Raw genomic sequence first — 112,653 nt, 5'->3', positions numbered from 1 at the left:
GACGAACGCCCGCGCGAGCGCGCGCCGCGCCAGGCGCCGGAGGTCGGCATGGAGACCTTCCGTATCGAGGTCGGCCACCAGCACGGGGTGAAGCCGGGCAACATCGTGGGCGCCATCGCGAACGAAGCCGATCTCGAGAGCCGCTACATCGGCCGCATCGACATCCGCGACTCGTACACCCTGATCGATCTGCCCGAGGGGATGCCGCACGAGCTGATGGAGCACCTGAGGCGCGTGCGCGTGGCCGGGCAGCAGCTCAAGATCAGCCGCGATACGGGGGCACCACCCCGGCGCGGCGGGGCCGGCGAAGGCGACCGCCCGCGGCCCGGTGGCCCGCGCCGCGGCGGCCCCGGTGGATTCGGCGGCCGCCCGCCCCGCCGCGAGCGCTGAGCGCGCCGGCAGGACGCGCATCGGCACGACCCTGTCCCGCGGGTGCCCGATGCCGCCGGCATGCGGGCCGGTCGCGTGCCGAGCCGGCGTCAGGGAGACGCCGGCGCCGGCGCTGCCTCCAGCCGTCGGCGCACCTCGCCTTCCAGCCCCTTGAGCCCCCAGGCGCGGCCGACCTCGATCGCCTCCTCGGCCGGTCGCCCCTCGATCCACGCCGCGCGAAGCGCCGCCATCGCGCCGACCCGGTTGCCGCTGGCGCAATGCACCAGCACCGGCCGTTCGGCATCGCGCAGCAGCGCGTCGAACCTGCGGACGTTCTCCGGCGTGAGGTCCTTCGCACCGGCCAGTGGCAGGTTGGCGTAGGCCAGCCCGGCCTCGCGCACGGCGGTGGCCGCATCGAAATCCGGCGTCTCGGCATCCGGCGTGAGGTCGATCACCTGGCGGATGCCGGCGTCACGCACGCCGGCCAGCTCGCCGGGCCCGAGCCGCCCGCCCGACACGATGCCGGGCGCAGCCACGACCGCATTCGGCACCGGCGGCAATTCGTTCGCAATGGCCGGCGTGCCGGCGGCCGTCAGTGAGAGTGCGGTGGCGAGGAGTAGGACAGAGGGAAGCTTCATGGCGACGAGCCTCGGCGCGGTTGACCAGCCGGTGGATGAAAAGCCCTGCGGGCCGCCGGGGGAACGAAGGTCCGGGGCCTGTGCGGGCAACGCCCGCACGCGCGGGCGCGGACCGGAACAGTATCGCGCGGCATCCCACTCCAGGCCGAACGGCGCGGGCTGCGCATCCAGGGGCAAGCACCCCGTCCCGCGTGACACGCGGATCAGGAGCGCCCGGCGCTCGCCGCGGCGAAGTACGAGGCACGACGCATCGCGGCGCCGACGCGGCCGCGGCAGACGGGCCCGCGTCGGGGGGGCCGTCCCGCATCGCTACTGCAGGTTGATGCGCGCGTTCTCGCCGAGGTTGCCGGGGTTGCTGGTCACCGCGGTCAACAGGAAGTACAGCGCCTTCCCGGCCGCGCTGCCCGGGCCGTCCCAGTACTCGGCGCTCTGCGCCTCGATGCGCAGCATGCAGAGGTTCGGATCGTCCTTGCCCTGCGGGAAGAACATGGACATCGCGGGCGTCCAGTGCGCCTCGATGGTCGCGCGGTCGCGCGTGACGCTGGCGATGCCGGAAATCGAGACGTAGGTGTTCGCGTCCTTCGACGCGTAGGCCACGTTGACCTGCGGATTGGCTTCGATCTCGCGGACCTTCTCGCTGTCGAAACCGGTGACGAACCAGAGGTCGCCATCGCGCTCCACGCCCTGGGTGCCGAGCGGGCGGCTGAAGAGGCGGCCGTCTTCACCCTGCGTCGTGAGCATGGCCACGTGCATGCCCTCGATGAGGCTGCGCAGCTTCTCGAGGCCCGCTTCGCGATCGGGCGCGTGGCGGGCGGTGTCCTGTCGGTCCATGTCGCGTTCCGTGGGCATGGGGAACCACCATGCAAACCGACCCGCGGGCAACGCCGGGTGAAACGTCAGCGGCCGCCCTGTGCAGGCGTGTCGTCGACCAGGGGCTGCAGGGCCGGGTCCAGCGCGACGCGGCCGTCGAAGACGAAGCAGCGGCCCTGGTAGCCGAAGCCGCCCACCTCCTCGAAGTAGCCCAGGATGCCGCCGTCGAGCTGCAGCAGGTTGGGCATGCCGTCGGCCTGCATGAACAGCGCGGCCTTTTCGCAGCGGATGCCGCCGGTGCAGAAGCTCACGACGGTCGCGTCCGCCAGCGCCTCGCGATGCGGTTCGAGCGCGGCGGGAAGCTCGGTGAAGTTGTCGATGGGAAGCGTGAGTGCCCCTTCGAACGTGCCGTAGCCGAATTCCTCGCGGTTGCGCGTGTCCAGCAGCACCAGGCGACGACCCGCATCATCCCGCCCCTGCGCGATCCAGCGCGCGAGCGTCGCCGGGGCCACGGCGGGTGCACGGGATTCCAGGGGCGCGCTGCCCTCGCGTCGGAACGTGATGATCTCGGGCTTGACCTTGACCTTGAGCCGGCCGAAGGGCTGCGCCCGGCTCCAGCTGCGCTTGGCCGCGAGCGCGGCGAAGCCCGGCTCGGCGCGCACCTCGTCCAGCACGGTCTCCACGCCGGCCTCGCTGCCGGCCAGGAACAGGTTCACGCCCTCGGGGGCGACGAGGATCGTGCCGCGGACGTCCGCGGCCTCCGCACGCCCGCGCAGGCGCCCGGCCAGCGCATCGGGAGCGGCCACGGGAGCGAACTGGTAGGCGGCGACGTTGAGCAGCATCCCGCCATTCTAGGCGGCACGCCTCAGCCCGGGACCGCGTGCAGGTAGGCCAGCGGCCGCGGCGAGACTACGAACGTACGCCCGTTGTGGTCCTGCTTGAAGACGAAGCCGTGCACCATCTCCAGCGCGTCGGGCAGCCAGAACACGCGCGGCTCCAGCCGGAAGTGGCCCTCCCAGCCGGCCGCGATGGCGGCGTCCTTGGCCGCCTCCCAGCTGCGCAGGAAGGCCAGCGCCGCGGTGCTGTCGATACCCTCGCGCGGGTCGCTGCCCTCGCAGGGCACCGCCAGCGCGGCCAGCGTCTCGCGAACGGTCGCCAGGTGGTGCCAGCCGTAGTCGATCGGCCCGGTCTCGTAGACGTGCCAGCTCATGCATTCACTCCACGGGCAGGCAGCGCCGTCACCACGGGACGGAAAGCCCCAGGTGCGGGGCCAGCAGCCAGTAGGCCAGCCCCAGCACCACGACCCACAGCAACAGGCGCACGAACAGGCCCACCGCCTTGAAGGCGAGCCAGGCGGCGGCGACGAGGACGAGCAGCGCGACCCAGCTCATGCGCGGGTTCCGTACGGGTAATGGGACCGACTATCCACGATCGCCCCCGACCGGCGCCAGCCGCAGGTCCTGGAAGTCGAAGCTGAAGTCGGTCAGCGGCGATATCGCCTCCATCCGGACCTCGCGGATGCATCCGTCGTGGTCGAGGTCGAAGTCGACGAAGGCATCGGCATTGAGCCAGCGCTGGTCCCAGCGCACGATGAAGCTGTCGTGCTGCCAGTGCTCGAGCCGGCCAACGAGGTTCTTCGAGCGCGCGAAGCGTAGCTGCAGCCCGTCGCCGCGGGGTTCCACCACCACCTCGCCGTACCACGGGTCGCGGTAGGTGCCCGCATAGCGAGCGAGCGGCAGCGAGGGCTTGGACGCCGCGTCGCGGCGGGCCACGTGGGCCTGCCAGTCCGCGTCCGCGTCGCCGTGCGCCTTGTCGAACGCGGCGCCATAGGCGGCGACCCAGTCGGTACGTGGCACGTCGAGGAATGTATCGAGCGCGCTGTAGGTGATCGCATTGAAGGCCTGGCCGACCTCGGCATTGGTCAGCACGACCACGCCGAGCCTGGCCTCGGGCACCATCGTCAGGCGCGAGACCATGCCCGGCCAGCCACCGGTATGCCAGACCAGGCGCCGGCCGCGGTAGTCCGACAGCATCCAGCCCTCGCCATAGCCGAGAAAATTCGGCTTCGACGCGCCCAGCTGCGGCACGGCCGGCCTGGCGGGCACGTTCATCGGCATGATCACCTGCCAGGATGCGTGGTGACGTGCCTCGCTCACCAGGCGCCTGGCGCCGGCGCCCTCGCCGGCGATCACGCCGCCGTCGAGCTGCACCCGCATCCAGCGCGCCATGTCGCGCACGTTCGAGTACATGCCTCCCGCCCCGGCCACGTTGGACCAGGTCATGCGCGGCGCGGGCCGAAGGTCCTTGAAATCGGCCTTCGCATGGCCCGTGGCGACCTCGTCGCCCCGGCGCAGATGGTCGGCGTTGTACCGCGTGGCGCGCATGCCGAGCGGATCGAGGATGCGGGTCTGCAGGAAGCGCTCGAAGCTCTGCCCGCTCGCCTTCTCGATGACCAGCTGCGCGACGCCGTAGAGGATGTTGTCGTAGGCGTAGCGGTCACGGAAACCGCCGGTGAGCGGCACGTGGCGCAGGCGACGCGCGACCTCCTCCCCCGTGTAGTCCGTCTCCGGCCAGTACAGCAGGTCGCCCGCGCCCAGGCTCAGGCCGCTGCGGTGCGCGAGCAGGTCGCGCAGGCGCATCTCGCGGGTCACGTACGGGTCCGACATCTGGAACCAGGGCAGGTGGTCGACCACGCGGTCGTCCAGGCTCAGCTTCTTCTCGTCGGCGAGGATCGACAGCGCCGTCGCGGTGAACGCCTTGGTGTTGGACGCGATGGCGAACAGGGTGTCGGACGTGACCGCGCCGGGCTTTCCGAGCTCGCGCACGCCGAAGCCGCGTTCGTAGACCACCTGCCCGTCCTTGACGATGGCCACGGCGACGCCGGGCACGTCGAAGCGTTTGCGCGTGGCTTCGATGGCGGCGTCGAGCGCGGCGAAGTCGCGGGCCTGGGCATCGACGGGCACCGTCTGCGCGAAGGCCTGCTGCGGGGACGAGGCGAAGGCCAGCGCGAGCGCGCAGGCGGCGATGAGGCGTGCAGTCATGCGGCGGCGGATCCTGATCGTGCGGCCGACGATACCCGACGCCCGCCGCCGCAGGCATGCTGTGCGCCCTGCCACGGAGCCCATGATGTCCACACGCCCCCTCCCGCTCCCCGGCCTGGCCGTCGTCGGTGGCGGCCCTGCCGGCCTGATGGCGGCCGAGACCGCGCGCGCGGCCGGCGTGGAAGTGGACGTCTTCGAGGCGAAGGGCTCGGTCGGCCGCAAGTTCCTGATCGCGGGCAAGGGCGGGCTGAATCTCACGCACTCGCTGCCGCGCCCTGCCTTCGACGCGCGCTACCGCGAGCGCCAGGAGGCCGTGGCGGCGTGGCTGGACGGTTTCGACGCCCATGCCCTGCGCGACTGGGCGCGAGGGCTCGGCATCGAGACCTTCGTCGGCACCTCCGGACGCGTGTTCCCCGTCGACCTCAAGGCCGCGCCGCTGCTGCGCGGCTGGGTGCGGCGCCTGCGCGAGTCGGGCGTGCGTTTCCATGTCCAGCACCGCTGGACCGGCTTCGATGGCCAGGCGCTGCGGTTCGAGACGCCCGACGGCGAACGCGCGTTCGCCGCGCCCGCCACCGTGTTCGCCCTGGGCGGCGCGAGCTGGCCCGAGCTCGGCTCCGACGGCGCCTGGGTCGCGCCCTTCGCGCAGGCCGGCATCGACGTCGCCCCCCTGCGGCCCGCCAACTGCGGCTTCGACATCGCCTGGACGCCGCATTTCGCCGCGCGTTTCGCCGGCACCCCGCTCAAGCCCGTGGTCGCCCACTGGACAGACGTGCATGGCGCCGCGCGCGAACTGCAGGGCGAGTGCGTGGTGAGCCGGGCCGGGATCGAGGGGTCGCTGATCTACGCGTTGGCCGCGGATCTGCGCGAAGCGATCGAGCGCGAAGGAGCCACGACGCTGCATCTGGACCTCGTGCCCGGCCGCGACGAAACCGCCCTGCGCGCCGCCCTCGCCCGTCCGCGTGGAGGCCGTAGCCTGGGCGAGCACCTGCGACGGCAGGCCGGTATCGCGCCGGTGCAGGCGGGGCTGCTGGTGGAAGCCCTCGGCCACCCGCTGCCGGCCGATCCGCTGCGGCTGGCCGCCACGCTCAAGCGGCTGCCGCTGCGGCTGGCCTCGCCGCGGCCGATCGCCGAAGCCATCAGCAGCGCGGGCGGCGTGCGGCTGGAAGCGGTCGACGAGAACCTGATGCTCCAGGGCCGCCCGGGAACCTTCGTGGCCGGCGAGATGCTCGACTGGGAAGCCCCCACCGGCGGCTACCTGCTGACCGCCTGCTTCGCCAGCGGCCTGCGGGCCGGACGCGGGGCCGCCGCCTTCATCGCCTCGCAGGGCTCAAGCCCGCCCCTGCCGAGCCGATAAGCTCTGCGACGGCTGCCACGCCCGGTGGCCGCGGTGCGCGCCGGAAACGCGCAAGGAACAGGAAACCATCATGAGCGCCCGTCCCACCGTCCTGCTCTGCGACGACTCCCGCGCGCTGCGCATGCTCACCGCGCAGCAGATCGACGCCTGTGGCTACGACCTGGCCGGCGAGGCCGAGAACGGTGCGCGCGCCGTCGAGCAGTACCAGGCGCTGCGGCCCAGCGTCGTGCTGCTGGACCTGGTGATGCCGCAGGTCGACGGCAAGGAGGCCTTGCGGCGGATCCTGGAGCTCGACCCCGATGCGCGCGTGGTCGTGCTCAGTTCGCTGGGCGCGCAGAACGACATCGAGCAGTGCCTGCGCATGGGCGCGCGCAGCTACCTGCAGAAGCCGATCGACCGCGACACGCTGGCGCGCGTGCTCGCCGACGTCGTGGCCGCCTGAGGAACGCGCGCATGGCAGCCAAGTTCTTCGGCCAGTTCCTGCTGGAAAAGGGCGTCATCAGCTCCGCGCAGCTGCTGCGCGCGCTCGACGTGCAGCGCGCGTCCAACCCTGCGCTGGGCGAGATCGCGGTGGAGTTCGGCATGCTGACCGCATCGCAGGCGCTGACCATCAACGAGCGCCAGCGTCGCGAGGACAAGCGCTTCGGCGACATCGCCCAAGCCATGGGCCTGCTCACGGGCGAGGAGGTCGCGCAGCTGCTCGACACGCAGAAGGCGCGGCGCAAGCTGTTCGGCGAGATCCTGGTCGAGGAAGGCTTCCTCGACGCCGCGCGCCTGGAAGCCGAGCTGCGCGAGCACGCCGGCGAGCGCGACGATGCCATGCGCTCGCTGGACGGCATGCTCGCCGCGCACCAGCACGGCCGGCGCGTCGCCAATGCCATCGCCGCCTGCAACAAGCTCTTCCCGCGCCTGCTGCGCACGCAGTGCCAGTTCTCCGCGGTGGTCGACCCGGCCGCGCTTCCGGCCTTCGGGGCGGTGGCCATCGTCCGCGTGGCCGCCGACCGCCCGCTGGTGATCGGCCTGGCCGCCGACGACGCCACGGTCGCCGCGCTCGGCGCCGCCTTCATGTCCCTGCCGGTCGACGCCTGCGACGCGGAGCTCGCGCGCGATGCCTATGGCGAGCTCGTCAACGTGCTCATGGGCTATGTCGTGAAGGACTCGCTGCCCGAGGATGCCGCCTACCGCGCCGAGCCGCCCGACTTCTCGACGACGCTCCCCGCGCTCGCCGCCGAGGGCCAGGTCCTGGTGGCCATGGCCTCCCAGCTCGGCCCGTTCGTCCTCGTCATCGGCTGAGGTCGCCGACGCCGGAGCCCGGGCGGCGGCCACGGGGTGGCCGGGTCGCCCCGCTGGGTGCGCCGCGGGTGATGCGCGGCGGCGCTGGAGCCGTCTCCGCGCTCCGTCCGTCCGCTGCAACTGCCGCCAGTCGGCGCCCTGCCCTGCCGCGGCACGGATCGGCTTGCAGGCAAGGCCGCAGCGTCCGCGCCTTTCACGGCGCGTTGAATGCGGACCGATCGAGACTGGCCACTCGCCGCATCCGAGGGGATCCGACCAATGAGCACCAGCGAGCAGCCTTCCGTCCTCACCGAGCGCGAACTGAGCGCGCTGCGCCTGCTCGCGGTCGATGCCCGGGCACGCATCGACGAGGCGCTGGTCGAGGATCTGCTGGCCAAGGGGATGCTGCAGTCGTCCTGGGACCGCAGCCTGTCGCCTGCCGGTCGGCATGCGATCCACGTCGAGCGGCCCGGGATGGTGGTCGGGCTGGACAACTGAGCCCGCGTGCCCGGGGCCGGACCGGCAGCCCCGGGCCCCTCAGGGCGGGGCTCAGTGCCCCGCCATCGCACCCTCGACCTTCCCGCCCTGCGGCGACACGAGGTACCAGCTGCCGTAGCTGTCCTTCACGCCGTGCCCCTGCGCCTGGGCCGGCGCTGCATCGGCCGCGTAGCGGTACAGCGGGTGGCCGTTGTAGGTGACCTGGCGGCTGCCGTCGGGCCGGGCCGCGGTCGAGATCATCGCCCCGGGCAGGCCGGTTTCGCCGGTGGGCTGCGCCGTTTCCATGAGCACCGGCGGCCAGGCCTTAAGGCAGTCTCCCGTGCACTTCTCGCCCGCGCGGTCGCCTTCGAGCATGTAGAGCGCGCGCCCGGCGCCATCGACCAGATAGGCGGCATGCCCGGCCATGGCGGGCTGCAGCCGCAGCGTGGGGCCGGCGCTGGCGGGCGCGCCGGCGCCCGCTCCGGTGCCGGCACCCGGGCGGCCGGTGGCCGGCCCGGCGGCGGCGGAGGACGGCGAAGGCGGTCCCACGTCCTGCGCGGACGCCTCCGACTCCCCCGCGGAGGGCATGTCGACGGCACCGTCGGCCAGCGTGTCCTCACGGCCTTGGCCGCAGGCGGCCAGGGCCAGCGCGAGCGCGAGCGGCAGGAGGACGGGAAGGGGTTTGGACATGGCGGTTCTCCACTGCATCCGTGTCGCCAACCGGCGACGGTGGACGATGAATAGCCCCGCAGGCGTGACCGCGCGGTGGGCGCTCAGCGCCCCCGCCGCGAGCGCTTGTGCGCGTACATCTCCGAATCGGCCGAATGCAGGATCTGGCGCGCCGTCGCCTGCCCGTCGTGCACGACCCAGCCGACGCTGGCGCGGATCCGCATCCGCACCCCGTTCACCAGCCGCGGCCGCGCCAGCTCGTCCTCGAGCGCGTTGGCGACGCTGGGCACGTCGCGATCGGCATCGCGCAGCGAGGTGAGCAGCGCGACGAACTCGTCACCGCCCAGCCGTGCCACCACGTCGGTGTCGCGGAGGGTCTCGCGCAACGCGATCCCGGTGGCGCGAAGCACTTCGTCGCCCATGGCATGGCCATAGGTGTCGTTGATGGACTTGAAGTCGTCGAGATCGAGGAAGAGCACGGCGAAGCGGTGCGGCTGGCCCTGGTGCGCGGCGCAGACCGCTTCCAGCTGGGTCACGAAGGACGCGCGGTTGGGCAGCCCGGTCAGCGAATCGAGCGAGGCGGCGTCCTGGTACATCCGGGCCGTCGCCTGCGTGTCCAGCAGTGCGTCGTGCAGGCGATCCAGCAGGCGCGCGTTCTCCTCCAGCGCCAGCTGGCGCCCCAGCGCGCCGCCCACGGCGGTGCCGACCAGCGCGACGGCCTGCGCGTCGATGTCGTCGAACGCCTGGGGCACCGAGGAGCAGATCTCCAGCACGCCCAGCACCTCCTCGCCATAACGCAGGGGCGTGCCGATCAGCGAATGGAGGCGGTGGCGCCGCCGGGCGTCACCCTGGATGCGATCGTCCTGCAGCGTCGCGTCACTGCGCAGCATCAGCCGGGCATCGAGGCTGGCGCGGGCCAGCGTACCGCCCGCGTTGTAGTCGTGCTCGGCCACCTGCTCCATCTGCCCCCGGGCGCAGGCCACGTGCATGCCCGGGCCCGGGCCGTCGAGAAGCACCACGCCCCCCGTGGCCCGCGTGAGCGCGACCACCGTGTCCAGCGCGTCCTCGATGAAGCGGCCCGTCTCGCCCGGATGCTCGGCAATGCTCGCCAGCGCGGCCACGAGGCTGCGCAGGCGATGGATCTCGCTGTCCTTGGCCGAGGTTGTAATCCAGGGCAGGCCCCTCGGGGATTGGGGTCGACCGGCTGTCAGCACGAGTTGCGGCCTGCTGTTGCACGGCCGCGCATACTCCCGCAGCCGGCATAAAACGCGCGTGAGCCACCAACGGGAATTCGTCACTGTTCACCGTCGATGCGCGTCGCACAACGACGAAAAACGGCGCGATCCGGAGATCGCGCCGTTCGTGACCACGTAAGTGGTGGGCGGTACAGGGTTCGAACCTGTGACCCCTACCATGTCAAGGTAGTGCTCTACCGCTGAGCTAACCGCCCGCTGCCGAAGCCAAAGCCCCGGCGAAGGGCGCACAGTGTAGCCAGCCGGGCCCGCGGGGGCAAGCCGATCAGCCCGCGAACCCCGCCTCCTTGAGCTTGCGCAGCTGGTCGCGCACGCGCGCGGCGGCCTCGAACTCGAGGTCCCGGGCGTGCTGGTACATCTGCTGCTCCAGCGCCTTGATGCGCGAGGCCAGCTGGGCCGGGCTGAGCTGCGCGTAGTCGGTCTCCGGCTCGGCCACGCGGCGCGCTTTCTTGCCCTTGCCCTTGGCCTCGTCGGGCTCCGAACGCGCGCCCTCCATGATGTCGTGGATGGGCCGCACCACCGACTGCGGCGTGATGCCGTGTTCGGCGTTGTACTCGACCTGCTTCTGGCGCCGGCGGTCGGTCTCGTCCATCGCCATCTTCATCGAGCGCGTGACCGCGTCCGCGTAGAGGATCGCCTTGCCGCGCACGTTGCGCGCCGCGCGGCCGATGGTCTGGATCAGCGAGCCGGCCGAGCGCAGGAAGCCCTCCTTGTCCGCGTCGAGGATCGCCACCAGCGACACCTCCGGCATGTCCAGGCCCTCGCGCAGCAGGTTGATGCCCACCAGCACGTCGAACTTGCCCAGGCGCAGGTCGCGGATGATCTCCACGCGCTCGACGGTGTCGATGTCCGAGTGCAGGTAGCGCACCTTGATGCCGTGCTCGGTCAGGTACTCGGTGAGGTTCTCGGCCATGCGCTTGGTGAGCGTAGTCACCAGCACGCGGTCGCCCATCGCCACGCGCAGGTTGATCTCGCCCAGCAGGTCGTCCACCTGCGTCGCCACCGGCCGCACCTCGACCACCGGGTCGATGAGGCCGGTGGGCCGCACGACCAGCTCCACGACTTCGCCCTCGGACTTCTGAAGCTCGTACTGCCCCGGCGTGGCCGAGACGTAGATGGCGCGCGGCGCCCGACCCTCCCATTCCTCGAACTTCAGCGGCCGGTTGTCGAGCGCCGAGGGCAGGCGGAAGCCGAATTCCACCAGCGTCTCCTTGCGCGAGCGGTCGCCCTTGTACATGGCGCCCACCTGCGGCACGGTGACGTGCGACTCGTCCACCACCAGCAGCGCGTCCGGCGGCACGTAGTCGAACAGGCAGGGCGGCGGCTCGCCGGGCATCTGGCCCGTCATGTGCCGCGAGTAGTTCTCGATGCCGTTGCAGAAGCCGACCTCGGCGAGCATCTCGAGGTCGAAGGTCGTGCGCTGCTGCAGGCGCTGGGCCTCGACCAGCTTGTTCTGCGCGTACAGCTGCTCAAGGCGCTCGCGCAGCTCGGCCTTGATCGTCTCCACCGCGTCCAGCACGGTGCGCCGCGTGGTGACGTAGTGCGACTTCGGGTAGATCGTGTAGCGCGGCAGCTTGCGCAGCACCTCGCCGGTCAGCGGATCGAAGCCCGACAGCTGCTCGATCTCGCCGTCGAAGAGCTCGATGCGCAGCGCCTCGGCGTCGCTTTCGGCCGGATGCACGTCGATCACCTCGCCGCGCACGCGGTAGGTGCCGCGGCGCAGCTCGGTGTCGTTGCGGGTGTACTGCATCTCGGTGAGGCGGCGGATCAGCTCGCGCTGGTCGATGCGCTCGCCACGCACCATGTGCAGCACCATCCGGTGGTACTCGGACGGATTGCCGAGGCCATAGATCGCCGAGACGGTGCAGACGATCAGCGTGTCGCGCCGCTCCAGCAGCGCCTTCGTCGCCGACAGCCGCATCTGCTCGATGTGCTCGTTGATCGAGCTGTCCTTCTCGATGAAGGTATCGCTCGAGGGCACGTAGGCCTCGGGCTGGTAGTAGTCGTAGTAGCTGACGAAATACTCGACCGCATTGTGCGGGAAGAACGCCTTGAACTCGCCGTAGAGCTGCGCTGCCAGCGTCTTGTTCGGCGCCATCACGATTGTCGGCTTCTGGATGCGCTGCACGACGTTCGCGATCGTGTATGTCTTGCCCGAGCCGGTCACGCCGAGCAAGGTCTGGTGCGCCAGCCCCGCCTCGAAGCCGTTCGCGAGGCGCTCGATCGCCTGCGGCTGGTCGCCGGCCGGCGAATAGGGGGAAACGAGCTGGAAGCGGTTCGACTCGGTCATGCGGGCTCCTTCACTGCCCAGTCTAGGCGCCGGACGTCACGGGGCGGTGGCGACTGACCGCCAGGCACGCGCCCGGCGACCCGCCAGCCTGGCCGATCGCCGGCGCACAGCCCGAGACCGCACACAGCCGCCCGGACTTGTCCGACACGGCGCCGTGCCCTGCTCCGATGACCGCCGGCCGCCCAGAGGCCGATTCTTGCGGCGGCCGACAAGGAGCTCGCCATGGCACGGACTGCCCGCGGATTCACGCTGCTGGAACTCATGATCACCCTCGCGGTGCTCGCCATCGCCCTCGGCATCGGCGCACCGGCCATGGGCGCCCTGCTCGAGCACACCCGCGCCACGCGGACGCTGCACCTGGCCACCTCCGCCCTGGCCATGGCCCGGATGGAAGCGATACGCCGCAACCGTCCCGTATCGGTCTGCCCCAGTGCGGACGGCCACCGGTGCCGGGCGGACCTCGTCTGGAGCGCGGGCTGGATCATCTTCGTCGACGCCGACCGTACGGGTCAGCCAGGCTCGGCCGAGGACGTCATGCACGTCTTCGACGGCATCGGCGGGAACCTCGGGTTCCGCGCAACGGTCGGGCGGCCCCTGATCCGCTTCGCACCCAGCGGGTGGTCGGCAGGCTCGAACGCGACCCTCCGCCTCTGCAGCACGGGCCGCGAACTGGCACGGGTGATCGTCAACAACGCCGGCCGCGTGCGCACGGAGCGCCACCGCAGCCCACCCGCCTGCCCGTTCTGACCCGCAGAAAACAGAAGGCCTGCATTTCTGCAGGCCTTCTGAGCAACTGGCGCCCGAAGTTGGACTCGAACCAACGACCCCCTGATTAACAGTCAAGTGCTCTAACCGGCTGAGCTATTCGGGCGGGGACGTGCATTTTAGACGCCCTGCCGGGGGCGTCAAGCCTTCGGCGCCACGCAGGCGGCTGCCGCCCGAAACCGCCATGAGGACGAGCGACCAGCTACCAGCAATCGCTGACGCCGGCGGTGCCGGTATGCCGCTTGAGTCCGGTCTGGTCGATGCTGAGGCTCCCGCACTTCGTGTCCTTCAGCTGCGCCCCCTTGGGGGCAGCTGTGATGGTAAAGCCCGCGGCATCCACGCCCGAGAGGCTGAAGTCGTAGAAGTCGTCCATCTCGGCAATGCACGCGTGATCCGAAGGATCGATCTCCGCGCCCGCGTAGCTCATGTTGGTCGTGTGGTAACGCTCCATAAACTGCGCCATTCCCAGCACGCACCCCGATGCCGTGGTCCGGCGCGTCCTCAGGATGTGTTCCTGGTAGGCCGGGTAGGCGATCGACGCGATGATCGCGATGATCGCCACGACGATCATCAGCTCGATCAGGGTGAACCCGGCGGTACGCGCGGCGGTCTTCATGTCAGTTATCCCTCAGGACTTCGCGCCAGCCAACGCGCTGCGGCGCGCCGCCCGGTGGAGTGGTGGTTGGATCCTCGCATTTGCCGTCCGAACCGCATACGAGAACGACCTTGTCGATCTGGCCCGACTCGGTGGGCATGCCGATTCCCAGGTCGACCGAGCCGATCGGCATGTTGCCGCCGCTGCCCGGCGTGGTGTCATTGTTACCCGTGCCGTTGCTGTCGAAGTCGAAGAACGACGTGGAGTTGCCCTCACCGGTACCCGATGGGCTGGTGCCGGTAAACAGGTCGAGAACGTTCAGGTAGCCGGTACCACCGGGCTCGCAACCACTCCCCGAGTCAGGGATGACGCTCGAGTACCATGCGGCTCTCCCACGAACGCGGGGGCCGCTCACGACGCGCTCACCCGCCGTCGGCACGCCGAGGTCGATATACCAGCCCCGTGAACCCGCAGGGAGTGGGGAGTAATACTCGAAGGCGCGTACGCTGCGGCCAGCTGCATTAGTGCCTACCGCCGCGATGCGGCGCTGCGTCAGTTCGCCGCGCCCCGAAATCGCGGTCGTCTGGTTGTCGATGATGCCGTACAGGCTCTGCGTCCCCGTCGACCCGAGATCGGTCGTAGAAATCAGGCGCCCCGTGCCAAAGGTAATCCAGATTCGGCGGTTGCCCGGCTCCTGGGCGATGGCAAGGCCGCCGGTGATGGGCTGGCCAGTGCCCGTCCTGAACAGCGGCGCACCCGACAACGCGACGTTCCAGCTGCTTGCAGACGTGCCCGACACATCGAACTTCCAGAGATTGCCCTTCAGGTCACCGGCGTAGACGTAGTCGACGCGACCGTCACCGTTGGTGTCAGCACCGCGCGGTGCGAACAGGCCGTTGCCGCCGGTATCCACCACGATCTTGCGAAGCAAAGAGCCGCCCTGCACATCGTAGATGTAGAGAGCGGCACTGCCGTTGGCACTGTCGATTCCGTTCCCGACCACCGCGATGGCCGCGCCGGTGTTGCTCTTGGTGACCATCGGAGTGCCAATGACATGGCCCATGTCATTGTCCGACGCCGCGGTCTTGTCCCAGAGCACTTCCGGTCGGGAAACGTTCGAGACGTCCAGCGCGAAAACGCCTTTGCCGCCACGTCCGAGCGAGCCCACGAGGTAGTTGTCGCCAGCACTGCTCTGGCTGGCTACTGCGACCGGCCCGTCGACGAAGAAGGCGTGCTGATAGTTCGGGTCGCTGAGGGTCGCAAGCTTCGCAAAATCCAAACCGGCCGGGACGTAGGAGAACAGCACGTCCCCGGTACCCGCGTGGATCGCATGCAGCATGCCGTCGTTGGCGCCGACATACAGCGTGTTCGTCTCCTTCACGTAGAAGGGTGACGAGTTCACGATGTCGCCCAACAGAATCGAACGATTGCGCAGGACGCCGCCGCGCTGCTTCTCGTTGCTCCGGTCGCCCTTGATGTAGGCCGCGTTGTCTTCTCCCGATACGATGGCCGCGCCGGTTGAACGCCCGAGCGTCGACTCTTGGCTGTTCGTGGGAAAGTCGACACCCCGGCTGCCGTTCCACGTCAGCACTGGGCGCGTGTGGAAGTCGTTGCGGGTATCGCCATCGGTGAGCGACCGCTCAATGCGGTTGGATACGCGCCATGCCTCGGACGCTGAAATGCCACCTGCTGCGGTGACATCGCGCGCGACGATGTCGCCCGACCACTGGCCCGCCATGTACGTCGCCTGGTACATGCGCGAGTCCGACTGGAACGACGTGCTGTTCGTCGACACGTTCGAGCCTGACGCCAGGCGCGCCTGGATCTGGCCGAGCACGCTGTTGAGGGCCTCGCCGAACGCCTCGGCGTTGGTTGCCGCGATGAACTCGCCATGCCCGTTGACTGCCGCATGGAGCAGGTCGTCGATGTTCTCAACCCCCTTGCCACTCCCCGGGGTGGGCCAAGCGACGTTCACCCCGTTCTTGCGCGGGGATCCGTCGCGCACGACCTCGGCGACCGAGGTCTGGTCAAGGGAGCCCTTCAGGCCGATGGAGATGCCGAACGTCGCCATGTGCTGCCAGAACGCCGGATTGGCGGGCGTCGACGGGACCAGATTGTCCAGATCCGTGCGCAGGTCGTTCTTCCAGTACCGCATGGCGATATCGCCAAGCGTGTCGCTTGCCGCGGCGCTATAGGGGGGCGCAGGCACGTAACGGACTGCGTTGGTGTCATCGATCGGGTTGTAGATCGACGGCCCGCTGTGGCTGTCCTGCTCACCTACCGCCGTGTAGCCCCAGCTGTTGTTCCAGTAGCCATCCGTCGTGAGAATCGAGAAATTCTGGCGGCACTGGTACTGCGAACCAGGCGCTTCGGGTCCGTATGGGCCCGACGCCGAAGGATCCGAGAAGTAGGCACCTGCGCGCTGCAGCGCGCCCTGCAGCGGCGTGTTACCGCTGTTGCGTGCTTGTGCCACGCGCGCGAACCAGGTTGAGCGCGAGTTGGTCCTCGCGCCGCTGCTCGATACGTCCTCGAAAAGGCCCGAATTACCGTCTGCAACCGGAATATCGAAATTGTCGCGGTTCCAGATGGACCGGTACCCTACGCGCATGTTGGAGCCGAGGAGCCCGAACGCTTCCATCGCGCCGGCCTTTGCCATCTTCATGCGGCTTCGGTGGTAGGAGAACCACGTGGCGAAGTTCGTCGCCTCATCCGCTTCCGAGCGGCCGGTGGGCGTCGCGTAGGTGCAGTTGCGCCAGCCAAACGTGTTCTTGCCGGGGTCCGGGCAGCCGAGCGAATTGCTCGTCGAGCCGCTCTTCGCCCACTCGCTGCGCACCACGCGGACAGCGCCACCTACAAGCCGGATCTGGTATCGGTCATAGCGCTCGCGCTTGGACGCATCGGCCGTCTGGCCGCTCTTGAGTACGTAATAGGTCGCCTGCCCGGGCCCACCGCAGACCTCCACCCAGCTTCCATTCTGGGTATGCGAGCTGCAGTCGTCCTCGTCCGCGAGGTCGATGTCGGCCCCGCCGGCCAGGTCGTAGTCGGGATAGACGGCCCGGAAAGATGTGCCGCCCGTCATCCGCGTGCCCTGCGCCGTCATCCATGGCCGGTACGTGATCGTCGGGTTGTAATAGACCGTATTGTGCGAACTCGACCTGAGCGCGATGGTGTCGCCAAGCTCTCCATAGGTGTCGGTCGGCATACGCAGCGACCCCATCGACCCTGAATCATCGAGGATGAACAGGATGTTGGGGGGAACCTGCGAGGCGCCGCTCTGCAGTGGATACGACGGAAAGCTTGCCGCACCGCTCACGATTGGCAGCGCCAGCAATGCGGTAGCGGCGGCGACATCGAGCCTGATGATGCGGGCCATGCGGCGTGTCTTCATCGTGTCCATGGCGTTACTCCACCTGATACATGGATTGCAGGATCACTTCAGCGCCATTGTCGAGCAGGCTGTACGCGGTGATCCTGAAGTTGCGGACAGTCGCGGCGCACGAGCTGCCGGCCGTGACATCGATTTCAGTGGTGCAGTTCGTCGGTGCACCGCGGCCCATGTCTTCGACGACATACCGTAGCAGCTGCCCATCGGTCTCGAGCTCCGATGTCCGGTAGTTTCCGGCAGTCGTCCAGAAGCCATCTTCCAGCCAACGCGGTTCAGCTGCGGGATCCGGGATTGCACACAGGCCAGCGACGCAGCCCCCTCCCGCAGCCGGCATGGCCGGGCCTGTTGCGACGAGTGACTCCGCTTCGCGCAGCGCCGCCTCCGCGTTCTGGAAAGCGATACCGCGTGCGGCAACGTTTCCCGCCATGCGCTCCTGGAGCAGGGTGCCGCGCATCGCAGCCAGGCCGATGAGCGTCACGATGAGAAGCAGGAGAAGCACGACAACCAGGGCGATACCCTGCTGACGAGACTTCAGGACGATCGCGCTCACAGCACGCCCTCCCGGTTGCGCAGCATGACCACGTTCGTCGCGGTACGCGAAAGCGCTTCGCCGTCGGTGCCCTCGATATAGTCGCCGCGCAGTGCTCCGGCCGTCCCCTCGAAGTCGATCGCAACACGCACCGCGACGACCTCGTCCCAGGCGTCGGCCGCCGTGATCGCAGCCGCAGTGACGAAGTCCGTCTGCCCGGCTCGCAGGTAGCGGATGTTCATGGCGGTCGCGCCTTCCGCGATCTCCGCGGGTCGCACGACGTTCGGTACGGCAGTCGCGCCGTTGTTGGCGACCTCCGCACGATACAGCGATGTTCCTCCCCTTCCGTTGCTGCCGATGTACCAGCGAGCCGCCATGACGCGGGCAATCTGCGCGGGCGAGCTCCCGGATTCATCGCAGTTCGGATTGGTCGACGAGGTGAAGCAGTAGCCGGTACCAGAAGCACCCGGTTCGCAGTCGGCGACATCGTCGAAGATCTGGAACACCTGGCTGCAGTTCCCCCCCGAACCACCGTTGTGCTGGATGGCCAGTCCGCCGCCCGCCGAGTTGAGCTGGGTGACGCGGAAGATCATCTGGTAATCCGAATTGCAGATCATCACGACGTCGCCGTCGCTGATGCCCGTCGTGGCGTTGACCTGGATGTTCGCGCTCGGGTTGTCGTGCAGTTGGACGCGGATGTTTCCGTCCTGCGCCATGTGCAGGTCGATCGCATCGTTGTTCGCCGCACGACTGAGGCGCTGTCCCGCGCCGGAACCGGCGGCGGTGCCCGGAATGCTGTCCGACCCCGAATAGCCGCGGAGCCCGTCGGACGAGCTGTTCCACCAGGCATTGGCGGAGGTGGCGCTGCTGAGCATGTTCACCCGGCGCGCGCGCGACGAGCACGGATTGCCGCCTGCCTCGCGCAGGTCGCGCGACATGAGTTCGAACGCGGCACGCTCGCCCTCCTGGAGTCGGTTCAGCGTTTCGCTGGTTCCGTACGTGCGCTTGTTGGACAGGAACACCGCGCTCGCACCACCGACCACGATCAACCCCAGCACCAGGGCGATCATCAGCTCGATGAGCGAAACGCCCGCCTGCCGCGCAAACGTCTTCAGTCCGCCGTTTCGATGTAGCCGCATGTCAGAGCCTGCTCGTTGTAACGATCTGCTGGGTGGGCCCACTGCCGGTGCCGCGACTGTCGTCCCAGCGCACACCGACTTCGCACGTGTTCGCACCACACGTGATGCGTCCGCATGCGGACTCCCCCATGGCGTCCTGGAGCTGGTTGACCCACTGGGCGATGTCGTTGCTCACGCGTGCACCGCCGGCAGGGGCTTGACAGAGCCAGCCCTGGTTGTATTGCCCAGCGCGGGCCGCGTCACGGTTTGCCCGCATCATGTCGAGCATCGCGTAGCTCTGGATCACGGCTGCGGATCGCTGTGCGGCGCTGCCGGTGTTCTTGAGGGTGACCGCCTGCAAGGCGGCCATGCCGAGCATGCCGATCGCCAGGATGAGAACCGCGATCAGGACCTCAAGCAGGGATGCGCCCCGCTGCGCGCGCAGCGGGCGGGCGTGCCCGCGGGTCGAACCTGTTACCTGTTGCATGTCGTCGACGCCCCCGCTGTTTCACACACGCTGATGCGACTCACGGCCGCCTCGACCAGCCTGCCGCTGCTCGCGGCGGGCAGGCTCGCCGCCACGAGCGAGATCCGAGCCGTGTCGGCTGCGCCCACGCTCACGCGCCCATCCGAACCGAACCATATCCGGCCCGCGGCACTGCTCGCGACCACGCCCGATCCCGGCCGGACGATATCCGCGGAGCGGATCACGAGTTCGTCGCCGCTCACGTTTCCGCTGAGGTCATCGTCGATGAAGATCAGGAGCCGCCCCCAGTTGGTTCCGCTGCATGTTTCGCCATTGGCCGTGGGGCAGAGCACCGCGCGTCGATTGCGACGCACGGCCTCCATTCGCGCCGTCTGGAGCGCAGAGACGACCTCGTTGGCGGCTGCCGCCAGCCGGTTGCGCTGGATGACCCCGTTGAAGGCAGGAACCCCGATTCCGACCAGAAGCGCCAGCACGGCGATCACCACCATCAGTTCGACGAGGGTAAAGCCGCCGGAGCCCCTCCGGCGCCGCGCCTTCCCGTGGCCATCTCGTACTCCGCGCATCGTTCTCCCCCGGTCTTTCCCGAATGCACCATAGGCACCCCGACCTCCGGGTGCCAGCGGAACCCGATGGGCGGGCACCGGCGCGGAGCGGGCGGCTCTCCGCCTGACGCCGGACCGAACACGCAGGCATCATGGTCCCATGCGGACGCGACCTCCCGGCTCCCGTGCACGTTCCGGCCCGGCCCATCCCCTGGATGCGCTCTGGCAGCCGCGCGTCGTCCTCTGGGTGATGCTTGCCGGGGAAGGCCTGGCGTCCGTCCTTTCGCTGTCCTACGCGGGCGACAAGGACCGCTGGACCTACTTCGGGATCGCGTCGCTCACCGTCCAATGGGTTTCGCTTCTGACGCTCGGCCTCCTCTACGTGTCAAGGCGGCGTCTCGCGTCACTTCCTCCGCAGACGATCGCATGGCTTGCCTTGGGGACGTTCGTCCTCAGCGCATTGGCGATTTCGGCGCTGGGCTGGGCGGCGCTGGGCGACGCGCTGACTCCGGAGCGAGAGGACTGGCGCCCGGTGGCGGCACGTCTTACTGGCATCGCGCTCATTGTGGGCTTGTTCGGACTTGCAGCGTTCCAGAACCACTGGAACGCGACCCGCGCCGCCGTACGCGCCAAACAGGCCGAACTCGAAGCCCTCCAGGCCCGGATCCGGCCGCACTTCCTGTTCAACACGCTCAATACGGGCGCCTCGCTGGTGCATCAGCGTCCGGAGGAGGCCGAGCGTCTGCTGCTGGACCTGGCGGACCTCTTCCGTGCCGCACTTGCCGGTCCACGCGAGATCCCGCTCGAGGAAGAGCTGTCGCTCGCGCGTCGCTATCTCGAGATCGAGGCCCTGCGCTTCGGCGAAAGGCTGCGGGTGGAATGGAAGCTGCCGGCCGAGATCCCCGATGCGATGGTGCCGGCACTTTCGATCCAGCCCCTGGTCGAGAACGCCATCCGCCACGGCGTTGAGCGCGTGCCGCAAGGAGGGCGGGTCGAGATCTCGCTCACGACCACGCCCGAGCACATCGTGGTACGCGTCACCAACCCCCTGGTGCTGTCGGACAGCGAACGCCCCGTCAGCCACCGTGTCGGGCTCAATGCGTCGCAGGCGCGCATCGAGGCGTTCACCGGCGGCCGCGGCAGCGTGCAGACGGGGCGACAGGGCGAGCTCTACGTCGCCACGGTCCGCCTGCCCCGCCGGCCGGTCGCGCCACCTGCACGCGGCAAGTGGCGCTGATGCTCAGGCCGTGACGACGCGATAGCAGGGCCGGTATTCGCCGGCGATCTTCATGCGGTGCTGCTGCACGAACGCACGCAGCAGGGCGTCGAGCGACTCCATGATGGCCGGGTCGCCGTGGATCTCGAAGGGGCCGTGCTGCTCGACGCGGCGGATGCCGTCCTCCTTGACGTTGCCGGCGACGATCCCCGAGAACGCCCGTCGAAGGTCGGCGGCGAGCGCGTGCGGGGCGCGGCCGTTGTGCAGGTCGAGCGCCGACATCGCCTCGTGCGTGGGGACGAACGGGCGCTGGAAGTCGAGCGGGATGTCGATCGACCAGTTGAAGAAGAACGAGTCGCGGTGCGCGATGCGGTGCTCGCGCACCTTCTTGAGCCCGCGCGACATGCGCTTGCCGACCTCCGCCGGGTCGCCGACGATGATCTCGTAGCGCGACGTCGCCGCCTCGCCCAGCGTGAGCCGCAGGAAGCGGTCGATCTGCTCGAAGTACGGTGCCGACGCGACCGGCCCGGTCAGGATCAGCGGGAACGGCAGGCCCGCGTTCTCCTCCTGGAGGAGGATGCCCAGCAGGTAGAGGATCTCCTCGGCCGTGCCCACGCCACCGGGAAAGACGATGATGCCGTGGCCCATGCGGACGAAGGCCTCCAGGCGCTTTTCGATGTCCGGCATGATCACCAGGTGGTTGACGATCGGGTTCGGCGATTCGGCTGCGATGATCCCCGGCTCGGTGATGCCGATGTAGCGCATGCGGCGGCGGCGCTGCTTGGCGTGAGCGATGGTCGCGCCCTTCATCGGGCCCTTCATGGCGCCCGGGCCGCAACCGGTGCAGATGTCGATGCCGCGCAGGCCGAGCTCGTAGCCCACCTGCTTCGTGTACAGATACTCGTCGCGGTTGATCGAATGGCCGCCCCAGCAGACCACGAGGTTCGGATCGCCCGGTTGCAGCACGCGCGCGTTGCGCAGCAGGCCGAAGACGGCGTCGGTGATGCCCTCGCTGGTATGCAGGTCGCGACCGCCCGAGTCGAGTTCGATCGCGGTGTAGGCAAGGTCGCGTACGACGGCGGCGAGGAGCTCGGCCACGCCCTGGATCAGGTCACCCTCGACGAATGCCATCGCCGGCGCCTTGAACAGGTCGATGCGCACGCCGCGATCCTGCTGCTGCACCTGGATGTCGAAGTCGGGGTAGAGCTCGCGTGCGGCACGCGGGTCGTCGGTGGTGCTTCCGCTGGTGAGCACGGCCAGCGCGCAGCGGCGCAGGAGCTCGTGCATGCCGCCGCTGGAGGCATCGCGCAGGCGCGCGACTTCGGCACGGGACAGGATGTCGAGGCCGTTGCGCGGGTAGATGCGGGCGTCGACGGTGGGAAGCGTTGCGTTGGTCGGTTCCAGGACAGCTGCCATGTGGGCGTCGTTTCTCTATTCGTCAGCCACTCGACTCTAGCGCGCGGCTCCTCCAAAAGAAAACGGCCGGGGCTGGCCCGGCCGTTTCCGTTTTCCTCGCGTTCCGCCGGTGATCAGAACTTGTAGCGGAAGGTCACCTGCGCAGCCCAGCGCGACTCGCCGCGGCGGTCGCGGAGGCCGAAGCCCTCGGGGCTGAAGTTGCCGTTGCGATCGCGCGTCAGCTCGTAGATGTACTTGCCGGTGGCGGGATCGACGCCGGCGAAGTTCACGAAGCTGCGCGCCTGGCCGCCGGCCGACTGGAAGAAGATCTCTTCCACCTGCCCCCAGTCCTTGTTGATCAGGTTGCCCACGTTCAGGATGTCGAGCACGAGCTCGGCCTGGTGGCCGTCCATGAAGCCCGGCAGTTCCTGGCGCACGCGCACGTCGAACGTGTTGATCCACGGGCCTTCGCTGCCGCTGCGCTCGACCACGGTGCCACGACGCGAGTACAGGTCCGGGTTGTTCGCGACGAACGCCCAGAACTGCGACTCCTCGGCGGCGCCGCCGCGGAAGATGACGTCGCCGGGGCCCGACGGGATGTACATCAGGTCGTTGCCCGCGGAACCGTCGCCGTTCATGTCGTTCTGGTACGTCCAGCTGTACGGCTTGCCCGAACGGCCTTCGTAGAACAGCGAGAACTCGGTGTCGTTCTCACCGAAGAACTGCTCGCGGTAACGCAGGGTGCCGACGAAGCGGTCGCGGATCGCGTAGTTCGAGCGGGCCGACACTTCCTCGTTCGGGTCGAACGCCGCGCGCGACTGCCAGTTCGAGATCGAACGGCTGGACGTGAGCGGGTTCACGTCGGTGGCGTTGGTGTAGCTGTACGCCAGCGACCAGCCCCAGTTGTCCTTCCGGCCCATCGGGCGCTCGAGCGACAGCGTCAGGTTCTGGCCCTCGCCCTTGTTCGTCGGCGTCGCCAGCAGCACCTCGCGGTACGCCGTGTTGGCGCCGGAACGGGCCGTGCCGTTGAACTGCGTGCGGCTCGCGTCATACGACGCCGGCGCGGTGGTGCGCCAGAACAGCGGGCGACCGTCCTGGCCGTAGCCGGTGGGCGCACCGAGGTTCAGGTGGCGGTAGTAGATGCCGTTCTCGACCGAGAAGATCGTCGCTTCGGCCGAGGCGACCGCGCCGAACCACGGGAGCTCGTGCTCGAACGCCAGGTTGGCCTTCCACACGGCCGGCTGCTCCAGGCCCGGGTCGAGGAAGTCGACGTCGGCGCGCGCGGTGCCGATCCGCGGCGGGTTGGCCGGGTTGAACGCGGGCGCGGTGTTGCAGTTGTTGCTGAAGCCGCTGCCGCAACCGAACACCGAGATGGCCAGGCCGTTGTTGGTGTAGGGGTTGACCAGCCAGACGTTGGCGGCCGCGCCCTGGAACAGGCCGACGCCACCACGCAACTGCGTCGGGCGCTCGCTCTCGAAGGTGTAGTTGAAGCCGAAGCGCGGCTGCAGCAGCGACTTGCCGTCCACCGTCGTGTCGTTGCGGTAGCCGAACACCGTCGAGGCAGCAGGGTTGTACGTCGGGTTCTCGTCGACGTTGAGCGTGTCGTAGCGCAGGCCGAACTGCAGCGTCAGGTTCGTCGTCGGGCGCCAGGTGTCCTGCACGAACAGCCCGACGTTGCCGAACTCGGCGGCGGCCGCGGCATCGCTGAGGTTGCCCGAGGACGGCACGCGCAGCGCGTAGTCGCGGTAGCGGCCGTTCTGGAAGTCCGTCAGGCTGTTGAAGGTGTAGGTGCCGTAGTAGGACTCGACGAAGAGGTTGTAGACCTCGTTGCGCTCGAAGTCCGCGCCGAACTTGACCTCGTGGTCGCCCAGGAACCAGTTGGCCGCGAACACGCCGCCCAGGGTCTCGGTGTCGAGCACGTTCGCCTGGCGGAACTGCTCGGTGCCGAAGCGCAGGCTCTGGCCGCCGGCGAAGTTCACCTGCACCTGCGGCTGCACGCCGAAGGTGCGCGGCTCGCTGTGGTAGTCGCGGTAGGTCAGCGTGGCCTCGGTCGAGAAGTTGTCCGACCAGTCGGCGAACCACTCGCCCACGTAGTTGGTGAATTCCTTCTGCTGGTTGTACCAGTACGAGGACAGCGAGAAGAAGTTGGTGCCGAAGCCCGGCAGGATCGCCTCGTCCTGCTCGGTGCGGTTGACGCGGAAGGAGGCGCGGTGCGCGTCGTTGATGTTCCAGTCGAGCTTGACCAGGCCGGTCTCGCTGGTGGTCTTGGTGCCGTCGCCCGCCGCCAGGCCGCCCGCCGTCAGGCCGTAGCCCTGGGCGATCTGCTGGACCTGGGTCACGTTGGCCTGGGTGATGTTGCCGACGATGTTGCTGGCGCCGCTGCCGACCGGGCCGGAGTCGCCGCCCGGGGCGGTGAGCTCGCTCTTCTCGTAGTTGGCGAAGAAGAACAGGCGGTCCTGCACGATCGGGCCGCCGAGGGTGGCGCCGTAGGTGAAGTCCTCCTTGAAGCCGGTGAACGGGCGATCGTTCGCGCCGTCGCCCACCCAGTCGGCCTCGCGGTACACGTAGTACGCGCTGCCGCGGAACTGGTTGGTGCCCGACTTGGTCACGGCGTTGATGTTCGCGCCGGTATAGCCCTTCTGCAGGACGTCGTAGTTGCTGATGTTGACCTGCACTTCCTGGATCGCGTCGATCGAGATCGGCTGGCGGATCGTGGGCAGGTTGTTGGACTCGAGGCCGAACGTGTCGTTGGTCGACACGCGATCGATGGTGATCGAGTTGTAGCGGGTGTTCTGGCCGCCGGCCGAGACCTCGCCGCGCTCCTTGTCGGTCTGCGCGAAACGGGGGTCGAGGCGGGCGTAGTCCTGCAGGTCGCGGTTGAGCGAGGAGAAGCCCTCGATCTCGGCCTGGCCGACGGTGGTGCCGGCACCCATGCGGTCCTGGTTGATGATGTCGGCGATACGGCTGCCCACGACCTGGACCGTGGCCAGCTGCTGCTGGGCGCCGTCGCCCAGGGTCGAGTTGATCTCGGCCACGTTGTCGAGCGCGAGGTACACGCCGTCCTCGGTCTGCGTGCCCGTGCCTTCCTTGGTCACCGTGATGCGGTAGGGACCGCCGACGCGCAGGTTGCGCGCCGCATAGCGGCCGTTCGCGTCCGTGGTCACGCGGCTGACGGTGCCGGACTCGGTGTGGACGATCGTGACCTCGGCACCGGCGACCGGGCGGCCGGAAGCATCGGTAACGGTACCGCCGACACCTGCGGTGGTGCTCTGCGCGAAGGCTGGAGCGGCGGCGAGGGCGGCGAGCAGGCCGAGCGTGAGCTTGGACAGCCGGACGCGGTTGGGCTGGGACATGGGAGCCTCGGATGAGCGGACGATGACAAACAGGCGGACACGGCCGGCGCTGTCGCGCCGACCGTGGTTAACAACAGGTTAACATGCTGACCCGTACGTGTGACAGCGTGATGACCGAATCAAGGCAGCGGAATCGTGCCGCCGGTCGGAAAACCGTCAGGCCGGCCCGCGCAGGTAGGCCGTGATGCCGTCGAGGAACATCTGCACCGAGATGGCCACCAGCAGCATGCCCATCAGCCGCTCGATGGCGGTCAGGACCCGCTGGCCGAGGAAGCGGTAGAGGACGGTGGCGGAGAAGAGGATGGCCGCCGTCGCCGCCCAGGCCAGGAGCAGCGCATAGCTCCATTCGTCCAGCCGGCCCGGCTCGTTGCTGCCCATGAGGATCACGGCGGCCATGCCGGAAGGGCCGGCCACGAGCGGGATGGCCATCGGCACGATGAACGGCTCGCCGCCCGGAATCTCGCCCATCAGCCCTTCGGGCGGCGGGAAGATCATGCGGATGCCGATCAGGAACAGCACGATGCCGCCGGCGATCGACACCGACTCCTGCCGAAGGTGCATCATTTCCAGGGCGTACTTGCCTCCCCACAGGAAGAGCATCAGCACCGCGAGCGCGATCAGCAGCTCCCGGGCCAGCACGATGCGCTGGCGGGCCGGCGGCAGCGGCCGCAGAAGGCTGAGAAAGACCGGGATGTTCCCGAGCGGATCGAGGATCAGGAACAGCACCAGCGCCGCCGAGGCGACCGTCATCTCCATGCGCGTACTCCCTCAGCCCACCGGTGCCCAGACACCGCCGCGATGCGCGACGCCGCGCGGCGAGAGCAGTTCGACGCAGGCCGCCGCATAGCGCGCCGGATCCAGCGCCAGGCGGTCGTCCTCCTCGACGTAGGCCCGCGCCCGAAGCGGCGTGCGCATCGGGCCGGGCCGCAGGCCCGCGATGCGCACGGGGCCGCGCGCGAGTTCCGCATGCAGGATCGACACCATGCCCTCGAGCCCGAACTGCGAGACCCCGTACCCGCCCCAGTAGGCCTGGCCGACCCGCGCGGGATCGTCGAGCACGAAGACGACGGCGGCATCCGCCGCGCGCGAGAGCAGCGGCATCAGCGCCTGGGTCATCCACCACGGGGCGGTGAGCCCGACATGGAGCGAGCGGGCGAACTCGGCCGGATCCAGGTGCGGAAGCGGCGCCAGGCCCTTGAACTCGGCGGCGCAGTGCAGCAGGCCATCCAGCCGGCCGAACTCGGTCTCGATGCGCTCGGCCAGCTGCGCATGGTCGTCGGGCGTAGCACCTTCGAGGTCCATCGGGTAGAGCGCGGCCTCGCCGCCCGCCGCCGTGATGCGGTCGTACACGCGCCCCAGCTTGGGCACGCGCCGCCCCAGCAGGATCACCGTCGCGCCCGCCTGCGCGCAGGCCACCGCCGCCTCGCTGCCCAGGCCGCCGTGGGCGCCGGTGACGAGGACGACCCGCCCTTCGAGCTCGCGGCCGCTCACGCGCCCTGCGTCTCCGCGACGATGCGCGCCAGCTCGCCCGACTCCAGCAGCTCGAGCGTGATGTCGCAGCCGCCGATCAGTTCGCCGTTGATGAAGAGCTGCGGGAACGTCGGCCAGTTGGAAAAGCGCGGCAGGTTGGCGCGGATCTCCGGGTCCTCGAGCACATTGACCGTGTGCAGCGAGGTGGCGCCGGCGGCCTTGAGCGCCTGCACCGTGCGGCTGGAAAAGCCGCACATGGGGAACTGCGGCGTGCCCTTCATGAAGAGGACGATGGGCTGGCGGTCGATTTCCGCCTGGATGCGCTCCATGACGCTCACGGTTGGGCTCCTGTGCGTTGCACGGCCGCCGGGATTCGTGGCGGCGCGGTGGGGATAGAATGGAAAATTGTACGACGCCGCGGCCCCGCCGCCCTCCCCACGCACAGGAGTTCCCCATGGCCATCGAACTGCCGCCCCTGCCCTACGACCGCACCGCCCTGGAGCCGCACATCTCCGGCGAGACGCTCGACTACCACCACGGCAAGCACCACAGGGCCTACGTCGACAACGCGAACAGGATGATCGCGGGGACCGAGTTCGAGGACATGCCGCTGGTGGACATCATCCGCCGCTCGCAGGGCGCGCTGTTCAACAACGTCGCCCAGGTCTGGAACCACACGTTCTTCTGGAACTGCATGAGCCCCAACGGCGGCGGCGAGCCCACCGGCAAGCTGATGGACGCCATCAACCTCGCCTTCGGCGACTTCGCCACGTTCAAGGAGGAGTTCTCCAAGACCTGCATCGGCACCTTCGGCTCGGGCTGGGGCTGGCTGGTGCAGCGTCCGGACGGCACGCTGGCACTGGTGAGCACGTCGAATGCCAACACCCCGCTTACCGGCGAGGACACCCCGCTGCTGACCTGCGACGTCTGGGAGCACGCCTACTACATCGACTACCGCAACGCCCGCCCGAAGTTCGTCGAGGCGTTCTGGAACATCGTGAACTGGGATTTTGTGGCGTCGAACATGAAGTAAGGCCGGGCGTTGCCCGCACCTGGAAACGGCCGGAGCGATCCGGCCGTTTTCGTTTTCCGCTCCGTGTGCGCGGGCTTGCCGCCGCGGTGCCGGCCTCAGCGCAGGCGGGCGATCACCGGCGCGACCTGCGCCTGCCGCCCGAGCGCGGCGCCTACGCGCGAAAGCGCGTCGGCAAGCTCCTTCGCCGAGTCCGCACGCAGCGTCGCATGCCCGACCTTGCGGCCTTCCCTGGGTTGCTTGCCGTAGTCGTGCCAGTGACCGCCGGGCTCGGCCAGGACCGCCGCCGCCGCGGGCATCTTGCCGATCCAGTTGAGCATGCAAGCCTGCCCGACCATCCGGGTGTCGCCCAGCGGCAGGCCGAGCACGGCGCGCAGGTGGTTCTGGAACTGCGAGGTCTCGCTGCCTTCGATGGTCCAGTGCCCGGAGTTGTGCACGCGCGGCGCCAGCTCGTTGGCCAGCAGCTCGTCGCCGCGTGCGAACAGCTCCAGCGCGAACACGCCCACGTAATCCAGCGATTCGGCGAGCCGGCGGGCGTAGTCCATGGCACGCTCGTGGGTGCGCGGGTCCACGGCGGCGGGCGCCAGGCTCGCCGAGAGCACGCCGTCGACGTGCCAGTTCTCGGTCAGCGGCCAGGCGCGGAACTCGCCGTCGCGGGCGCGCACCGCCACCACCGACAGCTCGCGGTCGAAGTGGACGAAGCCCTCCAGGATCAGCCCGACCTTGTCGGCCTGCGCTCCGAGGGCGGTCCAGGCGGCGTCGATGTCGCCGGTCTCGCGGATGCGGAACTGGCCCTTGCCGTCGTAGCCCAGGCGGCGGGTCTTGAGGATGCACGGCGTGCCGATGGCCTCGACCGCCGAACGCAACCCGTCGAGCGAGTCGACTGGCGCGAAGGGCGGCACGGGAATGCCTAGCTCGCGAAAGCGCGTCTTCTCCGCCAGGCGGTCCTGCGCGGTCGCGAGCGCGCGCGGGTTCGGGAACACGTCGACGCGGTCGGTGAGCCAGCGCGCGGATTCGGCCGGCACGTTCTCGAAGTCGAAGGTGGCCACGTCCACGCGCGAGGCGAACTCGGCCAGCGCCGCCTCGTCGCGGTAGTCCCCCACGACCATGGGGGCGAACTGGCCCGCGCAGGCGTCGGCGACGTTGTCCATCACCAGGAAGCGCAGGCCCAGCGGCGCGCCGGCCAGGGCCATCATGCGGGCCAGCTGCCCGCCACCGAGGATGCCGACCGTGGTCATCGGCGCGGGTCGTCGTTGGCCATGACGTCCTCGGTCTGCTTCGACCGGAACGCATCCAGCGCGGTGCCGACCTCGGGGAGCTCGGCGGCGAGCATCGCCGCGGCGAACAGGGCGGCATTGGCCGCGCCCGCCTGCCCGATGGCGAAGGTCGCCACGGGGATGCCCGCCGGCATCTGCACGATCGACAGCAGCGAATCCAGCCCGTTGAGCGCGCGGCTCTGCACCGGCACGCCCAGCACCGGCACCGCGGTCTTGGCCGCGAGCATGCCCGGCAGGTGGGCCGCGCCGCCGGCACCGGCGATGATCGCGCGCAGGCCGCGGCCGGCGGCACTGGCCGCGTAGTCGAAAAGCACGTCCGGGGTGCGGTGCGCGGACACCACGCGGACCTCGTGCGGCACGCCGAGCTGCTCGAGCCGGGCGGCGGCGTGCTGCATCGTCTCCCAGTCCGAGCGCGAGCCCATCACGATGCCGACCAGCGGCGAAGCCTGTTGCGAAGCGGACATGAGCGTCGACCCGAAGGCAAAGACGTATTCTAAACGGCCCGCCCGCCGACCTCGCGCCATGGACCGCAAACTGCTCGACCTCCTCGCCTGCCCCACCACGCGCCAGCCGCTGCGGATGCTCGACGCCCCGCGCCTGGACGCGCTCAACCGCGCGATCGAAGAAGGCCGCGTGCGCCGCGGCGACGGCGCCATGCAGTCCACCCGCGTCGAGGCCGCACTCTGTACCGAGGACGGGCGCCTGGCCTACCGCATCGACGACGGCATCCCGGTGCTGCTCGCGGAGGAGTCGCTGGATCTCGGCGCGCTCGCGCAGCCGGCATGAGCCGCGCCATCGTCCCGCCCCCCGCCGAGGCGGTCGAGCGCGACGTCGCCCGTGCGCTGGAGGAGGACATCGGCGCCGGCGACGTCACCGCGGCCCTCCTGCCCGATGTCGCCGACACGGCCTACCTGCTCTGCAAGGAGCCGGCGGTGGTCTGCGGGCGGCCGTGGTTCGACCTCTGCCATCGCCGCCTCGATCCGGCCGTGGCCATCGAATGGCATGTCGCCGAGGGCGACCGCGTCCCGGCAGGAACACTGCTGGCCACGCTGCAGGGCCGCGCGCGCGCACTGGTCAGCGCCGAGCGCGCCTCGCTCAACTTCATGCAGACGCTCTCGGCCACCGCGACGGCCACCGCCGCCTACGTCGACGCCGTGGCCGGCACCCGGGCGCGCATCCTCGACACGCGCAAGACGCTTCCCGGCCTGCGGCAGGCGCAGAAGTACGCGGTGCGCTGCGGCGGCGGGGAGAACCACCGCATCGGCCTGTTCGACGCGGTGATGCTTAAGGAGAACCACATCCGCGCCGCGGGCTCGATCGCCCGTGCCGTCGAACTCGCGCACGCGCGCAGCCCCGGGCTACCGGTGATCGTGGAGGTGGAAACGCTCGACCAGTTGCAGGAAGCGCTCGCGACCGGATGCGACCGCATCCTCATCGACGACTTCGACGCCTCCACGCGACGCGAGGCGGTGCGCATCGCGGCCGGCCGCATTCCCCTGGAGGTGTCCGGTGGCGTCGATCTGGCGGGCGTGCGCGCCATCGCCGAGGACGGCGTCGACTGCATCTCCATCGGCGGGCTCACCAAGCACGTGCGCGCGGTCGATCTCTCGCTGAAGCTCGGGCGGACGCACTAGGCCACCGACGCCGACGCGGCCGTGGCGCCCCGCGGGCGGCGTTGCGCGATCCGCCCCGCCGTGCGCGTCGGCGGCACGGCAGCACGCTGATGCACCGCGGACGCCCCGGCGTATGACCGCGGCGCTGCGGACGGCACGGGCCGCATCGGCGCCCGACGCAGGCCAGCGAACCGGCGCGCGCGATCGGCCTGCAGACGGGCCGGGGCCGCGGTGCGCCCTCGTCCGCAGGCTTCAGAGTGCCAGCAGGATCGCGCCAGCAATCAGCGCCGCGCCGATCGCCACGCCCCAGGCCAGCCGCGGATCCAGCGGAGTGCGCGGCGGGGGTTCGCTGGTGTGGGCATCGCCCGAATGGGTGGTGGAGGCGAGCTGGAATCGCAGGGTGTCGAAACCGATCTCGTCACCCACGCGCGCAACGCCGTGAAGCACGCGCTTGCCGTTGAGGAAGGTGCCGTTCGTCGAGCCCAGATCCTCGAACTGCACCCCGTCCTCGCTGGGAAGCAGGCGCGCGTGGCTGCGCGAGATGCCGGCCTCGTCGAGCCGGAGGGTGCAATCGGGCGAGCGTCCGACCGTGGTGACGGAGCTGAGCGCGAACGTGCGCCCGAAGAACTTGCCCGATACCCCGCGCAGGACGAACTTCGGCAACGCCTGGCGCACCGCCGTGGCGAACAGGTCGTCGTTGGACGCCGCCGCCTTCGCACCGGGGCGCGCCATCGCGACGTTCTCCATCGCCGCGAGCTGGGCCTCGCAGTCGTCGAACGCGAGCCGGTCCCCGTCACGCAGGGCGATCAGCCCGCTGACCTGGGAGCCGTTGACGCTGACCCGTGCCCCGTTCTGCACATCCAGCATGACGCCGTTGGCGGTGACATGCAGTTGGGCATGCAGGGGATGGACGCCGGGCAGGGCCAGCACGATGTGGGCATCGGGCGCGGAGCCGATCCGGTTGACGCCTGGCTGCAGTACGACCTGCGGATGCTCGCCGCTCGGAAACACCAGCTTCATCGATCAGCCCCCCTGTAGGCCGGGTGACCCTTGTCCAGGGTCGGAAGAGCGGCGACAGTAGCAAAATGCCCACGTTGATCGTGTTGATGATCGTCGCAGCCGCCGGATTCGCGTTCTGGAACGCGGGACGCGCGGCCGCGGAGCGTGCCGGGCGCCTGGGACGGGACGCCTGCCGGGCCGCGGGAGCGCAATGGCTCGACGACTCCGTGCATGTGATCGGAATGCGTCCATACCGCCGCGAGAGCGGCTGGCTGGGCTGGGAGCGCACGTTCCGCTTCGAGTACTCGCTGGACGGGCAGGATCGCCACGGCGGGCGCATGGTGCTGCGCAGCGACCGGCTGGTCAGCTTCAGCGGCCCGGCGGCCCCGGCACCGGTCGTCGAATTCCGCCCGCGCGGGGGCTGAAGCCGCGTCGGGGCTACTTCACGATGCGCAGATGGCCACCGCGACGGGGCGTCGGGCGGTCCGGATCGGGCTCGTCCGGCGGATTGCCCTCGTCCTGGACGGCCTCCAGGAACGGCGCGGGGGTCGCGCCCTCCACGGCTTCCGCCGGGCCGTCGGCCTCGTCCAGTTCCGGTTCCTCGGGCGGCAGTGCCATCCCCTGCCCGTTCTCGCGGGCATACATCGCCAGCACGGCGCTCACCGGAACCGATACGGCATGGCTCACGCCACCGAAGCGGGCGCTGAAGCGGATGACCTCGTTGCCCATCTCCAGCCCGGCCACCGCGCGCTGCGCCACGTTGAGCACGATGCGCCCGTCCTTCACCGCATGCGTGGGCACCAGCACCTGCGGACGCGTCGCGTCGACGAGAAGATGCGGCGTCAGGCCATTGTCGGCGATCCACTCGTAGAGCGCCCGCAGCAGGTACGGGCGATGGCTGGTCATCGGAAACTCGTCGCTCATGCCGCCAGTGTACGGCAGCGCACGTGGCGCGACCGCCGCTGCGGAGGTGGTGCGCCAACGAAAAGGCCCGCGCGTGCGGGCCTGGGCTCGTGGCGGTCCGGTCAGGCCGGCAGATCGCGCAGCTTGCGCTCCTGCTCGGTCAGGCTGCGCGTGAAGCCCGGGTTCCGGAAGATGCGATTGCCGTAGTCCTCGATCACCTTGCCGTCCTTGGGCAGCGGCACGCCGAGGGCCGGCAGGCGCCAGATGATCGGCGCCATGGCGCAGTCGGCCAGGCTCATCTCGGGGTTGAGGAAGAACTTGCTCGCCTTGAACAGCGGGACCGAGGCCGTGAGCAGTTCCTTCAGACGCTTGCGCCCCGCCTCGGCCTGGGCCTTGTTGCCGAGCTGGATGGCCTGGACCTGCGGCACCCAGTCGTGCTCCAGGCGCAGCATCGCCAGCCGCAGGCGGGCACGGGAAAGAGGATCGACCGGCATCAGCGGGGGATGCGGGTAGCGCTCGTCGAGGTACTCGCTCACCACGCTGGCGGCATACAGCACGAGGTCGCGCTCGACCAGCGTGGGCACCGACTGGTACGGGTTGAGGTCGACCAGGTCTTCCGGCGGGTTCTGCGGGTCGACCGGTATCAGGTCGTACGTCACGCCCTTGGCCGCGAGCACCAGGCGCACGCGGTGGCACAGGACGCAGTCCGTGGAAGAGAACAGGGTCAGGGTGTTGCGCATGTTGCGTGGGCTCGCCGCCATCGTCGACCTCGATCGGCCGGATTCCGCCGGCCACAAGGCGCCGCCCACCCCGTGCGGGCGGTCGCCACGGTCCCGAGCCACGGTGGCAGGACGCCGGCCGTCAACGCCGGCGTCGCCTCCCCGCTCAATGCTCCACGTCGCGCCAGTATTCCTTCTTGAGGAGCCAGGCGAGGAACGTGAGCAGGGCCAGGAACAGGATCACCCACACGCCGATCGACTGGCGCTTGAGGGCGGCCGGTTCACCGGCGTACTCGAGAAATGCAGTGATGTCGCGCGCGACCTGGTCGAAGCCCTGGGCATCGAGCGTGCCCGGCTGCGTGACCTTGAGGCCGGTGACCGGGCGCTCGCCGGTGGCGGCGTCGACCTTGCCAAACTCGGCATGCTGCAGGCCCTGCAGCTGCCACAGCGGGTTGGGCATCGACGCGTTCGGGAACAGCGTGTTGTTCCAGCCAACCGGGCGCGTCTCGTCGAGGTAGAACGACTTGAGGTAGGTATAGACCCAGTCGCTCGTGCGCACGCGCGAGATCAGGCTCAGGTCCGGCGGCATCTTGCCGAACCACTCGGTCGCCGGACCCGCCGGCATCGACACGCCGATGGTCTCGCCGAACTTCGCGCCGGTGAAGTTGAGGTTCTCCATCACCTCTTCCTCGCTCAGGCCGAGGTCCTCGGCCATGCGCGAGTAGCGCACGTACTTGAGCGAATGGCAGCCCGCGCAGTAGTTCATGTACAGCTGGGCGCCGCGCTGGAGGGAGGCACGATCGCCAAGGTCGGTGCCGGCCTGCTGCAGGTTGCCGCCCGACGCCGCCAGCGCGGCCGTCGAGGTGGCCAGGCCCAGCAGCAACGCGGCCATCGAGTGGACGAGACGCATGGTCATGGAACGGGGTGCCTTCGGAAGGGAGGTCGCGCGGGGGGCCAGGTCAGTCATGCATCGTCACCCGTTCCGGCACCGGCTTCGTCTTGTCGATCTTCGTCCACAGCGGCATGGAGATGAAGAAGGCGAAGTACAGGAAGGTCAGCACGCGGCCGATCTGCGTCTCCACCGGATCCGTGCCCGGGCCCGCGCCGATCTTGCCCAGCCACACGAAGGACACCGCGAACACCGCCAGCATCGCCTTCGACAGCCAGCCACGGTAGCGGTACGAACGCACGCGGCTGCGGTCGAGCCAGGGCACGAGGAACAGCAGGATGATCGCGCCGAACATGACGATCACGCCGCCGAGCTTGTCCGGGATCACGCGGAGCATCGCGTAGTACGGCGTGAAGTACCACACCGGCTTGATGTGCGCCGGCGTCACCAGGCGATTGGCCTCGGTGAAGTTGTCGTGCTCGAGGAACCAGCCGGCCACGGTGGGCTCGAAGAAGATGATGAAGGCGGCCAGCATCAGGAAGAAGCCGACGCCGACGAGGTCCTTGACCGTGTAGTACGGATGGAACGGGATGCCGTCCTTCGGCGCGCTCGCCGACCAGCGATTGCCCTTCGGGCCGTACTTGATGTCGATGCCGTCGGGATTGTTCGAGCCCACCTCGTGCAGCGCGCCCAGGTGCAGCACCACCAGCAGCAGCAGCACCAGCGGCAGCGCGATGACGTGCAGCGCGAAGAAGCGGTTGAGCGTGGCGTCGGACGGCAGGTAGTCGCCCATGATCCATTCGGTCAGGCCGTTGCCGATGACCGGGATGGCGCCGAACAGCGAGATGATGACCTTCGCGCCCCAGAAGGACATCTGGCCCCAGGGCAACACGTAGCCCATGAAGGCCTCGGCCATCAGCACCAGGTAGATCACCATGCCGAGCAGCCAGACCAGCTCGCGCGGCTTGCGGTAGCTGCCGTACATCAGGCCGCGGAACATGTGCAGGTACACGACGACGAAGAACAGCGAGGCGCCGGTGGAGTGCATGTAGCGGATCAGCCAGCCCCACTCCACGTCGCGCATGATCGTGAATTCGACCGACGTGAACGCCTCGGCCGCCGAGGTCTTGTAGTGCATCGTCAGGAAGATCCCGGTCAGGATCTGGTTGACGAGCACAAGCAGGGCCAGCGAGCCGAAGTAGTACCAGACGTTGAAGTTCTTCGGAGCGAAGTACTCCGTCATGTGCTTGCGGTACGCCACGCCCGCGTTCGGCGCACGGTCGTTGAACCAGTTGATGGCGCCGGTGATCAGGCCCTTGGCGATGTTGTTGGGGGCCGACTTCTGGTCGTTGCTGATGGCCATGTCAGGCGGCTCCCTGCGGATCGACGCCGATCACGATGGTGGTGTCGTTCTCGAAATGGTGCGGCGGCACCACGAGGTTCGTCGGCGCGGGCACGCCCTGGTAGACGCGGCCGGCCATGTCGAAGCGCGACTTGTGGCAGGGGCAGAAGTAGCCGCCCTTCCACTGCGGATCGAAGGGCTCGGGGCGGATCTCGGCCTTCATTTCCGGCGCGCAGCCCAGGTGGGTGCACAGGCCCACCAGCACCGAGATCTCGGGCTTGAGCGAGCGGAAGGTCGGGTCGCCCTTGAGGACGTACGCCGGCTGCTGCTCCGGGTTCTCGGACTTGGGATCGCGCAGCTGGTCGTTGAGCGTGGGCAGCGCCTTCAGGATCGCCTGCGAGCGGCGGACGATCCAGATGGGCTGGCCGCGCCACTCGACCACCAGGCGCTGGCCCTCGGCCAGCGCACCGATGTCGGCGATCACCGGCGCACCCGCCAGCTTGGCGCGCGCGCTCGGGTTCCAGGACTTGATGAAAGGCACCGCGGCGAAGCCGGCCCCGACCGCGCCGACGACCGCGGTCGTGGCGGTGAGGAAACGGCGGCGGCCTAGGTTGACCGGTGCGTGGGTGGTCTCGTTGACCCCTTCGTTGGCCATCCGGCACTCCGAAAACAGTTCGACGTGGGCTGCGGCGACGCCTGGGGCGCCGCGCGGCTGAAAAAGACGCGGAAGTGTAACGGAATGGTGAAGCGGCCGACAATCGGCCGCGCACCGGAAATCGCGTCAGCGACGGATGGTCGCGCTGCGGTAGCGGTCGGCCAGCAGGGCCACGCGTTGCACGTAGCGCTGCGTCTCGCCGTAGGGCGGCACGCCCTTGTACCTGTCGACGGCGCCCTCGCCGGCGTTGTAGCCGGCCGCGGCCAGGGTCAGGTTGCCGTTGAAGCGCTTGAGCAGCCAGGCCAGGTACTGCACGCCGCCACGGATGTTCTGCGCGGGGTCGAAGGCGTTGGAGACGCCGAAACGGCGCGCCGTGGCCGGCATCAGCTGCATCAGGCCCTGGGCGCCGACGCGCGAGAGCGCATTCGGGTTGTAGGCCGACTCGGCATGGATGATCGCGCGCACGATGGACTCGTCCACCCCGTACTGGGCGGCAGCGGCCGAGATCTCGTTGGCGTAGGCGTCGGTGCGCAGGCGGATCTTGCCGAAGTTCACACCCGGCTTGGCCCCGCAGGCGAAGCAGGTCTCCATGTAGCTGTAGCGGATCGTCCGCACCGCACCGGCATGGGCGACGCCCTGCGGCCGCTTGCTGGAGTAGTGGCGGACGCCGTCCTTCACATAGGAGTAGATCTGGCCCTGTACCAGCCGCGGGCTGCCCGAAGCGCCCGACGATGCGGCAGGCGCCGCGGACGCGGCCGGCACGACCGTGGCCGGCGGTACGCTGCCGCTGGCCGGCGAACCCGATACCAGGCTGGTCTGCATGACCGCACCGGCCGCGGCCGGCGCCGGGGTGCTGCGCGAGCGCTTCGGCGCCGAGTACTGGCTGACGACCTCGCAAGACGCGCCCTTGATGCGCTTGCTGACGTAGCTGCGGCCTTCCGCGGTGTCGCAGCGGTAGACCGTGCCGGCGAAGGCGGGGGCGGCGAGAACCAGGCCCGACAGGAGCAGGACACCACGGATCGTCTTCATGGGGCCATCATTCCGTGTTCCCGGAGTTTTCACAACCCCTTGATCTGTTTAGAATTGTCTTCTGCGGACGCCGTCACCCGCGCTGTTGCGGCGCGGTAAACTGCCCGCCCGGCCCGGACTAAGCGCCGCCCTTCCCGGATTCACATGACCGACCTGCTGCTCGCCGATGCCCCCGGGGCGCCGGCCCCCCCCGTCGCGCCGCGCGGCAAGCTGTTCATCGAAACCCACGGCTGCCAGATGAACGAGTACGATTCGGCGAAGATGGCCGACGTTCTCGCCGCGGCCGAGGGCCTCGAGATCACCACCGACCCGGCCGAGGCCGACGTCATCCTGGTCAACACCTGCTCGATCCGCGAGAAGGCGCAGGAGAAGGTCTTCAGCCAGCTCGGTCGCTGGCGCCAGCACAAGCAGGGCGGCAAGCCCGTGCTGATCGGCGTAGGCGGCTGCGTGGCGAGCCAAGAGGGCGAGGCGATCGTCAAGCGCGCGCCGTTCGTCGACCTGGTCTTCGGCCCGCAGACCCTGCACCGCCTGCCGCAGCTGATCGAGGCCCGACGCGAAACGGGCCGGCCGCAGGTCGACATCAGCTTCCCCGAGATCGAGAAGTTCGACCGCCTGCCCGAGCCGCGCGCGGACGGGCCCAGCGCCTTCGTCTCGATCATGGAGGGCTGCAGCAAGTACTGCTCGTTCTGCGTGGTGCCCTACACCCGCGGCGAGGAGGTCAGCCGACCGTTCGAGGACGTGCTGGTCGAGGTGGCGCAGCTTGCCGCGCAGGGCGTGCGCGAGATCAACCTGCTGGGGCAGAACGTCAATGCCTACCGCGGGCCATACGGGGACGGCGAGGTGGCGGACCTCGGCCTGCTGATCCGCACTATCGCCGAGATCGACGGCGTGGACCGCATCCGCTTCACCACCTCGCACCCGCTGGAGTTCTCGGACTCGCTGGTGGAGGCCTACCGCGACGTGCCGCAGCTGGCGAACTACCTGCACCTGCCCGTGCAGTCGGGCTCGGACCGCATCCTCGCGGCCATGAAGCGCGGCTACACGGCGCTGGAGTTCAAGCAGAAGATCCGCAAGCTGCGCGCCGTGCGGCCGGACATCTCGATCTCGTCGGACTTCATCGTCGGCTTCCCCGGCGAGACCGACGCGGACTTCGAGAAGACGATGAAGCTGATCGAAGACGTGGGCTTCGACCAGTCGTTCTCCTTCATCTACTCGCGCCGCCCGGGCACGCCGGCGGCCAACCTGGAGGACGACGTCTCCAGCGAGGTCAAGCATGCGCGGCTCGCCCGCCTGCAGGCGACGATCAACGACAACGCCCGGCGTATCTCGCAGGCGATGGTCGGCTCGGTGCAGCGCATCCTCGTCGAAGGCCCGTCGCGCAAGAACCCGAACGAGCTCACCGGCAAGACCGAGAACATGCGCTCGGTGAACTTCCCCGCCCCGCCCCGCCTGATCGGCCAGTTCGTGGACGTGGTGATCACCGAGGCGATGAGCAACTCGCTGCGCGGCCGGGTGGTGACCGCCGAGGCGGCTGCGCCGGCCTGAGGCCGAGCGCTCGACGGCGTGGCGGCTCGCGCGGGCCGCCTGCCCTTTGCGAAAACCCGCGCCGCCGCGCAAGCTCACGCGCCGTACCGGCCGGTGCATGCATCGTCGGCCCGAACTCGAGCCCCCTCCCCCGCATGGCCGACCAACTCACCCGCGACTTCGTCCTCGACCCCGCCGACCCCGAGCGCCTGGCCAACCTCGCCGGGCCGTTCGACGCCCACCTGCGCATGCTCGAGCTGCGCCTTGGCATCGAGATCTCCAATCGCGGCAACGTCTTCCGCATCCAGGGCCCGCGCGAGGCGGTGGTGCACGCCGAGCGCCTGATCGACGAGCTCTGGCAGGACGCGGCCACCGAGACGCTCACCGAGCATGCGCTCCACCTGCGCCTGTCCGAATCAGGCGTGGAGCAGCGCATGCGCGACGAGGTCGAGCCGCAGGAGGTCGTCATCAAGGTCAAGCGGGGCAACCTGCGCGCGCGCGGCCAGAACCAGGCGCGCTACCTGCATGCGATCGCCACGCACGACATCAACTTCGGCATCGGCCCCGCGGGCACGGGCAAGACATTCCTGGCGGTCGCCAGCGCGGTCGAGGCGCTCAACACCTCGCGCGTGCAGCGCATCATCCTGGTGCGCCCCGCGGTGGAGGCCGGCGAGAAGCTCGGCTTCCTGCCGGGCGACCTGACGCAGAAGGTCGACCCCTACCTGCGCCCGCTCTACGACGCGCTCTACGAGATGCTGGGCGTGGAGAAGGTGGTGAAGCTGATGGAACGCAACGTCATCGAGGTCGCACCGCTGGCCTACATGCGCGGCCGCACGCTCAACGACGCCTACGTGATCCTCGACGAGGCGCAGAACACCACGATCGAGCAGATGAAGATGTTCCTCACGCGCATCGGCTTCGGCAGCACGGCGGTCGTCACCGGCGACATGACGCAGATCGACCTGCCGCGCAACGTGAAGTCGGGGCTCAAGGATGCGATCGACGTGCTGCGCGGCGTCGACGGCATCAGCTTCACCTTCTTCGAGTCGCGCGACGTGGTGCGCCACCCGCTGGTGGCGCGCATCGTCAACGCCTACGATGCGCGGGATGCCCACGAGGCGGCCGGCGGCCGCAGCTGAGGTCGTGCCATGACGGTCGGACCGGTGAGACTGGACGTCGCCGTTTCCTACGCGACGCCGCGCCGCGGCGTCCCCGCCGCCGCCAGCTTCCGCAGGTGGGTGGCGGCGGCCCTGGACCGGCGCATCCGCGAGGCGGACCTGTCGATCCGCGTGGTCGGCGAGGAGGAAGGCCGTGCCCTCAACCGGCACTACCGCGGCAAGGACTACGCCACCAACGTGCTGAGCTTTCCGGCCGAGCTGCCCGAGGGCCTGCCGGAAGGCGTCAGGCTGCCGCTGCTGGGCGACCTGGTGATCTGCGCCCCGGTGGTCGCCCGCGAGGCGGCCGAGCAGGGCAAGGCCCTCAACGACCACTACGCCCACCTCACCGTGCACGGCGCGCTGCACCTGCTGGGATGGGACCACGAGGACGACGCCGACGCCGAGGCCATGGAAGCGCTGGAACGCGAGATCCTGGGCGGCCTGGGCGTGGCGGATCCGTACTGAGTGGCCGCTTGTCCCGACCGGCCCACGCCCCCATATCGACCGGCCGGGGCCGCTCCCCGGATAGACTGTGATGCCGCCCCCTCCGGCGGCCTTTTCTGACCGAGACATGGCCGAGGACGACAGTAGTACGCAGGCACACGAACGCGGTGCCGACCGCCGATCCTGGTTCGACCGCATCAGCGCCGCGCTGTCGGGCGAGCCGTCCACCCGCGAGGACCTGGTGGAGCTGCTGCGGGACGCGCAGGCCGACGGCCTGATCGCCGCCGACACGCTGCGCATGATGGAGGGCGCGATCGCCGTCTCCGACATGACCGTGGGCGACGTGATGATCCCGCGCTCGCAGATGGTGTCCCTGCCCGCCGAAGCCCGCTTCCTGGACCTCATGAAGATGGTGGTCGAGAGCGGCCATTCGCGCTTCCCGGTACACGGCGAGGACAAGGACGAAGTCCTGGGCATCCTGCTCGCCAAGGACCTGCTGCGCGGCGTGGTCAGCGACCACGGCCCCGCCACGATCCACGAACTGCTGCGCCCGGCGGTGCTCATCCCCGAGAGCAAGCGCCTGGACGTGCTGCTGCGCGAGTTCCGCTCCTCGCGCAACCACATGGCCATCGTCATCGACGAGCACGGCGGCGTGGCCGGGCTGGTCACCATCGAGGACGTGCTGGAGCAGATCGTCGGCGAGATCGATGACGAGCACGACGAGGCGGCCGACCCGAACGCGCTGATCGCGGCGCATGCCGACGGCCAGTTCGTCGTCGACGCCCTCACGCCCATCGCCGACTTCAACCAGCGCTTCGGCGCGGACTTCGACGACGACGAGTACGACACCATCGGCGGCCTCGTGACCGCCGCCATCGGCCACCTGCCGGAGGCGGGCGAGGAGCTGAGCCTGGGCCGGTTCGTGTTCCGCGTGGCCGGCGCAGACGCGCGCCGGGTGCACGCCTTCCACGTGGGCGTGCATGGCGACGAATGAGGCGCGTGCCGCCCGCGCGCTGCCGGCCGCCCTGCGCCTGCTGGCCACGCTGCTGCTGCTCGCGCTGGCCGGCATCGCGCAGGCGGCCGCGCCGCGCATCGGCGTGGCGACCATGCAGCCGGGCCGGATCTTCTGGGAACGCTTCGGCCACGACGCGATCGTGGTCGTCGATCCGGCGACCGGCCGCGCCACGTCCTACAACTTCGGCTTCTTCGACCTTGCCGAGCCCGGCTTCGTCGGCAACTTCATCCGCGGCAGGATGCGCTACCGGCTGGTCGCGCTCCCGCTGGAGGACGACCTCGCCCTCTACCGCGAGGAAGGCCGCGGCGTATCCGTCCAGTGGCTGGACCTGACCGGGGCGCAGGCCCTGGACCTCGCGCGGCGCCTGGAAGTCAACGCGCGCCCCGAGAACGCCGTCTATACCTACGACTACTTCCGCGACAACTGCGCCACGCGCGTGCGCGACGCGGTCGACGCCACGCTCGGCGGCGAGCTGCACCGCCAGCTCGCCTCGCGTTCGCGCGGCTCCACCTACCGAAGCGAGGCCGTGCGGCTGGCCTCGCCCGCCTGGTGGATGCGGCTGGGCTTCGACATCGGCCTGGGCCCGCGCGCCGACAGGCCGCTCTCGCTCTGGGACGAGGCCTTCGTCCCCATGCGCCTGGCCGACGCGCTGCGCGAGGTGCGCGTGGGGGGGCGACCGCTGGTCGCGTCGGAGACGACGATCCTCCCCCATCGCATCGCGCCGGAGCCGGCCGACGCGCCCCGCCCGCTTCTGCCCTGGCTTGCCGCAGGCCTCGTGCTCGGCATCGCGGCCGCCTGGGCGGGCCGCCGCGCGCCGCGGGCGACGGCTGCCGTGGCGCTGGTGGCCTGGGCGGTCATGGGCCTGCTGGGCACCTTGCTGCTGTACATCTGGCTCGCCACCGCGCACGTATTCGGGTGGACGAACCACAACCTGCTGCTGCTGAACCCGGCTGCCTGGCTGCTGCTGCCCGGCGCGTGGCGCCTGCTGCGCGGGCGCGCCCCGGGGCGGCTGTTCGGCCCCGGCCTCGCGCTGGTGGCGGCGTTGGCCGTGGCCGGCCTCTTCCTGTACTGGCTCTCGGCGGCGCCGCAGGACAATGCGCGGTGGATCGCGCTCCTGCTTCCGCTGCATCTGGGCCTCTGGGCCGGGCTGGGCAAGCCAGGGCGACGCGGCCGGGACGACGGCCGGTGAGCAGCGCGCTGCCACCCGCCAGCATCATCAACTGCGCCGCCTATGCCGCCGACGGCACGCGACGCGACATCCCCATCGAGGCGATCAGCGACGTGCTCGCCGTCGATGACGGAAGCTGGGTCTGGGTCGGCCTGTACGAACCCGGCGCGCAGGTGCTGGACACGCTGCAGGAGGAGTTCGGCCTGCACGATCTCGCGGTCGAGGACGCGCAGAACGCGCACCAGCGGCCGAAGATCGAGGGCTATGGCGACTCGCTCTTCATCGCCGTGCACACCGCGCAGTCGGTGGAGGGGCGGATCCGTTTCGGCGAGACGCACGTCTTCGCGGGCCCGCGCTACATCGTCACCGTGCGCCATGGCGCCTCGGCCAGCTATGCGCCGGCCCGCGCGCGGCTGGAGCGCGAGCGCGACCTGCTCGTGCACGGCCCGGGTGCGGCGCTGTACGCCGTGCTCGACCTGGTGGTCGACAACTACGCGCCGATCGTCGACGAGTTCAACCGCATGCTCCTCGACCTGGAGAAGCTGATCTTCGCCGAGGCCTTCAGCCGCGACACCGTGCACCAGCTCTACGCCCTCAAGCGCGAGCTGACCCGGCTCCGCATGGCGGTCGCGCCGATGCAGGACATCGTCGGACACCTCGCCCGGGCGCGTGGGCCCCTCTTCGACGAGGAGGTGCAGCTGTACATGCGCGATGTGCTCGACCACGCCGTGCGCATCGACGCGAGCACCGAGACGCTGCGCGAGATGCTGACCACCGCGGTGAGCGTGAACCTCTCGCTCGTGACCGTCCAGCAGGGCGAGGTGGTGAAGCGGCTGGGTGCGTGGGCCGCGCTGCTCGCCGCGCCCACGCTGATCGCCAGCTGGTACGGGATGAACTTCGAGCACATGCCGGAACTGCACGGGCGCTGGAGCTACGCGACGCTGATCGGGGTTGTCGCGCTCATCTCGGCGGGCCTGTACTGGAAGTTCAAGAAGGCACGCTGGCTGTAGCCGATGCGGCCGCGGCGGGCCCATGTCGCTGGGCGCGCTTCGCCTGCCCGGCTGCCGCGGCCCGGTGCGTCGGCCGTGCCGCACCTGCGAGCCGGAATTGACCCGTCCCCGCGCCTGCGCCACGCTCGCGCCACGTCGGGGAGGACAGGCTATGCAGTGGATGACGCGTCTTGGCTGGGCGGGCCTCGCGGTGCTCACCGTGCTGTCGCTGGCCGTGCTCGCGCTGCAGCGGGGCGAGACCGTGAGCGCGATGTGGCTGGTCGCAGCCTCGGCCAGCGTCTTCTTCATCGCCTACCGCTTCTACGCGCGCCACGTCGGCCGCGCGATCGGCCTCGACGCCGCGCGGCTCACGCCCGCCTGGCGTCGCAATGACGGCCTGGATTACGTCCCCACCGAAAAGACCGTGCTCTACGGGCACCACTTCGCCGCCATCGCAGGGGCCGGGCCGCTGGTGGGGCCGGTACTGGCCGCGCAGATGGGCTACCTGCCCGGCACACTCTGGATCCTGTTCGGCGTGGTCTTCGCCGGCGCGGTGCAGGACATGCTCGTTCTCTTCTTCTCCACCCGGCGCGACGGCCGCTCGCTGGGCGAGATGATCCGCAGCGAGATGGGCAATGCCGCCGGCGTGATCGCCATGCTGGGCATCGCCATGATCATGATCATCCTGCTCGCGGTGCTGGCGCTGGTGGTGGTGAAGGCCCTGGCCGAAAGCCCCTGGGGCACGTTCACCGTGGCCATGACCATTCCCATCGCGCTGCTGATGGGCGTCTACCTGCGCTGGCTGCGGCCGGGCCGCATCCTCGAGGTCTCGCTGCTCGGGCTCGGGCTGCTGCTCGCGTCGATCTGGGCGGGCGGGCACGTGGCCGCCGATCCGGAATGGAGCGCCGTGTTCCGCCTGCAGGGCACCACGCTGGCCTGGCTGCTGATCGGCTACGGCTTCGTGGCGGCGGCATTGCCGGTCTGGCTGCTGCTCGCGCCGCGCGACTATCTCTCGACCTTCCTCAAGATCGGCACCGTGCTGGTACTGGCCCTGGCGATCCTCGTCGCGCGGCCGGACCTGCAGATGCCCGCGGTCACCCGGTTCGTCGACGGCACCGGCCCGGTGTTCTCCGGCCAGCTCTTCCCGTTCCTGTTCATCACCATCGCCTGCGGGGCGGTATCGGGCTTCCATGCGCTGATCAGCTCGGGCACCACCCCCAAGATGCTGGAGAACGAGACGCACATCCCGTTCATAGGCTACGGCGGCATGCTGATGGAGGCCTTCGTCGCGGTGATGGCGCTGATCGCCGCCTGCGTGCTGCAGCCTGGCCTGTATTTCGCGATGAACTCGCCGGTCGCGCTGCTGGGTCCGACGGTCGAGACCGCCGCCGCGGCCATCTCCCAGTGGGGCTTTGCGATCACGCCGGAGATGCTCGCGCAGACCGCGCGCGACATCGGCGAGGAGACCGTGCTATCGCGCACCGGCGGCGCGCCCACGCTCGCGGTCGGGATGGCGCAGCTGCTGACCGGGCTCGTCGGCGGTGGCGGCATGATGGCCTTCTGGTACCACTACGCCATCCTGTTCGAGGCGCTGTTCATCCTCACCACCATCGACGCCGGTACCCGCGTGGCGCGCTTCATGTTCCAGGAACTCGCGGGCCTGGCCTGGGCGCCGCTGCGCGCCACCGAGAGCTGGTTCGGCAACCTGCTGTGCACGGCGCTCGCCGTGGCGGGCTGGGGCTGGTTCCTCTACCAGGGCGTGGTGGACCCGCTCGGGGGCATCAATACGCTATGGCCGCTGTTCGGCATCGCGAACCAGATGCTCGCGGGCATCGCCCTCACCTTCTGCTGCGTGGTACTGGTGCGCATGAAGCGCGAGCGGCACGTCTGGATCCCGCTCGTTCCGACCCTGTGGCTGCTCGTGTGCACGATGACCGCGGGCTGGCAGAAGATCTTCCATCCCGATCCGAAGATCGGCTTCCTCGCGAATGCGCGCAGGTTCTCCGACGCGATCGCGCGCGGCGAGCTGGCGGCGCCTGCGAAATCGCTGGGCGACATGGAGCGGCTGGTCTTCAACAACCACCTCAATGCCGCGCTCTGCGCGCTGTTCATGGGCGTGCTGCTGGCGACGGTCGCATTCGGACTGCGCGCCGCATGGGCGGCGCGCGCTTGCCCGCAGCCGACCGCGCGCGAGGTCGAAGCGCGGGTCGACGCGCTCGCATGAGCCGCCGCGCGCCCATTGCCCGGCTGGCGGACGCATGGCGCTGGCTCGCACGGACCGCGCGCCTGGCCGTTGGCGTGCCCGATTACGCTGCGTATGTCGCCCACGTGCGGAAGGCGCATCCCGGGCGTACGCCGATGACACCCGGCGAGTTCGCGCGCGAACGCATGTCCGCGCGCTATGCGCGCGGGCGTGGTCGCTGCTGCTGACTCCGGCCGCTCGCGAAGGCATTCATGATGGACGGGATCTCGTCCAGCAACTCGCGCGCAAGGAAGCCCAGCGTGCCCTGGCGCGCGCGGATGGCATCCGCGGCGGCCGCGTGCAGGAACACGCCCCAGGCCGCCGCGAGGGACGGCCCCGCGCCGCGGGCCGACAGCCCGCCGATGATCCCGGCGAGGGTATCGCCCGAACCGGACATCGCCAGCCCGACGTTGCCATGGCGATTGCGCAGCACGGGCCCGGTGCCGGCGGCGATGTAGGTCGTCGCCCCCTTCATCACGACGACGGCGCCGTAGCGCGATGCCAGCTCGCGGCAATGGGCGCATGCATCGGCTTCGACGACTTCGCGTTCGACGGCCAGCAGGCGCGCGGCCTCGCCGGCATGCGGGGTCAGGATCAGCTCGGCACGCCCGGCCGCGATGCGCTCGCCGTCCAATCCCAGTGCGCACAGCGCCGCTGCGTCGACCACTGCGGGTATCGCCGGCAGCCCCGCGAGCCAGCCGGCCAGCATGCGCGACGCCGCATCGGCCTCCAGCATTCCCGGCCCGACCACCAGCGCGTCCGCGTCCGCGGCGAGCGCATCGAGCCGGGCACGGGCGCGCGTCGAAAGTGCACCGGATTTCGCCTCGGGCAGCGCGATCACGCGTGCCTCGGGCACCGTGGCCGCAACCAGGGGTGCGGCTGCCGCGGTGGTGGCAACCTGGAGGCGCCCCGCGCCCGCGCGCAGCGTCCCCACCGCACACAGAAGTGCGGCGCCCGGCATCTCGCCGGCCCCGGCCACCACCAGCACCTGCCCGCGTCCGCGCTTGTCGGCGGTGTCGTCCGGCTGCGGCAACGGATGCCGCCGCAGCCATGCCGGCGTGAGCGCGACAGGCCCGGCACGCCGCGTTCTCATCGGCGGCCCGCCGGCACGTCCGCTTGCGCCGTCACCGGCTCGCCGGCGTCGGCCACGGGCGCGCTGTAGTTGTAGCGGCGCAGCTGCAGGCGTCCGACCGGGGCGGGTTCGGGCACGAAGCCGTATTCGGTCACCCCGCAGTTCGCCACGTCGCCCTCGCGGTCGATGGCGAGGATCCGGGCTTCGGTCATCTTCTCGATGAGGTAGCGGAAGCACAGCACGGTGACCTGGTGCGCGACGATCAGCACGCGGCAGTGCCGATACTCCAGGGCCAGCGTGTCCATCACGCTGCGCAGCCGCAGGATCACGTCGCACCAGCTCTCGCCCCCGGGCGGGCGGTGGTAGAACTTCCCGATGGTGGTCAGTGCGCGGGCCTGGTCCGGATACCGGTGTTCCACGCCCAGCCGCGTGAGCCCGTCGAAAACGCCGAACTCGCGCTCGCGCAGGCGCTCGTCCTGGACGATTGCATGCAGATCGCACCCCATCGCCGCCACCACGCGTTCCAGGGTCTGGCGCGCGCGCACGTAGGGCGAACACAGGAACACGTTCGGGCGGACCTCGCCCGGCATCGCCGCGAACCAGCGGCCCAGCGCGTCGGCCTGGTGCTCACCCAGCGACGACAGCGGGACGTCGGCATCGCGGACGTCGTAGTCGATGGAGAGCGCCCGCGCGGCCTGCGCCGCGTCGCGCGCCACGTTGCCGGCCGACTGGCCGTGCCGGACGATCCAGAGCGTGTGCGGCCAGCGTTGTTCCTCGCGCATGCGCGCACCTTGCGGCACGCGGTTTCAACAGGGCGTGAGAGATCCCGCATTCGGCCTCCGCCCGGCGATGCGGGGAAGCCGCGCCAGGCGTGCGTCGCGTGCCGCAGGCTGCGCTCAGGCCGCCATCCCCTGCAGCGCCAGCCCGGTGAGGTAGGCGGCGTACGTGCCCAGCGCATAGCCCAGCACCGCAAGCAGCACGCCGACCGGTGCCAGGGCCGGGTGGAAGGCGCTGGCGACGACCGGTGCAGACGCGGCCCCGCCGATGTTCGCCTGCGAGCCCACCGCCATGAAGAACAGCGGAGCCCGGATGAGCTTGGCCACCACCAGCATCAGCAACCCATGCGTCGCGATCCAGATCGCGCCCATCAGGAACAGCAGGGGCCTGTCCAGCAAGGCGGCCAGGTCCATCTGCATGCCGATGGTCGCCACCAGCACATAGAGGAACAGCGAACCGATGCGCGAGGCACCCGCGCCTTCCATGCGGCGCGCGCGGGTGAAGCTCAACGCCAGCCCGAACGTGGTCGCCAGCACGGTGATCCAGAAGAAGCGTGCGGTCAGGCTGTAATCCTCGAGCCGCCACTCGGCCGGCAGCGTGGCGATCCAGCCGACCAGCGGACCGGTGAGCGCATGCGCCAGCCCCGTGGCGCCGAGGCCGATCGCCAGGATCACCATCAGGTCGGTGAGCGTCGGAATGCGCGTGTGCTCGGCCTGGTAGGCCTCGACGCGACGCTTGAGGTCGTCGATGGCGGTGAGATCTGCGCGCGTCCAGCGGTCGAACGCGGCGCTGCGGCCGGCCAGGAACAGCAGCACCGCCATCCAGACGCTGGCGACCAGCACGTCGACGGCGACGAACTGCCCGAACAGGTTCGCGTCCACCGCGAAGACTTCCTTCATCGCCGCCTGGTTCGCGCCGCCGCCAATCCAGCTCCCCGCCACCGTCGTCATGCCACGCCAGGTATCGCCTTCGACCGTCGCCGGATGGATGAAGCCCATCGCGAGGAAGGCCATGACCGCGCCGAGCATCACGCCCAGCGTGCCGGTGAGGAACATGATGACCGCCTTGGGCCCGAGGCGCAGGATGGCCTTGAAGTCGATGGCGATGCAGAGCAGCACGAGTGCCGCGGGCAGCAGGTAGTCGCGCGCCATCGGGTACAGGCCGGAAGCGCCACCGTCGATGAGGCCGACGCTGTTGTAGATCGCCGGGATCAGGTAGCACAGCAGCAGCGCCGGGACGACGCCGTAGAACTTCTTCCAGAAGCCCGTTTCGCGCGACGACGTCCAGAACACGGCGCCGAGTGTCATGGCCAGCAGGCCGAGCACGACCGCGTCGTCGGTGATGAGGGCGGTGGATTCGCCCGTTGCCTCGATTGCCATGGATCACTCCGGCCGGGCGCATGCGGCGCCCGGCATCCGCCGTTCCGGTGAGGGGTTCACTGCCCGATGTGCTGGCGCAGCCAGCCGTTGACCGTCTCGTGCCACTGCACCGAGTTCTGCGGCTTGAGGATCCAGTGGTTCTCGTCCGGGAAGTACAGGAACTTCGACGGCACGTTCCGCCGCTGCAGCGCATGGAACGCGGCGATGCCCTGCTCCACCGGAATGCGGTAGTCGAGCTGGCCGTGGATCACCAGCATCGGCACGCGCCACTGGTCGACGTGGTTGACCGGGTTGAAGCGCTCGTAATTCTGCGGCACCTCGAACGGCGTGCCGCCGTTCTCCCACTCGGTGAACCACAGCTCCTCTGTGGAATAGCCCATCATGCGCTGATCGAACACGCCGGCATGGCTGACCAGGCACTTCCACGGCGCGTTCCAGCGGCCCGCGATCCAGTTGACCATGTAGCCGCCGTAGCTGGCCCCCAGGGCGCAGGCGCGCTCGCCGTCGAGGAACGGGTACTGCTTCTGCGCGGCCGCCCAGCCCTTCTGCAGGTCCTCGAGCGGGCGATCACCCCAGTGCTGGCTGATCGCGTCGGTGAAGGCCTGGCCGTAGCCGGTCGACCCGTGGAAGTCGATCATGACCACCGCATAGCCCTGGCCCGCATACGTCTGCGGATTCCAGCGGTAGCTCCAGCCGTTGCCGAAGCTGCCCTGCGGGCCGCCGTGGATCAGGAATGCGACCGGATACTTCTGCCCCTCGACGTAGTTCCATGGCTTGACCACGTAGCCGTGCACGGTGTCGCCGTTCCAGCCCTTGAAGCTGAACTGCTCGAAGTCGCCGAAGCGCACGTCGGGCAGCATCTGCGCCGCGCTCGGCGTGAGTGCGCGCACGGGCTGCCCGCCGATGCCACCCACGAAGATCTGGTCGCCCGAGTGCAGCGTATTGCGCGCGAAGGCCAGGCGGCCGTTCTCCACGTCGACCGCCGACACGCTGCCGTCGCCGACGACTCGCGTCGCGGCGCCGCTGGCGACGTCGATCGCGAACAGCGGGTGCTGCCCCATGTCCTGCGCCGTCGTGTAGATCGTGCGCCCGTCGTCCGACAGGTGGACACTGTCGGCCGAGCGATCCCACTGCGGCGCGATCTCGCGGCGCACGCCGGTGGCAAGCTCGAGCTCGATGAGGGCGAAGCGGTCGGCCTCGAAGCCGGGACGCTTCATCGCCCGATAGTAGAGGCGGCGGCCGTCGGGGCTGAACTGGCCGACCGTGTCCCAGGCGGGGTTGCCCTGGGTGAGGTTGCGCGGCTCGCCCGAACCGTCGGCCGGGGCGAGGTAGATGTCGAAATTCGTGGACCACGGTTCGACGCGGTCGGCATTGCGCGCGGTGAAGGCGATGGAGCTGCCGTCGGGCGACCAGGCGTACTCGGTCGCGTCGCCGAACGGGCGCGAGGGAACGTCGGCCACGATGGCGCCACCCACGAGTCTCGCGTCCGCTGCCGGCTTCGTGCCCAGGTCGGCCACGAACAGGCGGTTGAGTCGACCCTCGTTCCATGCGTCCCAATGGCGCACGAACATGCGATCGAACACCCGGCCGCTGCGCCTGTCCTTCGACCTGGCCTCGTTGCGCTGGACGCTGCAGGCGATCTCGGCGCCGCATTCGGGAAAGACCTCGAGGCTCAGCGCCACCCGGCGCCCGTCGGGCGCAACCGAGTAGCTGCCGACATCGAGGGGCAACGCGGTGAGCTGGCGGGGCTTTCCACCCGCCACAGGCACCGCGTAGAGCTGCATGGAGCCCGACTTCGCGCTGAGGAAGTAGGCGGTCCTGCCGTCGGCCGACAGCTCCGGCGAATTGATGTTCCAGCCGTCGGGCGTGATGCGGCGGGGCTTGGCGCCCTCGCGCGTGTCCTGCGCCCACAGTGCCGTGGACGAGCGGTTCCCGTCGAAGTCCACCGTGCGGCGGGTGAACAGCACCGTGCCGCCGTCGGGCGTGAGCTGCGGCGATGCATACCGCTCGAGCGTGGCGAGGTCGCGCGGCTCGAGGCCGCGGGGCGCGGCATGCGCGGCGAGGGGCAGCGCGGCGGCGATCAGCAACGGCAGGCAGGCGTGACGCAGGGACATGGCAGCTCCGCGGCAGGGACAGGCGGCCGATGGTAGGCGGTGGGCCACGCGCGGGGAAGCGCGGCGGGCGGCCTGCGTGGCGCTGGCTATACTCGGCCCCTTCCCCACACCACGGAGCCGCGCGTGTCGCAACCGATCGCCGAACGCGCCCGCCACGAGTTCCTCGGGCATCCCAAGGGCCTGTACGTCTGCTTCTTCACCGAGATGTGGGAGCGCTTCTCCTTCTACGGCATGAAGGCGCTGCTCCTGCTGTACCTGCTGAAGTACCACCTGTTCGGCGACGACGCCGGCTACGACCTGCTCGGCGCGTATGGCGGCCTCGTCTACGCGGCCCCGGTGATCGGCGGCCTGCTGGCCGACCGCTACCTGGGCATGCGCAAGGCCGTGGTGTTCGGGGCGGTGCTGCTGGTGCTCGGGCACCTGGGCATGGCGTTCGAGGGCGAGCAGGCGCGCGTGGTCGGGGGACAGGTCGTTCGCGACGAGGGCGCGCTGCAGGTCTTCTATCTCTCGCTGGCGCTGATCATCATGGGCGTGGGCTTCCTCAAGCCCAACATCTCGACCATCGTCGGCCAGCTCTATCCCGAGAACGATCCGCGGCGCGATTCGGGCTTCACCGTGTTCTACGCCGGCATCAACATCGGCGCGCTGTTCGCGAGCCTGATCTGCGCCTTCCTGGGCGAACGTTACGGCTGGAAGTACGGCTTCGGCGCAGCCGGCATCGGCATGGTCGCCGGCCTGGTGATGTTCCTCTGGGGCCAGCGCTACCTGTACGGGCTGGCCGAGCCGCGCGACCCGGCCGTCCTGCGCGAGCGCGTGGCCGGCCTTGCGCGCGAATGGTGGATCTACATCGGCTCGCTGGGCGGCGTCGGCGTGGTCTGGCTGCTGCTGCAGAGCACGGGCGCGGTCCACTGGTCCATGCACGTCATCGCCATCGGCTTCTTCGCCTGGTTCGCGTGGTTCCTCGTGCGCTGCAGCAAGGTCGAACGCGAGCAGATGATCTCCCTGCTCGTCCTGATCATCGGCGTGCTGATCTTCTTCACGCTCTACGAGCAGACCTACGGCAGCTGGGTCACGTTCACCGACCGCCTGCTCACCAAGGACCTGTTCCCGGGGCTCGGCGGCGGCAACGTGGTACTGCCCTGGTCGATGTTCCTGCTCGCGGCCAGCCCCTTGCTCATGATCGTCGCGCTCAGGGCCAGCGACGGCGGCAGCCCGGGCCTGGCGAAGCTGCTGGTCGCGGCGCTGGCAGCGGGGCTCCTGATCGTCGGGGCACACGACATCGTCTTCGTCGAGCACACCGCGGGCTCGCTCACCTTCCTCGGCGCGATGTTCATCGTGCTGCTCTCGCCGCTCTTCGCCTGGCTCTGGCCCTGGCTGGAACGACGCGGCCTGAACCCGAGCAAGCCCGCGAAGATGGCCTTCGGCCTCGTCGTGGCGGGTCTGGCCTTCCTGCCGCTCATGGCCGCGGCCGAGGCGGCTTCGGGCGGTGCACTCGCGACCGTCTGGTGGCTGGTGCTGGCCTATTTCATCCTCGAGATCGGCGAGATGTGCCTGTCGCCGATCGGCCTCTCGGCGGTCACCCAGCTTTCGGTGGCACGCGTGGTGGGCCTGATGATGGGCGGCTTCTGGCTGGCGACCGCGTACTCGGAAGTGCTGGCCGCGCAGTTCGCCAAGCTCGCCTCGCTGGACGTGCCCGAGGGCCAGGCCATCGACTTCGCCGCCGCCTCCGCGCGCTACGGCGACCTGTTCCAGACCATGCTGATCGTCGGTGTCGCCAGCGGCCTGCTGTACTTCGCGTTGACGCCGCTGCTGCGGCGATGGATGCATGGCGTGAAGTGAGGCCGCGCACCGTGGCCCAACGAAAAGGGCGCCCCGACGGGCGCCCTTTTTCCATCCCTGGAGATAGCCCGCGTTACTTCGCGGCAGCTGGAGCGCCGGACGGAGCCGCGGAAGCCGTCGCGCCGCCCAGGCTGCGCGACAGGAACGCCAGAAGCCGCGTGTAGAACTCCCGGCGATGCTCGGGACGGTAGAAGCCGTGGCCCTCCGTGTCGTAGTACAGCGTCTCCACCGGCACGCCGGCGCGCCTGAGCGCCTGTTCCATCATCTTCGAATGCTCGATCGGCGTACGGCGATCCTCGCCGCCCGCGGCAAGGAACACGGGAACCTTGATCCGGTCCGCCATGCGCGTAGGCGAAACCGCAGCGAGGTCCGCACGGGGTCCGACCCACTCGTCCAGATACATCCTGCCGCTGCCGGACTCGCGGATGTCGCCCTCGGTATGCATCGTGGGCAGATCGTAGACGCCGACGTAACCGGCGGCGCAGCGGTACAGCGACGGTTCCTTCGCCACCCCCATGAGCGAGGCGTAGGCACCGTAGCTCGCCCCGTAGAGGCAGATGCGCGACGGATCGGCGATTCCCTCCTTGATCGCCCAGCGCGTCGCGTCGGTGACGTCGTCTTGCATCTTTCCGCCCCACTCCCGCGCGCCGGCATGGCGGAAATCGCGACCATAGCCGCCGGAGCCGCGGAAATTGACCTGCAGCACCGCGTACCCGGCGCTGGCGAGCAGCTGGACGTCGTTGGTGAACTGCCAGTAATCGCGAATGCCGAACGGGCCACCGTGCGGCATCACCACCATCGGCAGCGCCCTGCCCTCCGTGCCTTTCGGGCGCGTCACGTAGCCGTGGATCCCGAGGCCATCGCGCGCGGCGAAACGGAAGGGCTGGGTGGGATCCATCTTTTCCGGATCGAACCACTCGCGCGCGCTGAGCACGTGGTCGGCCTTCTTGGCGACCGTGTCGAAGAGGTAGTAGTCGCCCGGGTTCCGGTCGCTGGAGACGAACACCAGTGCCAGCCGTCCATCGGCGGTTTCCGACGTCACGGTCACGTCATGCCCGGCGAATGCGGCCTCCAGGCTGCGCTGCAGGCGCGCCTCGGGCGATCCCTTGTCGAAGAACTGCGTGCTGCTGCGCCCGTCCTCGAAGACCACGCCGACCGGAACCCCGCTGCCGCGGCGATCGATCACGCGGTTCGGGTCCACCACGGGATGGCGCGCAACCTCGGTACGCTGGCCGGTTTCCACGTCATAGGCCACGATGCTGTCGGGGCCCTTGACGTGCTCGACGCGCAGGTATGCGGTGCGGTTGTCGGCCGAGAAGCCCAGCGGCGACTCCGCGCGACCGCTCCTTGACTCGTCGTTGAGCAGCTTCCACTCCGCGCCGTTCCCCTTGCGGTAATAGAGCTTGCGGCTGAGGTCGAGGTCCTGTCCCGCGGCGAAGCGCACGACACCGGCGTTGTCGGTCACGAAATCGGCATTGCGGACCGGGGCGCTGGCCACGCGCGCGCGTCGGCCCGTGTACACGTCCATGCGCTCCGCATCGGAGAACGCATCACGGGCGAACGGCTGCACCGAGATCAGCACGTTCCTGTCGTCGGCCGGAAGATCGTCCACCAGGAACGCGGCCACGGTCTCGACCTTCTTGGGCTGGATGCGCGTGCCCAGGCCGTTCCCCTGGACGCGGTATCCCACGAGTATCTCGCTGCCGCTACCGTCGGCGTTCAGCGCGAACAGCTCGCCGGTGAGGCCGGGCGTATCGAGGTCGCCGAACTTCTGCGACGTGCTGATGAGCACCCGCTCGGGGTTGACCCAATGGAAGTCGGCGACGTGGTTGTGCTGCTCCAGCGCGAACGTTCCGGTCATCTTGTTGTCGGAACGGCGGATGATGGCCAGCACCGTCCGGTCGTCCAGCGGCACCGACGCCGCGAAGTACTCGCCCGTCGGCGAGATCTTGATTGCTTCGAACTTGTCGCGCGCGACGAAACGCTCGACCTCCACCGCGAGTAACGAAGGCGCCAGCAACACGCCTGCCAGCACCGACAGCACCTTGCATGCCTTCCGCATTCCCCGATCTCCCTGTCCTCACGAAAAACGGCGGCCTCCGGTGCGGAGGAGACCGCCGTGTGTCCTGGCCGGCAGTCAGTCGACGCCCGCCACGCCCGGCGCCTGCTTGCCGATGTGCCGGCCGAAGAACTCCAGCATCTCCGAATACAGCTTCTTGCGGTTCTCGACGTCGTAGAACCCGTGCATCTCGCCCGACTGGATGATCATGCCCTCGGGCGTGTTGCCGGCCGCGCTGAGCGCCTTGTACATGGCCTCGGTGTGCTCGGGCGGGCAGCGCGGGTCGCGGGCACCCGCGGCGAGATAGACCGGGATCTGGATCCTGTGCGCATGGTTGACCGGCGACATCGCATCCTGCTCGGCCTTGGTCGCTCCATACGCGCGCTTGAGATAACGCATGCCCGACTCGCTCTTGCTCGTGTCGCTCAGGCGCATCTGGATCTCCGCGCTGTACGCGCCCACGTAGCCGAAGGCACACTTGAACAGACCCGGTTCGCGCGCGGGGGCCATCATCGAGGCATACCCGCCGAAGCTGCCGCCGTAGATGCAGATCCGCTCAGGGTCGGCATGACCGGCGTCGATCGCCCACTTCGTGGCATCGATGATGTCGTTCATGATGCCCGTCGCCCATTGGCCGTAGGCCATGTCCTCGAAGCCCTTGCCGAAGCCGCCCGAGCCACGGTAGTTGACCTGCAGCACCGCGTAACCGCGGCTGGCGAACAGCTGGGTTTCCCAGTTGAAGCCCCAGTCATCACGCGGACCCATCGGGCCGCCGTGCGGATTGACGATCAGCGGCATGTTCTTGCCACTGGAACCGTGCGGAATCGTCAGGTAGCCGTAGATCGTGAGCCCATCGCGTGTCTTGAGGGAGAACGGCTTGACGCGCGCCATCTTCTCGGCGTCGATCCAGGCGCGGCTGCGCATCAGGAAGCGCGCCTTGCCTGTATCGCGGTCGTAGAGGTACAGCTCACCCGGGTTGCGGTCGCTGGACACCGAAACCACGACCTTGCGCCCGTCACGCGTGGCGCTCGCGAAGTTCACGAGCTGCCCGGGGAACGCGGCCGCGAGCGAGGCGTAGAGTTCGGCGTCGGGATGATCCTCCTCGATCATCGTCACCCGCGGCACGCCGGCCTCGGTGACGACGCCAAGGATGGTTTCGCCGTCGGTGGAGCGGATGAAGCCCGCCGGATCGGAAACCGGATCCTCGAAAAGCGGCTTGAAGGCGCCCGTGGCGTTGTCGATCGTGCCCAGCGCCTGCGGCTTCTTGCCGTCGCTGCGCAACGCGTAGATGCGCCCGTCGCCGGAGGTCCCCAGCACCGACAGCATGGTGCCGGTCGACTTCGAGCTGTTGACGAGCTTCCAGCTTCCGTCGGCTGCGCGCTGGTAGAGCTCGGCATGGGTGTCGTAGCGGCCCTGCGCGTCTTCGTCGTCCATGCAGACGGCGTAGCGCGGCTGCTTCGCGGCGTCGAGCGCGATGCCGCAATTCTCACGTGGGGCGCGGGCCACCGGCTTGCGTCGCCCCGACAGCGTGTCGAACAGAACGACCTCGGTACCGACACCCTCGCTGGACTTGGGATAATTCACCTCCATCAGGACGTTCGTGTCGTCGTCCTTCAGGGTGTCCAGCAGGCTGAACCTCTCCGAGCCCACGGTTTTCCCACGCTGCGTGACGTCGCGCGTGCCATAGAACACGAGCGGACGGGCCTGACTGCCGTCGGCGTTCACGCCGTACCACTCGCCGGTACCGAAGGGCTGCGCGTACGTGCCCACCTTCCTGATGGAGTTGAACATCAGGCGCTGCGGGCTCGTCCAGTAGAACTGGCCCACGCTCTTGCCATCAGGCAACTGGTTGACCTTGACGAGGCTGAGGTCCTTGGTGCGCATCACCGTCAGGACGTTCTGCTCGCCACGGTCGACCGTGAGCGCGAGGTACTCCCCATCGGGGGAGATCTTCACGCCGCTGTAGGTCGGGTGCCGGACGAAGTCCTCGATCGATGGCGTGGCGGCGTGCGCAGGGCCGGCGATCGCCAGGCCCAGCAGAATGGCTGGTGCGTACTTCACGTTTCCCCTCCGGATATCCGGCGCTTTTTTCCCCGCGCCGAGCCTACCGGATGGGCGGCCTGCGCGCACGCCGCACGGAGCGGCAATACGTGTTCAGCGATTCACGAAAGTGAGCGCCAGCGCGTCACGCCAATGCGGCAACGCTTCCCCGAGATCAGCCACCAGGGCATCGGTGGAAAGGACGGAGTACGCGGGACGCCGGGCCGGCGTCGGATAATCCGCCGTGGCGATGGGCACCAGGCGGGGCCGCCGATCGATGAGGCCGTGACGCAGCGCCTCGTCGAAGATCGCATCTGCAAAGCCGTGCCAGGTCGTGGTGCCCGACGCGACAAGGTGACGGGTGCCGGCAGGCATCGCATCGCCACGTGAGAGCAGGCGCGCGGTGGTATCAGCGATGAGCCATGCGGGCGTCGGGCAGCCGGTCTGGTCCGCCACGACGCGCAGCTCGTCGCGCTCAGCCCCCAGGCGCAGCATGGTGCGCAGGAAGTTGTGCCCGTGCATGGCATAGACCCATGCCGTGCGCAGGATCAGGTGGCGCGCGCCGGACGCCCGGATGGCCTGTTCGCCCTCGAGCTTGCTGAGCCCGTACACACCCAGCGGCGAGGTCGCATCTTGCTCGCGATAGGGCTGCGCGGAGGCGCCATCGAAGACGTAGTCGGTGGAGTAATGCACCAGCATCGCGCCGGTTGCGGCGCAGGCCCGCGCCATCGCTCCGGGGCCACGCGCGTTGGCGGCGAGGGCCGCGTCCACCTCGGACTCCGCGCGGTCGACGGCGGTATACGCGGCGGCGTTGACCACGACGTCAGGGCCAAGCGCGCGAATGAGATTCTCCACGGCGTCGACGTCACCCACGTCCAGCGCCGCATCCGCATCTTCGCCGTTGCGGGTGGTCGTGACGAGCTCGGCGAAGCCGAGCGCGCGGCGCAGATCGGTGCCGAGCTGGCCATTGCCGCCGGTGAGTAGGATCTTCATGGCGCGTACGGCGGCAGGCGCTCGACTGGCAGGTCCGCAAGCAGCGGCGCCTGCGCGTCCTTCGGAGACAGGAGCGGCTCGCCAACGGGCCAGTCGATGGCGAGGTCCGGATCGTCCCACCGGATGCTGGCGTCAGCCTTGGGATCGTAGGTGGCCGTGCAGAGGTACGTGAACACCGCGCGCTCGCTCAACGTGACGAAGCCGTGCGCGAACCCTTCGGGGATCCAGAAATGGCGCTTGTTCTCGGCACTCAGCACCACCGCGGTCCAGCGGCCGAAGGTGGGCGATCCGCGACGGATGTCGACTGCGACGTCCCAGACCTCGCCCTCCACCACCGACACGTACTTGCCCTGCGGCTTCGGCCACTGGTAGTGCAGCCCGCGCAGGACACCGCGCCGTGAGGACGAGACGTTGCCCTGTACGAAGCGCGGGGCGATCGCATGCGGCGCGAGCTTGTCGAGGTTGAAGGACTCGAAGAAGAACCCGCGGTCGTCGCCGAACACCTGCGGCTCGACCACCACGCAGCCCGGCAGGTCGGTCTCGATGAGCTTCACGGAACGAAACCCCGCTCCGGCAGCGCCATGAGGTAACGCCCGTAACCGTTCTTGGCCAGCGGCGTGGCCAGTCGGCGCAGTTCCTCGTCGGAGATCCAGCCGTTGTTCCAGGCCACCTCTTCGGGACAGCACACGCGCAGGCCCTGCCGCGCCTCGATGGTCTCGATGTAGTTGCTCGCTTCCAACAGGGACTGGTGCGTGCCGGTATCCAGCCACGCGTAACCGCGGCCCAGGCGCTCCAGGTGCAGCGCGCCCTCGTCGAGATAGCACCGGTTGAGGTCGGTGATCTCCAGTTCCCCGCGTGGCGAAGGCTTCAGGCCCGACGCGAACCCACTGGCGCGGCCGTCGTAGAAGTACAGGCCGGTGACGGCATAGTTCGAGCGCGGCGACGCGGGCTTTTCCTCGATGCCGACCACACGGCCGGACTCGTCGAACTCGGCCACGCCGTAGCGCTCCGGGTCGCGCACCCAGTAGCCGAACACCGTGGCGCCTTCGGTCCGCGCATCGGCGCGCTGCAGCATGGCGGTCAGGCCGGGGCCGTGGAAGATGTTGTCGCCGAGCACGAGGCAGCTCGGCGCGCCGTCGAGGAAGCGCTCGCCGATCAGGAACGCCTGCGCCAGGCCGTCCGGGCTGGGCTGCACCGCGTACTCGATGCGCATGCCCCACTGCGAGCCGTCGCCCAGCAGCTGGCGGAACAGCGCCTGCTCGTGGGGCGTGTTGATGACCAGGACGTCGCGGATCCCCGCCAGCATCAGGACGCTGAGCGGGTAGTAGATCATCGGCTTGTCGTACACCGGCAGCAGCTGCTTGCTGATCGCCTGGGTGATCGGATAGAGCCGGGTGCCCGAGCCACCGGCGAGGATGATGCCCTTGCGGCCGCTGCTGCTCATGCCTGCCCGATCCGCTCGAGGCGGTAGCTGCCGTCGAGCACGCGCTCGACCCAGGGCTGGTTGTCTAGGTACCAGTCCACGGTGCGCTCGATGCCCTGCTCGAAGGTCATGGTCGGCGCCCAACCGAGCTCGCGCTCGATCTTCGATGCATCGATGGCATAGCGGCGGTCGTGCCCCGGGCGATCGGCGACGAAGGTGATCAGCGATTCGCGCCTGCGGCCATCGGCCAGCGGGCGGCGGGCGTCGAGCAGGTGGCAGATCGTGCGCACCACTTCGATGTTCTCGCGCTCGGCATTGCCACCGACGTTGTAGGTCTCGCCCACCTGCCCGGCTTCCAGCACGCGGCGGATCGCGGCGCAGTGGTCGCCGACGTAGAGCCAGTCACGCACGTTGCGGCCGTCGCCGTAGACGGGCAGCGGCTCGCCACGCAGGGCGCGGGCGATGATCAGCGGGATGAGCTTTTCCGGGAACTGGTAGGGCCCGTAGTTGTTCGAGCAGTTGGTCGTGAGGACCGGCAGGCCGTAGGTATGGTGGAACGCACGGACCAGGTGGTCCGAGGCCGCCTTGGAGGCCGAGTACGGCGAGTTCGGCGCGTAGGGGGTGGTCTCGGTGAACTTCCCGGTCTCGCCCAGGGAGCCGTACACCTCGTCGGTGGAGACGTGCAGGAAGCGGAACGCATCGCGCGCCGGGGCGTCCAGCGACTTCCAGTAATCGCGCGACTGCTCGAGCAGCGACAGCGTGCCGACGACGTTGGTCTGGACGAATGCCGCCGGGCCGTCGATCGAACGGTCGACGTGGCTCTCGGCCGCGAAGTTCACCACCGCATCCGGGCGGTGCTCGGCGAGCAGCTGGCCGACCAGCGCGGCGTCACCGATGTCGCCGTGCACGAACACGTGCCGGGCGTCACCCTCCAGCGATGCCAGCGTGTCGAGGTTGCCCGCGTAGGTCAGGGCATCGAGGTTGACGACACGGATGCCGCGGGCGACGGCATCCAGAACGAAGTTGCCGCCGATGAAGCCGGCGCCGCCGGTCACGAGCCAGGTGGTCAAGGAATTCGCGTCCTGCAGGTATGGAGTTCGGGGAACGGCGGATCAGAACGGGATGTCGTCGTCCGCGAAGTCGTTGCCGAAATCGGCATTGCGAGCGGCCGGGGCCTCGCGGCGGGGCGCCGGCGCGGACTGCGGCGCGCGCTGCGCGCGATCACCGCCGCGGAACTCGCCGCGACCGCCGCCCGCTCCACCCTCGCTGCCGCCGCCGAGCATCTGCATCTCGTCGGCGATGATGTCGGTGAAGTACTTCTCGACCCCGTCGGCGCCGGTGAACTTGTCGTAGCGGATCGAACCTTCGATGTAGACCTGGCGCCCCTTCTTCAGGTACTCGCCGGCGATCTCGCCGAGCTTGCCGAAGAGCTTCACGCGATGCCACTCGGTGCGCTCCTGCTGGTTGCCGTCCTTGTCCTTGCGGACGCTGGTGGTCGCCAGACTGAGCGTGGTGATGGCCATGCCGCCCTGCGTGTACTTCACCTCCGGATCGTTGCCGAGGTTGCCGACCAGAATCACCTTGTTGACGCCGCGTGCCATGTCTATTTCCCTTCGGGGCCGTTGTGACGACCGACATTGGAGTATACCCGGCGGCCGGCGTCGGTCGGGCCGGGCCGCGGCGCGGCGTCGGAATTTTTCCCGGCGCCGCATGCAGGCCACCTATAATCGCGCGCCGCTTTCCCATAGCCCGAGACGCCGTGACGACAGCCCCCTCCCTAGCCGAGATCCAGGTGCTGGCCCGGGAGCCGATGGCCGCGGTGGATCGCCTGATCCGCGATCGCCTCGCCTCGGACGTCGTCCTGATCAACCAGGTGGCCGAGTACATCGTCGGCGCGGGCGGCAAGCGCCTGCGGCCCATGCTGCTCCTGCTCGCAGCCGGGGCGGCGGGCGGTGCGGCGGCGATCACGCCGCAGGTGCACCAGCTCGCCGCGGTCGTGGAGTTCATCCATACGGCCACCCTGCTCCACGACGACGTGGTGGACGAGTCCGACCTGCGGCGCGGGCGCCGGACGGCGAATGCGGTCTGGGGCAATGCCGCGAGCGTCCTGGTGGGCGACTTCCTTTACTCGCGCAGCTTCCAGCTGATGGTCGAGCTGCAGCGCATGGAAGTGATGCAGGTCCTGGCCGATACGACCAACCGCATCGCCGAGGGCGAGGTGCTGCAGCTGCTGCACATCCGCAATCCCGACACCGACGAAGCGGCCTACCTGCGCGTGATCGAGCGCAAGACCGCCGTACTGTTCGCGGCCGCCACCCGCCTGGGTGCGCTGCTGGCAGGCGCCTCGCCCGAGCAGTGCGACGCGATGGAGGCGTTCGGCCTGGACCTCGGCTACGCCTTCCAGATCGCCGACGACGTGCTCGACTACTCGGCGGATGCCTCGATGCTGGGCAAGAACCTGGGCGACGACCTGGCCGAGGGCAAGGCGACGCTGCCGCTGATCCACGCCATCGCGCACAGTCCCGCCGATGTGGCGCAGCGCCTGCGCGCCATCGTCGAGGCCGGCGATGCGGATGCACTGGACGAGGTCGTCGGCGCGATCCGGGCCACCGGGGGGCTCGAGTACAGCCGCCAGCGCGCCGCGGAGCATGCGCGTCGCGCCGAGGCGGCGCTGGCGGGCTTTGCGGCCAATCCGTACCGCGATGCGCTGCTCGGCCTGGCGCGCTACGCCGTGGAGCGCGACCACTGAGTCACGGCGCGGCCGCAGCGGAGGCCGCGCCGTCCGAATGCCCGCATGGCGCACCTGCCCGACCGGGCGGCCGGTGCGTGGCCGCCGCCGGGCCCGGCGCTCAGGCGATACCGAGCCCCGGAATCGTGCTGATGGCGTCCGGGTCGAAGCCCGCCAGGCGCGCGAAGTCGCGCCCACGCTCGACGTAGTCGCGGTACGGGCCGAAGCTCGGCGCGCCCGGGGAGAGCAGCACCACGGGCGTACACCCGCGTGGGCTAAGGCCGGTCAGCGACGCGCGCGCAAGGTCGATCGCCTCGCCCAGGCCCCGGGAAGCGACCAGACGGAATCCCCCTGCCCTCGCGATCGGCAGGAGCAGCTCGTGGATGCGCGGGCCGTTGGCCCCCATCGTGATGACCGCCGCAGGCGCGTGCTGGCGCATGGCGCTGGCGAACTCGCTCCAGTCGAGCCCGCGGTCGTGCCCGCCCACGAGCACGGCCACGTCCCGGTCGGCGAAGCATTCGAGCGCCGCGAGCGTGGCATGCGGCGTGGTGCTGATCGAATCGTTGACCCAGCCGAATCCGTCGCGTTCGCCCAGCCACTGCAGGCGGTGCGGCAGGGGCCGGAAGGAGGCGGCATGCGGCGCCAGCGCGACCGCGTCGTGCCCGAGCGCTTCGACGGCGGTCAGGACGGCCGCGAGGTTGCCGCGATTGTGCCGCCCCGGCAGCGGCAGCCCACGCGTGTCCATCACCGGGGTGGCGCCGCGATGGAGCACGTCGCCACGCAGGTGCCAGCCGCGCTCGTCGCCGAACCAGCGGACCTCCGTGCCATCGGGCACTGCAAGGCCGCGCAGGATGGGGTCGGCGGCGTTGAGCACGGCGATGCGTGGTCGCGCCCGGGTCACCAGCTTGAGCTTGTCCTCGACGTAGCGGGCATGCGAGCCGTGCCAGTCCAGGTGTTCGGGAAACAGGTTCAGCACGACCGCCACGTCCGGCCGCGCGCCGCTGCCGGCGACATCGCCCGTCTGGTAGCTCGACAGTTCGATCGCCCATGCATCCGGCGCCGGCGAGGGGTCGAGCAGTTCGAGCAGGGGCAGGCCGATGTTGCCCGCCAGCGCGGTCCGCAGCCCGGACGCGCGCAGCAGGTGCGCCAGCAGCGAGGTCGTCGTGCTTTTGCCCTTGGTGCCGGTCACGCAGGCGGTGTGCGCGACGATGCCGTCCGCCCCCGCATGTTCGGCGAACCACAGCGACGTGCCGCCGATGATCCGCGTTCCGGAGGCGACGGCGGCCTGTGCAGCCTCGCCGTAGGGGCTGATTCCCGGCGACTTCACGACCACGTCGAACGCCGCCAGCGAGGCGCCGTCGACCTGCGTGCAGGCATGCAGGCGTGCGTCGCCCAGCCTGCGCGCATCGTCGGCCTCCTCCTCGCTGCAGAACAGCGTGAGTTCGAGCGCGGGCAGGCGCGCGCGGATCGCGCGATGCGCTGCGCGGCCCTCGCGGCCCCAGCCCCAGAGCGCGACCCTCAGGCCGTCAAGCTGCGAAATCCGCACGCAGGCGCGTCCACAGGTTGGCGGGAATGGCGTGCTCGTCCGAGGACACGAGCAGCGGTTCGATGGCCGGCACGTCGCCGAGCCGGGGCAGGATCTCCCGCGCGAAGCGCTCGACGATCGCGTCCTCGCGCCATTCGGGGCGCTGCGCGAGCGAGGCCATCGCCGCGCGCGACTCCTGGCCTTCGCCCACGCACTCGAAAGGCTTGTGGTCGCGGTATTCGAGCAGCGCGTCGAAGCCGGCGGTCTGGTCGGGGTCGTCGAGCAGGTTGCGCCCGAAGATGCCGACCAGGCGCGGCTTGCTCATGAACGGCGCCAGCGCGAGGAACACGAAGTGGCACTTGGGGCAGATGCCGCACCAGCGCTGCGCCGGGCGCTCGCCCAAAAGGTGGAAGTTGCGATTGCAGCTGGAGAAGTGCTGGTCGTAGCGGTCGCTCTTGGCGAACTGCCGGGCGACCGCGAGCTCGCTGAGCGGGCGCAGCACCGAGTAGTAGTCAAGGTCCGCCGCCACCGCACGGCGCAGGTGCGCGGCGAAGTCCTGCTCGAACGCCCAGCCCTTCGACCACTGGTGGTTGACCTCGCCCGTGCCCTCGATCATCGAGCCGTAGCTGGCCGAGCGCTCGTTGGAGAAGACGACCTGCCCGGCACCGTGCAGCAGCGCAGCGAGCGCGAGGATAGCCGAGTTCACCGCGGTCACCGGAATGTGCCCGTTCCATGCGCCCTGCCGGTTGTACTCGAACAGCTGCGGCGCGAGCTGGCGGCCTATGTTCAGCGTCGGCAGCCCGGTGCGCGCGGCGCAGGCCGCGATGAGCTGCGAGCCGCCGATCCACGTCACCGTCTGCGCCACGCCGGCGCGGCGCAGCGCCTCGATGCTGACCAGCGAATCCTTGCCGCCGCCGATCGCGACCAGCGCATGCGGCGCGAGCCGCAGTGGCGGCGCGGGCGGGCCGGGCGGCGCATCGGCCGGAAAACGGACGCGCCCGCGCAGCTGCAGCCCGTTGCGGTAGGCGAACTCGCCGAGGCCGTTTTCGTAGACCTCGGTGAGCAGCGCCGCCGTGTCGCCGTCGATGGCATAGCCCTCGATCGCGATGTCCTGCGGCACCGCCGCCTTGTAATAGCTGACGCCGGCGACCAGGTGCAGCAGCCGCAGGGAGCGCTCGACGGCCTGCGCCCGGGCGGCGTCGAGCGCGAACGGCGCACCGGGGACCGTGATGGTCTCCACGAGCTCCGGGCCGTCGTCGAAGGCATAGACGAGCCGGGCGACGCCCGTTGCGGCGTCGAAGCCGCAGCGCACGAAGCGGAAGCGGCGGATGGCGTCGCGCGAGAAGCGCCACTCAGTCATCGATCACGTCCTCGGCCGGCAAGGCCCGCAGGTTGTAGGTATTGGCCATCGCCATGCCGTAGGCGCCGGCATCGGCGACCAGCAGGACGTCGCCCTCGGCCGTCGCGGCCGGAAGGCGGCGGCCGCGGCCGAGCACGTCGCTGCTCTCGCAGACCGGGCCGACCACGTCGAACGTGGCCAGCTCCGTATCGTCGAGGCGCGACAGGTTGTGGATCCCGTGCCAGGCGTCGTACATCGCCGGGCGCATCAGCGCGTTCATGCCGCCGTCGGCGCCGACGCGCCGCACGCCCTCCTTCTCCACGACCTGCGTCGTGCGAAGCAGCAGCACGCCCGCCTCGGCCACCAGGAAGCGCCCGGGCTCGATCGCGAGGCGGATGCCGGGATACGCGGCCTTGATGTCGGCCAGGCCCTGGCGCCACGCCCCGATGTCGAACGGGCGCGCATCCGGCGTGTAGGGGATCGGGAACCCGCCGCCGATGTCGAGGGTGTCGATGTTTCCGGCGCCGTCGGCCAGCGCGGCGAGCGTGCCGTACACGCCGCTCCAGTGCGCCGGATCGTCGATTCCACTGCCCAGGTGCGCGTGCAGGCCGGTGATCTGCAGATCCAGCGCGCGCGCTTTCGCCATGAAGGCATCGAAGCGGGCGATCGACAGGCCGAACTTGGCCTCCACGCCGCCCGTGCGGACCTTCTCGTGGTGGCCGTCGCCATGGCCCAGGTCCAGGCGCAGCCAGGCGCGGCGGCCGCGCAGCACGTCCGGCCAGCGCTCCAGCATCTCGATGTTGTCGAGCGTGACATTGACGCCCAGCCCGAACGCGCGCGCGTACTCGTGCCGCGGCGCGAAGCTCGGGGTGAACAGTACGCGCGATGGCTCCAGGCCCGGCACCGCCGCGAGAACGTGCTCGACCTCGGCCAGCGAAACGCACTCGAAGCCGAAGCCCGCCTCGTGGATGGCGTTCAGCAGTGCCGGATGCGGATTGGCCTTGATGGCGTAGAAGCCGCAGTCGACAGGGCCGCCTAGCAGCGAACGCGCGCGCTCGCGGGCGGTCGGCAGGTGGTAGACGTAACGCGGCGTGCCCTGCCCGGCCCGCGCGAGCAGCGCGTCGCGGCGCGCAGCCCACCAGGGGGCCTCGCGCCCGGGGCGGCCGTGCACGACGTCGCGCCAGGCCGGGCCGAAGACGCTTTCGTCCAGCACCGGCATCGCGCCACCGCGCACGAGCTCGGCGTGCAGGGTGGGCAGCAGGCCTTCGGCATCGGCCTCGTCGACGACGAACGTGAGGTTGAGGTCGTTCGACGACTGCGAGATCAGGTGCACGCGCTCGCGCCCGAACGTCGCCCAGACGTCGGAGAGCTTGTGCAGCAGCGAGCGCATGCCGCGGCCGACCAACGTGATCGCCGCGCAGGGGGCGATGACCTTTACGCGGCAGACCTGTGCGAGGTCCTCGCTCAACGCACTGAGCACGTTGGTCGTGACGAGGTTCTCGGTGGGATCGAGCGAGACCGTGACGTTGGTTTCCGACGAGCCGATCAGGTCCACCGACAGGCCGTGGCGCTTGAAGCGCTCGAACACGTCGGCCAGGAAGCCCACCTGCTGCCACATGCCGACCGATTCCATCGAGACCAGCACGATGCCGTTGCGACGGCTGATCGCCTTGACGCCGGGCACGGTGGCGGCGCTGGCGTCGATGCGGGTGCCGGGCAGGTCCGGGCGTTCGGTGTCGAGGATGGCCATCGGAACGCCCGCATCGCGGCAGGGGCCGATCGAGCGCGGATGCAGCACCTTCGCGCCGGTCGTCGCGATCTCCTGCGCCTCGGCGTAGTCGAGCCGCGCCAGGAGGCGCGCGTCCGGCACCTCGCGCGGGTTCGCGCTGAACATGCCGGGCACGTCGGTCCAGATCTCGACGCGGGACGCGCCCAGCAGCGCGCCGAAATACGCGGCCGAGGTGTCCGAGCCGCCACGGCCGAGGATGGCCGTGCCGCCGTCGGCATGGCGGGCGATGAAACCCTGCGTCAGCACGATGCCGGCCGGCTGCGCCGCGAAGCGTGCGGCCACCTCCCGGTCGGTGGCGTGGTGGCAGTTGACCGAGAGCCGCCCGGCCCAGTCGCTCTGGTTGGGCAACTGCACCGCCCGCAGCCAGTCGCGCGCGTCGCACCAGCCGATGTCCAGGCCCTGCGATTTCAGGTAGGCCACGCCCAGCGTGGAGGACAGCAGCTCGCCTTGCGCCAGCACCTCGGCCTGCCAGTCCAGCGACTTCGACGCGGCGCGCGGATCGGCGGCGAGCCCGCGCAGCATGGCGAGACGGTCACCGAGCACCGCGTCGGCATCGAGCCCGAGTTCGAGGCAGAACTCGCGGTGACGGCGTTCGAGTGCGTCGATGCGCGCATCGACCGAGGCGCCCGCCCCCTCGTTCGCGATGGCCTGCAGCTCGTTGGTGACGCCCGAGAGCGCGGACACCACGACGAGCACGCGCGCATCTGCGTCGGCGCGGCGTTTGGCGGCGATGCGTCCGATGGTGTCCCAACGCGTCCGCCGCGACACGGAGGTGCCGCCGAACTTGAGGATGACCCAGCGCATCGCAGCTTCCACGAAGATCCCCGGATGACCGGCCCGGATGGCCGGCGGGCGATGGAACCATGCGCGCCGTCGGGTGGCGAATGACGCATGGTCATGAGAACGCGCGATTTTATGCGATGACGCGGCCCGCCGCGGCCAGCGAGAATGCGCCGGTTCCCATCTTCCGCCGCCGCCATTGACCGAGCGCCGTTTCCTGCAACTGGACGTCTTCGCCGACCGGCCCGGCGCCGGCAACCCGCTGGCCGTGGTGGTGGACGCCGAGGGCCTGGACGCCGCGGCCATGCAGGCCTTCGCGAACTGGACCAACCTGTCGGAAACCATCTTCCTGCTGCCCCCGGGCGACGGCGCCGACTACCGCGTGCGCATCTTCACGCCGCGCCAGGAGCTGCCCTTCGCCGGCCATCCGAGCGTGGGCGCGGCCTGGGCCGCGATCGAGTCCGGCCGCGCCGACGGCGCGAAGGCGGCCCTGGTGCAGGACTGCGCGGCCGGCCTGCTGCCGGTTCAGGTCGGCCCGGAATGCGGGATCACGGTGCGCGCGCCCCGTGCCCGGCGCATCGCAGCGCCGAGCGCAAGCGCACCGCGCCTGGAACGCGCACTGGCCGGGCTCGCACGCGGCGGCATCGACGCGGCTCTTTGGGACAACGGCCCGAAGTGGTGGGTGGTCGAGCTGGCCGACGAGGACACGGTGCGCCGCATGCGGCCCGACCTCGCCGCGATCGCCGAGCTGACGGGTGACTCGGCGGTGGGCCTGGCCGTGTTCGCCACGGCCCCGCCGGGCGCCGGCCACGACATCGTGGTGCGCGCCTTCTGCCCGGCCGACGGCATTCCCGAGGATCCCGTCACCGGCAGCGCGAACGCCGCGATCGGCGCGGCCCTGGCCGACGCCGGCCGCATCGCCCCGGGGGATCGCTACCGCGCCAGCCCGGGTCGCGAGGTCGGCCGCGACGGCGTGGTCGACGTGCGCGTCGATGCCGACGGCGAGGTCTGGATCGGCGGGCGCGTGCAGCCGGTCATCCGCGGCACGGTGGCTTGGTAAGCTGCGCCGCCCCGAGGCCGCCCCCGCTCCGATGAAACGCCGCTACGTGCAGCTCGACGTGTTCGCCGACCGTCCGGGCGCCGGCAACCCGCTCGCCGTCGTGCTCGATGCCGAGGGCCTCGACGATGCCGCCATGCAGGCCATCGCCCGGTGGACGCGCCTGCCGGAAACCACGTTCGTGTTCCCGCCCGCCGATGCCGGGGCGAGCTACCGCGTGCGCATGTTCAGCCCGCGCCGCGAGGTGCCCTTCGCCGGGCACCCCAGCGTGGGCACCGCGCACGTCGTGCTGGACGAAGGGCTGGCCCAGCCGTCCGACGGCCTGCTGGTGCAGGAGGGCGTCGCCGGCTGCCTGCCACTGCGCATCGAGGGCAGCGGCGCCGCGCGCACGATCGCCGTGCGCACGCCGCGCGCGAAGCTCGTCGAGCGCGTCGCCGCCTGCGATCCCCGCATCGCGCCCTCGCTGTCCGGCCTCAGGCTCGGCACGCTGCCGCCGGCCCTGATGGACGGCGGCCGCCGCTGGTGGCTGGCGGAGGTGGCGAGCGAAGCCGACCTGCGCACCGCGCAACCGGACTGGGACGCGATCAGCACCCTGGCCGCGTCGACCGAAACCATGGGCCTTTGCGCCTTCGCCCGCGCGGACGCGGGGCGGGACTACCAGCTCGTCGTGCGCGCCTTCGTGGGCGCACCGGCGCGCTTCGAGGATGCCGCCTCGGGCGCCGCGAACGCCACGCTCGCCGCCTGGCTCGCGCACAACGATGCCCTGCCGGGGACGGGGGGAACCTACGTCGTCAGCCAGGGCCGCGAGGTCGGCTTCGACGCGCGCCTTCAGCTGCGCGTGGACGGCGCCGGCGACGTCTGGTCCGGCGGCCACGTGCGCACCGTCGTGCGCGGCGAGATCGACTGGTAGCGGCTCAGCCGGCCCGGACGTCCAGCAGGATCGGCACCGAGGCCAGCAGCCTGGAGATCGGGCAGTTGGCCTTGGCGTTCTCCGCGTGCTCGCGGAAGGCGGCCGCGTCCAGCCCCGGCACGTCGCCACGCACGCCGAGGCGGATCTGGGTGATGCGCGGCCCGCCGTCCATCGACATCTGCACGTCGGCGCGCGCGTCCAGCGATGCCGGCGGATGGCCGGCCTCGGTGAGCACGGCCGACAGAGCCATCGCGAAGCAGCCGGCATGCGCGGCGGCGATCAGCTCCTCGGGGTTGGTTCCCTTCTCCTCGCCGAAGCGCGAGTTGAAGCCGTAGCGCGTGCCGTCGAACAGGCCGCTCTGCGGCGTGTGCAGGCGGCCCTGTCCGGTCCGCAGGTCGCCCTCCCAGCGGGCGGTGGCGTGGCGGGTGATCGTCATGGGGGCTCTCCGGGGTCGGAAGGCGCAGCCTACTCAGGGGCTGGAAAGGCCGTGTGGTCGGCCTTGTGCAGCGCAACGCGACGGCTGAACAGGCCCGCGTTATGGTGAGCCTGCCACGCCATGACCGCCCGCCGAGCGCGCCGCTCGGTCGTGCTGACGGACCGCCACGGCGGTGGAGCGCGCCGCGGTGCCTTCGCACCGCGCCCGTCGCTCGGCCGCGCACGGAACGCGGGGCCGCCCGCCAGCGGATGGCCACCCTCCCTTTCCCACCGGAGTGCGTGGCATGCCCTACACCACCGAACAGATCAGAAACGTGGCCCTCGCAGGCCACCCCGGCGCCGGCAAGACCACCCTGTTCGAAGCCCTGCTGCATGCCGGCGGCACCCTCCAGGCGGCAGGCAGCATCGAACGCGGCAATACCGTGTCGGACTTCGACCCGATCGAGAAGCAGCGCGGCCATTCGCTCGACGTCGGCATCGCCAGCACCGACCACGCCGGCATCCACGTGAACCTGATCGACACACCCGGCTATCCCGATTTCCGCGGGCCCGCGCTGTCGGCGCTGGCGGCGGTGGAGACGGTCGCGGTGGTCGTGTCCTGCGACGGCGGCGTCGAGTACGGTGCGCGGCGGATGATGGAGTACGCGAAGTCACGCGGGCTCTGCCGCGTGCTCGTGGTCAACAAGATCGACCACAGCGCGGACTGCAACGCCGTGCTCGACGCGCTGCGCGAGACCTTCGGACCCGAATGCCTGCCGCTGAACCTGCCCGCCGACGGCGGCAGGCGCGTGGTGGACTGCTTCGGGCAGGCCGAAGGCGAAAGCGACTTCGGTCCGGTGGCGGACTGGCACCGCCGGATCATCGACCAGGTCGTCGAGATCAACGAGACCGTGATGGAGCACTACCTCGACCTCGGCGAAGACGGGCTGTCGGGACAGGAACTGCACGATGCCTTCGAGCAGTGCCTGCGCGAGGGCCATCTGGTCCCCGTCCTGTTCTGTTCCGCGCGCAGCGGCGTGGGCGTGCGCGAGCTGCTCGACGTGGCCGAGCGCCTGTTCCCGCATCCGGGCGAGGCGAACCCGCCGCCGTTCGTGAAGGGCCGCGGGGCCGACGCACAGCCGGTCCGCGCGCAGCCGGATCCGAAGGCGCACGTGATCGCCGACGTCTTCAAGATCGTCAACGACCCCTTCGTAGGCAAGCTCGGGATCTTCCGCGTCTACCAGGGCACCGTGCGGCGCGACACGCAGCTGTTCGTCGACGACGGCAAGAAGCCCTTCCGCGTCGGCCACCTGTTCAAGCTGCGCGGCAAGGAGCACATCGAGATCGAGCAGGCCGTTCCGGGCGACATCGCCGCGGTGGCGAAGGTCGAAGAGCTGCATTTCGACGCCGTGCTGCACGACAGCCACGACGAGGACCACATCCACCTCGCGCCGCTGGACTTCCCAAGGCCCATGTTCGGCCTCGCCATCGAGGCGGCGAGCAAGGGACAGGAGCAGAAGCTCGCCACCGCGCTGCACAAGCTCGCGGAGGAGGATCCGTGCTTCCAGGTGGAGCACACGGCCGAGACCTACGAAACCATCATCCGCGGGCTGTCGGACCTGCACCTGCGCATCGCGCTCGAACGGCTGAAGGACCGCTACGGGCTGGAGGTGAAGTCACGCCCGCCGCGCATCGCGTACCGCGAGACCATCAGCACCGGCGCCGAGGGCCATCACCGGCACAAGAAGCAGACCGGCGGCGCAGGCCAGTTCGGCGAGGTCTTCCTGCGCGTGGAGCCGCTTCCGCGCGGCGCGGGCTTCGAGTTCGTCGACGAGGTCAAGGGCGGCACCATCCCGGGGCAGTTCATCCCGGCCGTCGAGAAGGGCGTGCGGCAGGCGCTGGCGGGCGGTGCAGTGGCCGGGTACCCGCTGCAGGACATACGCGTGGTCGTCCACGACGGCAAGCACCATCCGGTCGACAGCAAGGAGGTGGCCTTCGTCACCGCCGGCAAGCGCGCCTTCCTGGACGCCGTGCTCAAGGCCAGGCCGCAGGTGCTCGAGCCCATCGTCGAGCTGGAAGTGACCGCACCCGAGGCGCACATGGGCGACATCTCCGGCAGCCTGGCCGGCAAGCGGGCGCGCATCCAGGGCACCGACAGCGTCCGGGGGGACGCGGTGGTGCGCGCGCAGGTGCCGCTTTCGGAGCTGGAAGGTTTCGCCGCGGAGCTCAAGTCCATGACCGCGGGCCGCGGGCGCTACTCGCTCGATTTCAGCCACTACGAGCCCGTGCCGGCCAACGTGCAGCACAAGCTCGTCGAGGCCTACAGGCCGCACGGCGAGGAGGACTGAAACGGCCGCGGCGTCCCGCGGGGCAGGAACGAGGAAGGCCGGCATTCGCCGGCCTTCCTTTTCCGCCTCGGAGCAGCAGGCTCACTCGGGGCGCACGTCCACGCGTACGCGGATCCGGTCGCCGGGGTGGTAGCTGGTGCGCGTGGTGTAGCTGCGGCCGCCGTACTCGTAGGTCACGTCGTACATGGATGCACCGCGGCCCCGCTCGTAGTCGCCGACCGGGATCGGATCGCAGGCACGCGCGACGCCGACCGTGCGGCGGGCGCTACGGTTGCGCTGGGTCTGCTCGTAGATCTGCCGGCCTGCCACGCTGCCGACCATCGAGCCGATCGCCGAAGTCGCATAGCGTGCACTGCCGCCGCCGACCTGGCTTCCCACCACCGCACCCACGATGCCGCCGATGACGGTGGCCGCGGTCTCACCTCCGCGCGTTCCGTAGGAGCGATCGCGGTAGTCGTCACGGTAATAGCCGTCGTCACGGTAGTAGCCATCGCCGCGGTAGTAGCCGTCGCGGCGGTAGCGGTCGTCGTAACCACCTGCATAGGTGCGGTCTTCCACGCAGCGCGTGGTGCCGGTGCTGGCCGCGTAGCGCCCGCTGTAGCGCGCGTCGTACACGGGGTCGACGCGCAGGACGCGTGCGTAGTCGTAATACCCGTCGGTGCTCGAATAGGCGGGATGGGACGCCACCTGCGCCGAGGCGGTGGCGGCCGTGGTGGTCATCGCGAGGGCCAGCACGCTGGCGGCAAGACGCGTCATGGACAGGCTCCGTTGCGCCGGGATGGCGCGAAGGGATCGTCCGTCGCGGGCTCTTACCGCGAACTGAACTTTGTAAAAGCGTCGTGAAACGCTCAGATGCGGTTCACCGGGCGGTGCTCATTCGTCGCCCGCGACGGCCTCCAGCGAACGCGCCTGCGGGCTGAGCTGCGCGCGCAGGATGCCGTCGGGATGCTCGCTGGTACGCAACACCACATAGGCCTGACCCGCACGCACCTGGCCGGCGACCAGCGGACTCAGCCGCATGGTCGCGCCGATGACGCGGGCCTCGGCACCGTCGGCGGCCACGTCCATGCGGGCCACCTGCTCGCCGTTCTCGCCCGCGTCGCCGGTGTGCAGCGTCGCGGAGGTCGCGCGCTCGGACAGGCCCGACACGACCAGATCCACCCGGACGTCGCCGTCGGCCTCGACCAGCGCCCGCACCTCGCCGCTCGCGGGGCGCGCATCACCCTCGGGGGCGCGCGTGGGTACGAACGAGCCGCGCAGGCGGGTGTCCTGGACCTCCTGTGCATGGGCGGGCGTGGCCGCGCCGAACACGGCGGCGAGGACGAGGGCGAGCATTGCGTGGCGCATGGCGTTCTCCGGCATCCGCTGCCGACCATCCACCGCCGCTCGCCCAGCGGGCGTGAAGGCGGCCGTGGCCTGGGGTGCGCCGCAGGTCGTCCCGGGCCAGCGACGCGCAGACGCGTTGACGGGCCGCACACGTGGCGCCGCCGCGTGCGCCCGCCCCATCTGGCCGCCGTCCTCGCGCCGCGCAGGCCTGCGCGGCCACGCACGTCCAGCGCGACTTCGCGCCACGCGAGCGATTGCGCTGACCCTGCATTCACCACGGCGCCGTACCTTGGGCCGGGATCCGTTCCCGGAGGCCCCATGCGCCGCGTCGTGCCCTACATCGTCTTCGCCGCCTCGGCCGCCCTGTTCCTCACCACGGCCTGCTCGACGGTCGGCGCGCTGCTCACGGCGCGCAAGCTCACCTTCAGCCAGCAGGAGATCCAGCAGAAGCTGTCGACGCGGTTTCCGCGCGACTACGAGCGCCTGGGTGGCCTGCTGACCGTCACCCTGATGAACCCGCGCCTGTCCATACCGCCGGGCGAGCGGCGCCTGCGGGTGGACTTCGACGTCGCCATCGGCGCGCTGGGCGCGCACCGGCGCTCGCCCGATGGGCGATTCACGCTCACCAGCGCGCTGCGCTACGATCCGGCCTCGCGTGCGCTGCATCTGTTCGAGCCGCGCATCGAGGGGATCGAGATGGCGGCGCTGGGGGGTCGGATGAACGACAACATCCGCGGCGCGCTGAATGAATGGCTTTCGGACTGGGCCAAGACCGAGCCGGTCTACCAGTTCGACAACACGCTCGTCGGGCGCATGGGCTCGCGTCGGGTGGAAGGGACACGGATCGAAGATGGCCAGGTGGTGGTCGAACTCGGCGGCTGATGCGCAGGCCGGCCTCGTGCCGGCGCTCCTCGCCGCCGTACTGCTCGCGGGATGCGGTGGCGACTCGCCCGGGGAAAGCGCGTCGGCCGACGGCCGCAGGCCCGTCGATGCACTGCCCACGCCGGCCGGCACCCCGGGGGGCAGCGTGACCGGCATGCCGGCGGCCGCGCCGCCGGGCGAACAAGAACCCACCGTCGCCGAACTGCCGCCGCCTGCGGAACCGGCCGCGATCGCCGACGTCCCGCCACCCGCGGACCCGAACGCGATCCCGGTCGACCCGGTCACCGGGCTGGCCGCCGGCGCCACGCCGCCGGCGCCACCGGCGCCGGCGCCAACCACGGCGCCGCACGATGTCGGCGGGGCCGCCGATGTCGTGCGCGAGTACACCGCCGCACTGGCCGCGGGCTCGTTCGCCGCCGCCCAGCAACTGTGGTCGACCACCCCTAACGACGCACGCGTGCTGCAGTTCGCGCGTGGCGCGGCCTTCGCGGTCGACGTGCTGCCGCCGCTGCGCCCGGCCGACCCAGCCGCCGCCGGCGGCGTCGTGGGCGTGCCCGTGCGCGTTCGTAGCACGGGCGAAGACGGCAGCGGGCACAGCGTCTCGGTCGTCTACACCGTGCGCCGCGGCGCCGACGGGCAGTGGCGCATCAGCGCGGCGAGCCTGCGCGAGGCCACGCCGTAACTCCGCCGCGCCTGGTGCTGGATACGCAGGTCTGGCTGGACCTGCTGGTGTTCGACGACCCGCGCGTGGACGCACTGCGCACGGCCCTGCAGGAAGGCGCCGCGGTCGCCCTGATGGATCCGCGCATGCATGCCGAGCTCGTGCGGGTGCTCGGTTATCCCGCCCTGTCGCTCGACGCCGCGCGTGCCGCGGCGGTGGCCCGCGACGCCTCCTTGCTTTCGCAACGCGTCGACCTGCCCGATCCCGTGCCCGCGGGCCTGCCGCGGTGCCGGGACCCGGACGACCAGATGTTCGTCGAGCTGGCGATCATCGCGCGCGTCGACGCCCTGCTCAGCCGCGACCGTGCGCTGCTGCGCATGGCCCGGCGGCTGCGCCGCGAGGGCATCGACGTGCTGGAGCCGGCCGACTGGCGTGCGGCGGCCGCCCCTCAGATCTCGAAACGATAGGAGAGCTTCACCAGCAGCTGCTCGCTGTCGCGCAGCTCGAAGGCGTCGCGGAACTGCTGGTCGTAGCGGAAATCGCCGCCCGCGGATTCGTCGAATCCACTGCCGCCGCGCACGTAGGCCACGTACAGGTGCGAAAGCGGTGCCAGCTCGTAGCGGTAGCGGACCTGGAATGCGAGGTGGCGCACAGCGAAGTCGGCATGGCGCAGGCCGACATCCACCGGCGTGCCATCGGGCGCCAGCGCATGCGAGCGCAGGGCTTGCGCATCCAGGCCCAGCGCCTCCAGCCGGACCCGCAGCTCCTGCCGGGAGTCGATCAGCCAGGTCGCGCCCGCACTCAGCAGTGCCATGTTGGACCGGTACGTGGCCAGCCCCGGCGTGCCGGCGGCATCGCGCCGCCACAGCAGCCAGTCGGGGTTGTGGCGAAGCTCCAGGCCCAGCCCGATGCTGGCGCTGTCGGAGAGGTGGTACGTCGGGCGGACGACCAGCGACAACGCGCCCTCGTCCCAGCCGCCGAGGCCTTCCGCGCCGTAGCGCGCGTTCCCGTAGAGCTCCCAGGGGCCGCGCCGGGGAAGGAAGCGCTCGCCGAACATGAACAGTTTCGAAGGCACGCGCACCGCGCCGTTGCCGCGCGTGATCAGGTCGTCGTGCCCCGCCGTCCAGCCGGCCACCTCGAAGAACTGGTTGCCGCCGTCGCGGCGTTCGCTGAAGCGGTTGAACGCCCACGCATCGGCGATGTGCAGCCCGTGGTCGTTCATTCGCCGCGAGACCGCGCCGCGCACTTCGTGGCTCGCGTAGGGCGAGTCCTCCGCCAGCGTCGTGAAGCGCCTCGCCAGCTCGTAGCGCGCGTAGTTGAAGTTGTTGCGGTCCAGGTAGCCGAAGTCGTTGAGCTGCAGGCGGTCGCCCAGGTGCACCGCGAAGAGCTGCTGCCTCCAGCCGTTGCCGATGACATGATCCACGCGCACCTGCCCGCCGCTGTCCCGAACCGTGCGCCCCTGCTGCTCTATCTCGGAGGCCGCGACGGCACTGCGGATCGTCCAGGCCGCGTTCGGCCGCCAGCGGTGGTCGAGCGCCGCCACGTTCGCCGTGCGGTCGAAAAACGGGCGCTCGACCCGCGTGAGCAGCGCGCCGATGCCCTGCGTCGCGAAGTCGCGGGTGACGCGCGCGGCGTAGAACTCGCGGCCGTCGTCGCCACCCTCGTCGGCAAGGAAAACGCCGTAATTGAAACCGGCCAGGCTGCCATTGAGCTTGAGCGCGGCACTGACGTCGCCCGCCCCGTCGCCGTCATCCTCCGGGCCGCCCACGCGCCGGGTGTAGATCAGCCGGTTGGCGCCGCCCAGCCCACCGAAAGGCACGTCGAAGACGCTCTGGTTCTCGGTGAAGAACGGGCGCTTGTCGCTGAAGAAGGTTTCGACCGCGCCGAAGTTCACGACGATCTCGTCGCTCTCGACCTGGCCGAAGTCCGGATTGACGGTAGCCGAGAGCTGGAACTGCCCGTTGGGCTTCCAGAACAGATCGGCACCGCCGTCGAAGCTCGAGTCGCGCCGCACCGCGTCGTAGACGCCTGCGACATAGGGCGTGACCGCCAGCAGCGACTGGCTGAATTTCGGCACTTCGATCTTCTCGAAGGCCGAGAGATAGCGTGGCTCGGTATGGCTGACGGCAGGCCAGGACATGCGCTCGCCGGTGGCGCCGACGACGCGGTCGAGCTGGATCGACAGCGTTCGCACGTCGCCGTCGGCCTGCCGCATGGGTGCGATATGCCAGGGAACCAGCACCTCGGCCGACCAGCCGGCCTCGTCCTCGGTGACGGCATGGCGCCAGGGCCCGTCCCAGTCGTTGTTGAACTGGTTCTCGCTGGTGATCGTGCCGTCCTCGATGCTGTCCGAGAGCGTCACCATGAAGTTGTAGCCGGTGCGCGCGTCGCCGTCGAAGTCGACGTAGAGGTTCACGCGATCGACCGGGCCGCCCTGGTCACGCTGCGTGCGCTGGCGCCGGCGCTCCACGCCCGCCGGCTGCAGATTGCGCCAGGCCACCGCCAAGCCGTCGGGCGTGGCCTTGATCCAGGCTTCGGTGGGATACGGCGCGGGCGCGCGCGAAAGCGGCTGGGTCAGGCGGAAGTCGGTGACGTGCCGGGCGCCGGCCCATTCGGCCGCGTCGATGCGGCCGTCGATCTCGATGGCCGGGGCCGCCACCGGCAACGCGGACAGGATGGCGAGCGAGAGGACGTTGCGCATGGACGCTCCGCGGGCGCGACGTGCGCCGAGGAAGCGCAGCCTAGTGGCGCACCCGCGATGCGCCGACTGTCTTAAGTCATGGCAACCCGGCGGGAACTTCGCGCATCCGTCGCGGGTCGCCGCGGATCAGGCCGCCCTGCGGGCTCCGCGCCCCGCTCCCGGCTTGGACCCGCCCCGGCGCGCCACCTTCGTCCCGCCCTTCTTCGCCACGGCGCCGCGGCCCTTCGTCGCGGCCTTCTTCGAGGCGGCCTTCTTGGCCTTCGCGGGCGCCTTTTTCGCCACCGCGCGCTTGGGCTTGAGCATGGTGCCGGTGCAGTTGCGCGCGCCGCAGAGGCAGGCCCAGATCTTCTTCATGCGCGGCGTATGCGGCTCGCCAAGCGTGATGCCGTAGTCGTAGGTGAGCTCCTCGCCGGCTTTGATGGCACGCTTGGCCTCGATGAAGATGCGGTCCTTGCGGCGATCCTCGCCCGGGTGCTCGATCAGTACCGCCTCGCAGTTCGGCGAGCAGCCGTGGTTGATCCAGCGCGCCACGCCACCCTGGATGTCGCCGTCGATCACGTACTCGTCGTTGAGCGTGAACAGGAAGGTATGGCCCGACTCGGCCGCTCCCACGTCGCTGCTGTCCACGTCCTCGTGCGTGCGGCGCATGCCCTTGTACTCGATGATCCGCTCGCCCTTGGCGATGTCGGCGATGGCGAACACGCCGGTTCCGTGGATCTTCGAGCGGCGGGCGACGACTTTGCTGGGCATGCGGGCACTCGGACTGGGCGAAGCGGCATTCTGACCGCTCGACGCGCCGCGGTCACCCGGATGGCCCCGGCCTGAATCGGCGCGGTGCGGCGATGGCGGCCGCGGCGCGCAAATCGTACAATTCCGGTCCTGATTCCGTTGCGGTCACCGACCGGCACCGGAACGGTTCGACGAGGCCGACGCATGCTGCGGGTCACCAAGCTCACCGATTACGCGACCGTGGTGCTGACGGTGATGGCCGCGGCCGGCGACGCCGTGCTCAGCGCCACGGAGGTCGCCGAGCGCTCGGGCCTGGAGCCGCCGACGGTGAGCAAGGTGCTCAAGCCGCTGTCGCAGGCGGGGCTGGTGGAAGGCTTCCGTGGCGCCCACGGCGGGTACCGGCTGGCACGGCCGGCCGCGTCGATCCGGCTGATCCAGATCATCGAGGCGATGGAAGGCCCGCTCGCGGTGACCGAGTGCAGCGTGCACGCGGGCCAGTGCGGGCGCGAGAGCTCCTGCGGCATGCGCAGCAACTGGCGCCGCATCAACGACGTCATCGTGCAGGCGCTCGAGGGCGTGACCCTGCAGGAACTGCTTTCCCCCGCCGACGCGAAACCCGATACCGCCCGCCGCATCGACCTGCGGCTGGCCGAGGCCTGATCCATGACCGAAACCATCGCCAACGCCGGGATCCACCAGCAGCTCGGTCGCCGCTACGAGGCCGGCTTCGTCACGGCCATCGAGGCCGACACCCTGCCGCCGGGCCTCGACGAGGACGTCATCCGCGCGCTCTCGGCCAAGAAGGACGAGCCGCAGTGGATGACCGACTGGCGCCTGGCCGCCTATCGCCACTGGCTGACGATGGCGCCGCCGCACTGGGCGAAGCTGGACATCGCACCCATCGACTTCCAGGCGCTGAGCTACTACTCCGCGCCGAAGGGCCCGAAGTACAAGTCGCTGGACGAGGTGCCGAAGGAACTGCTCGATACCTACGACAAGCTCGGCGTGCCGCTGCACGAGCGGGCCAGGCTCGCGGGCGTGGCGGTGGACGCGGTGTTCGACTCGGTCTCCGTGGGCACCACCTTCCGCAAGGAGCTGGCCGAGAAGGGCATCATCTTCTGCTCGATGTCCGAGGCCATCCGCGAGCACCCCGACTTGGTGCGCCAGTACCTCGGCAGCGTCGTACCGGTGGGTGATAACTACTTCGCGGCGCTCAACTCGGCGGTCTTCTCCGACGGCAGCTTCGTCTTCATCCCCAGGGGCGTGCGCTGCCCGATGGAGCTGTCCACCTACTTCCGCATCAATGCGGGCCATACCGGCCAGTTCGAGCGCACCCTGATCATCGCCGAGGACGCGAGCTACGTGTCCTACCTGGAAGGCTGCACCGCCCCCCAGCGCGACGAGAACCAGCTGCACGCGGCCGTCGTCGAGCTGGTCGCGCTGGAAGGGGCCGAGATCAAGTACAGCACCGTGCAGAACTGGTACCCCGGCGACGAGGAAGGCCGCGGCGGCATCTACAACTTCGTGACCAAGCGCGGCGAGTGCCGCGGCGCGAGGTCGAAGATCAGCTGGACGCAGGTCGAGACGGGGTCGGCAATCACCTGGAAGTACCCGAGCTGCGTGCTGATCGGCGACGACTCGGTCGGCGAGTTCTACTCGGTGGCCCTCACCCACCACCGCCAGCAGGCCGACACCGGTACCAAGATGATCCACGTCGGCAAGCGCACCAAGAGCAAGATCATCAGCAAGGGCATCAGCGCCGGCCGCGGGCAGAACACCTACCGCGGCCTGGTGCGCGTGGAGCGCACCGCGGAGGACGCGCGCAACTACACCCAGTGCGACTCGCTGCTGATCGGCAAGAAGTGCGGAGCGCACACCTTTCCCTACATCGAGGTGCGCCATCCGGGTGCGAAGGTCGAGCACGAGGCGACGACCTCGAAGATCAGCGAGGACCAGATGTTCTATTGCCGGTCCCGCGGAATCTCCGAGGAGGACGCCGTGTCGATGATCGTCGACGGCTTCTGCAAGAGCGTCTTCAAGGAACTGCCGATGGAGTTCGCGGTGGAGGCCAAGAAGCTGCTGGAAGTGAGCCTGGAAGGCAGCGTGGGCTGAGGCCGTGGCTGGTGATCCGCACACGCGATCACCATGCGAACGCCCGCCGTTTCGAACCACCCATCACGAATCGCGAATGACACCATGCTGAAGATCGACAACCTCCACGTCCGCGTCGCCGGCAAGGACATCCTCAAGGGCCTCACGCTCGAGGTCGCGCCGGGGCGCGTGCACGCGATCATGGGCCCCAACGGCGCAGGCAAGTCCACGCTGGGGAACGTGCTGGCCGGCCGCGAGGGCTACGAGGTGGTCGAGGGCTCGGTCGAGTTCGAAGGCCGCGACCTGCTGGCGCTGGAGCCGGAGGAGCGCGCCGCCGCCGGCGTCTTCCTGGCTTTCCAGTACCCGGTCGAGATCCCGGGCGTGAACAACACCTACTTCCTGCGCGCGGCGCTCAACGCGCAGCGCAAGGCGCGCGGCGAGGCCGAGCTGGACTCCATGCAGTTCCTCAAGCGGGTGCGCGAGAAGCTCGCCGTGCTGCACCTGAAGGACGAACTGCTGCACCGCGCCGTGAACGAAGGCTTCTCCGGCGGCGAGAAGAAGCGCAACGAGATCTTCCAGCTCGCGCTGCTCGAACCGAAGCTCGCGATCCTCGACGAGACCGACTCGGGCTTGGACATCGACGCGCTCAAGGCCGTAGCCGACGGCGTCAACGCGCTGCGTTCGCCCGACCGCGCCTTCCTGGTCATCACGCACTACCAGCGCCTGCTCGACTACATCCGCCCCGACGTCGTCCATGTGCTCGCAGACGGGCGCATCGTGGAGACCGGCGGCCCGGAGCTCGCCCTCGAACTCGAGCAGCACGGTTATGCCTGGGTGCGGGATCGCGTGGAGCCCGTGGCCTGACATGGCGACGCTGCTCGATTCCCTCGTCGCCCCCTTCGACGCCCTCGCCCACCGCGAATCGGGCGGGCTCGGCCCGGCGCGCCGCGAGGCCCTGCAGTCGGCCCTGCGTGATGGCCTGCCCGGCCCGCGCACCGAGTCGTGGAAGTACACCAGCCTGCGCCCGCTGGAGCGTCGTGCGTTCGGCACGCCCGCCTCGCCGGCGGCGTTCGACCCCGCGCAGGTGCTGGCCTTGCCGGCGCCGCGCATGGTGTTCGTCAACGGGCGCTTCGACGCCGGCCTGAGCGACCTGTCCAGCCTGCCCGAGGGCGTCGTCGCCGAGCCGCTGTCGCAGGTGCTCGAGCGCGGGGACGAGCGCGAGTGCAATCTCCTGGCCCGGCGCTTCGAGCGGGGCGACGAGGTCTTCGCGCGCCTGAACGCGGCACTGGCGGTCGATGGCCTGGTGCTGCGCGCGGACGCCGGCACGCGCGGCACCCGGCCCGTGCATCTCGTCTCCGTCGGCACCGCCGACGCGGGCGACGTCGCCTGGCACCTGCGTCACCTGGTCGAACTGCGGGAAGGCGCCTGCCTCGAAGTCGTCGAACACCTCTGGGGCGCGTGCGCGCATGCGAACCTCTGCAACCAGCTGGCGCACGTGCACCTCGCGCCCAGGTCGCGCCTGGTGCATGCCCGCCTGCAGGAGGAAGCGCCGGCTGCGACCGTCATCGCCCGTACTGACGCGGCGCTCGCGCGCGAGGCCGAGTACCGGCGGCTCGACCTCGAACTCGGCGGCGGCCTCTCACGCCACGAACTCAACATCGCACTGCACGGAGAGGGCGCGGCTGCGCATGCCAACGGCGTGCTGCTCGCGTCCGGGCGTCGCCATCTCGACACGCGGCTGGGCCTGGACCATGCGGGCCCGGCCACGCGCTGCGAACTGACCTGGCGCGGGCTCGGCGCCGGCCGCGGGCGCGCGGCCTTCCACGGCGGCATCCTGATCCGCGCGGGCGCCGACGGCACGGAGGCCGCGCTGTCGAACAAGAACCTGCTGCTGTCGGCGAATGCCGAGATCGACACGCAACCCGTGCTCGAGATCCATGCCGACGAAGTGAAGGCCGCGCATGGCGCCACGGTCGGCCAGCTCGACCCGACGGCGCTGTTCTACCTGCGCTCGCGCGGCGTGCCCGCGCATGAAGCCCGGGCGATGCTCACCGCCGCGTTCTGCCGGGAGACGCTGTCGGTGTTCGACGACGGCCCGCTTCGCGACCTGCTTGCCGCGCGCCTGGATGCCGCGCTGGCCCGGGAGGCGGTGGCATGAGCGAGGCCATCGACTGGGCCCGCGTGCGTGCCGACTTCCCGCTGCTCACGCGCGAGGTCCACGGCAGGCCGCTGATCTACCTCGACTCGGCCAACACCGGGCAGAAGCCGGCGGCGGTGATCGAGGCGGTGGACGACTTCTACCGCCGCCACAACGCCAATGTCAGCCGCGCGGTACACGCACTGGGCTCCGAGGCGACGGAGGCCTACGAGGGCGCGCGCCGCAAGCTCGCCGCCTTCCTCAACGTGCACGCCAACGACCTGGTGCTGTGCAGCGGCACGACGTTCGCGCTCAATCTCGTCGCCTACAGCTGGGCGCTGCCGCGCCTGAAGGCCGGCGACGCGATCCTGCTCACGCGCATGGAGCACCACGCCAACATCGTGCCCTGGCAGATCGTGGCGCAGCGCACGGGCGCGGTGATCCGGGTCGCGGAGATCGACGAACGGGGCGAGCTCGACCTCGAGCGCCTGTTCGCGCAGATGACGCCCGACGTGAAACTGCTCGCGTTCACCCACGTCTCCAACGTGCTCGGCACGGTCAACCCCGCGCGCGAGATCTGCCGCGAGGCGCGCCGGCGCGGCATCGTCACCGTGGTCGACGGCTCGCAGGCCGCGCCGCACCGCGCGCTCGACGTCGCCGGGCTGGGCTGCGACTTCTACGCCATCACCGGCCACAAGATGGCGGGCCCGACCGGCACCGGCGCGCTGTGGGCGCGACGCGAACACCTCGAGGCCATGCCGCCCTTCCTCGGCGGCGGCGAGATGATCCGCGAGGTGCGCTTCGAGGGCACCGTCTACAACGATCCGCCGCACCGTTTCGAGGCCGGCACCCCGAACATCGCCGGCTTCGTGGGGCTCGGGGCGGCCGTCGATTACCTGTCCGGCATCGGCATGGCGGCGATCGAGGCGCGCGAGAAGGAACTGCTCGCGCACGCCACGGCGGCGCTTTCGCAGGTCGAAGGCCTGCGCATCCTCGGCGACGCGCGCGAGAAGGCGGCGGTGATCAGCTTCCTCGTCGAAGGCGCCCACGCCCACGACCTCGCCACCCTGCTGGACCTCGAAGGCGTGGCGGTGCGCTCGGGCCACCACTGCGCGCATCCGCTCATGCAGCACTACGGCGTGCCGGCCACCTGCCGTGCCTCGTTCGCGTTCTACAACACCGTCGAAGAGATCGATCGCTTCGTCGAAGCGCTGCAGAAGGTGCGACGGCTGCTGGCATGACCCTGCCTGCAATGCACGCGCACCCGCCTTGGGATGACGAGATGACCGCCTCTGCCATGCCCCTCGAATTCCGCACCGCCGGGCCGGCCGATGTCGACGCCGTCGTTGCGTTGGTCGAGTCCGCGTATCGCGGCGAGGCCAGCCGCGCGGGCTGGACCACCGAGGCCGACCTGCTCGGCGGCCGCCGCACCGGTCCCGACGATGTGCTCGCCTGCATCGAACGCCCGCGCAGCGCCATCCTGCTGGCCGAACGGAGCGGCGACGACGGCCGCGAACTGCTCGCCTGCGCCCACGTGGCGGATGACGACGGCGCCGGCTACTTCGGCATGTTCTCGGTGCGGCCCAGCCTGCAGGGCGGTGGCATCGGCAAGCGCCTGCTCGAGCATGCCGAGCGCTTCGTGCGCGAGCGCTGGAGCCTGCCGGTGATGCGCATGACGGTGATCGACGTGCGCGACGAGCTCATCGCCTTCTACGAGCGCCGCGGCTACCGCCGCACGGGCATCGTCAAGCCCTTCCCCTATGGCGACGAGCGCTTCGGCCTGCCCCTTCGCGATGACCTGCGTTTCGAAGTGCTGGAAAAGCCGCTCGGCTGAGCGCGGATAATCGCCGTCACCAGAACAGGGAGCTGCTCCGTGGAAGGCTGGATCCGCGTCTGCACCACCGCCGAGCTTCTCCCCGGCGAATCGAAGGTCGCCTGGGACGGCGACACGCCCATCCTGGTCGTCAACCTCGACGGCGAGCTGCATGCGCTGGAGGACCGCTGCACGCACGAGGACTACGAGCTGTCCGCCGGCCCGATCGACGTGGCCGAAGGCAGCATCGAATGCCTGCTGCACGCCGCGCGCTTCGACCTGCGCACCGGCCGGCCGCTTTGCGGCCCGGCTTACGTCCCCGCCGTGCGCTTTCCGGTGCGCGTGGAAGACGGGGTCGTCTGGACGCGCGACGATCGGGACTGAGCCCCGCGCCCGAAGGCACGTTTTCATCGCTGCCCCGGCAGACCACCATCACGTTTTTTGTTTGCAAACGCGAATCTTTCTCATTACGATCCGCACGCCGCAGCCGCTTGCTGCCCTGCACGGATCACACCCTTGAACACGACGTTCCGCCCCGCCCCGCTCGCCGCCGCCCTGCTGCTCGCCTGCGCACCCTTGGCGCACGCCGAACCCGACGCCTCGGCCCGTGAACTCGACCGCGTGGTCGTCAGCGGCCATCGCGACGGCTACGGCGCGCAGGCCACCCGGACGGCCACCAAGACCGACACCGCACTGCGCGACGTGCCGCAGGCCATCACGGTGGTCACCGGCGAGGTCATCCGCGACCAGGCCATGACCAGCATGGTCGATGCGCTGCGGCTGGTGCCGGGCGTGGGTGTGGCCCAGGGCGAAGGCCACCGCGACGCGCCGATCTTCCGCGGCAACGCGTCGACGTCCGACATGTTCGTCGACGGCGTCCGCGACGACGTGCAGTACATCCGCGACCTCTACAACATCGATCGCGTCGAGGTGCTCAAGGGCCCGAACGCGATGATCTTCGGCCGCGGTGGCGTCGGCGGCGTCATCAACCGCGTGACCAAGGTGGCGGACGGGCACGAACACCGCGAGATCTCGCTGCAGGCGGGCGACTACAACCGCAGCCGCGGCACCTTCGACCTCGGCCAGCCTCTCGCGGGCCGGGATGCGAGCTTCCGCGTGACCGGCCTCTACGAGGACTCGGAGAACTTCCGCGACTTCTTCGAACTCGAGCGCTACGGCATCAACCCCACGCTCACGTTCGGCGCCGGTGGCACGACCAGCGTCACCCTTGGCTACGAGCATTTCCGCGACGAGCGCGTGGCCGACCGCGGCGTGCCCTCCCAGCTCGCGCTGGGCATCGGGCGGCCGGTCGACGTGGCGCCCGAGACGTTCTTCGGCTCGCCGCAGCACAGCCCGATCCGCGCACGCGTCGACGCGTTCACCGCACTGGTCGAGCACCGCTTCGCCGGCGGCGCCCGCCTGAGCAACCGCACGCGCTGGGCCGACTACGACCGCTTCTACCAGAACGTCTACCCCAACGGGCTCTCGCGCGATGGATCGCAGGCGCTGATCGCCGCCTACAACAGCTCGATGAAGCGCGAGAACGTCTTCAACCAGACCGACCTGGTCCTGGGCTTCAACACCGGTGCCGTCGAGCACACGCTGCTGGCGGGCGCCGAGTTCGGCCGCCAGGTGACCGACAACCTGCGCCTGAGCGGTTCCTTCCCCGCCGCCACCTGCGACGGCGCGGTGCGCACCAACCTGGCCTGCGTGCCGCTGTCGAACCCCGTCTACACCGGCCCGGTGAGCTTCGCGGCCGCGGCGAGCGACGCCGACAACCGCAGCGTGGCCAGGGTGGGCGCGCTCTACGTGCAGGACCAGATCGAGTTCTCGCCGCAGTGGCAGGCCATCCTCGGCCTGCGCTACGACCGCTTCGAGGCCGAGGTGCGACAGAACCGCACCGGCGCGGTGGTGGCCTCCACCGACAACCTGTGGTCGCCGCGCCTGGGCCTGATCTGGAAGCCTGTCGAACCGCTGTCGATCTACGCGAGCTACAGCCAGGCCCACCTCCCGCGCGCCGGCGAACAGCTGGCCTCGCTCACGCCCGGCAACCGCAGCCTGGAGCCCGAGGAGTTCCGCAACTATGAGCTCGGCGCGAAGTGGGACCTCACGCCCGATTTCGCATTGACCGCGGCGGTCTTCCAGCTCGATCGCACCAACGTGGCGATCGCCGACCCGGCCGACCCCACGCGCTCGATCCTCGTCGACGCACAGCGCACCGAGGGCGTGGAACTCGCGCTTGCCGGCCAGCTCACGCAGGCCTGGAAGCTGATGGCGGCGTATGCCTACCAGGAAGGCCGCATCACCCGGCCGACGCCGTCGGAGCTCGCCCAGCTGCCGCGCCACAGCGCCTCGCTGTGGAACCGCTTCGACCTCAACCCGTCCTGGGGCTTCGGGCTTGGCGTGGTCTACCGCGACGACGTCTTCGCCAGCAGCAGCAACCGGGTGACGCTCGACGCGTTCACCCGCGTCGATGCGGCCGTCTACTACACGGCGAGCCCCAACCTGCAGCTGCAGCTCAATGTCGAGAACCTGTTTGACGACGAGTATTTCGCGAACGCGCACAACGACAACAACCTGATGCCGGGCTCGCCCCGTGCGCTCGTGCTGACCGCGCATGTTGCGTTCTGAGACGGTGGACAGACCCGTCATGTCGACCCCCGCACCGCCGGCCGCCACCGCGCGCCGGCGGACGGGCACCGCGGCTTACCGCGTCGTTCGCCAGGTCCATCTCTGGGTCGGCGCCTGGGGTGCACTGGCCGCACTGCTGTTCGGTTTCACCGGGCTGGTGATGAATCACCGCTTCGGCGACGACGCCTGGCCGCAGGGCGAGGCGAAGGAGACGGGGCGCGTGGTCGTGGAGGTACCGGCGGAGGCCCGGCGGTCGCCCGAGGCGCTGCGGAGCTGGCTGGCCAGCGAACATGGCCTCGTGCCCCAGACGTTCAAGAAGAGCAAGCCCGAGAAGGCGCGCCTGGGCGAGCGCATCGTCGCCCAGCCACCTCGCTGGAACCTCGCGGGCGGCAGCGCGGGCCGCTCATGGGCGATGGAGTACGTACCCGGCAACGCGACCGCGGAGATCAGGCAGTCGCGCCACAGCCTGCTGGCATCGCTCACTCGCCTGCACAAGGGCTACAACGGCGGCGGGCTCTGGAGCTGGCTGGTCGACAGTTTCGCGATCGGCATGCTGCTGCTGGGCATCAGCGGCATCTGGATGTGGGCCCGCGGGCGCTCGCCCCGCGAAATGCTGATGAGCGTGATGGCGCTCTCGACACTCGTATTCGCTGTCGTGGTGGCACTGGCGGTCGCCTAGGTGTGATGTTTCAAGAGGTTGTTCCCCTCTGACCGGAAGGGGAAGCGGATGTCGCTAGACAGACAGCTTCCGCCCGCGGGGAACAGGCATGCACGAGAACGCGGGCCTGGGCCGAAGGATCGAGCGGTACTCGAGGGATGCAGTCCCGCCGGCGAGGTGCCGAAGTGGCCCGGCGACGCGCTGTCGGAACGCCCGTGCGCAGACGGCGCCGCAGGCTCCGTCAGGTTGGCGGCCTGGACGACCACAACGGCCTCCCGCGTTCGGGTCCACGGGCGGTCCCGGCCGGGCGGCGTGCGCGGACCGAGTCGCTCCGGGGTGCCGGTGGCCAGCGCCCGCCCAGCTGTCGGGCGAGTCCGGCGTACCCACGGCGGCCATGAGCCGGGAGCCGTCGCAAGCTTCACGGGCGCCGGGCGATCGACGCCGCCACCGGACACCGCCGGACTTCTCAGGCCGTGTCGACCAGACGGAGACCGGCACCCGCTCCGGGCGCGGGGTCGACCGGCGCGATGCGGATCAGCAGGGCTTCGCCGGCGCCGTCCAGCGCATGCCGGAGCCGGCCGTCGCCTGCAGCGAGCAGCGCGGTGTCGCCCATCGCCAGCGGGGGCAGGCCGCTGTCGTCCGAGAAGCGTGCCTGCCCTGCCAGCAGGTGGACCACCCAGGTATGGCCCGGGTCGGCAAAGAGCACCATCGTCCCGACCAGCGGGCGGCGCCAGAGCTCGGCGGCCACGCGGTCGCGTCGCCACATCAGGTTGAAGTCCTGCGTCGGCCCCTCGAGCGGGGTGCCCAGCAGCGGGCGTTCCCCGGAGAAGCGGTGGCGACCGTGCGGCGGGACGAGCTGGACGCTCTGGCCGTCGGCGAAGTCCAGCCTCAGGCCGGCGCCGGTGAGCAGCACCAGTTCCCGGTCGACGCCGGGAAAGGTGGAGAACGGCGCTTCCGCCGCGACCTCGGCGATGGACAGGCGCCAGTCCCAGCCCTCGCCGTCCGCTGCGGGCTCGGCGTGGATCTCGCGCGTCCAGCCGGCACCGTTCGCCCAGCGTGTGCGGCGGTAGTCGACAGCAGGAATCACGCGCGATCGGGCGTTCATGGCAGGGCGGACTGACGGAGCCGCCGCCAGTCTAGGCGCTCGCGCGGGCCTGCGCGGCCTGGCCCCTCGAAGAAGCCGCCCGCACCTTCCGTGGTGCGGGCGGCGGACATCCTGTCGGGTGGGACACCATCCTCGTCCCGCGGCCACCTCCATGCGGCCGCCGGGATTTCAACGTTGCAGGGCGGCGCGCGCCGGCACTCGCCCGGCCGCCGCGCGGGCGGCCGGGCGGGCCGCGCCCAGCACGATGCGGTCACGGTTCTTCTCGATGGTCTTGAGGCCGATGCCCTTCACCAGCGCGAGCTGGTCGATGGAGCGGAACGGGCCGTGCGCCTTCCGGTAGTCGACGATGGCCTGCGCCTTCGACGGGCCGATGTTCAGCAGCACCCGGTCAAGGGTCGCGGTGTCGGCCGTGTTGATGTCCACGCGCTCGGTGGGCGTGGCGGCGACGGCCGCACCGGCGAGCGCGAAGGAGAGCACGAGGGTCTGCAGCAGGCGGGCGATGCGCTTCATGACGGATTCCTTGTCGGTGGGCCGGGCCGCCAGCCGGCCCGTTGGAGACAGTCTCCCGACCTTCCCCTGCCGGCCCCATCGCCATCCCGCCCGCCGGCGGGCGGGATAGTCCGTACCGGCATGTAGGAAAAGTCCGAACCATGCCGGGCGGTAGAATCGATCACCCCCGCCCGCTTTCCCCCCGAGGTTCCGATGGACGCCCGCCGCGTCGAAGCTTTCGTGTCGAAGAAGTGGGACGACGAGATCGTCCCGCAGCTGGTCGACTACATCCGCATTCCCTGCAAGTCCCCCATGTTCGACGCCGACTGGGTGGCGCATGGCTACATGGACCAGGCCGTCGAGCTGATGACGCGCTGGGCGCAGGCGCAGGGCGTCGAGGGCATGCAGCTGGAGGTGGTGCGCCTGGAAGGCCGCACGCCGCTGATCTACATCGAGGTGCCCGCGGCCAACGGCGGGTCGGACGAGGACTGCGTGCTGCTCTACGGCCACCTCGACAAGCAGCCCGAGATGGTGGGCTGGGACGCCGACCTGGGCCCGTGGGAGCCCGTCATCAAGGGCGACCGCCTCTACGGCCGCGGCGGCGCGGACGACGGCTATGCGATCTTCGGCTCGCTCACCGCGATCATGGCGCTGCGCGAACAGGGCCTGCCGCATGCGCGTTGCGTGATCCTCATCGAGGCCTGCGAGGAATCGGGCAGCTACGACCTGCCGGCCTACGTCGACCACCTCGCCCCGCGCATCGGCAAGCCCTCGCTCGTGGTCTGCCTGGACTCGGGCTGCGGCAACTACGACCAGCTCTGGTGCACGACGTCGCTGCGCGGCCTTACGGGCGGCAACCTGAGCGTCAAGGTGCTCGACGAGGGCGTCCATTCGGGCGACGCCTCCGGCATCGTGCCCTCGAGCTTCCGCCTGCTGCGCCAGCTCCTGTCGCGCCTGGAGGACGAGAAGACCGGGCGCATCCTCCTCGACGAGCTGCACGTCGAGATCCCCGCCGAGCGCCTGGAGCAGGCGCGCAAGGCCGCCGAAGTGCTCGATACCGCCGTGTACGACAAGTTCCCCATGGTGGAGGGCCTGGTGCCCATGCACGAGGACCTCGCCGAGCTGGTCCTCAACCGCACCTGGCGCCCGGCCCTGTCGGTGACCGGCGTGGACGGCATGCCGCCGCTGTCGTCGGCGGGCAACGTGCTGCGCCCGCATACCGCGGTCAAGCTCTCGCTGCGTCTGCCGCCCACGCTCGACGGCAAGCGCGCCGGCGAGCGCCTGAAGGAGGTGCTGCTGCGCGATCCGCCCAACGGCGCGCAGGTCACGCTGGAGCTCGAGAAGGCCAGCAGCGGCTGGAACGCGCCGGCGCTGTCGCCCTGGCTCGAGCAGGCGATCGAGGAATCGAGCCGGCAGTTCTTCGGGCGCTCGGCGATGTACATGGGCGAAGGCGGCAGCATTCCCTTCATGGGCATGCTCGGCGAGAAGTTCCCGGGCGCGCAGTTCATGATCACCGGCGTGCTGGGCCCGCACAGCAATGCGCACGGGCCGAACGAGTTCCTGCACATCCCGATGGGCAAGCGCGTGACCGCCTGTGTCTCGCACGTCATCCACCAGCACCACCTGGCGTCGCAGCGCGGCCAGACGCAGGGCGTGGCGGCGGTGGCCGGGGGCGAACAGCACGGCGGCCACGGCTGCTGCTGAAGGCAGGCCGTCCTCCGCGTATCGAAGGCCCGCTCCGGCGGGCCTTCGTCGTTCCGGCACGCGGCACAGCGGGACTGCCCGGGGAACTCGACGCCGCGCCCACATCCCGCCGACGAGGATCGACGCCACCTCACGCGGGGCGACCTCCATGTTCGACGGCTTCTTCGGCTACCTGATCGGCGGCGCGATCATCGGCGTGCTTGCGCGCATCCTCAAACCCGGCCCGGAAAACGTCGGCCTGATCATGACCATCGTGATCGGCGCGGTGGGCGCGGCGATCGGCGGCTACTTCGTGGGCGAAGGCTGGCTGGCATGGGTGGTGGCGATCGTCAGCGCGATCGTGCTGCTCGCGGCGTGGCAGGCGATCTTCCACAAGCGCAGGGCGGCGGCGAAACGCTGACCCGCGGAAAGCGGGCGGCCTCGTCGCGGCCCGGGCAAGCGAAGTTCGACCGGGCCCCGCGGTGAGCGTTGCCGGGTGCGGTGCGCATGCCCGGGCTAGGGTGGGGACAAGAGACGGTCGACAACCCGCTGCGCGAGCGCTTCGGCGGACTCGTGCACGGTGTCGAGCACCAGCTCGGCGTGCTCGGGCACCTCGTAGGGCGAGTCGATGCCCGTGAAGTTCGGGATGCGGCCCGCGCGCGCCTTGGCGTACAGGCCCTTGACGTCGCGCGCCTCGGCGACCTCCAGCGGCGTGTCGACATAGGCCTCGATGAACTCGCCGGGCTCGAACAGTTCGCGCGCGAGGCGGCGCTCGGAACGGTAGGGCGAGATGAAGCTCACCAGCACGATCAGGCCCGCGTCGGTCATCAGTCTTGCCACCTCGGCCACGCGGCGGATGTTCTCGACGCGGTCTTCGGGCGTGAAGCCCAGGTCCTTGTTGAGGCCGTGGCGGACGTTGTCGCCGTCGAGGATGTAGGTGTGCAGGCCCAGCGCATGCAACCGCTTTTCGACCAGGTTCGCGATCGTGGACTTGCCCGAACCGGAGAGGCCCGTGAACCAGACGCAGCGCGGCGCCTGCTTCTTGAGCCTGGCCCGCGCGGCCTTGTCCACGTCGACGTGCTGCCAGTGGATGTTGGCCGCGCGCCGCAGCGCGAAGTCGATCGTGCCCGCGCCCACGGTCGCGTTCGTCTCGCGGTCGATCAGGATGAACGCGCCCAGGTCGCGGTTGTCGCGATAGGGCTCGAAGGGCACGGGCTGGTCGAGGTAGAGGTTGCAGACCCCGACTTCGTTCATCTCCAGGTGCTTGGCGGCCAGGGGCTCCTGCGTGTTGACGTCGACCCTGTGCTTGATCTCGGTGACGCTCGCGCCGACCTCGCGCGTGCCGATCCTGAGCCAGTAGGGGCGCCCCGGCAGCAGGGGTGCCCCGTCGAACCAGAGCACGTGCGCGGCGAACTGGTCGCTGACCTCCGGGGCGTCGTGCGCGGCGGCGATGACGTCGCCGCGGCTGATGTCGAGTTCGTGCTCGAGCGTGAGCGTGACGGCACGCCCGGGGCCCGCCACCTCGAGGTCGCCATCGGCGGTCACGATGCGCGCGACCTTCGAGCGCCGGCCCGACGGCAGCGCGACGATCTCGTCGCCCGGGCGTACCTGGCCCGCGGCGATCGTGCCGGCGAAGCCGCGGAAGTCCTGGTTCGGACGCGAGACCCACTGCACCGGCAGGCGCAGGCCCGGGCGCCCGCCATGTCCGCCGACGGGCACGGACTCCAGGAACTCCAGGAGCGTCGAGCCCTCGTACCAGCCCGTGTTCGACGAACGCGCGGTCAGGTTGTCGCCTTCCAGTGCCGACAACGGTACGGCGGTCACGTGGTCGATGCCCAGCTGCGTGGCGAGTGCGCGGTACTCGGCCTCGATCGCATCGAAGACGGCGCGGTCGTAGCCGACGAGATCCATCTTGTTCACCGCGAGCGCCACGTGGCGGATGCCCAGCAGCGAGACGATGAACGAGTGGCGCCGCGTCTGCGTGAGCAGGCCCTTGCGCGCATCGACCAGCACGACCGCGGCCTCCGCGGTGGACGCACCCGTGGCCATGTTGCGGGTGTACTGCTCGTGCCCCGGGCAGTCGGCGACGATGAACTTGCGCTTGGCCGTTCCGAAGAAGCGGTAGGCCACGTCGATGGTGATGCCCTGCTCGCGCTCGGCGGCCAGGCCGTCCAGCAGCAGCGCATAGTCCACGCGCCCGCTCTGGGTGCCGTGGCGGCGGCTGTCGGCCTCGAGCGCGGCGAGCTGGTCCTCGAACAGCCCCCGCGTATCGAACAGCAGGCGGCCGATCAGCGTGCTCTTGCCGTCGTCCACGCTGCCGCAGGTGATGAAGCGCAGCAGGTCGCGCGATTCGTGGTCGGCAAGATAGGCCGCGACGGTCGCGGTGGCATCGTCCAGGCGCGTCATCAGAAGTACCCTTCCCGCTTCTTCTTCTCCATCGAGGCCGACGGGTCGTGGTCGATCACGCGGCCCTGGCGTTCGGACGTGGTGGCGGCCAGCATCTCGGCGATGATCTTCTCCAGGGTGTCGGCCTCCGATTCGATGGCACCGGTGAGCGGGTAGCAGCCCAGCGTGCGGAAGCGCACGCGCCGGGTCATGGGCGTCTCGCCCTCGCGCAGCGGCAGGCGCTCGTCGTCGACCATGATCAGCGCACCGTCGCGTTCGACCACCGGGCGTTCCGCTGCGAAGTACAGCGAGGGCACCTCGATGCGCTCGCGGTAGATGTAGAGCCAGATGTCGAGTTCGGTCCAGTTCGACAGCGGGAACACGCGAACCGATTCGCCGGCGTGCACCCGCGTGTTGTACAGGTTCCAGAGTTCGGGGCGCTGGTTCTTCGGATCCCAGGCGTGCTGGCGGTTGCGGAAGGAAAAGATGCGCTCCTTCGCGCGCGACTTCTCCTCGTCGCGCCGTGCGCCGCCGATGGCGGCGTCGAAACCGTAATGGTCGAGCGCCTGCCTGAGCGCCTGCGTCTTCATCACGTCGGTGTGCACCGTGGCGCCGTGCGTGACGGGGGAAATGCCGCGCGCGAGCCCATCGGGATTGGTATGCACCCGCAGCTCCACGCCCGCCTCGGCCGCGCGCCGGTCGCGAAAGGCGATCATCTCGCGGAACTTCCAGGTCGTATCCACGTGCAGCAACGGGATCGGCGGCCTGGCCGGATGGAAGGCCTTGAGCAGCAGGTGCAGCAGCACCGAGCTGTCCTTGCCCACCGAGTAGAGCATGACCGGGTTGCGGAAGGCGGCTGCAACCTCGCGCAGGATGTACAGGCTCTCGGCCTCCAGCCGATCGAGATGACTGGGCGGGGGCAGCACGGGATGCGCGGGAGCGGCAGCCGAAAGCTGCGGGTCCCGGGAGGCGCCCGGGCGCGGTTGGGATGTCATGCGAGGCTTTTCCACAGCGTCCTCAGGCTGAGCAGGATAACGATCCCGCCCACCGCGGCGAGCATCGGGCGCGCAGGCACGTGTCGCACCATCCAGCTTCCCAGCGGTGCGGCCACCACGCCGCCCAGGGCCAGTGCGAGGATGACGCTCCAGTGGCTGAGCCCCAGCGTCAGCAGGAAAACCAGCGAGGCGGTGAGGGTGACGAAGAACTCGACCGCGCTCACGCTGCCCACGGTGAAGCGGAACTCGCCACCGCGCGCGAGCAGGTGGCTGGTCACGATCGGCCCCCAGCCGCCACCGCCGACCGCATCGGCGAGCGCCCCGAGGAATCCGAGCGGAGCGACGTGGCGCCGCACCTCGCGTGGCTCGACGCGCAGCAGGGCGCGACGGATGAGGACCAGGCCGATCAGCAGCAGGTAGGCCGCGATCCAGGGCTTGATCGCGTCGCCGTTCACGCGCGTTAGCAAGTAGGCGCCGATCGCCGCGCCCAGGACTCCGGGCAGCAGCAGGCGCAGGAAGAGTCGCCGGTCGATGTTGCCGAAGGCGCGGTGCGAGATGGCGGAAGCGCCGGTGGTGAAGCACTCCGCCGCATGCACCGTCGCGCTCGTGGCCGCCGGTGGCAGGCCTGCGCCCAGCAGCATCGCCGATGCGGTCACGCCATAGGCCATGCCCAGCGCGCCGTCCACCAGCTGGGCGGCGAAGCCGATGAGCACGTGCAGGAGGAAGTCGGGCGGCAGGTCCATGGGCGGTTCCGGGAGGTCGGCGCCAGTGTGCGCAGCTGCCGGCCGCCGCGAAAGCATGCGCCCGGCATGAGCGAATAACCCGGCGTCCTTTCCGTCCGTCCGCGGCGGCTGCGAGCCTGCACGTGCACCGTAGGACCACCTGCCATGCCGCCAGCCCTGCCCCTGCCCGCCAACCTGCTGCCCGAAGGCCACGCCGAGCTGCTCGACCGCCTCACCGACGGCCTCGGCGGCGACGCGCTGTGGTGGCTGTCCGGCTATGCCGCGGGCCTGGCGCGTTCGCGAAGTCCGGCCGCCGACGTCGGGCGCGCCGCGGCCCCTGCCGCCGCGGCGCCACTGCGGGCCACCGTCGTCTACGGCAGCCAGACGGGCAACGCGCGCCGTGTTGCCGAACGCCTCGCATCGCAGCTGGGCGACTCGGGACTCGAGCTGCGCCTTTCCGGCGCCGCCGACTACCCGTTGCGCGAACTCAGGGCGGAAACGCTGCTCGTGATCGTGATCAGCACGCAGGGCGATGGCGACCCGCCCGACGATGCGCGCGCCTTCGTCGAGCACCTGCTGGGCCCACGCGCGCCCAGGCTCGAGGGGCTGCGCTTCGGCGTGCTCGGCCTGGGGGACTCGAGCTACCCGAAGTTCTGCGAGGTGGGGCGCCGCCTGGACGCGCGGCTGGCCGAGCTGGGCGGCGAGCGATGGCTCGCGCGTGGCGACGCCGACCTCGACATCGAAGAGGTCGCCGCGCCGTGGACCGAGCGGGCCGTCGAAGCCGCGCGTGCGCTGGCGCCGGTGCGCTCACTGGCCACGGTCACCCCGCTGCGCCCCGCCGCGGCACGGCCCTGCGGGCGCGATGCGCCCTTCCCCGCCAGGGTGCTCGCCACCCAGAAGATCACCGCGCGCGGTGCGGCGCGCGACGTGCGCCACGTCGAGCTGTCGCTGGAAGGCTCCGGCCTTGTCTACGAGCCCGGCGACGCGCTGGGCGTGTGGGCGCACAACATGCCGGCCCTGGTCGACGAGGTGCTCGAGGTGCTCGGGCTCGACGGCGAACGGGTCGTCGACCACAAGGGCCGGTCACTGCCGCTGCGCGACTGGCTGACGCGCGAACGCGAGCTCACCCGCCTCTCGCGACCCTTCGTCGCGCACCACGCGGAACGCAGTGGCGATGCCGGCCTCATGGCCCTCCTGGCCGACGACCGCCGGGACGACCTCGCCCGCCTGCTCGAAGGTGTGCAGCCGGTCGACCTCCTGCGTCGCCACCGCGGCGCGTGGACGGCGCATGAGCTCGTCGCCGCGCTGCGCCCGCTGACCCCGCGCCTGTACTCGATCGCCTCGAGCCCCCTGGAGGTCGGCGAGGAGGCCCACCTCACGGTCGCGCACGTGGCCTACCAGGCTGGCGACCGTGCCCGCTTCGGCCTCGCCTCCGGCCTGCTCGCCCGCGCCGAGCCCGGCCACGCGCTCCCGGTCTTCGTCGAACGCAACGAGCGTTTCCGCCTGCCGCAGGACGGAAGCCGCGACGTGCTGATGATCGGCCCCGGCACGGGCGTCGCGCCCTTCCGCGGCTTCGTGCAGCACCGCGGTCACACCGGCGCGACCGGGCGCAACTGGCTGCTGTTCGGCGCGCCCCATGCGCGAACCGATTTCCTCTACCAGCTCGAGTGGCAGCAGGCGCTCAGGCGCGGGCAGCTGCATCGACTGGACGTCGCCTTCTCCCGCGACCAGCGCGACAAGGTCTACGTGCAGCACCGCCTGCGCGAGCACGGGCGCGACGTGCATGCCTGGCTCGAGGGCGGTGCGCACGTCTACGTCTGCGGGGCCGTGGCGATGTCCAAGGACGTGCACGCGGCGCTCGTGGACATCGTCGCCACCCACGGCGGCCGCTCGCGAGAGGATGCCGCCGCCTGGCTGGACGCCCTGCTCGCCGAAGGCCGCTACGCGCGGGACGTGTACTGATGGCGACGGACGCGATGCCGTGATTGCACCACCGGGCTGCGGCCTGCGCCTCCTGGCCCGCCAAGCGAATCGCACCCGCCTACGCGCTGCGGCACAGCTGCCTCCCACGAAACCGACGCAACCACCCGCGCACGCAGACAGCCGGCGCACCCGGAAACCGCCATGGCCCGCCATTCCGTCGAAGACATCAAGAAGAACAGCCGTGCCCTTCGCGGCACGCTGCTGGAAAGCCTCGCCGACCCGCTCACCGGCGCGCTGGCCGAGGACGACCAGACGCTGATCAAGTACCACGGCAGCTACCAGCAGGACGACCGCGACCTGCGCGAGGAGCGCCGGCTGCAGAAGCTCGAGCCCGCCTACAGCTTCATGATCCGCACGCGCACGCCCGGCGGGGTGGTCACGCCATCGCAGTGGCTCAAGCTCGACGCGGTGGCATCCACCCATGCCGAGCGCGGCCTGCGCATCACCACGCGGCAGGCGATCCAGTTCCACGGCGTGGTCAAGCGCGACCTGAAGGCGACGATGCAGGCGATCAACGCCGCGCTCGTCGACACCCTGGCCGCCTGCGGCGACGTCAATCGCAACGTGGCCATCGCCGCCAATCCGCTGCAGTCGGATGCGCATGCCTGCGTGTACGCCACGGCGGCCACGCTCTCCGGGCACCTGCTGCCCAATACGCGCGCCTACCACGAGATCTGGCTGGACGGCGAGCGCGTGGCGGGCACGCCGGAGCAGGAGCCGATCTACGGCGACACCTACCTGCCGCGCAAGTTCAAGATCGGCTTCGCGATTCCACCCGTCAACGACGTCGACGTCTTCGCCCAGGACCTCGGCTTCATCGCCATCCTCGAGGATGGCCGCGTCGCCGGCTACAACGTCAGCGTCGGTGGCGGGATGGGCGCCACGCACGGCGATCCGGAAACCTACCCGCGGCTGGGCGACGTGATCGGCTTCGTCACGCCGCAGGACGTCATCGCGATTGCGGTGGCCGTGGTCACCACGCAGCGCGACTGGGGCAACCGCGCGGTTCGCAAGCGTGCCCGGCTCAAGTACACCATCGACGACCGTGGGCTGGACGCGTTCAGGGCCGAGGTGGAGCGCCGCGCCGGCTTCGCGCTCGGGCCAGCGCGCGCGTTCGCCTTCGACCACAACGGCGACCGTTTCGGCTGGGTGGAGGGCCACGACGGCCGCTGGCACCTCACGCTCCGCGTGCCGTCCGGTCGCCTGCAGGACGGTGCGGCCGGCGCGATGCAGACGGGCATGCGCGAGATCGCGCGCGCCCTGATCGACGTCGACGGCGCGCAGCTTCGCCTGACACCGAACCAGAACCTGGTCGTCGCGAACGTCGACGCCGCCTCGCGCGATCGCATCGACGCGCTCGCATCGGCGCACGGCCTGGCCCTGCATCGCGAGGCCTCGCCCAGCCGCCTCGCCGCACTGGCCTGCGTCGCCCTGCCGACCTGCGGCCTCGCCATGGCCGAGGCCGAACGCTACCTGCCGGCGTTCCTCGACATCTTCGAGGAGCTGTTGGCCCGCCACGGGCTGCGCGATACGCCGATCCACCTGCGCCTGAGCGGCTGCCCGAACGGCTGCTCGCGTCCCTACCTCGGCGAGATCGCACTCGTCGGCAAGGCACCGGGGCGCTATGCCCTGCGCGTGGGTGCCGACCACCGCGGGCAGCGGCTCAACGCCCTGCTGCGGGAGAACGTCGACGAGGCCGGCATCGTCGAGGCGCTCGATCGTTTGCTCGCGCGCTACGCAGGCGAGCGGCTGCCCGCGGAACGCTTCGGCGATTTCCTCGTGCGCACGGGCATCGTGGCCGCGCCCAGGCGCATCGACATCACCCTCGAGGAAGCTGCCGCATGAGCACGCCGGACCCGCTCACCGCCGCCGAGTCGCCACGCGCGCGCGCCGAACTCAATGCCTGGCTGGGACGGCTTCCCGCGCAGGAGCGCATCGCATGGGCACTGGAGAACCTCTCGGGCGGCCACGCACTTTCGTCGAGCTTCGGCGCGCAGGCCGCGGTCAGCCTGCACATGGCCACGCGCGAGGCGCCCGGGCTGCCCGTCATCCTGATCGACACGGGGTACCTGTTCCCGGAGACCTACCGTTTCGTCGACGAGCTCACGCAGCGGCTCTCGCTCAACCTCAAGGTGTATCGCCCGCAGATCGGCATCGCCTGGATGGAAGCGCGCCTGGGCCGCCTGTGGGAGCAGGGCGTGGAGGGCATCACGCGCTACAACCGCCTGCGCAAGATCGAACCCATGCAGCGGGCGCTGGACGAGCTGGGGGTGCGCTGCTGGATCGCGGGCCTGCGCCGCGGCCAGTCGCGCTCGCGTGCCGGGCTGGACGTCCTCGAGCTGCGCGACGGGCGATGGAAGCTGCATCCGATCGCCGACTGGAGCGACCGCGACGTGCACCTGTACCTGCAGAAGCACGACCTGCCCTACCACCCCCTGTGGCACCAGGGCTACGTCTCCATCGGCGACGTGCACACCACGCGCCCGCTGGAGGCCGGCATGAGCGAGGAGGAAACGCGCTTCTTCGGGCTCAAGCGCGAGTGCGGGCTGCACGAGTCCTGGAACGACGCGCCCGGCCGCGCCGCCTGAGCGGCGCGGCGGGGGATCACTTCGGCTCGAACACCGCGATGGACTCGACGTGCGCGGTATGCGGGAACATGTCCATCACCCCTGCCGCGCGCAGCCGCCACTTCTTCTCGTTGACGAGGAAGCCCGCGTCGCGCGCCAGCGAGGCCGGGTGGCAGCTCACGTAGACGATGCGCCGGAACTGCTTGAGCGGCAGGTGCGCAAGCACGAAGTCGGCGCCCGAGCGCGGCGGGTCGAGTAACAGCTTGTCGAAGGACTCGCGCATCCACGGTTCGGCCGAAAGATCCTTCGCCAGGTCGGCCGCGTGGAATTCGACGTTGGTGAACCCGTTGTGCGCGATGTTCTCGCGGGCGCGGCGCACCAGGCCGGCATCGCCCTCCACGCCGACGACCTCGCGCGCGAACCGCGCGATCGGCAGGGTGAAGTTGCCCAGGCCGGCGAACAGGTCCAGCACGCGTTCGTCCGGCTGCGGCTCGAGCAGGTCCAGTGTGGTCTGGATCATCCGCTGGTTGAGGCCGGCATTGACCTGGATGAAGTCCAGCGGGCGGAACTTCAGTTCCACGTCCCAGGCCGGGAGGCGGAAGGCCAGCTTCGGCTCGTCCGGCTCCAGCGGATGCACGCTGTCCAGGCCGCCGGGCTGCAGGTAGATGGAAAAGCCGTGCTCACGCGCGAAAGCGGCGAGCTTCGCGCGATCGGCGTCGCCAAGCGGCACCAGGTGGCGGACCGTCAGCGCGATGGCGTCGTCGCCGGCGATGAACTCGATCTGCGGGATCTCGCGCCGCGCTTCCATCGAGTCGACCAGCGCCGAGATGGCGCCGATCTTCGCGCCGATCGCCGGCAGCACGGTATGGCATTCGCTGATGTCGGCCACGAAGCGGGGGTCGGCTTCCCGGAAGCCCACCAGCGTCTTGCCCTTCTTCTCCACGCGACGCACCGACAGCCGTCCCTTGCGGCGATACCCCCAGGCCGCGTCGGTGAGCGGCGGCAGGATGCGCTCGGGCGTCACATGGCCGATGCGCTCCAGGTTCTCCAGCAGCACGCGCTGCTTGGCGAGGATCTGCCGCGCCTCGTCGTAGTGCTGCAGCGCGCAGCCGCCACAGGTGCCGAAATGGCTGCAGCGCGGCGCCACGCGTTCCGGCGCGGCCTCGAGGATCTCGACCGCGCGCGCCTCGTCGAAACTGCGATGCCGACCGGTCTGCACTGCCATGACCTTCTCGCCCGGCAGCGCGCCCGCGATGAAGACGGCCTTGCCATCGGGCCGGCGCGCGACCCCGCGGCCATCGTGCGTGAGGTCGGTGATTTCGGCGGGAAAGGGCGTGAGGTCGAGGCGGGCCACGGCGACGGAAGCGGAAAACGGCCGCCTATTGTCGCAGACCCTGCCGGCGTGCCCTGAACCACCTCCGGAAAAGGCGACGGCCCGCCGGGGCGGGCCGTCGTTCGGCGCCCCGGGGCGCCTGCGCGAAACGGACTACTTCTGCTTCCAGGCTCCGCCGGACTGGTACCACCAGCCGGGACGCGCGCTCGCCACCCACTGCTGGGCGAAGACCTCGCGGATGCGCGGCTCCCATTCCGGATGGCCGTTGGCGACCGCGATCTCGCGGTAGACGGCCTTGCGGTCGCGATTGTCGTCGGCCACGGCCTGGTTGATCGCCACGCGGTCCTTCAGGGGCAGCTTGGCCGCGTCGCGCACCACCACGAGGCCATCGGAGGTGAAGCCCAGCGCACCGGCGTCGAAGCCGGCGCGCAGCTGTGCGTCGAAGCGCTGCTCCATGCGCGCCTGGATGGCCTGGATGGCGGGCGTGCGGATGTTGATGTCGGGCTGGCCCTGGGCCTGCGCCGCGCCGATGCCCAGCAGCGCCGCCACGTCCACGCGCGCCAGCATCGCCGCCATGCGCCCGGCCGGCGAGGTCGGCGCCGCCGCGCTCTGGCCGCGCGGCGTGTCGCCGCCGGCGGGTGCGGCATCGTCCTCGCTGATCACCTTTTCCACGAACTCGCGGGCCGCCTCGCGGGCCTCGGCCGCGGGGAAGTAGACGTTGATCGTGACGCAGGCCGTCAGTGCGACGGCGGTGAGCGGTAGCGCGATCCAACGACGCATGGCGGGTCTCCTGTCGGTTGCGGCGATCGTGCCGAACGATGCGTGAAGCGTAGCGAAATATCGAGGCGCTCAGTCGACCACCGGCTTGGCGTCGCCCTTGCCCACCGCGACCAGGCGTTCGACCAGCGTCGGCCAGTCGACGCGCCGGTTGATGCCGACGACGGTCAGGTGCGGCAGCCCGGCACCGGCCACGACCAGGAAGGCGTCCTCCCCCCGCGCTTCCAGCCCGCCCATGTCGCAGACGTTGTCCGCGAGGCGGCAATCGATGCCGATGCGCGCGTAGCCGAAATCGTCGAACAGCCCGATCAGGCGCGATTGCAGGCTGGTGACGAACGATGCATCGCCCACGCTCGACAGGTCCTGCACCGCGCGCTGGCTGATGCGCTGGCGCACGCCGCGCTTGCGGTCGGTGCGCAGGCTGGCGTCGAACGCGGTCGGCTGCCAGTCGACCAGGCGCAGCCCGGCGATGCGCCCGTCGAGCCGGCCGGTGATGCTGCCGAAGCCGAGCACGCCGGTGAGGGCCTCCAGGTCCAGGTCGTCCACCACGATGTCGCTGCTCAGCGTGGGCGCCACGCCGAAGGGGCGCTCCATCGCGAGCGAGGAGACATCCACCCGGCCGCCGAAGACCTGCATCGCCAGCCCGCCATCGAACACCAGGCGATCGTTGGCGAAATGCGCGCGGGGGATCGTACCGCTGAGCTCCCCGGTGAACGCCGGCCAGCCCAGCGCACGGGTGAGCTGCTCGACGTCCAGGCGCTCCAGTGTGAGGCCGAACGCGGCTTCAGCCGGGCGTCCCGCCGCGGCCGGACGGATGGAGACGTGGTCGAAGGCCAGCCGCCCGCCGAGCATGGGGATGTCGACCGGCGCGCGCAGCGCGAGTTCGCCATCGGCACTGCGCACGGGCACGCGCGCCGGGCCGAACGCCAGCCCCCAGACGTTGCCGCCGGCCAGGTGCAGTTCGCCCTCGACCGGCGCACCCGCCGAGAAGCGCACCGTGCCGTCGACGTCCTCGAAGGCGAAACGCCCCTGCGGATCGCGCAGTTGCACGCCGCGCAGGCGCGCGTCCACGCCCTGCAGGCCGCCGTCGCGCAGCACCAGCCGGCCGTCGAATCCGCCCTGCATGTCGAGCTCGCCCAGGCCCGCGGCGCCCAGCCAGCCACCGAGGTAGGCATCGCGCAGGCGAGCCAGGTCGCCGCTGCCGGCGTCGACCTCGAGCGCGCGCACCTCGCCATCGGCTCCGAATGCCAGCGCGCCGGCCGCGTGCAGGGCATCACCGTCGCGCCATTCGAAGCGCGGAATGCGCCAGCAGCACGCACCCTGCTGCAGGGCCTCGAGCTCCAGGGCGGCCTTCCTGTCCTGCAGCGCGAGGTAGGCGGTGCCGAACAGGGCTTCGCCGCCACCGACACGGCCCGACAGATGCACGCGGTCGGTGTCGCCCAGTTGCATGTCCAGCGCGAGCGAGGCGTCCATGCCGTCGGCGGCGATGCGGCCGTCGGGGGTGTCCAGTGAGATCCCGCGCAGGTCCAGCGGGCCGGCGATGCGCACGGCGCCGCGCCCGGCCGTCACGCGCAGTCGCGCGTCGCCCTCGCCGCCCTTCAGTTGCGCCTCGGGCCAGGCCCGGGCGAGCAGTGCCTGCGTCCAGGCCAGCGGAATCGAAGCGAGGTCGATGCGGGTGAGGTCGGGCTCGCGCGTGCGGCGCTGCACGTCGACACGGCTGCGGCCACGCTCCAGCGAACCTTCCAGCCCGTGCTCGTGGATGCGCACCGACAGGCTCGCGGCGCCCTGCGGCGTGCGCATCGGGCCGGCGCAACGCCATTCCGACCAGCCGGACCGCCGCAGGCTGCAGGTCCACTGCATGCGCTCGAAGCGGTAGCCCAGGTCGGGGGCCCGCATGCGTCGCACTTCCAGATGCAGCGATCCCTCGCGCGCGCCTTCCGGCCAGTCCAGCCGCATGCGCACGTCCTCGAGCACGGCCACGGGGCTTTCGACGCGGGCGATGCGAACCTTCGCGCTGCGTGCGGCCGCATCGCCGGCCCATGCGAGCGCGGCGGCGAGCATCGTCATGGCGATCGCGCGTAAGATCGACGGCATCCGCGCGAGCATAACGACAGGACGCCAACCGCCGATGACGGATTCCCTGCCCCGGGTGCTGCTGGTCGAGGACGACCCGGTCAGCGCCGGCTTCCTCGAGGCGGTGCTCCAGCGCCTGCCCGCGCGCGTCGAGACCGCATCCACCTGCAGCCGCGCGCGTGGCCTGGCCCGCGCGGGCGACCATGCACTGCTGCTCTTCGACGCGAACCTGCCCGACGGGCGCGGCGATGCGCTGCTCGCGGCGCTGCGTGGTGTGGGGGTGCGTGCGCCGGCGATCGCGCATACCGCCTCGCGCGATGGGCAGGAGCACGAGCGCCTGCTCGCCGCGGGCTTCCTCGAAGTGCTGGTCAAGCCGCTGTCCGGCCCCGAAGTCCTGGCGGCCGCACGCGTCGCGCTGGGCCGGGGCTCACCGCCCGTGCGGATGCCAGCGGAGGACCGCGAGACCCCGCTCTGGGACGACGCCGCCGCGCTGCAGGCGCTGCTGGGCGATCGCACGCACCTGGACGCCCTGCGCCGGATGTTCGTCGTCGAGCTGCGCTCGATGCGCGTGGCCCTCGCCGCCGCCCAGCGCACGGGAGAGCACGAGGCGATGCACCCGGTGCTGCACCGCCTGCGCGCCAGCTGCGGTTTCGTGGGCGCCGCCCGGCTGGGCGATGCCGCCGCGACCCTGGCCGGCGACCCCGACACGTGGGCGGCCTTCGATGCGGTGGCGGCAGAGACGCTGGCTCAGGCCCCCGTCGACGGGGACTGACCCGGGGCGACGCCCGCGCGCGCCAGATCCCCGAGCATCTGCCAGGACGTGAGGCCGCGCGGTCCCAGATGGTGTTCGAGCACGCGGCGCATCGCGCGGCGCAGCGCCGGCAGGTCCTCGGGCGGCGGCATGTCGTCGGCGGCGAGCGCAAGCAGCGCACGGCCGCTCGGGGCGTCGCTGCGCTCGGCATGGCCGCGGTCCACCAGCAGGCGCCGCGGCCCGTGTTCGGGGTCGAGCCGGTAGCGCGCGGCCGGATCGATGCGCTGGCCATCGCCGTCGACCTGCCAGTCGAAGCCCAGGCCCAGCGCCGCCAGCAGGTCGCGTTCGTAACGGCGAAGGAGCCATGCCAGCGGCTCGCCGGCGCGCAGGCGCTCGCGGGCACGGGCATACGCCGCGAACAGGTCGGGCTGCGGGTCGTGCCGTGGCGCGAGCCTGAGGGTCAGCTCGCTGAGATAGAAGGCCGCAAGCGCCGCATCGCCCGTCAGCCGCGGCGCGGCATCGACTGCCTCGGCGTGGGCCAACGTCGCCATCTCCCCCTTCTGCACGGCATCGAAACGGATCCACTGCAGCGGCTGCAGCGCCGCACGCAGTAGCTGTCGGCGCGGGCCCAGCACGCCCCGCGCGACCAGCCCGACGCGCCCGTGCTGCAACGTCAGCACTTCCACCAGCAGGCTGGTCTCCCGCCATGGGCGCGTGTGCAGGACGAAGGCGTTCTCGGCGGCGTAGCGCATGGGAGTTAGGGTCGGGATTCGGGATTCGGGATTGGCGATTGGTGATTGGTGATTGGTTCCGCAGGCATCGCGCGGCGCGATGCGAAAGCACACGAACCCGTTTCCGCCGTTGGCGCGCGAAGCAGCAAACTGCGACGCAACCGCTTCTCCGAATCCCGAATCCCGAATCCCTCACTCGTACCCGAGCGACTTCAAAGCGGCCTCGTCATCGGACCAGCCTTCCCTGACGCGCACCCAGGTCTCCAGGAAGACCTTGGCATCGAAGAGCTGCTCCATCTGCTGGCGCGCGCGCGTGCCGATCTCGCGCAGGCGCTCGCCGCCCTTGCCGATCACGATCGCCTTCTGCCCGGAGCGCTCGACCCAGATCACCGCGCCGATGCGCAGCAGCGCGCCGTCGATCTCGAATCGCTCGATTTCCACCGTGGTCGCATAGGGCAGCTCCTCGCCGAGCTGGCGCATGAGCTGCTCGCGCACCATCTCGCCGGCGAGGAAACGCTGGCTCTTGTCGGTGATCTCGTCCTCGCCATAGAGCGCATCCTGCTCCGGCACCAGTGCCAGCACGTCGCGCACCAGCGCCTCCAGCCCCAGGCGCTTGAGCGCGGACACCGGATGCACCGCGGCAAAGTCCCGCCCTTCCGCCGCCTTGGCCAGGTACGGCAGCAGCGCGGTCTTGTCCTTGAGCCGGTCGACCTGGTTGACCACCAGCACCACGGGCAGGCCCGCCGCCTTGAGCGTGTCGTAGGCCAGGCCGTCCTCGTCGTCCCATCGGCCTGCCTGGACGACCAGCATGGCTGCGTCCACGCCCTCGAGCGCGCCGCGCGCCGCACGGTTCATCCAGCGGTTCATCGCGCGCTTCTGCTCGCGATGGATGCCCGGCGTGTCGACCAGCGCGAGCTGCCCCGCCGGGAAGGTGGCGATGCCCAGCAGGCGGTGGCGCGTGGTCTGCGGCCGGTTCGAGGTGATGCTGATCTTGGCGCCGACCAGTGCGTTGACCAGGGTGGACTTGCCGACGTTCGGACGGCCGATCACGGCCACGTGGCCGGCGCGGTAGGGGGTGCCTGTCATCCCGCGATTGTAAGCCGCCGGGCTTCAGCGCCCCGTCGCGGCTTCGCGCCGCATCCGCTCGATGCAGTCCAGCGCCGCCTCGGCGGCCACCTGCTCGGCGGCCCGCCGCGAGCTGCCCGAGCCCTCCGTGACGAGCGCGGGCTGGGCCAGCGTGCAGCTCACGTGGAACGTGCGCGCATGCTCCTGCCCCTCCTCCGACAGCAGGGCATAGACCGGCAGGGGATGCTGGCGGCCCTGCAGCCACTCCTGCAGGCGCGTCTTGGCGTCCTTGCCGACCTTGTTCGGCGGCGGCAGGGCCGCCAGCGCCGGCTCGAACCAGGGCAGCACGATCGCGCGGCAGGCCTCGAAGCCGGCGTCGAGGTGGATGGCCCCGACGATGGCCTCGACCGCGTCGGCCAGGATCGAGTCGCGACGGTGTCCGCCGGTCTTCATCTCGCCCGGGCCCAGCGTAAGCCGCGGGCCGAGCTCCAGCGTGCGCGCGATGGTGGCGAGCGAGGACTCGCGCACCAGCTCGGCACGCGCCCGGGTGAGCGCGCCCTCGTCCGCCTGCGGCCAGCGTTCGTACAGCGCCTCCGCGACGATCAGGTTGACCAGCGCGTCGCCGAGGAACTCCAGCCGTTCGTTGTGCGGCGTGCCCGCGCTTCGGTGCCGCAGGGCACGTTCGAGCAACTCGGGGCGGGCGAACCGGTGGGCGATGCGGTCACTCACCGATGCGCTTGAGCTCCTTCTCGGCCACGAAATGGCCCACCACGTCGATGTTGGCGATGAGCGGGCGGCGCACTTCATAGTCCACGGTCATCATCCAGCCCGCGTCCTTGCGCAGCAGCTTCACGTCCGCCGGCTTCACGTTCTCGCTGTAGCTCATGTCGAGGCGGCGGAAGAACAGGTCCTTGACCTTGGCGGCGTCGTAGGCGCCGGCCCCCTCCTGCGCCAGCCCCTCCATCGCCTGTTTCACGGCGTAGTACTCCGAATACATCGGGATCAGCTTCATCCCCATGTAGATGAACACGCCGGCCACGGCCAGCACCAGGACGAACCCGATCAGGGTCATGCCTTGTTGAGCGCGCTTCATGAACCGTCCTCCCCGGAACCGCTTCTACGGTATCACTCGATGGCGTTGCCGATGCGCGAGGTGTCGAACGCGCCCTGGCAGAACCAGCCTTCGCAGTTGAGCCAGACCAGGAAGGCCTTGCCGCGCAGGTTGGCTTCCGGCAGCAGGCCCCAGTATCGGCTGTCCTCGCTGTTGTCGCGGTTGTCGCCCATCACGAAATAGTGGCCTTCCGGGACCACCCACTCGCCCTCGCCCGGGTCGCGCAGGTAGTCCTGCGTGCGCTCCAGGATCCGGTGCGGGCGGCCCGGCAGCGCCTCGCGGCGCTCCTCGGCGCCGGTCATCTCCGCGCCGTTGCCCACGCCCTCGTAGGCGCCCAGCTCCTCGTAGGCCAGCGGCTCGCCGTTGAGGATGACCTGGTTGTCGCGATAGGCGATCGTGTCGCCGGGCAGGCCCACGACGCGCTTGATCCAGTCCTGCTCGGGGTGGTGCGGCGGCTTGAACACGACGACGTCGCCGCGCGCGGGCTCGCCGAGGTCGACGAACTTGGCATTGCTGATGGGCAGGCGCAGGCCGTAGGCGAACTTGTTGACGAGAATGAAGTCGCCCGTCAGCAGCGTCGGCATCATCGAGTTCGACGGGATGCGGAAAGGCTCGGCGACGAAGCTGCGCAGGATCAGCACGATCGCCAGCACCGGGAAGAACGACTTCGAGTAGTCGACCACGACGGGCTCGGCCTGGTTGGCGAGCAACCCGTCCGCGGCGGCACGCCGCTTGGCGAGCACCAGCTTGTCCAGCAGCCAGACCAGCCCGGTGAACAGGGTCAGCACGACGAGGGCGATTTCGAACCAGCGCATTCGTGTTCCTTGGAGCCGGGATTAGTGATTCGGGATTCGGGATTCGCAGAAGCCGGGGTCGTCGGGTCGGGCGGGCTTCGCTTGGACGAATCCCGAGTCCCCGATCCCGAGCCCCCGCTTCACTGGTCGACCTTCAACACCGCCAGGAAGGCTTCCTGCGGGATCTCGACGCGGCCGACCTGCTTCATGCGCTTCTTGCCTTCCTTCTGCTTCTCCAGAAGCTTCTTCTTGCGCGTGATGTCGCCGCCGTAGCACTTGGCCAGCACGTTCTTGCGCATGGCCTTGACCGTGGTCCGCGCGATGATCTGCGAGCCGATGGCCGACTGGATGGCGACGTCGAACATCTGCCGCGGGATCAGCTCCTTCATCTTCTCGCAGAGGTCGCGGCCGCGACGATCGGCGTGGGAGCGATGCGTGATGATCGACAGCGCATCGACCTTGTCGCCGTTGATCAGCGTGTCCACGCGCACGAACGGGCCGGCCTGGAAGCGCAGGAAGTGGTAGTCCAGCGAGGCGTAGCCGCGACTCACGGACTTGAGCTTGTCGAAGAAGTCGAGCACCACCTCGGCCATGGGCAGCTCGTAGCTGATCTGCACCTGCCCGCCCATGTAGTTGATGCCCAGCTGGACGCCGCGCTTCTCCTCGCAGAGCTTGATCACGTTGCCCACGTAATCCGGCGGCGTGAGGATGTTGGCGCGGATGATCGGCTCACGGATCTCCTCGACCTGGTTCACCGGTGGCAGCTTGGCCGGGTTGTCCATGGGCACGACGGAACCGTCCGTCTTGAGCACCTCGTAGATCACCGTCGGCGCGGTGGTGATCAGGTTGAGGTCGTACTCGCGCTCCAGGCGCTCCTGCACGATCTCCATGTGCAGCATGCCCAGGAACCCGCAGCGGAAGCCGAAGCCCATGGCCTCGGAGCTCTCGGGCTCGAAGCGCAGCGCGGCGTCGTTGAGGCGCAGCTTCTCCAGCGCCTCGCGAAGGTCCGGATAGTCCTCGGCGTCGACCGGGAACAGGCCGGCGAACACGCGCGGCTGCATTTCCTGGAAGCCGGGCAGCGGCCTGGGCGCCGGGTCGGTCGCGAGCGTGAGCGTGTCGCCCACCGGGGCGCCGTGCACGTCCTTGATCGAGGCGGTGACCCAGCCCACTTCACCCGCGCGCAGCGCCGGCAGCACCTTGCGCTTGGGCGTGAACACGCCCACGTCGTCGACCTGGTGCGTGCGCCCCGTCGACATCACCAGCAGCTTGTCGCCCTTCTTGATCTCCCCCTGCATGACGCGCACGAGCGAGACGACGCCGAGGTAATTGTCGAACCAGGAGTCGATGATCAGCGCCTGCAGCTTGTCGGTGTCGCGCGGCTTGGGCGGCGGAATGCGGTGGACGATGGCCTCCAGCACGTCGACCACGTTGAGGCCGGTCTTGGCGCTGATGGCGACGGCATCGGAGGCGTCGATGCCGATCACGGCCTCGATCTCGGCCTTCGCGCGGTCGATGTCGGCGGTCGGCAGGTCGATCTTGTTGAGCACCGGCACGACCTCGAGCCCCTGCTCGACGGCCGTGTAGCAGTTGGCGACCGACTGTGCCTCCACGCCCTGCGCGGCATCGACCACCAGCAGCGCGCCCTCGCAGGCGGCGAGCGAGCGCGAGACCTCGTAGCTGAAGTCGACGTGGCCGGGGGTGTCGATGAAGTTGAGGTAGTAGGTCTGCCCGTCCTTCGCCTTGTACGGAAGCGAGACGGACTGGGCCTTGATGGTGATGCCGCGCTCGCGCTCGATCGGGTTCGAATCGAGCACCTGCGCTTCCATCTCGCGCGCTTCGAGGCCGCCGCAGATCTGGATGATGCGGTCGGCCAGCGTCGACTTGCCGTGGTCGACGTGGGCGATGATGGAGAAATTGCGGATCTGCTGCATGGAGCGCGGGGCCAGGCGAAAAATAACGCGGGATTATCGCATGGCCCCGGCCGCTGCCGGCCGCGTGGTGCGGCCGGCGTCGTTCAGTCCCGTTCGACGGCGATGAACTGCGACCCGCCGCCGCGGCGCACCAGCAGCATGACCGCCTGCTTGGCCGGCACCTGGGCGACCGCGCGGGCGAACGCCGCCGCCGAGCCGACCGGCGTGCGGCCGACCTGGAGCACGATGTCGCCGGCCTGCAGGCCGGCCTTGCCCGCCGGCCCGCGATCCACGCGCGCGATGCGCACGCCCTCGTCGGCGCGCAGGCCGAGGCGCTGGCGCTCGGCGGCGGTCAGGTCCTGCACCGCCACGCCGAGGCCCGCCGGGTCGGCATCGGGCTGTGCGGGCGCGGCCTGCGGCGCCGCCGCGCCGCCGCCGCCATCGGCCAGCGCGTCGAGCACCACCGGGATCTCGATGGTGCGCCCGTCGCGGAACAGGCTGAGCCGGACGCGCGAGCCGGGCGGCAAGGCGCCGATCAGCGGCGGCAGGTCGCTATGGGCGGCCACGGCCCGGCCGTTGACCGCCCGGATCACGTCGCCCGGGCGGATGCCGGCCTTGTCCGCCGCGCCACCGGGCTGCACCGCGTTCACCAGCGCGCCCAGCGTGTCGGGCAGCCCGAAGCCGCGCGCATCCTCGGCGTCCACCGGCTCCACGCCCACGCCCAGCAGGCCGCGCTGCACGCGACCGGTGGTGCGCAACTGGTTGGTCACCGACACCGCGAGGTCGATCGGGATCGCGAAGCTCACGCCCATGTAGCCGCCGGAGTTCGAGAAGATCTGCGAATTGATGCCGACCACCTCGCCGCGCGTGTTGAGCAGCGGGCCGCCCGAGTTGCCGCGGTTGATGGCGACGTCGGTCTGGATGAAGGGAACGTACTGCTGCGTCCCGGTGGCGCGCCCCACGGCGCTCACGATGCCCGCCGTGACCGAATGCTCGAGCCCGAACGGCGAGCCGATGGCGACCACCCACTGCCCGGGCTTGACCGGCTGCGTGGCGGTGCGCAGGGCCGGCAGGCCGCGGCCCTCGATCTTGAGCAGGGCGACGTCGGACTGCTCGTCGCTGCCCACCAGCTTCGCCTGGAACTCGCGGCGGTCCGACAGGCGGACGGTCACCTGCGTGGCGTTGGCGACGACGTGGTGGTTGGTGAGGATGTAGCCGTCGTCGGAGATCAGGAAGCCCGTGCCCTGCGACAGGCCGCGCGGGCCGCCGTCGGGCATGCCGGGAAACGGCATGTCCTCGCCGAAGAAGCGGCGGAAGAACTCGGGGATGCGCTCGTCGTCGGGCAGCTGCCCGCGCGGATTGGCGACCCGGCGCGAGCCGATCTCGGCGCTGATGTTGACCACGGCCGGGCCCACCTGCTGCACGAGGTTGGTGAAGTCCGGCAGGCCGCTCACCATCGGCACCGCCGGCGGCGCGGTGGAGGGCACGGGCAGCGGCGCGACGTGCGCGGGCTGCTGCGCCGTGCAGGCCACGGGCAGCGCCATCGCGATGGCGCCCACCAGGACGAGGGTACGCATGGGTCGGTTCATCGAATCGGCCTCACGGAAATCGGGTTGTGGCGGCGTGCCCGCCCGGGTCAGGGCGCAGGCACCTGCTCCGGCTCGCCCTGCGGGCGGGGCTCGAAGGGGTAGAACGACGGGCGCTCGCCCGCACTGTCGCCGGCGACGCCATAGCGGGCGGTGAACGCCCCGGAGCCGCCGCCCAGCGTCGCGCGCGGCCACGGGCGCGCCGTGAGCGCTTCGCCAGCGGCGAGATTGAAGGGATTGCCGGACGGGGCGGCCAGCAGCGCCGCTTCGGCGACGGACGCCGTGGCAGCGCGGCCCGAATCCGCCCGCGGGACGGCAGCCGGGCGTTCGCGCCGCGGCGCGGTTGCGACGAGCC

General features: G+C 70.2%; 104 protein-coding genes, 2 tRNA genes and 2 pseudogenes (1 of these 108 only partly in view). 42 read left to right on the top strand and 66 right to left on the bottom strand.

The window, feature by feature from the left end; translation table 11 throughout:
* Nucleotides 1-390: the end of a DEAD/DEAH box helicase gene (locus EYQ95_RS13660; RefSeq protein ID WP_243699930.1), read on the top strand. 1,701 nt of this gene lie to the left of the window's left edge; only the last 390 of its 2,091 coding nucleotides appear in the window; its start codon lies off the left edge, out of view; the stop codon is at nt 388-390.
* 89 nt (nt 391-479) lie between these two features.
* Here EYQ95_RS13660 and EYQ95_RS13650 read toward each other — a convergent pair whose 3' ends face one another.
* The 6 genes from EYQ95_RS13650 to EYQ95_RS13630 all read right to left on the bottom strand — a co-directional run bounded on the left by EYQ95_RS13650 (nt 480) and on the right by EYQ95_RS13630 (nt 4,858).
* The gene (locus EYQ95_RS13650; protein WP_132327769.1) at nt 480-1,007 is read right to left on the bottom strand and encodes a beta-lactamase hydrolase domain-containing protein; all 528 of its coding nucleotides are present in this window, start codon (nt 1,005-1,007) and stop codon (nt 480-482) included.
* A gap of 309 nt (nt 1,008-1,316) precedes the next feature.
* The gene (locus tag EYQ95_RS13645) at nt 1,317-1,838 is read right to left on the bottom strand and encodes a pyridoxamine 5'-phosphate oxidase family protein (protein ID WP_132327768.1); all 522 of its coding nucleotides are present in this window, start codon (nt 1,836-1,838) and stop codon (nt 1,317-1,319) included.
* A 65-nt stretch (nt 1,839-1,903) separates the two neighbouring features.
* Nucleotides 1,904-2,659 (bottom strand): sulfurtransferase, encoded by a 756-nt coding sequence (locus EYQ95_RS13640; protein WP_132327767.1) that lies wholly within the window; start codon nt 2,657-2,659, stop codon nt 1,904-1,906.
* 23 nt (nt 2,660-2,682) lie between these two features.
* A complete protein-coding gene (locus tag EYQ95_RS13635; protein WP_132327766.1) occupies nt 2,683-3,027 on the bottom strand; it encodes a hypothetical protein in 345 nt (114 codons plus the stop codon).
* Between the two features lie 28 nt (nt 3,028-3,055).
* A complete protein-coding gene (locus EYQ95_RS26380) occupies nt 3,056-3,208 on the bottom strand; it encodes a hypothetical protein (protein ID WP_165924737.1) in 153 nt (50 codons plus the stop codon).
* Between the two features lie 30 nt (nt 3,209-3,238).
* Entirely contained in the window at nt 3,239-4,858 is a 1,620-nt protein-coding gene (locus EYQ95_RS13630) for a serine hydrolase (protein WP_132327765.1), read from the bottom strand.
* An 85-nt stretch (nt 4,859-4,943) separates the two neighbouring features.
* Here EYQ95_RS13630 and EYQ95_RS13625 point away from each other — a divergent pair, with 85 nt between their 5' ends.
* The 4 genes from EYQ95_RS13625 (at nt 4,944) to EYQ95_RS13610 (ending at nt 7,982) form a co-directional block, all read left to right on the top strand.
* The gene (locus tag EYQ95_RS13625; protein WP_132327764.1) at nt 4,944-6,212 is read left to right on the top strand and encodes a TIGR03862 family flavoprotein; all 1,269 of its coding nucleotides are present in this window, start codon (nt 4,944-4,946) and stop codon (nt 6,210-6,212) included.
* Between the two features lie 70 nt (nt 6,213-6,282).
* Complete coding sequence (locus tag EYQ95_RS13620) at nt 6,283-6,654, top strand: response regulator (protein ID WP_243699929.1); 372 nt, start codon at nt 6,283-6,285, stop codon at nt 6,652-6,654.
* An 11-nt stretch (nt 6,655-6,665) separates the two neighbouring features.
* Nucleotides 6,666-7,505, top strand: coding sequence for a chemotaxis protein CheX (locus EYQ95_RS13615; RefSeq protein WP_132327762.1), 840 nt, complete (start codon nt 6,666-6,668; stop codon nt 7,503-7,505).
* A gap of 258 nt (nt 7,506-7,763) precedes the next feature.
* The gene (locus EYQ95_RS13610) at nt 7,764-7,982 is read left to right on the top strand and encodes a hypothetical protein (RefSeq protein ID WP_132327761.1); all 219 of its coding nucleotides are present in this window, start codon (nt 7,764-7,766) and stop codon (nt 7,980-7,982) included.
* Between the two features lie 51 nt (nt 7,983-8,033).
* Here the strand turns inward: EYQ95_RS13610 and EYQ95_RS13605 are convergent, their stop codons facing one another.
* The 4 genes from EYQ95_RS13605 to uvrB form a co-directional block, all read right to left on the bottom strand.
* Nucleotides 8,034-8,651, bottom strand: coding sequence for a hypothetical protein (locus EYQ95_RS13605; protein WP_165924736.1), 618 nt, complete (start codon nt 8,649-8,651; stop codon nt 8,034-8,036).
* Between the two features lie 83 nt (nt 8,652-8,734).
* Nucleotides 8,735-9,844, bottom strand: a complete 1,110-nt coding sequence (locus EYQ95_RS13600) for a sensor domain-containing diguanylate cyclase (RefSeq protein ID WP_165924735.1) — start codon at nt 9,842-9,844, stop codon at nt 8,735-8,737.
* A gap of 161 nt (nt 9,845-10,005) precedes the next feature.
* A tRNA-Val gene (locus EYQ95_RS13595) sits at nt 10,006-10,080 on the bottom strand.
* Between the two features lie 68 nt (nt 10,081-10,148).
* Nucleotides 10,149-12,173, bottom strand: a complete 2,025-nt coding sequence (gene uvrB, locus EYQ95_RS13590; RefSeq protein WP_132327758.1) for an excinuclease ABC subunit UvrB — start codon at nt 12,171-12,173, stop codon at nt 10,149-10,151.
* Nucleotides 12,174-12,395: 222 nt separating this feature from the next.
* Between uvrB and EYQ95_RS13585 the strand changes: the two genes are divergently transcribed.
* A complete protein-coding gene (locus EYQ95_RS13585) occupies nt 12,396-12,920 on the top strand; it encodes a Tfp pilus assembly protein FimT/FimU (RefSeq protein ID WP_132327757.1) in 525 nt (174 codons plus the stop codon).
* 47 nt (nt 12,921-12,967) lie between these two features.
* Here the strand turns inward: EYQ95_RS13585 and EYQ95_RS13580 are convergent.
* From EYQ95_RS13580 to EYQ95_RS13550, 7 genes are all read right to left on the bottom strand, one after another.
* Nucleotides 12,968-13,044: transfer RNA gene (locus tag EYQ95_RS13580), tRNA-Asn, on the bottom strand.
* 96 nt (nt 13,045-13,140) lie between these two features.
* Complete coding sequence (locus tag EYQ95_RS13575; protein ID WP_132327756.1) at nt 13,141-13,554, bottom strand: type IV pilin protein; 414 nt, start codon at nt 13,552-13,554, stop codon at nt 13,141-13,143.
* 1 nt (nt 13,555) lies between these two features.
* Nucleotides 13,556-16,930, bottom strand: coding sequence for a pilus assembly protein (locus tag EYQ95_RS13570; protein WP_132327755.1), 3,375 nt, complete (start codon nt 16,928-16,930; stop codon nt 13,556-13,558).
* A gap of 4 nt (nt 16,931-16,934) precedes the next feature.
* On the bottom strand, nt 16,935-17,468 hold the full coding sequence (locus tag EYQ95_RS13565; protein ID WP_132327754.1) for a PilX N-terminal domain-containing pilus assembly protein: 534 nt from the start codon (nt 17,466-17,468) through the stop codon (nt 16,935-16,937).
* A complete protein-coding gene (locus tag EYQ95_RS13560) occupies nt 17,465-18,586 on the bottom strand; it encodes a prepilin-type N-terminal cleavage/methylation domain-containing protein (RefSeq protein WP_132327753.1) in 1,122 nt (373 codons plus the stop codon). Before EYQ95_RS13560 ends, EYQ95_RS13565 begins: the two co-directional genes overlap by 4 nt.
* Nucleotide 18,587: 1 nt before the next feature.
* On the bottom strand, nt 18,588-19,052 hold the full coding sequence (gene pilV, locus EYQ95_RS13555) for a type IV pilus modification protein PilV (protein WP_132327752.1): 465 nt from the start codon (nt 19,050-19,052) through the stop codon (nt 18,588-18,590).
* Complete coding sequence (locus EYQ95_RS13550; RefSeq protein ID WP_132327798.1) at nt 19,040-19,615, bottom strand: GspH/FimT family pseudopilin; 576 nt, start codon at nt 19,613-19,615, stop codon at nt 19,040-19,042. Before EYQ95_RS13550 ends, pilV begins: the two co-directional genes overlap by 13 nt.
* A 139-nt stretch (nt 19,616-19,754) precedes the next feature.
* On the opposite strand from EYQ95_RS13550, the gene EYQ95_RS13545 reads away from it, so the two are divergent.
* Nucleotides 19,755-20,831, top strand: a complete 1,077-nt coding sequence (locus EYQ95_RS13545) for a sensor histidine kinase (protein WP_132327751.1) — start codon at nt 19,755-19,757, stop codon at nt 20,829-20,831.
* A gap of 3 nt (nt 20,832-20,834) precedes the next feature.
* On the opposite strand, the gene ppnN is transcribed toward EYQ95_RS13545, so the two are convergent.
* From ppnN to grxD, 5 genes are all read right to left on the bottom strand, one after another.
* Nucleotides 20,835-22,226: a nucleotide 5'-monophosphate nucleosidase PpnN gene (ppnN, locus tag EYQ95_RS13540; RefSeq protein ID WP_132327750.1), complete on the bottom strand. Its 1,392-nt coding sequence runs from the start codon at nt 22,224-22,226 to the stop codon at nt 20,835-20,837.
* A gap of 113 nt (nt 22,227-22,339) precedes the next feature.
* Nucleotides 22,340-25,558 (bottom strand): carboxypeptidase regulatory-like domain-containing protein, encoded by a 3,219-nt coding sequence (locus EYQ95_RS13535; RefSeq protein WP_132327749.1) that lies wholly within the window; start codon nt 25,556-25,558, stop codon nt 22,340-22,342.
* A 156-nt stretch (nt 25,559-25,714) separates the two neighbouring features.
* Complete coding sequence (locus EYQ95_RS13530) at nt 25,715-26,308, bottom strand: MarC family protein (RefSeq protein WP_132327797.1); 594 nt, start codon at nt 26,306-26,308, stop codon at nt 25,715-25,717.
* An 18-nt stretch (nt 26,309-26,326) separates the two neighbouring features.
* Complete coding sequence (locus EYQ95_RS13525; RefSeq protein WP_132327748.1) at nt 26,327-27,049, bottom strand: SDR family NAD(P)-dependent oxidoreductase; 723 nt, start codon at nt 27,047-27,049, stop codon at nt 26,327-26,329.
* Nucleotides 27,046-27,357, bottom strand: coding sequence for a Grx4 family monothiol glutaredoxin (grxD, locus tag EYQ95_RS13520; protein ID WP_370451256.1), 312 nt, complete (start codon nt 27,355-27,357; stop codon nt 27,046-27,048). Before grxD ends, EYQ95_RS13525 begins: the two co-directional genes overlap by 4 nt.
* A 125-nt stretch (nt 27,358-27,482) precedes the next feature.
* On the opposite strand from grxD, the gene EYQ95_RS13515 reads away from it, so the two are divergent.
* Complete coding sequence (locus tag EYQ95_RS13515; protein WP_132327746.1) at nt 27,483-28,061, top strand: superoxide dismutase; 579 nt, start codon at nt 27,483-27,485, stop codon at nt 28,059-28,061.
* A gap of 95 nt (nt 28,062-28,156) precedes the next feature.
* On the opposite strand, the gene EYQ95_RS13510 is transcribed toward EYQ95_RS13515, so the two are convergent.
* Together EYQ95_RS13510 and purE are read right to left on the bottom strand one after the other, a co-directional pair.
* Nucleotides 28,157-29,296, bottom strand: a complete 1,140-nt coding sequence (locus EYQ95_RS13510) for a 5-(carboxyamino)imidazole ribonucleotide synthase (protein ID WP_132327745.1) — start codon at nt 29,294-29,296, stop codon at nt 28,157-28,159.
* Nucleotides 29,293-29,799, bottom strand: coding sequence for a 5-(carboxyamino)imidazole ribonucleotide mutase (gene purE / locus EYQ95_RS13505; RefSeq protein ID WP_132327744.1), 507 nt, complete (start codon nt 29,797-29,799; stop codon nt 29,293-29,295). The genes EYQ95_RS13510 and purE overlap by 4 nt, the downstream gene beginning before the upstream one ends.
* A 58-nt stretch (nt 29,800-29,857) precedes the next feature.
* On the opposite strand from purE, the gene EYQ95_RS13500 reads away from it, so the two are divergent.
* Both EYQ95_RS13500 and nadC read left to right on the top strand, forming a co-directional pair.
* A complete protein-coding gene (locus tag EYQ95_RS13500; protein WP_132327743.1) occupies nt 29,858-30,121 on the top strand; it encodes a Trm112 family protein in 264 nt (87 codons plus the stop codon).
* Nucleotides 30,118-30,969, top strand: a complete 852-nt coding sequence (nadC, locus tag EYQ95_RS13495; RefSeq protein WP_132327742.1) for a carboxylating nicotinate-nucleotide diphosphorylase — start codon at nt 30,118-30,120, stop codon at nt 30,967-30,969. Before EYQ95_RS13500 ends, nadC begins: the two co-directional genes overlap by 4 nt.
* A 231-nt stretch (nt 30,970-31,200) precedes the next feature.
* Here the strand turns inward: nadC and EYQ95_RS13490 are convergent, their stop codons facing one another.
* On the bottom strand, nt 31,201-31,968 hold the full coding sequence (locus tag EYQ95_RS13490; protein ID WP_132327741.1) for an FHA domain-containing protein: 768 nt from the start codon (nt 31,966-31,968) through the stop codon (nt 31,201-31,203).
* A gap of 65 nt (nt 31,969-32,033) precedes the next feature.
* Between EYQ95_RS13490 and EYQ95_RS13485 the strand changes: the two genes are divergently transcribed.
* Entirely contained in the window at nt 32,034-32,372 is a 339-nt protein-coding gene (locus EYQ95_RS13485; protein ID WP_132327740.1) for a DUF3301 domain-containing protein, read from the top strand.
* 13 nt (nt 32,373-32,385) lie between these two features.
* Here the strand turns inward: EYQ95_RS13485 and EYQ95_RS13480 are convergent, their stop codons facing one another.
* The 6 genes from EYQ95_RS13480 to EYQ95_RS13455 form a co-directional block, all read right to left on the bottom strand.
* The gene (locus EYQ95_RS13480; protein WP_132327739.1) at nt 32,386-32,871 is read right to left on the bottom strand and encodes a ClpXP protease specificity-enhancing factor; all 486 of its coding nucleotides are present in this window, start codon (nt 32,869-32,871) and stop codon (nt 32,386-32,388) included.
* Nucleotides 32,872-32,972: 101 nt separating this feature from the next.
* Complete coding sequence (locus EYQ95_RS13475; RefSeq protein WP_132327738.1) at nt 32,973-33,611, bottom strand: glutathione S-transferase N-terminal domain-containing protein; 639 nt, start codon at nt 33,609-33,611, stop codon at nt 32,973-32,975.
* Nucleotides 33,612-33,735: 124 nt separating this feature from the next.
* Nucleotides 33,736-34,461: a cytochrome c1 gene (locus EYQ95_RS13470; RefSeq protein ID WP_165924740.1), complete on the bottom strand. Its 726-nt coding sequence runs from the start codon at nt 34,459-34,461 to the stop codon at nt 33,736-33,738.
* Between the two features lie 67 nt (nt 34,462-34,528).
* Nucleotides 34,529-35,821, bottom strand: coding sequence for a cytochrome b N-terminal domain-containing protein (locus EYQ95_RS13465; RefSeq protein WP_132327737.1), 1,293 nt, complete (start codon nt 35,819-35,821; stop codon nt 34,529-34,531).
* A 1-nt stretch (nt 35,822) separates the two neighbouring features.
* A complete protein-coding gene (petA, locus tag EYQ95_RS13460; protein WP_132327736.1) occupies nt 35,823-36,455 on the bottom strand; it encodes a ubiquinol-cytochrome c reductase iron-sulfur subunit in 633 nt (210 codons plus the stop codon).
* A 126-nt stretch (nt 36,456-36,581) separates the two neighbouring features.
* On the bottom strand, nt 36,582-37,475 hold the full coding sequence (locus EYQ95_RS13455) for a lytic transglycosylase domain-containing protein (protein ID WP_165924739.1): 894 nt from the start codon (nt 37,473-37,475) through the stop codon (nt 36,582-36,584).
* 153 nt (nt 37,476-37,628) lie between these two features.
* Here EYQ95_RS13455 and miaB point away from each other — a divergent pair, with 153 nt between their 5' ends.
* From miaB to EYQ95_RS13415, 8 genes are all read left to right on the top strand, one after another.
* Nucleotides 37,629-39,029: a tRNA (N6-isopentenyl adenosine(37)-C2)-methylthiotransferase MiaB gene (gene miaB, locus EYQ95_RS13450; protein ID WP_132327734.1), complete on the top strand. Its 1,401-nt coding sequence runs from the start codon at nt 37,629-37,631 to the stop codon at nt 39,027-39,029.
* A 134-nt stretch (nt 39,030-39,163) separates the two neighbouring features.
* Nucleotides 39,164-40,147: a PhoH family protein gene (locus EYQ95_RS13445; protein WP_132327733.1), complete on the top strand. Its 984-nt coding sequence runs from the start codon at nt 39,164-39,166 to the stop codon at nt 40,145-40,147.
* Between the two features lie 9 nt (nt 40,148-40,156).
* The gene (gene ybeY, locus EYQ95_RS13440; RefSeq protein ID WP_132327732.1) at nt 40,157-40,630 is read left to right on the top strand and encodes an rRNA maturation RNase YbeY; all 474 of its coding nucleotides are present in this window, start codon (nt 40,157-40,159) and stop codon (nt 40,628-40,630) included.
* A gap of 106 nt (nt 40,631-40,736) precedes the next feature.
* On the top strand, nt 40,737-41,603 hold the full coding sequence (locus EYQ95_RS13435; RefSeq protein WP_132327731.1) for an HlyC/CorC family transporter: 867 nt from the start codon (nt 40,737-40,739) through the stop codon (nt 41,601-41,603).
* Nucleotides 41,590-42,813 (top strand): DUF4105 domain-containing protein, encoded by a 1,224-nt coding sequence (locus EYQ95_RS13430; RefSeq protein ID WP_132327730.1) that lies wholly within the window; start codon nt 41,590-41,592, stop codon nt 42,811-42,813. The genes EYQ95_RS13435 and EYQ95_RS13430 overlap by 14 nt, the downstream gene beginning before the upstream one ends.
* Nucleotides 42,810-43,802, top strand: a complete 993-nt coding sequence (locus EYQ95_RS13425) for a magnesium and cobalt transport protein CorA (protein WP_132327729.1) — start codon at nt 42,810-42,812, stop codon at nt 43,800-43,802. The genes EYQ95_RS13430 and EYQ95_RS13425 overlap by 4 nt, the downstream gene beginning before the upstream one ends.
* Nucleotides 43,803-43,953: 151 nt before the next feature.
* Entirely contained in the window at nt 43,954-46,005 is a 2,052-nt protein-coding gene (locus EYQ95_RS13420; RefSeq protein WP_132327728.1) for a carbon starvation CstA family protein, read from the top strand.
* Complete coding sequence (locus EYQ95_RS13415) at nt 45,936-46,211, top strand: YbdD/YjiX family protein (protein WP_370451250.1); 276 nt, start codon at nt 45,936-45,938, stop codon at nt 46,209-46,211. Before EYQ95_RS13420 ends, EYQ95_RS13415 begins: the two co-directional genes overlap by 70 nt.
* Here EYQ95_RS13415 and EYQ95_RS13410 read toward each other — a convergent pair.
* The 4 genes from EYQ95_RS13410 to EYQ95_RS13395 form a co-directional block, all read right to left on the bottom strand.
* On the bottom strand, nt 46,181-47,116 hold the full coding sequence (locus tag EYQ95_RS13410) for an NAD(P)H-hydrate dehydratase (protein WP_132327726.1): 936 nt from the start codon (nt 47,114-47,116) through the stop codon (nt 46,181-46,183). The two genes, EYQ95_RS13415 and EYQ95_RS13410, sit on opposite strands and share 31 nt — an antisense overlap.
* Nucleotides 47,113-47,877, bottom strand: a complete 765-nt coding sequence (locus EYQ95_RS13405; protein WP_132327725.1) for a histidine phosphatase family protein — start codon at nt 47,875-47,877, stop codon at nt 47,113-47,115. Before EYQ95_RS13405 ends, EYQ95_RS13410 begins: the two co-directional genes overlap by 4 nt.
* A 114-nt stretch (nt 47,878-47,991) precedes the next feature.
* On the bottom strand, nt 47,992-49,251 hold the full coding sequence (locus EYQ95_RS13400) for a DUF819 domain-containing protein (protein WP_132327724.1): 1,260 nt from the start codon (nt 49,249-49,251) through the stop codon (nt 47,992-47,994).
* Between the two features lie 56 nt (nt 49,252-49,307).
* Nucleotides 49,308-51,365 carry a S9 family peptidase gene (locus tag EYQ95_RS13395; RefSeq protein WP_132327723.1) on the bottom strand — a complete coding sequence of 686 codons (2,058 nt, stop codon included), beginning with the start codon at nt 51,363-51,365 and terminating at the stop codon, nt 49,308-49,310.
* 123 nt (nt 51,366-51,488) lie between these two features.
* On the opposite strand from EYQ95_RS13395, the gene EYQ95_RS13390 reads away from it, so the two are divergent.
* A complete protein-coding gene (locus EYQ95_RS13390; protein ID WP_243699928.1) occupies nt 51,489-53,204 on the top strand; it encodes a peptide MFS transporter in 1,716 nt (571 codons plus the stop codon).
* A gap of 73 nt (nt 53,205-53,277) precedes the next feature.
* Here EYQ95_RS13390 and EYQ95_RS13385 read toward each other — a convergent pair whose 3' ends face one another.
* From EYQ95_RS13385 to ssb, 7 genes are all read right to left on the bottom strand, one after another.
* Nucleotides 53,278-55,266 carry a S9 family peptidase gene (locus EYQ95_RS13385; protein ID WP_132327722.1) on the bottom strand — a complete coding sequence of 663 codons (1,989 nt, stop codon included), beginning with the start codon at nt 55,264-55,266 and terminating at the stop codon, nt 53,278-53,280.
* A 75-nt stretch (nt 55,267-55,341) separates the two neighbouring features.
* Nucleotides 55,342-57,324 (bottom strand): S9 family peptidase, encoded by a 1,983-nt coding sequence (locus tag EYQ95_RS13380; RefSeq protein WP_243699927.1) that lies wholly within the window; start codon nt 57,322-57,324, stop codon nt 55,342-55,344.
* Between the two features lie 93 nt (nt 57,325-57,417).
* The gene (gene rfbD / locus EYQ95_RS13375) at nt 57,418-58,296 is read right to left on the bottom strand and encodes a dTDP-4-dehydrorhamnose reductase (RefSeq protein WP_132327721.1); all 879 of its coding nucleotides are present in this window, start codon (nt 58,294-58,296) and stop codon (nt 57,418-57,420) included.
* On the bottom strand, nt 58,293-58,850 hold the full coding sequence (rfbC, locus tag EYQ95_RS13370) for a dTDP-4-dehydrorhamnose 3,5-epimerase (RefSeq protein ID WP_132327720.1): 558 nt from the start codon (nt 58,848-58,850) through the stop codon (nt 58,293-58,295). The genes rfbD and rfbC overlap by 4 nt, the downstream gene beginning before the upstream one ends.
* A complete protein-coding gene (gene rfbA, locus EYQ95_RS13365) occupies nt 58,847-59,740 on the bottom strand; it encodes a glucose-1-phosphate thymidylyltransferase RfbA (RefSeq protein WP_132327719.1) in 894 nt (297 codons plus the stop codon). Before rfbA ends, rfbC begins: the two co-directional genes overlap by 4 nt.
* Entirely contained in the window at nt 59,737-60,789 is a 1,053-nt protein-coding gene (gene rfbB / locus EYQ95_RS13360) for a dTDP-glucose 4,6-dehydratase (protein ID WP_132327718.1), read from the bottom strand. The genes rfbA and rfbB overlap by 4 nt, the downstream gene beginning before the upstream one ends.
* A 42-nt stretch (nt 60,790-60,831) precedes the next feature.
* Nucleotides 60,832-61,320 (bottom strand): single-stranded DNA-binding protein, encoded by a 489-nt coding sequence (gene ssb / locus EYQ95_RS13355; protein ID WP_132327717.1) that lies wholly within the window; start codon nt 61,318-61,320, stop codon nt 60,832-60,834.
* Nucleotides 61,321-61,463: 143 nt separating this feature from the next.
* On the opposite strand from ssb, the gene EYQ95_RS13350 reads away from it, so the two are divergent.
* Complete coding sequence (locus tag EYQ95_RS13350; protein WP_370451255.1) at nt 61,464-62,468, top strand: polyprenyl synthetase family protein; 1,005 nt, start codon at nt 61,464-61,466, stop codon at nt 62,466-62,468.
* A gap of 100 nt (nt 62,469-62,568) precedes the next feature.
* Here the strand turns inward: EYQ95_RS13350 and murD are convergent, their stop codons facing one another.
* Genes murD through EYQ95_RS13335 form a run of 3 tightly spaced genes read right to left on the bottom strand, consistent with a single transcriptional unit; the run spans nt 62,569 to nt 67,904 of the window.
* Nucleotides 62,569-63,993, bottom strand: coding sequence for a UDP-N-acetylmuramoyl-L-alanine--D-glutamate ligase (murD, locus tag EYQ95_RS13345; RefSeq protein ID WP_132327716.1), 1,425 nt, complete (start codon nt 63,991-63,993; stop codon nt 62,569-62,571).
* Entirely contained in the window at nt 63,974-65,332 is a 1,359-nt protein-coding gene (gene murL, locus EYQ95_RS13340) for a UDP-N-acetyl-alpha-D-muramoyl-L-alanyl-L-glutamate epimerase (protein ID WP_132327715.1), read from the bottom strand. The genes murD and murL overlap by 20 nt, the downstream gene beginning before the upstream one ends.
* Entirely contained in the window at nt 65,325-67,904 is a 2,580-nt protein-coding gene (locus EYQ95_RS13335; RefSeq protein WP_132327714.1) for a bifunctional aspartate kinase/diaminopimelate decarboxylase, read from the bottom strand. The genes murL and EYQ95_RS13335 overlap by 8 nt, the downstream gene beginning before the upstream one ends.
* 175 nt (nt 67,905-68,079) lie before the next feature.
* Between EYQ95_RS13335 and EYQ95_RS13330 the strand changes: the two genes are divergently transcribed.
* Together EYQ95_RS13330 and EYQ95_RS13325 are read left to right on the top strand one after the other, a co-directional pair.
* Nucleotides 68,080-68,940 carry a PhzF family phenazine biosynthesis protein gene (locus tag EYQ95_RS13330; RefSeq protein ID WP_132327713.1) on the top strand — a complete coding sequence of 287 codons (861 nt, stop codon included), beginning with the start codon at nt 68,080-68,082 and terminating at the stop codon, nt 68,938-68,940.
* 31 nt (nt 68,941-68,971) lie between these two features.
* Complete coding sequence (locus tag EYQ95_RS13325; protein ID WP_132327712.1) at nt 68,972-69,847, top strand: PhzF family phenazine biosynthesis protein; 876 nt, start codon at nt 68,972-68,974, stop codon at nt 69,845-69,847.
* Nucleotides 69,848-69,851: 4 nt separating this feature from the next.
* Here EYQ95_RS13325 and EYQ95_RS13320 read toward each other — a convergent pair whose 3' ends face one another.
* Nucleotides 69,852-70,283 carry an OsmC family protein gene (locus tag EYQ95_RS13320; protein WP_132327711.1) on the bottom strand — a complete coding sequence of 144 codons (432 nt, stop codon included), beginning with the start codon at nt 70,281-70,283 and terminating at the stop codon, nt 69,852-69,854.
* Between the two features lie 283 nt (nt 70,284-70,566).
* Here EYQ95_RS13320 and fusA point away from each other — a divergent pair, with 283 nt between their 5' ends.
* Nucleotides 70,567-72,609, top strand: a complete 2,043-nt coding sequence (gene fusA, locus EYQ95_RS13315; protein ID WP_132327710.1) for an elongation factor G — start codon at nt 70,567-70,569, stop codon at nt 72,607-72,609.
* An 81-nt stretch (nt 72,610-72,690) separates the two neighbouring features.
* Here the strand turns inward: fusA and EYQ95_RS13310 are convergent, their stop codons facing one another.
* Both EYQ95_RS13310 and EYQ95_RS13305 read right to left on the bottom strand, forming a co-directional pair.
* On the bottom strand, nt 72,691-73,365 hold the full coding sequence (locus EYQ95_RS13310) for a glycine zipper 2TM domain-containing protein (protein WP_132327709.1): 675 nt from the start codon (nt 73,363-73,365) through the stop codon (nt 72,691-72,693).
* A gap of 117 nt (nt 73,366-73,482) precedes the next feature.
* Nucleotides 73,483-73,956: a CHRD domain-containing protein gene (locus tag EYQ95_RS13305; RefSeq protein WP_165924733.1), complete on the bottom strand. Its 474-nt coding sequence runs from the start codon at nt 73,954-73,956 to the stop codon at nt 73,483-73,485.
* Nucleotides 73,957-74,253: 297 nt separating this feature from the next.
* Between EYQ95_RS13305 and EYQ95_RS26375 the strand changes: the two genes are divergently transcribed.
* Genes EYQ95_RS26375 through EYQ95_RS13290 form a run of 3 tightly spaced genes read left to right on the top strand, consistent with a single transcriptional unit; the run spans nt 74,254 to nt 75,945 of the window.
* Nucleotides 74,254-74,817: a DUF1439 domain-containing protein gene (locus tag EYQ95_RS26375; RefSeq protein WP_165924732.1), complete on the top strand. Its 564-nt coding sequence runs from the start codon at nt 74,254-74,256 to the stop codon at nt 74,815-74,817.
* Nucleotides 74,786-75,499, top strand: a complete 714-nt coding sequence (locus tag EYQ95_RS13295) for a hypothetical protein (protein WP_132327706.1) — start codon at nt 74,786-74,788, stop codon at nt 75,497-75,499. Before EYQ95_RS26375 ends, EYQ95_RS13295 begins: the two co-directional genes overlap by 32 nt.
* A 14-nt stretch (nt 75,500-75,513) precedes the next feature.
* Entirely contained in the window at nt 75,514-75,945 is a 432-nt protein-coding gene (locus tag EYQ95_RS13290; RefSeq protein WP_207916423.1) for a putative toxin-antitoxin system toxin component, PIN family, read from the top strand.
* Here EYQ95_RS13290 and EYQ95_RS13285 read toward each other — a convergent pair.
* Both EYQ95_RS13285 and EYQ95_RS13280 read right to left on the bottom strand, forming a co-directional pair.
* On the bottom strand, nt 75,927-78,179 hold the full coding sequence (locus EYQ95_RS13285; protein ID WP_132327704.1) for a DUF5916 domain-containing protein: 2,253 nt from the start codon (nt 78,177-78,179) through the stop codon (nt 75,927-75,929). The genes EYQ95_RS13290 and EYQ95_RS13285 overlap by 19 nt on opposite strands.
* 285 nt (nt 78,180-78,464) lie before the next feature.
* Nucleotides 78,465-78,929, bottom strand: a pseudogene (locus EYQ95_RS13280) (SET domain-containing protein); the annotation flags it as partial.
* 183 nt (nt 78,930-79,112) lie between these two features.
* On the opposite strand from EYQ95_RS13280, the gene EYQ95_RS13275 reads away from it, so the two are divergent.
* From EYQ95_RS13275 to EYQ95_RS13235, 9 genes are all read left to right on the top strand, one after another.
* Complete coding sequence (locus EYQ95_RS13275; RefSeq protein WP_132327702.1) at nt 79,113-79,568, top strand: SUF system Fe-S cluster assembly regulator; 456 nt, start codon at nt 79,113-79,115, stop codon at nt 79,566-79,568.
* 3 nt (nt 79,569-79,571) lie between these two features.
* Nucleotides 79,572-81,020: a Fe-S cluster assembly protein SufB gene (sufB, locus tag EYQ95_RS13270; protein ID WP_132327701.1), complete on the top strand. Its 1,449-nt coding sequence runs from the start codon at nt 79,572-79,574 to the stop codon at nt 81,018-81,020.
* 84 nt (nt 81,021-81,104) lie between these two features.
* Entirely contained in the window at nt 81,105-81,863 is a 759-nt protein-coding gene (gene sufC / locus EYQ95_RS13265) for a Fe-S cluster assembly ATPase SufC (RefSeq protein WP_132327700.1), read from the top strand.
* 1 nt (nt 81,864) lies between these two features.
* Entirely contained in the window at nt 81,865-83,157 is a 1,293-nt protein-coding gene (gene sufD / locus EYQ95_RS13260; protein ID WP_132327699.1) for a Fe-S cluster assembly protein SufD, read from the top strand.
* On the top strand, nt 83,154-84,377 hold the full coding sequence (locus EYQ95_RS13255) for a cysteine desulfurase (RefSeq protein ID WP_132327698.1): 1,224 nt from the start codon (nt 83,154-83,156) through the stop codon (nt 84,375-84,377). Before sufD ends, EYQ95_RS13255 begins: the two co-directional genes overlap by 4 nt.
* A 56-nt stretch (nt 84,378-84,433) precedes the next feature.
* Nucleotides 84,434-84,970 (top strand): GNAT family N-acetyltransferase, encoded by a 537-nt coding sequence (locus EYQ95_RS13250; RefSeq protein WP_132327793.1) that lies wholly within the window; start codon nt 84,434-84,436, stop codon nt 84,968-84,970.
* A gap of 39 nt (nt 84,971-85,009) precedes the next feature.
* The gene (locus tag EYQ95_RS13245; RefSeq protein ID WP_132327697.1) at nt 85,010-85,333 is read left to right on the top strand and encodes a non-heme iron oxygenase ferredoxin subunit; all 324 of its coding nucleotides are present in this window, start codon (nt 85,010-85,012) and stop codon (nt 85,331-85,333) included.
* 132 nt (nt 85,334-85,465) lie between these two features.
* Nucleotides 85,466-87,580, top strand: coding sequence for a TonB-dependent siderophore receptor (locus tag EYQ95_RS13240; protein WP_243699925.1), 2,115 nt, complete (start codon nt 85,466-85,468; stop codon nt 87,578-87,580).
* 19 nt (nt 87,581-87,599) lie between these two features.
* Nucleotides 87,600-88,259 (top strand): PepSY-associated TM helix domain-containing protein, encoded by a 660-nt coding sequence (locus EYQ95_RS13235; protein ID WP_165924731.1) that lies wholly within the window; start codon nt 87,600-87,602, stop codon nt 88,257-88,259.
* Nucleotides 88,260-88,704: 445 nt separating this feature from the next.
* Here EYQ95_RS13235 and EYQ95_RS13230 read toward each other — a convergent pair whose 3' ends face one another.
* Together EYQ95_RS13230 and EYQ95_RS13225 are read right to left on the bottom strand one after the other, a co-directional pair.
* On the bottom strand, nt 88,705-89,343 hold the full coding sequence (locus tag EYQ95_RS13230; protein ID WP_132327695.1) for a HutD family protein: 639 nt from the start codon (nt 89,341-89,343) through the stop codon (nt 88,705-88,707).
* A 168-nt stretch (nt 89,344-89,511) separates the two neighbouring features.
* Nucleotides 89,512-89,853 (bottom strand): ComEA family DNA-binding protein, encoded by a 342-nt coding sequence (locus tag EYQ95_RS13225; protein WP_132327694.1) that lies wholly within the window; start codon nt 89,851-89,853, stop codon nt 89,512-89,514.
* 192 nt (nt 89,854-90,045) lie between these two features.
* On the opposite strand from EYQ95_RS13225, the gene EYQ95_RS13220 reads away from it, so the two are divergent.
* Both EYQ95_RS13220 and EYQ95_RS13215 read left to right on the top strand, forming a co-directional pair.
* On the top strand, nt 90,046-91,536 hold the full coding sequence (locus EYQ95_RS13220; protein ID WP_132327693.1) for a M20 family metallopeptidase: 1,491 nt from the start codon (nt 90,046-90,048) through the stop codon (nt 91,534-91,536).
* A 148-nt stretch (nt 91,537-91,684) separates the two neighbouring features.
* Nucleotides 91,685-91,936, top strand: coding sequence for a GlsB/YeaQ/YmgE family stress response membrane protein (locus EYQ95_RS13215; RefSeq protein ID WP_132327692.1), 252 nt, complete (start codon nt 91,685-91,687; stop codon nt 91,934-91,936).
* A 95-nt stretch (nt 91,937-92,031) separates the two neighbouring features.
* Here the strand turns inward: EYQ95_RS13215 and cysN are convergent, their stop codons facing one another.
* Genes cysN through EYQ95_RS13200 form a run of 3 tightly spaced genes read right to left on the bottom strand, consistent with a single transcriptional unit; the run spans nt 92,032 to nt 95,638 of the window.
* Nucleotides 92,032-93,921, bottom strand: a complete 1,890-nt coding sequence (gene cysN, locus EYQ95_RS13210) for a sulfate adenylyltransferase subunit CysN (protein WP_132327691.1) — start codon at nt 93,919-93,921, stop codon at nt 92,032-92,034.
* Nucleotides 93,921-94,895 carry a sulfate adenylyltransferase subunit CysD gene (gene cysD / locus EYQ95_RS13205; RefSeq protein WP_132327690.1) on the bottom strand — a complete coding sequence of 325 codons (975 nt, stop codon included), beginning with the start codon at nt 94,893-94,895 and terminating at the stop codon, nt 93,921-93,923. The genes cysN and cysD overlap by 1 nt, the downstream gene beginning before the upstream one ends.
* Complete coding sequence (locus EYQ95_RS13200; protein ID WP_132327689.1) at nt 94,892-95,638, bottom strand: sulfite exporter TauE/SafE family protein; 747 nt, start codon at nt 95,636-95,638, stop codon at nt 94,892-94,894. The genes cysD and EYQ95_RS13200 overlap by 4 nt, the downstream gene beginning before the upstream one ends.
* Nucleotides 95,639-95,782: 144 nt before the next feature.
* On the opposite strand from EYQ95_RS13200, the gene EYQ95_RS13195 reads away from it, so the two are divergent.
* The 3 genes from EYQ95_RS13195 to EYQ95_RS13185 all read left to right on the top strand — a co-directional run bounded on the left by EYQ95_RS13195 (nt 95,783) and on the right by EYQ95_RS13185 (nt 100,188).
* Entirely contained in the window at nt 95,783-97,579 is a 1,797-nt protein-coding gene (locus EYQ95_RS13195) for an assimilatory sulfite reductase (NADPH) flavoprotein subunit (RefSeq protein WP_132327688.1), read from the top strand.
* A 162-nt stretch (nt 97,580-97,741) separates the two neighbouring features.
* Complete coding sequence (cysI, locus tag EYQ95_RS13190; protein ID WP_132327687.1) at nt 97,742-99,445, top strand: assimilatory sulfite reductase (NADPH) hemoprotein subunit; 1,704 nt, start codon at nt 97,742-97,744, stop codon at nt 99,443-99,445.
* Nucleotides 99,442-100,188 carry a phosphoadenylyl-sulfate reductase gene (locus EYQ95_RS13185; protein WP_132327686.1) on the top strand — a complete coding sequence of 249 codons (747 nt, stop codon included), beginning with the start codon at nt 99,442-99,444 and terminating at the stop codon, nt 100,186-100,188. The genes cysI and EYQ95_RS13185 overlap by 4 nt, the downstream gene beginning before the upstream one ends.
* 16 nt (nt 100,189-100,204) lie before the next feature.
* On the opposite strand, the gene rlmD is transcribed toward EYQ95_RS13185, so the two are convergent.
* The 3 genes from rlmD to EYQ95_RS13170 form a co-directional block, all read right to left on the bottom strand.
* The gene (gene rlmD, locus EYQ95_RS13180) at nt 100,205-101,521 is read right to left on the bottom strand and encodes a 23S rRNA (uracil(1939)-C(5))-methyltransferase RlmD (protein WP_132327685.1); all 1,317 of its coding nucleotides are present in this window, start codon (nt 101,519-101,521) and stop codon (nt 100,205-100,207) included.
* Nucleotides 101,522-101,653: 132 nt separating this feature from the next.
* Nucleotides 101,654-102,280, bottom strand: coding sequence for a YdbL family protein (locus EYQ95_RS13175; RefSeq protein ID WP_132327684.1), 627 nt, complete (start codon nt 102,278-102,280; stop codon nt 101,654-101,656).
* 69 nt (nt 102,281-102,349) lie between these two features.
* A complete protein-coding gene (locus EYQ95_RS13170; protein WP_165924730.1) occupies nt 102,350-104,344 on the bottom strand; it encodes a hypothetical protein in 1,995 nt (664 codons plus the stop codon).
* Between EYQ95_RS13170 and EYQ95_RS13165 the strand changes: the two genes are divergently transcribed.
* A complete protein-coding gene (locus tag EYQ95_RS13165) occupies nt 104,343-105,122 on the top strand; it encodes a response regulator (protein WP_165924729.1) in 780 nt (259 codons plus the stop codon). The genes EYQ95_RS13170 and EYQ95_RS13165 overlap by 2 nt on opposite strands.
* On the opposite strand, the gene recO is transcribed toward EYQ95_RS13165, so the two are convergent.
* The 8 genes and pseudogenes from recO to EYQ95_RS26370 all read right to left on the bottom strand — a co-directional run.
* Complete coding sequence (recO, locus tag EYQ95_RS13160; RefSeq protein ID WP_132327681.1) at nt 105,098-105,853, bottom strand: DNA repair protein RecO; 756 nt, start codon at nt 105,851-105,853, stop codon at nt 105,098-105,100. The two genes, EYQ95_RS13165 and recO, sit on opposite strands and share 25 nt — an antisense overlap.
* 171 nt (nt 105,854-106,024) lie before the next feature.
* On the bottom strand, nt 106,025-106,918 hold the full coding sequence (era, locus tag EYQ95_RS13155; protein WP_132327680.1) for a GTPase Era: 894 nt from the start codon (nt 106,916-106,918) through the stop codon (nt 106,025-106,027).
* A gap of 24 nt (nt 106,919-106,942) precedes the next feature.
* Nucleotides 106,943-107,626: a ribonuclease III gene (gene rnc / locus EYQ95_RS13150; protein ID WP_243699924.1), complete on the bottom strand. Its 684-nt coding sequence runs from the start codon at nt 107,624-107,626 to the stop codon at nt 106,943-106,945.
* A complete protein-coding gene (locus EYQ95_RS13145; protein ID WP_132327678.1) occupies nt 107,619-107,990 on the bottom strand; it encodes a DUF4845 domain-containing protein in 372 nt (123 codons plus the stop codon). The genes rnc and EYQ95_RS13145 overlap by 8 nt, the downstream gene beginning before the upstream one ends.
* Before the next feature lie 32 nt (nt 107,991-108,022).
* Nucleotides 108,023-108,823, bottom strand: a complete 801-nt coding sequence (gene lepB, locus EYQ95_RS13140) for a signal peptidase I (RefSeq protein WP_132327677.1) — start codon at nt 108,821-108,823, stop codon at nt 108,023-108,025.
* A 119-nt stretch (nt 108,824-108,942) separates the two neighbouring features.
* Nucleotides 108,943-110,733 (bottom strand): translation elongation factor 4, encoded by a 1,791-nt coding sequence (gene lepA, locus EYQ95_RS13135; RefSeq protein WP_132327676.1) that lies wholly within the window; start codon nt 110,731-110,733, stop codon nt 108,943-108,945.
* An 83-nt stretch (nt 110,734-110,816) separates the two neighbouring features.
* Nucleotides 110,817-112,301: a Do family serine endopeptidase gene (locus EYQ95_RS13130; RefSeq protein ID WP_132327675.1), complete on the bottom strand. Its 1,485-nt coding sequence runs from the start codon at nt 112,299-112,301 to the stop codon at nt 110,817-110,819.
* A 47-nt stretch (nt 112,302-112,348) separates the two neighbouring features.
* A pseudogene (locus EYQ95_RS26370) lies at nt 112,349-112,653 on the bottom strand (hypothetical protein); the annotation flags it as partial.

It is taken from the genome of Lysobacter sp. N42, assembly GCF_004344885.1.
Note: the sequence above shows the minus strand (reverse complement) of the source record. Positions and strands in the feature narration are given on the sequence as shown.

Coding starts and splice junctions, on each gene's coding strand:
- murL (WP_132327715.1), bottom strand. CDS start 65,332: ATGACTGAGTGGCGCTTCTCGCGCGACGCCATCCGCCGCTTCCGCTTC.
- EYQ95_RS13430 (WP_132327730.1), top strand. CDS start 41,590: ATGGCGACGAATGAGGCGCGTGCCGCCCGCGCGCTGCCGGCCGCCCTG.
- EYQ95_RS13620 (WP_243699929.1), top strand. CDS start 6,283: ATGAGCGCCCGTCCCACCGTCCTGCTCTGCGACGACTCCCGCGCGCTG.
- ssb (WP_132327717.1), bottom strand. CDS start 61,320: ATGGCACGCGGCGTCAACAAGGTGATTCTGGTCGGCAACCTCGGCAAC.
- grxD (WP_370451256.1), bottom strand. CDS start 27,357: ATGGAGCGCATCCAGGCGGAAATCGACCGCCAGCCCATCGTCCTCTTC.
- EYQ95_RS13560 (WP_132327753.1), bottom strand. CDS start 18,586: ATGCGGCTACATCGAAACGGCGGACTGAAGACGTTTGCGCGGCAGGCG.
- EYQ95_RS13285 (WP_132327704.1), bottom strand. CDS start 78,179: ATGCGCAACGTCCTCTCGCTCGCCATCCTGTCCGCGTTGCCGGTGGCG.
- lepA (WP_132327676.1), bottom strand. CDS start 110,733: ATGCAGCAGATCCGCAATTTCTCCATCATCGCCCACGTCGACCACGGC.
- EYQ95_RS13445 (WP_132327733.1), top strand. CDS start 39,164: ATGGCCGACCAACTCACCCGCGACTTCGTCCTCGACCCCGCCGACCCC.
- EYQ95_RS13570 (WP_132327755.1), bottom strand. CDS start 16,930: ATGGACACGATGAAGACACGCCGCATGGCCCGCATCATCAGGCTCGAT.
- EYQ95_RS13310 (WP_132327709.1), bottom strand. CDS start 73,365: ATGACGCGTCTTGCCGCCAGCGTGCTGGCCCTCGCGATGACCACCACG.
- EYQ95_RS13510 (WP_132327745.1), bottom strand. CDS start 29,296: ATGACCACGGTCGGCATCCTCGGTGGCGGGCAGCTGGCCCGCATGATG.
- EYQ95_RS13515 (WP_132327746.1), top strand. CDS start 27,483: ATGGCCATCGAACTGCCGCCCCTGCCCTACGACCGCACCGCCCTGGAG.
- EYQ95_RS13395 (WP_132327723.1), bottom strand. CDS start 51,365: ATGTCCCTGCGTCACGCCTGCCTGCCGTTGCTGATCGCCGCCGCGCTG.
- EYQ95_RS13420 (WP_132327728.1), top strand. CDS start 43,954: ATGCAGTGGATGACGCGTCTTGGCTGGGCGGGCCTCGCGGTGCTCACC.
- EYQ95_RS13215 (WP_132327692.1), top strand. CDS start 91,685: ATGTTCGACGGCTTCTTCGGCTACCTGATCGGCGGCGCGATCATCGGC.
- EYQ95_RS13165 (WP_165924729.1), top strand. CDS start 104,343: ATGGCGATCGCGCGTAAGATCGACGGCATCCGCGCGAGCATAACGACA.
- EYQ95_RS26380 (WP_165924737.1), bottom strand. CDS start 3,208: ATGAGCTGGGTCGCGCTGCTCGTCCTCGTCGCCGCCGCCTGGCTCGCC.
- EYQ95_RS13225 (WP_132327694.1), bottom strand. CDS start 89,853: ATGAAGCGCATCGCCCGCCTGCTGCAGACCCTCGTGCTCTCCTTCGCG.
- EYQ95_RS13465 (WP_132327737.1), bottom strand. CDS start 35,821: ATGGCCATCAGCAACGACCAGAAGTCGGCCCCCAACAACATCGCCAAG.
- EYQ95_RS13295 (WP_132327706.1), top strand. CDS start 74,786: ATGGCCAGGTGGTGGTCGAACTCGGCGGCTGATGCGCAGGCCGGCCTC.
- EYQ95_RS13635 (WP_132327766.1), bottom strand. CDS start 3,027: ATGAGCTGGCACGTCTACGAGACCGGGCCGATCGACTACGGCTGGCAC.
- EYQ95_RS13175 (WP_132327684.1), bottom strand. CDS start 102,280: ATGCGTCGTTGGATCGCGCTACCGCTCACCGCCGTCGCACTGACGGCC.
- cysN (WP_132327691.1), bottom strand. CDS start 93,921: ATGACGCGCCTGGACGATGCCACCGCGACCGTCGCGGCCTATCTTGCC.
- EYQ95_RS13545 (WP_132327751.1), top strand. CDS start 19,755: ATGCGGACGCGACCTCCCGGCTCCCGTGCACGTTCCGGCCCGGCCCAT.
- EYQ95_RS13220 (WP_132327693.1), top strand. CDS start 90,046: ATGGACGCCCGCCGCGTCGAAGCTTTCGTGTCGAAGAAGTGGGACGAC.
- EYQ95_RS13530 (WP_132327797.1), bottom strand. CDS start 26,308: ATGACGGTCGCCTCGGCGGCGCTGGTGCTGTTCCTGATCCTCGATCCG.
- EYQ95_RS13415 (WP_370451250.1), top strand. CDS start 45,936: ATGGGCGGCGCGCGCTTGCCCGCAGCCGACCGCGCGCGAGGTCGAAGC.
- EYQ95_RS13550 (WP_132327798.1), bottom strand. CDS start 19,615: ATGCGCGGAGTACGAGATGGCCACGGGAAGGCGCGGCGCCGGAGGGGC.
- pilV (WP_132327752.1), bottom strand. CDS start 19,052: ATGCAACAGGTAACAGGTTCGACCCGCGGGCACGCCCGCCCGCTGCGC.
- lepB (WP_132327677.1), bottom strand. CDS start 108,823: ATGCGCTGGTTCGAAATCGCCCTCGTCGTGCTGACCCTGTTCACCGGG.
- sufC (WP_132327700.1), top strand. CDS start 81,105: ATGCTGAAGATCGACAACCTCCACGTCCGCGTCGCCGGCAAGGACATC.
- sufB (WP_132327701.1), top strand. CDS start 79,572: ATGACCGAAACCATCGCCAACGCCGGGATCCACCAGCAGCTCGGTCGC.
- EYQ95_RS13640 (WP_132327767.1), bottom strand. CDS start 2,659: ATGCTGCTCAACGTCGCCGCCTACCAGTTCGCTCCCGTGGCCGCTCCC.
- EYQ95_RS13305 (WP_165924733.1), bottom strand. CDS start 73,956: ATGCGCCACGCAATGCTCGCCCTCGTCCTCGCCGCCGTGTTCGGCGCG.
- miaB (WP_132327734.1), top strand. CDS start 37,629: ATGACCGACCTGCTGCTCGCCGATGCCCCCGGGGCGCCGGCCCCCCCC.
- cysI (WP_132327687.1), top strand. CDS start 97,742: ATGGCCCGCCATTCCGTCGAAGACATCAAGAAGAACAGCCGTGCCCTT.
- nadC (WP_132327742.1), top strand. CDS start 30,118: ATGAGCCGCGCCATCGTCCCGCCCCCCGCCGAGGCGGTCGAGCGCGAC.
- EYQ95_RS13185 (WP_132327686.1), top strand. CDS start 99,442: ATGAGCACGCCGGACCCGCTCACCGCCGCCGAGTCGCCACGCGCGCGC.
- petA (WP_132327736.1), bottom strand. CDS start 36,455: ATGGCCAACGAAGGGGTCAACGAGACCACCCACGCACCGGTCAACCTA.
- EYQ95_RS13650 (WP_132327769.1), bottom strand. CDS start 1,007: ATGAAGCTTCCCTCTGTCCTACTCCTCGCCACCGCACTCTCACTGACG.
- EYQ95_RS13325 (WP_132327712.1), top strand. CDS start 68,972: ATGAAACGCCGCTACGTGCAGCTCGACGTGTTCGCCGACCGTCCGGGC.
- EYQ95_RS13475 (WP_132327738.1), bottom strand. CDS start 33,611: ATGGCGGCGAGCCCACGCAACATGCGCAACACCCTGACCCTGTTCTCT.
- EYQ95_RS13630 (WP_132327765.1), bottom strand. CDS start 4,858: ATGACTGCACGCCTCATCGCCGCCTGCGCGCTCGCGCTGGCCTTCGCC.
- EYQ95_RS13230 (WP_132327695.1), bottom strand. CDS start 89,343: ATGAACGCCCGATCGCGCGTGATTCCTGCTGTCGACTACCGCCGCACA.
- EYQ95_RS13235 (WP_165924731.1), top strand. CDS start 87,600: ATGTCGACCCCCGCACCGCCGGCCGCCACCGCGCGCCGGCGGACGGGC.
- recO (WP_132327681.1), bottom strand. CDS start 105,853: ATGCGCTACGCCGCCGAGAACGCCTTCGTCCTGCACACGCGCCCATGG.
- EYQ95_RS13255 (WP_132327698.1), top strand. CDS start 83,154: ATGAGCGAGGCCATCGACTGGGCCCGCGTGCGTGCCGACTTCCCGCTG.
- EYQ95_RS13320 (WP_132327711.1), bottom strand. CDS start 70,283: ATGACGATCACCCGCCACGCCACCGCCCGCTGGGAGGGCGACCTGCGG.
- EYQ95_RS13470 (WP_165924740.1), bottom strand. CDS start 34,461: ATGGCCGCGTTGCTGCTGGGCCTGGCCACCTCGACGGCCGCGCTGGCG.
- EYQ95_RS13615 (WP_132327762.1), top strand. CDS start 6,666: ATGGCAGCCAAGTTCTTCGGCCAGTTCCTGCTGGAAAAGGGCGTCATC.
- EYQ95_RS13490 (WP_132327741.1), bottom strand. CDS start 31,968: ATGAAGCTGGTGTTTCCGAGCGGCGAGCATCCGCAGGTCGTACTGCAG.
- EYQ95_RS13250 (WP_132327793.1), top strand. CDS start 84,434: ATGCCCCTCGAATTCCGCACCGCCGGGCCGGCCGATGTCGACGCCGTC.
- EYQ95_RS13605 (WP_165924736.1), bottom strand. CDS start 8,651: ATGTCCAAACCCCTTCCCGTCCTCCTGCCGCTCGCGCTCGCGCTGGCC.
- EYQ95_RS13405 (WP_132327725.1), bottom strand. CDS start 47,877: ATGCGCGAGGAACAACGCTGGCCGCACACGCTCTGGATCGTCCGGCAC.
- ppnN (WP_132327750.1), bottom strand. CDS start 22,226: ATGGCAGCTGTCCTGGAACCGACCAACGCAACGCTTCCCACCGTCGAC.
- EYQ95_RS13170 (WP_165924730.1), bottom strand. CDS start 104,344: ATGACGATGCTCGCCGCCGCGCTCGCATGGGCCGGCGATGCGGCCGCA.
- EYQ95_RS13535 (WP_132327749.1), bottom strand. CDS start 25,558: ATGTCCCAGCCCAACCGCGTCCGGCTGTCCAAGCTCACGCTCGGCCTG.
- EYQ95_RS13585 (WP_132327757.1), top strand. CDS start 12,396: ATGGCACGGACTGCCCGCGGATTCACGCTGCTGGAACTCATGATCACC.
- EYQ95_RS13625 (WP_132327764.1), top strand. CDS start 4,944: ATGTCCACACGCCCCCTCCCGCTCCCCGGCCTGGCCGTCGTCGGTGGC.
- EYQ95_RS13145 (WP_132327678.1), bottom strand. CDS start 107,990: ATGAAGCGCGCTCAACAAGGCATGACCCTGATCGGGTTCGTCCTGGTG.
- sufD (WP_132327699.1), top strand. CDS start 81,865: ATGGCGACGCTGCTCGATTCCCTCGTCGCCCCCTTCGACGCCCTCGCC.
- EYQ95_RS13195 (WP_132327688.1), top strand. CDS start 95,783: ATGCCGCCAGCCCTGCCCCTGCCCGCCAACCTGCTGCCCGAAGGCCAC.
- EYQ95_RS13400 (WP_132327724.1), bottom strand. CDS start 49,251: ATGGCAATCGAGGCAACGGGCGAATCCACCGCCCTCATCACCGACGAC.
- era (WP_132327680.1), bottom strand. CDS start 106,918: ATGACAGGCACCCCCTACCGCGCCGGCCACGTGGCCGTGATCGGCCGT.
- EYQ95_RS13575 (WP_132327756.1), bottom strand. CDS start 13,554: ATGAAGACCGCCGCGCGTACCGCCGGGTTCACCCTGATCGAGCTGATG.
- uvrB (WP_132327758.1), bottom strand. CDS start 12,173: ATGACCGAGTCGAACCGCTTCCAGCTCGTTTCCCCCTATTCGCCGGCC.
- EYQ95_RS13335 (WP_132327714.1), bottom strand. CDS start 67,904: ATGCGCTGGGTCATCCTCAAGTTCGGCGGCACCTCCGTGTCGCGGCGG.
- EYQ95_RS13485 (WP_132327740.1), top strand. CDS start 32,034: ATGCCCACGTTGATCGTGTTGATGATCGTCGCAGCCGCCGGATTCGCG.
- EYQ95_RS13385 (WP_132327722.1), bottom strand. CDS start 55,266: ATGCGGAAGGCATGCAAGGTGCTGTCGGTGCTGGCAGGCGTGTTGCTG.
- EYQ95_RS13130 (WP_132327675.1), bottom strand. CDS start 112,301: ATGAACCGACCCATGCGTACCCTCGTCCTGGTGGGCGCCATCGCGATG.
- EYQ95_RS13200 (WP_132327689.1), bottom strand. CDS start 95,638: ATGGACCTGCCGCCCGACTTCCTCCTGCACGTGCTCATCGGCTTCGCC.
- fusA (WP_132327710.1), top strand. CDS start 70,567: ATGCCCTACACCACCGAACAGATCAGAAACGTGGCCCTCGCAGGCCAC.
- EYQ95_RS26375 (WP_165924732.1), top strand. CDS start 74,254: ATGCGCCGCGTCGTGCCCTACATCGTCTTCGCCGCCTCGGCCGCCCTG.
- rfbA (WP_132327719.1), bottom strand. CDS start 59,740: ATGAGCAGCAGCGGCCGCAAGGGCATCATCCTCGCCGGTGGCTCGGGC.
- ybeY (WP_132327732.1), top strand. CDS start 40,157: ATGACGGTCGGACCGGTGAGACTGGACGTCGCCGTTTCCTACGCGACG.
- EYQ95_RS13645 (WP_132327768.1), bottom strand. CDS start 1,838: ATGGACCGACAGGACACCGCCCGCCACGCGCCCGATCGCGAAGCGGGC.
- EYQ95_RS13275 (WP_132327702.1), top strand. CDS start 79,113: ATGCTGCGGGTCACCAAGCTCACCGATTACGCGACCGTGGTGCTGACG.
- EYQ95_RS13480 (WP_132327739.1), bottom strand. CDS start 32,871: ATGAGCGACGAGTTTCCGATGACCAGCCATCGCCCGTACCTGCTGCGG.
- EYQ95_RS13435 (WP_132327731.1), top strand. CDS start 40,737: ATGGCCGAGGACGACAGTAGTACGCAGGCACACGAACGCGGTGCCGAC.
- rfbD (WP_132327721.1), bottom strand. CDS start 58,296: ATGAAGATCCTACTCACCGGCGGCAATGGCCAGCTCGGCACCGATCTG.
- EYQ95_RS13610 (WP_132327761.1), top strand. CDS start 7,764: ATGAGCACCAGCGAGCAGCCTTCCGTCCTCACCGAGCGCGAACTGAGC.
- EYQ95_RS13410 (WP_132327726.1), bottom strand. CDS start 47,116: ATGAGAACGCGGCGTGCCGGGCCTGTCGCGCTCACGCCGGCATGGCTG.
- EYQ95_RS13500 (WP_132327743.1), top strand. CDS start 29,858: ATGGACCGCAAACTGCTCGACCTCCTCGCCTGCCCCACCACGCGCCAG.
- cysD (WP_132327690.1), bottom strand. CDS start 94,895: ATGACATCCCAACCGCGCCCGGGCGCCTCCCGGGACCCGCAGCTTTCG.
- purE (WP_132327744.1), bottom strand. CDS start 29,799: ATGTCCGCTTCGCAACAGGCTTCGCCGCTGGTCGGCATCGTGATGGGC.